Annotated in this window: 108 protein-coding genes, 4 tRNA genes and 1 other annotated feature (2 of these 113 cut by a window edge); of the genes, 83 read left to right on the plus strand and 29 right to left on the minus strand. The window is 33.2% G+C overall.

Annotated elements, in window-relative coordinates; all coding sequences use genetic code 11:
- Nucleotides 1-1,120, plus strand: partial view of a DNA topoisomerase (ATP-hydrolyzing) subunit B gene (gyrB, locus tag WC663_01520; GenBank protein MFA6296007.1) — the 3' portion only. 941 nt of this gene lie to the left of the window's left edge; the window shows 1,120 of its 2,061 coding nt (coding positions 942-2,061); its start codon lies off the left edge, out of view; the stop codon is at nucleotides 1,118-1,120.
- Between the two features lie 69 nt (nucleotides 1,121-1,189).
- Here the strand turns inward: gyrB and WC663_01525 are convergent, their stop codons facing one another.
- Complete coding sequence (locus tag WC663_01525; protein ID MFA6296008.1) at nucleotides 1,190-1,534, minus strand: hypothetical protein; 345 nt, start codon at nucleotides 1,532-1,534, stop codon at nucleotides 1,190-1,192.
- 286 nt (nucleotides 1,535-1,820) lie between these two features.
- Between WC663_01525 and secE the strand changes: the two genes are divergently transcribed.
- From secE to rplA, 6 genes are all read left to right on the plus strand, one after another.
- Complete coding sequence (secE, locus tag WC663_01530; GenBank protein ID MFA6296009.1) at nucleotides 1,821-2,018, plus strand: preprotein translocase subunit SecE; 198 nt, start codon at nucleotides 1,821-1,823, stop codon at nucleotides 2,016-2,018.
- Nucleotides 2,019-2,060: 42 nt separating this feature from the next.
- Nucleotides 2,061-2,606 (plus strand): transcription termination/antitermination protein NusG, encoded by a 546-nt coding sequence (gene nusG / locus WC663_01535; GenBank protein ID MFA6296010.1) that lies wholly within the window; start codon nucleotides 2,061-2,063, stop codon nucleotides 2,604-2,606.
- A gap of 134 nt (nucleotides 2,607-2,740) precedes the next feature.
- On the plus strand, nucleotides 2,741-3,280 hold the full coding sequence (locus tag WC663_01540; protein ID MFA6296011.1) for a CDP-archaeol synthase: 540 nt from the start codon (nucleotides 2,741-2,743) through the stop codon (nucleotides 3,278-3,280).
- A 158-nt stretch (nucleotides 3,281-3,438) separates the two neighbouring features.
- Nucleotides 3,439-3,861 (plus strand): 50S ribosomal protein L11, encoded by a 423-nt coding sequence (gene rplK / locus WC663_01545; GenBank protein ID MFA6296012.1) that lies wholly within the window; start codon nucleotides 3,439-3,441, stop codon nucleotides 3,859-3,861.
- A gap of 124 nt (nucleotides 3,862-3,985) precedes the next feature.
- Entirely contained in the window at nucleotides 3,986-4,573 is a 588-nt protein-coding gene (locus tag WC663_01550) for a CDP-alcohol phosphatidyltransferase family protein (protein MFA6296013.1), read from the plus strand.
- 72 nt (nucleotides 4,574-4,645) lie between these two features.
- The gene (rplA, locus tag WC663_01555) at nucleotides 4,646-5,473 is read left to right on the plus strand and encodes a 50S ribosomal protein L1 (GenBank protein ID MFA6296014.1); all 828 of its coding nucleotides are present in this window, start codon (nucleotides 4,646-4,648) and stop codon (nucleotides 5,471-5,473) included.
- Between the two features lie 69 nt (nucleotides 5,474-5,542).
- On the opposite strand, the gene WC663_01560 is transcribed toward rplA, so the two are convergent.
- Nucleotides 5,543-6,121 (minus strand): YfbR-like 5'-deoxynucleotidase, encoded by a 579-nt coding sequence (locus WC663_01560; protein ID MFA6296015.1) that lies wholly within the window; start codon nucleotides 6,119-6,121, stop codon nucleotides 5,543-5,545.
- Between the two features lie 183 nt (nucleotides 6,122-6,304).
- Between WC663_01560 and WC663_01565 the strand changes: the two genes are divergently transcribed.
- The 4 genes from WC663_01565 (at nucleotide 6,305) to WC663_01580 (ending at nucleotide 11,275) form a co-directional block, all read left to right on the plus strand.
- On the plus strand, nucleotides 6,305-7,744 hold the full coding sequence (locus tag WC663_01565) for an FAD-dependent thymidylate synthase (protein MFA6296016.1): 1,440 nt from the start codon (nucleotides 6,305-6,307) through the stop codon (nucleotides 7,742-7,744).
- A 5-nt stretch (nucleotides 7,745-7,749) separates the two neighbouring features.
- Nucleotides 7,750-8,382: a dTMP kinase gene (gene tmk, locus WC663_01570; GenBank protein ID MFA6296017.1), complete on the plus strand. Its 633-nt coding sequence runs from the start codon at nucleotides 7,750-7,752 to the stop codon at nucleotides 8,380-8,382.
- A gap of 164 nt (nucleotides 8,383-8,546) precedes the next feature.
- The gene (gene gatB, locus WC663_01575) at nucleotides 8,547-10,040 is read left to right on the plus strand and encodes an Asp-tRNA(Asn)/Glu-tRNA(Gln) amidotransferase subunit GatB (GenBank protein ID MFA6296018.1); all 1,494 of its coding nucleotides are present in this window, start codon (nucleotides 8,547-8,549) and stop codon (nucleotides 10,038-10,040) included.
- A 218-nt stretch (nucleotides 10,041-10,258) separates the two neighbouring features.
- Nucleotides 10,259-11,275, plus strand: coding sequence for a hypothetical protein (locus tag WC663_01580; GenBank protein ID MFA6296019.1), 1,017 nt, complete (start codon nucleotides 10,259-10,261; stop codon nucleotides 11,273-11,275).
- A 146-nt stretch (nucleotides 11,276-11,421) separates the two neighbouring features.
- Here the strand turns inward: WC663_01580 and miaA are convergent, their stop codons facing one another.
- Nucleotides 11,422-12,531, minus strand: a complete 1,110-nt coding sequence (gene miaA / locus WC663_01585; GenBank protein ID MFA6296020.1) for a tRNA (adenosine(37)-N6)-dimethylallyltransferase MiaA — start codon at nucleotides 12,529-12,531, stop codon at nucleotides 11,422-11,424.
- Between the two features lie 3 nt (nucleotides 12,532-12,534).
- Here miaA and WC663_01590 point away from each other — a divergent pair, with 3 nt between their 5' ends.
- Complete coding sequence (locus tag WC663_01590; protein MFA6296021.1) at nucleotides 12,535-12,723, plus strand: hypothetical protein; 189 nt, start codon at nucleotides 12,535-12,537, stop codon at nucleotides 12,721-12,723.
- Between the two features lie 180 nt (nucleotides 12,724-12,903).
- Nucleotides 12,904-13,317: a hypothetical protein gene (locus WC663_01595; GenBank protein ID MFA6296022.1), complete on the plus strand. Its 414-nt coding sequence runs from the start codon at nucleotides 12,904-12,906 to the stop codon at nucleotides 13,315-13,317.
- A gap of 34 nt (nucleotides 13,318-13,351) precedes the next feature.
- On the opposite strand, the gene miaB is transcribed toward WC663_01595, so the two are convergent.
- Entirely contained in the window at nucleotides 13,352-14,683 is a 1,332-nt protein-coding gene (miaB, locus tag WC663_01600; GenBank protein MFA6296023.1) for a tRNA (N6-isopentenyl adenosine(37)-C2)-methylthiotransferase MiaB, read from the minus strand.
- 78 nt (nucleotides 14,684-14,761) lie between these two features.
- Between miaB and WC663_01605 the strand changes: the two genes are divergently transcribed.
- The 5 genes from WC663_01605 to WC663_01625 all read left to right on the plus strand — a co-directional run bounded on the left by WC663_01605 (nucleotide 14,762) and on the right by WC663_01625 (nucleotide 19,077).
- Nucleotides 14,762-15,322: a hypothetical protein gene (locus WC663_01605; protein ID MFA6296024.1), complete on the plus strand. Its 561-nt coding sequence runs from the start codon at nucleotides 14,762-14,764 to the stop codon at nucleotides 15,320-15,322.
- A 117-nt stretch (nucleotides 15,323-15,439) separates the two neighbouring features.
- On the plus strand, nucleotides 15,440-16,156 hold the full coding sequence (locus WC663_01610) for a hypothetical protein (GenBank protein MFA6296025.1): 717 nt from the start codon (nucleotides 15,440-15,442) through the stop codon (nucleotides 16,154-16,156).
- Between the two features lie 179 nt (nucleotides 16,157-16,335).
- Nucleotides 16,336-17,172, plus strand: coding sequence for a hypothetical protein (locus WC663_01615; GenBank protein MFA6296026.1), 837 nt, complete (start codon nucleotides 16,336-16,338; stop codon nucleotides 17,170-17,172).
- Between the two features lie 5 nt (nucleotides 17,173-17,177).
- On the plus strand, nucleotides 17,178-17,705 hold the full coding sequence (locus WC663_01620; protein ID MFA6296027.1) for a hypothetical protein: 528 nt from the start codon (nucleotides 17,178-17,180) through the stop codon (nucleotides 17,703-17,705).
- A complete protein-coding gene (locus tag WC663_01625; protein MFA6296028.1) occupies nucleotides 17,686-19,077 on the plus strand; it encodes an FG-GAP-like repeat-containing protein in 1,392 nt (463 codons plus the stop codon). Before WC663_01620 ends, WC663_01625 begins: the two co-directional genes overlap by 20 nt.
- Nucleotides 19,078-19,177: 100 nt before the next feature.
- Here WC663_01625 and WC663_01630 read toward each other — a convergent pair whose 3' ends face one another.
- Nucleotides 19,178-20,398 (minus strand): folylpolyglutamate synthase/dihydrofolate synthase family protein, encoded by a 1,221-nt coding sequence (locus tag WC663_01630; protein MFA6296029.1) that lies wholly within the window; start codon nucleotides 20,396-20,398, stop codon nucleotides 19,178-19,180.
- Nucleotides 20,399-20,495: 97 nt separating this feature from the next.
- On the opposite strand from WC663_01630, the gene WC663_01635 reads away from it, so the two are divergent.
- Nucleotides 20,496-21,113, plus strand: coding sequence for a hypothetical protein (locus WC663_01635; protein ID MFA6296030.1), 618 nt, complete (start codon nucleotides 20,496-20,498; stop codon nucleotides 21,111-21,113).
- 185 nt (nucleotides 21,114-21,298) lie between these two features.
- On the opposite strand, the gene WC663_01640 is transcribed toward WC663_01635, so the two are convergent.
- Together WC663_01640 and thrS are read right to left on the minus strand one after the other, a co-directional pair.
- Nucleotides 21,299-21,997: a hypothetical protein gene (locus WC663_01640; GenBank protein ID MFA6296031.1), complete on the minus strand. Its 699-nt coding sequence runs from the start codon at nucleotides 21,995-21,997 to the stop codon at nucleotides 21,299-21,301.
- 83 nt (nucleotides 21,998-22,080) lie between these two features.
- Complete coding sequence (thrS, locus tag WC663_01645) at nucleotides 22,081-23,826, minus strand: threonine--tRNA ligase (GenBank protein ID MFA6296032.1); 1,746 nt, start codon at nucleotides 23,824-23,826, stop codon at nucleotides 22,081-22,083.
- A gap of 240 nt (nucleotides 23,827-24,066) precedes the next feature.
- On the opposite strand from thrS, the gene WC663_01650 reads away from it, so the two are divergent.
- The 4 genes from WC663_01650 to WC663_01665 all read left to right on the plus strand — a co-directional run bounded on the left by WC663_01650 (nucleotide 24,067) and on the right by WC663_01665 (nucleotide 29,745).
- The gene (locus WC663_01650; protein MFA6296033.1) at nucleotides 24,067-24,639 is read left to right on the plus strand and encodes a hypothetical protein; all 573 of its coding nucleotides are present in this window, start codon (nucleotides 24,067-24,069) and stop codon (nucleotides 24,637-24,639) included.
- Nucleotides 24,639-25,805 (plus strand): hypothetical protein, encoded by a 1,167-nt coding sequence (locus WC663_01655; protein ID MFA6296034.1) that lies wholly within the window; start codon nucleotides 24,639-24,641, stop codon nucleotides 25,803-25,805. The genes WC663_01650 and WC663_01655 overlap by 1 nt, the downstream gene beginning before the upstream one ends.
- 26 nt (nucleotides 25,806-25,831) lie before the next feature.
- Nucleotides 25,832-27,721 (plus strand): AAA family ATPase, encoded by a 1,890-nt coding sequence (locus tag WC663_01660; protein MFA6296035.1) that lies wholly within the window; start codon nucleotides 25,832-25,834, stop codon nucleotides 27,719-27,721.
- A gap of 92 nt (nucleotides 27,722-27,813) precedes the next feature.
- On the plus strand, nucleotides 27,814-29,745 hold the full coding sequence (locus WC663_01665; GenBank protein ID MFA6296036.1) for a hypothetical protein: 1,932 nt from the start codon (nucleotides 27,814-27,816) through the stop codon (nucleotides 29,743-29,745).
- Between the two features lie 103 nt (nucleotides 29,746-29,848).
- On the opposite strand, the gene WC663_01670 is transcribed toward WC663_01665, so the two are convergent.
- The 9 genes from WC663_01670 to WC663_01710 all read right to left on the minus strand — a co-directional run bounded on the left by WC663_01670 (nucleotide 29,849) and on the right by WC663_01710 (nucleotide 45,603).
- Nucleotides 29,849-30,976: a hypothetical protein gene (locus WC663_01670; protein MFA6296037.1), complete on the minus strand. Its 1,128-nt coding sequence runs from the start codon at nucleotides 30,974-30,976 to the stop codon at nucleotides 29,849-29,851.
- Between the two features lie 12 nt (nucleotides 30,977-30,988).
- The gene (locus tag WC663_01675) at nucleotides 30,989-31,462 is read right to left on the minus strand and encodes a hypothetical protein (GenBank protein MFA6296038.1); all 474 of its coding nucleotides are present in this window, start codon (nucleotides 31,460-31,462) and stop codon (nucleotides 30,989-30,991) included.
- 76 nt (nucleotides 31,463-31,538) lie between these two features.
- Complete coding sequence (locus WC663_01680; GenBank protein MFA6296039.1) at nucleotides 31,539-34,976, minus strand: DNA polymerase III subunit alpha; 3,438 nt, start codon at nucleotides 34,974-34,976, stop codon at nucleotides 31,539-31,541.
- A 125-nt stretch (nucleotides 34,977-35,101) separates the two neighbouring features.
- On the minus strand, nucleotides 35,102-35,704 hold the full coding sequence (locus WC663_01685; GenBank protein MFA6296040.1) for a hypothetical protein: 603 nt from the start codon (nucleotides 35,702-35,704) through the stop codon (nucleotides 35,102-35,104).
- Between the two features lie 101 nt (nucleotides 35,705-35,805).
- Nucleotides 35,806-38,547, minus strand: a complete 2,742-nt coding sequence (locus WC663_01690) for an EB domain-containing protein (protein MFA6296041.1) — start codon at nucleotides 38,545-38,547, stop codon at nucleotides 35,806-35,808.
- A 148-nt stretch (nucleotides 38,548-38,695) separates the two neighbouring features.
- Nucleotides 38,696-41,707 (minus strand): PKD domain-containing protein, encoded by a 3,012-nt coding sequence (locus WC663_01695; GenBank protein MFA6296042.1) that lies wholly within the window; start codon nucleotides 41,705-41,707, stop codon nucleotides 38,696-38,698.
- Between the two features lie 157 nt (nucleotides 41,708-41,864).
- Nucleotides 41,865-44,759 (minus strand): hypothetical protein, encoded by a 2,895-nt coding sequence (locus tag WC663_01700; GenBank protein MFA6296043.1) that lies wholly within the window; start codon nucleotides 44,757-44,759, stop codon nucleotides 41,865-41,867.
- Nucleotides 44,760-44,875: 116 nt separating this feature from the next.
- A complete protein-coding gene (locus tag WC663_01705; protein ID MFA6296044.1) occupies nucleotides 44,876-45,175 on the minus strand; it encodes a YtxH domain-containing protein in 300 nt (99 codons plus the stop codon).
- A 122-nt stretch (nucleotides 45,176-45,297) separates the two neighbouring features.
- Nucleotides 45,298-45,603, minus strand: coding sequence for a hypothetical protein (locus WC663_01710; GenBank protein ID MFA6296045.1), 306 nt, complete (start codon nucleotides 45,601-45,603; stop codon nucleotides 45,298-45,300).
- Nucleotides 45,604-45,774: 171 nt separating this feature from the next.
- On the opposite strand from WC663_01710, the gene WC663_01715 reads away from it, so the two are divergent.
- The 18 genes from WC663_01715 to WC663_01800 all read left to right on the plus strand — a co-directional run bounded on the left by WC663_01715 (nucleotide 45,775) and on the right by WC663_01800 (nucleotide 60,537).
- Nucleotides 45,775-46,620, plus strand: coding sequence for an FxLYD domain-containing protein (locus tag WC663_01715; GenBank protein ID MFA6296046.1), 846 nt, complete (start codon nucleotides 45,775-45,777; stop codon nucleotides 46,618-46,620).
- A gap of 79 nt (nucleotides 46,621-46,699) precedes the next feature.
- Entirely contained in the window at nucleotides 46,700-47,800 is a 1,101-nt protein-coding gene (gene rodA, locus WC663_01720) for a rod shape-determining protein RodA (protein ID MFA6296047.1), read from the plus strand.
- Nucleotides 47,801-47,870: 70 nt separating this feature from the next.
- Nucleotides 47,871-48,206, plus strand: coding sequence for a hypothetical protein (locus WC663_01725; GenBank protein ID MFA6296048.1), 336 nt, complete (start codon nucleotides 47,871-47,873; stop codon nucleotides 48,204-48,206).
- A gap of 148 nt (nucleotides 48,207-48,354) precedes the next feature.
- On the plus strand, nucleotides 48,355-49,056 hold the full coding sequence (locus WC663_01730) for a 50S ribosomal protein L25 (GenBank protein MFA6296049.1): 702 nt from the start codon (nucleotides 48,355-48,357) through the stop codon (nucleotides 49,054-49,056).
- Between the two features lie 50 nt (nucleotides 49,057-49,106).
- Nucleotides 49,107-49,367 carry an AtpZ/AtpI family protein gene (locus WC663_01735; protein ID MFA6296050.1) on the plus strand — a complete coding sequence of 87 codons (261 nt, stop codon included), beginning with the start codon at nucleotides 49,107-49,109 and terminating at the stop codon, nucleotides 49,365-49,367.
- 34 nt (nucleotides 49,368-49,401) lie between these two features.
- On the plus strand, nucleotides 49,402-50,319 hold the full coding sequence (gene atpB, locus WC663_01740; protein MFA6296051.1) for a F0F1 ATP synthase subunit A: 918 nt from the start codon (nucleotides 49,402-49,404) through the stop codon (nucleotides 50,317-50,319).
- Nucleotides 50,320-50,470: 151 nt separating this feature from the next.
- On the plus strand, nucleotides 50,471-50,698 hold the full coding sequence (gene atpE, locus WC663_01745; protein ID MFA6296052.1) for an ATP synthase F0 subunit C: 228 nt from the start codon (nucleotides 50,471-50,473) through the stop codon (nucleotides 50,696-50,698).
- Between the two features lie 110 nt (nucleotides 50,699-50,808).
- Nucleotides 50,809-51,321: a F0F1 ATP synthase subunit B gene (gene atpF, locus WC663_01750; GenBank protein MFA6296053.1), complete on the plus strand. Its 513-nt coding sequence runs from the start codon at nucleotides 50,809-50,811 to the stop codon at nucleotides 51,319-51,321.
- An 11-nt stretch (nucleotides 51,322-51,332) separates the two neighbouring features.
- Nucleotides 51,333-51,872, plus strand: coding sequence for an ATP synthase F1 subunit delta (gene atpH / locus WC663_01755; protein ID MFA6296054.1), 540 nt, complete (start codon nucleotides 51,333-51,335; stop codon nucleotides 51,870-51,872).
- Nucleotides 51,873-51,971: 99 nt separating this feature from the next.
- A complete protein-coding gene (atpA, locus tag WC663_01760) occupies nucleotides 51,972-53,558 on the plus strand; it encodes a F0F1 ATP synthase subunit alpha (protein MFA6296055.1) in 1,587 nt (528 codons plus the stop codon).
- A 26-nt stretch (nucleotides 53,559-53,584) separates the two neighbouring features.
- Nucleotides 53,585-53,953: a hypothetical protein gene (locus WC663_01765; protein ID MFA6296056.1), complete on the plus strand. Its 369-nt coding sequence runs from the start codon at nucleotides 53,585-53,587 to the stop codon at nucleotides 53,951-53,953.
- Nucleotides 53,954-54,048: 95 nt separating this feature from the next.
- On the plus strand, nucleotides 54,049-54,963 hold the full coding sequence (gene atpG / locus WC663_01770) for an ATP synthase F1 subunit gamma (GenBank protein MFA6296057.1): 915 nt from the start codon (nucleotides 54,049-54,051) through the stop codon (nucleotides 54,961-54,963).
- Nucleotides 54,964-55,081: 118 nt separating this feature from the next.
- Complete coding sequence (atpD, locus tag WC663_01775; protein MFA6296058.1) at nucleotides 55,082-56,446, plus strand: F0F1 ATP synthase subunit beta; 1,365 nt, start codon at nucleotides 55,082-55,084, stop codon at nucleotides 56,444-56,446.
- 121 nt (nucleotides 56,447-56,567) lie between these two features.
- A complete protein-coding gene (gene atpC, locus WC663_01780) occupies nucleotides 56,568-56,993 on the plus strand; it encodes an ATP synthase F1 subunit epsilon (protein MFA6296059.1) in 426 nt (141 codons plus the stop codon).
- 126 nt (nucleotides 56,994-57,119) lie between these two features.
- On the plus strand, nucleotides 57,120-57,557 hold the full coding sequence (locus WC663_01785; GenBank protein MFA6296060.1) for a carbonic anhydrase: 438 nt from the start codon (nucleotides 57,120-57,122) through the stop codon (nucleotides 57,555-57,557).
- A 108-nt stretch (nucleotides 57,558-57,665) separates the two neighbouring features.
- Nucleotides 57,666-58,250 carry a hypothetical protein gene (locus tag WC663_01790; protein MFA6296061.1) on the plus strand — a complete coding sequence of 195 codons (585 nt, stop codon included), beginning with the start codon at nucleotides 57,666-57,668 and terminating at the stop codon, nucleotides 58,248-58,250.
- A 17-nt stretch (nucleotides 58,251-58,267) separates the two neighbouring features.
- The gene (locus WC663_01795) at nucleotides 58,268-59,470 is read left to right on the plus strand and encodes a DUF3048 domain-containing protein (protein MFA6296062.1); all 1,203 of its coding nucleotides are present in this window, start codon (nucleotides 58,268-58,270) and stop codon (nucleotides 59,468-59,470) included.
- A 140-nt stretch (nucleotides 59,471-59,610) separates the two neighbouring features.
- Nucleotides 59,611-60,537, plus strand: coding sequence for an NYN domain-containing protein (locus WC663_01800; GenBank protein ID MFA6296063.1), 927 nt, complete (start codon nucleotides 59,611-59,613; stop codon nucleotides 60,535-60,537).
- An 18-nt stretch (nucleotides 60,538-60,555) separates the two neighbouring features.
- Here the strand turns inward: WC663_01800 and prmC are convergent, their stop codons facing one another.
- Nucleotides 60,556-61,428: a peptide chain release factor N(5)-glutamine methyltransferase gene (prmC, locus tag WC663_01805; GenBank protein MFA6296064.1), complete on the minus strand. Its 873-nt coding sequence runs from the start codon at nucleotides 61,426-61,428 to the stop codon at nucleotides 60,556-60,558.
- A gap of 36 nt (nucleotides 61,429-61,464) precedes the next feature.
- On the minus strand, nucleotides 61,465-62,634 hold the full coding sequence (locus tag WC663_01810) for a mannosyltransferase family protein (protein MFA6296065.1): 1,170 nt from the start codon (nucleotides 62,632-62,634) through the stop codon (nucleotides 61,465-61,467).
- Between the two features lie 113 nt (nucleotides 62,635-62,747).
- Here WC663_01810 and WC663_01815 point away from each other — a divergent pair, with 113 nt between their 5' ends.
- Nucleotides 62,748-63,122, plus strand: a complete 375-nt coding sequence (locus WC663_01815) for a hypothetical protein (GenBank protein ID MFA6296066.1) — start codon at nucleotides 62,748-62,750, stop codon at nucleotides 63,120-63,122.
- 66 nt (nucleotides 63,123-63,188) lie between these two features.
- Here the strand turns inward: WC663_01815 and prfA are convergent, their stop codons facing one another.
- The 4 genes from prfA to WC663_01835 form a co-directional block, all read right to left on the minus strand.
- Nucleotides 63,189-64,253, minus strand: coding sequence for a peptide chain release factor 1 (gene prfA / locus WC663_01820; protein ID MFA6296067.1), 1,065 nt, complete (start codon nucleotides 64,251-64,253; stop codon nucleotides 63,189-63,191).
- A 124-nt stretch (nucleotides 64,254-64,377) separates the two neighbouring features.
- Complete coding sequence (gene rpmE, locus WC663_01825) at nucleotides 64,378-64,644, minus strand: 50S ribosomal protein L31 (protein ID MFA6296068.1); 267 nt, start codon at nucleotides 64,642-64,644, stop codon at nucleotides 64,378-64,380.
- Between the two features lie 427 nt (nucleotides 64,645-65,071).
- On the minus strand, nucleotides 65,072-66,226 hold the full coding sequence (gene prs / locus WC663_01830; protein ID MFA6296069.1) for a ribose-phosphate diphosphokinase: 1,155 nt from the start codon (nucleotides 66,224-66,226) through the stop codon (nucleotides 65,072-65,074).
- A 124-nt stretch (nucleotides 66,227-66,350) separates the two neighbouring features.
- Nucleotides 66,351-67,958, minus strand: coding sequence for a tRNA uridine(34) 5-carboxymethylaminomethyl modification radical SAM/GNAT enzyme Elp3 (locus tag WC663_01835; protein ID MFA6296070.1), 1,608 nt, complete (start codon nucleotides 67,956-67,958; stop codon nucleotides 66,351-66,353).
- A gap of 150 nt (nucleotides 67,959-68,108) precedes the next feature.
- On the opposite strand from WC663_01835, the gene WC663_01840 reads away from it, so the two are divergent.
- The 4 genes from WC663_01840 (at nucleotide 68,109) to truD (ending at nucleotide 71,869) form a co-directional block, all read left to right on the plus strand.
- Nucleotides 68,109-68,825: a class I SAM-dependent methyltransferase gene (locus tag WC663_01840; GenBank protein ID MFA6296071.1), complete on the plus strand. Its 717-nt coding sequence runs from the start codon at nucleotides 68,109-68,111 to the stop codon at nucleotides 68,823-68,825.
- 65 nt (nucleotides 68,826-68,890) lie between these two features.
- Nucleotides 68,891-69,352 (plus strand): hypothetical protein, encoded by a 462-nt coding sequence (locus WC663_01845; protein ID MFA6296072.1) that lies wholly within the window; start codon nucleotides 68,891-68,893, stop codon nucleotides 69,350-69,352.
- A 350-nt stretch (nucleotides 69,353-69,702) separates the two neighbouring features.
- Nucleotides 69,703-70,443, plus strand: a complete 741-nt coding sequence (rpsB, locus tag WC663_01850; GenBank protein MFA6296073.1) for a 30S ribosomal protein S2 — start codon at nucleotides 69,703-69,705, stop codon at nucleotides 70,441-70,443.
- Nucleotides 70,444-70,456: 13 nt separating this feature from the next.
- The gene (gene truD, locus WC663_01855) at nucleotides 70,457-71,869 is read left to right on the plus strand and encodes a tRNA pseudouridine(13) synthase TruD (GenBank protein ID MFA6296074.1); all 1,413 of its coding nucleotides are present in this window, start codon (nucleotides 70,457-70,459) and stop codon (nucleotides 71,867-71,869) included.
- Between the two features lie 190 nt (nucleotides 71,870-72,059).
- Here truD and WC663_01860 read toward each other — a convergent pair whose 3' ends face one another.
- From WC663_01860 to WC663_01870, 3 genes are all read right to left on the minus strand, one after another.
- Complete coding sequence (locus WC663_01860; protein MFA6296075.1) at nucleotides 72,060-72,731, minus strand: hypothetical protein; 672 nt, start codon at nucleotides 72,729-72,731, stop codon at nucleotides 72,060-72,062.
- A 153-nt stretch (nucleotides 72,732-72,884) separates the two neighbouring features.
- Nucleotides 72,885-73,862, minus strand: coding sequence for an MYG1 family protein (locus WC663_01865; protein ID MFA6296076.1), 978 nt, complete (start codon nucleotides 73,860-73,862; stop codon nucleotides 72,885-72,887).
- Between the two features lie 139 nt (nucleotides 73,863-74,001).
- The gene (locus WC663_01870; protein MFA6296077.1) at nucleotides 74,002-75,507 is read right to left on the minus strand and encodes a tetratricopeptide repeat protein; all 1,506 of its coding nucleotides are present in this window, start codon (nucleotides 75,505-75,507) and stop codon (nucleotides 74,002-74,004) included.
- 230 nt (nucleotides 75,508-75,737) lie between these two features.
- Here WC663_01870 and tsf point away from each other — a divergent pair, with 230 nt between their 5' ends.
- The 27 genes from tsf (at nucleotide 75,738) to mltG (ending at nucleotide 97,792) form a co-directional block, all read left to right on the plus strand.
- Nucleotides 75,738-76,328: an elongation factor Ts gene (gene tsf / locus WC663_01875; protein MFA6296078.1), complete on the plus strand. Its 591-nt coding sequence runs from the start codon at nucleotides 75,738-75,740 to the stop codon at nucleotides 76,326-76,328.
- A gap of 130 nt (nucleotides 76,329-76,458) precedes the next feature.
- Entirely contained in the window at nucleotides 76,459-77,157 is a 699-nt protein-coding gene (gene pyrH / locus WC663_01880; GenBank protein ID MFA6296079.1) for a UMP kinase, read from the plus strand.
- A gap of 109 nt (nucleotides 77,158-77,266) precedes the next feature.
- The gene (gene ricT / locus WC663_01885; protein ID MFA6296080.1) at nucleotides 77,267-78,058 is read left to right on the plus strand and encodes a regulatory iron-sulfur-containing complex subunit RicT; all 792 of its coding nucleotides are present in this window, start codon (nucleotides 77,267-77,269) and stop codon (nucleotides 78,056-78,058) included.
- Between the two features lie 138 nt (nucleotides 78,059-78,196).
- The gene (locus WC663_01890) at nucleotides 78,197-78,832 is read left to right on the plus strand and encodes a hypothetical protein (GenBank protein MFA6296081.1); all 636 of its coding nucleotides are present in this window, start codon (nucleotides 78,197-78,199) and stop codon (nucleotides 78,830-78,832) included.
- Nucleotides 78,833-78,985: 153 nt separating this feature from the next.
- Nucleotides 78,986-79,058 (plus strand) — tRNA-Thr (locus tag WC663_01895).
- A 152-nt stretch (nucleotides 79,059-79,210) separates the two neighbouring features.
- Nucleotides 79,211-79,293, plus strand: a tRNA-Tyr gene (locus WC663_01900).
- A gap of 16 nt (nucleotides 79,294-79,309) precedes the next feature.
- Nucleotides 79,310-79,380 (plus strand) — tRNA-Thr (locus tag WC663_01905).
- 110 nt (nucleotides 79,381-79,490) lie between these two features.
- Complete coding sequence (locus WC663_01910) at nucleotides 79,491-80,243, plus strand: helix-turn-helix domain-containing protein (GenBank protein ID MFA6296082.1); 753 nt, start codon at nucleotides 79,491-79,493, stop codon at nucleotides 80,241-80,243.
- A gap of 125 nt (nucleotides 80,244-80,368) precedes the next feature.
- Nucleotides 80,369-80,959, plus strand: a complete 591-nt coding sequence (locus WC663_01915) for a transposase (GenBank protein ID MFA6296083.1) — start codon at nucleotides 80,369-80,371, stop codon at nucleotides 80,957-80,959.
- 1,169 nt (nucleotides 80,960-82,128) lie between these two features.
- Nucleotides 82,129-82,350, plus strand: coding sequence for a hypothetical protein (locus tag WC663_01920; protein MFA6296084.1), 222 nt, complete (start codon nucleotides 82,129-82,131; stop codon nucleotides 82,348-82,350).
- 952 nt (nucleotides 82,351-83,302) lie between these two features.
- Entirely contained in the window at nucleotides 83,303-83,968 is a 666-nt protein-coding gene (locus tag WC663_01925; protein ID MFA6296085.1) for a hypothetical protein, read from the plus strand.
- 412 nt (nucleotides 83,969-84,380) lie between these two features.
- Nucleotides 84,381-86,669, plus strand: coding sequence for a hypothetical protein (locus tag WC663_01930; GenBank protein ID MFA6296086.1), 2,289 nt, complete (start codon nucleotides 84,381-84,383; stop codon nucleotides 86,667-86,669).
- Between the two features lie 258 nt (nucleotides 86,670-86,927).
- Nucleotides 86,928-87,083: a 50S ribosomal protein L33 gene (rpmG, locus tag WC663_01935; GenBank protein MFA6296087.1), complete on the plus strand. Its 156-nt coding sequence runs from the start codon at nucleotides 86,928-86,930 to the stop codon at nucleotides 87,081-87,083.
- 114 nt (nucleotides 87,084-87,197) lie between these two features.
- Nucleotides 87,198-87,268: transfer RNA gene (locus tag WC663_01940), tRNA-Trp, on the plus strand.
- A gap of 223 nt (nucleotides 87,269-87,491) precedes the next feature.
- The gene (locus WC663_01945; protein ID MFA6296088.1) at nucleotides 87,492-87,770 is read left to right on the plus strand and encodes a hypothetical protein; all 279 of its coding nucleotides are present in this window, start codon (nucleotides 87,492-87,494) and stop codon (nucleotides 87,768-87,770) included.
- A gap of 2 nt (nucleotides 87,771-87,772) precedes the next feature.
- The gene (locus tag WC663_01950; protein ID MFA6296089.1) at nucleotides 87,773-88,141 is read left to right on the plus strand and encodes a hypothetical protein; all 369 of its coding nucleotides are present in this window, start codon (nucleotides 87,773-87,775) and stop codon (nucleotides 88,139-88,141) included.
- 19 nt (nucleotides 88,142-88,160) lie between these two features.
- Nucleotides 88,161-88,526 carry a hypothetical protein gene (locus WC663_01955; protein ID MFA6296090.1) on the plus strand — a complete coding sequence of 122 codons (366 nt, stop codon included), beginning with the start codon at nucleotides 88,161-88,163 and terminating at the stop codon, nucleotides 88,524-88,526.
- A 19-nt stretch (nucleotides 88,527-88,545) separates the two neighbouring features.
- Nucleotides 88,546-89,937 carry an SdiA-regulated domain-containing protein gene (locus WC663_01960; GenBank protein ID MFA6296091.1) on the plus strand — a complete coding sequence of 464 codons (1,392 nt, stop codon included), beginning with the start codon at nucleotides 88,546-88,548 and terminating at the stop codon, nucleotides 89,935-89,937.
- 171 nt (nucleotides 89,938-90,108) lie between these two features.
- Complete coding sequence (locus WC663_01965) at nucleotides 90,109-91,302, plus strand: U32 family peptidase (GenBank protein ID MFA6296092.1); 1,194 nt, start codon at nucleotides 90,109-90,111, stop codon at nucleotides 91,300-91,302.
- A gap of 138 nt (nucleotides 91,303-91,440) precedes the next feature.
- Complete coding sequence (locus tag WC663_01970; GenBank protein ID MFA6296093.1) at nucleotides 91,441-91,746, plus strand: hypothetical protein; 306 nt, start codon at nucleotides 91,441-91,443, stop codon at nucleotides 91,744-91,746.
- A gap of 42 nt (nucleotides 91,747-91,788) precedes the next feature.
- The gene (locus WC663_01975; protein MFA6296094.1) at nucleotides 91,789-92,085 is read left to right on the plus strand and encodes a hypothetical protein; all 297 of its coding nucleotides are present in this window, start codon (nucleotides 91,789-91,791) and stop codon (nucleotides 92,083-92,085) included.
- Between the two features lie 175 nt (nucleotides 92,086-92,260).
- A complete protein-coding gene (locus WC663_01980; protein ID MFA6296095.1) occupies nucleotides 92,261-93,727 on the plus strand; it encodes an HD domain-containing protein in 1,467 nt (488 codons plus the stop codon).
- Between the two features lie 129 nt (nucleotides 93,728-93,856).
- Entirely contained in the window at nucleotides 93,857-94,765 is a 909-nt protein-coding gene (locus WC663_01985) for an FAD-dependent oxidoreductase (GenBank protein ID MFA6296096.1), read from the plus strand.
- Nucleotides 94,766-94,884: 119 nt separating this feature from the next.
- Nucleotides 94,885-95,265 carry a hypothetical protein gene (locus tag WC663_01990; GenBank protein MFA6296097.1) on the plus strand — a complete coding sequence of 127 codons (381 nt, stop codon included), beginning with the start codon at nucleotides 94,885-94,887 and terminating at the stop codon, nucleotides 95,263-95,265.
- 212 nt (nucleotides 95,266-95,477) lie between these two features.
- On the plus strand, nucleotides 95,478-96,563 hold the full coding sequence (locus WC663_01995; GenBank protein ID MFA6296098.1) for a sugar phosphate nucleotidyltransferase: 1,086 nt from the start codon (nucleotides 95,478-95,480) through the stop codon (nucleotides 96,561-96,563).
- Between the two features lie 102 nt (nucleotides 96,564-96,665).
- Nucleotides 96,666-97,172, plus strand: coding sequence for an endolytic transglycosylase MltG (locus WC663_02000; protein ID MFA6296099.1), 507 nt, complete (start codon nucleotides 96,666-96,668; stop codon nucleotides 97,170-97,172).
- Nucleotides 97,127-97,792, plus strand: a complete 666-nt coding sequence (mltG, locus tag WC663_02005; GenBank protein MFA6296100.1) for an endolytic transglycosylase MltG — start codon at nucleotides 97,127-97,129, stop codon at nucleotides 97,790-97,792. Before WC663_02000 ends, mltG begins: the two co-directional genes overlap by 46 nt.
- Before the next feature lie 101 nt (nucleotides 97,793-97,893).
- On the opposite strand, the gene WC663_02010 is transcribed toward mltG, so the two are convergent.
- The gene (locus WC663_02010) at nucleotides 97,894-98,223 is read right to left on the minus strand and encodes a carbon storage regulator (GenBank protein MFA6296101.1); all 330 of its coding nucleotides are present in this window, start codon (nucleotides 98,221-98,223) and stop codon (nucleotides 97,894-97,896) included.
- A gap of 78 nt (nucleotides 98,224-98,301) precedes the next feature.
- Nucleotides 98,302-98,649: a carbon storage regulator gene (locus tag WC663_02015; protein MFA6296102.1), complete on the minus strand. Its 348-nt coding sequence runs from the start codon at nucleotides 98,647-98,649 to the stop codon at nucleotides 98,302-98,304.
- Between the two features lie 487 nt (nucleotides 98,650-99,136).
- Nucleotides 99,137-99,278, plus strand: a sequence feature (ribosomal protein L10 leader region).
- A gap of 86 nt (nucleotides 99,279-99,364) precedes the next feature.
- Between WC663_02015 and rplJ the strand changes: the two genes are divergently transcribed.
- Both rplJ and rplL read left to right on the plus strand, forming a co-directional pair.
- Nucleotides 99,365-99,895 carry a 50S ribosomal protein L10 gene (gene rplJ, locus WC663_02020; GenBank protein ID MFA6296103.1) on the plus strand — a complete coding sequence of 177 codons (531 nt, stop codon included), beginning with the start codon at nucleotides 99,365-99,367 and terminating at the stop codon, nucleotides 99,893-99,895.
- A gap of 86 nt (nucleotides 99,896-99,981) precedes the next feature.
- Complete coding sequence (rplL, locus tag WC663_02025) at nucleotides 99,982-100,419, plus strand: 50S ribosomal protein L7/L12 (GenBank protein MFA6296104.1); 438 nt, start codon at nucleotides 99,982-99,984, stop codon at nucleotides 100,417-100,419.
- An 81-nt stretch (nucleotides 100,420-100,500) separates the two neighbouring features.
- Here rplL and WC663_02030 read toward each other — a convergent pair whose 3' ends face one another.
- The gene (locus WC663_02030; protein ID MFA6296105.1) at nucleotides 100,501-100,728 is read right to left on the minus strand and encodes a hypothetical protein; all 228 of its coding nucleotides are present in this window, start codon (nucleotides 100,726-100,728) and stop codon (nucleotides 100,501-100,503) included.
- 30 nt (nucleotides 100,729-100,758) lie between these two features.
- A complete protein-coding gene (locus tag WC663_02035) occupies nucleotides 100,759-103,077 on the minus strand; it encodes a hypothetical protein (GenBank protein ID MFA6296106.1) in 2,319 nt (772 codons plus the stop codon).
- A gap of 211 nt (nucleotides 103,078-103,288) precedes the next feature.
- Between WC663_02035 and WC663_02040 the strand changes: the two genes are divergently transcribed.
- From WC663_02040 to WC663_02075, 8 genes are all read left to right on the plus strand, one after another.
- Nucleotides 103,289-103,906, plus strand: a complete 618-nt coding sequence (locus tag WC663_02040) for a winged helix-turn-helix domain-containing protein (GenBank protein MFA6296107.1) — start codon at nucleotides 103,289-103,291, stop codon at nucleotides 103,904-103,906.
- A 306-nt stretch (nucleotides 103,907-104,212) separates the two neighbouring features.
- Complete coding sequence (gene mraZ / locus WC663_02045) at nucleotides 104,213-104,644, plus strand: division/cell wall cluster transcriptional repressor MraZ (protein MFA6296108.1); 432 nt, start codon at nucleotides 104,213-104,215, stop codon at nucleotides 104,642-104,644.
- Between the two features lie 128 nt (nucleotides 104,645-104,772).
- On the plus strand, nucleotides 104,773-105,705 hold the full coding sequence (gene rsmH, locus WC663_02050) for a 16S rRNA (cytosine(1402)-N(4))-methyltransferase RsmH (GenBank protein MFA6296109.1): 933 nt from the start codon (nucleotides 104,773-104,775) through the stop codon (nucleotides 105,703-105,705).
- Between the two features lie 27 nt (nucleotides 105,706-105,732).
- A complete protein-coding gene (locus tag WC663_02055; GenBank protein ID MFA6296110.1) occupies nucleotides 105,733-106,095 on the plus strand; it encodes a septum formation initiator family protein in 363 nt (120 codons plus the stop codon).
- A 278-nt stretch (nucleotides 106,096-106,373) separates the two neighbouring features.
- Nucleotides 106,374-108,101 carry a penicillin-binding protein 2 gene (locus tag WC663_02060; protein MFA6296111.1) on the plus strand — a complete coding sequence of 576 codons (1,728 nt, stop codon included), beginning with the start codon at nucleotides 106,374-106,376 and terminating at the stop codon, nucleotides 108,099-108,101.
- A 118-nt stretch (nucleotides 108,102-108,219) separates the two neighbouring features.
- Nucleotides 108,220-109,506 carry a Mur ligase family protein gene (locus WC663_02065; GenBank protein ID MFA6296112.1) on the plus strand — a complete coding sequence of 429 codons (1,287 nt, stop codon included), beginning with the start codon at nucleotides 108,220-108,222 and terminating at the stop codon, nucleotides 109,504-109,506.
- Between the two features lie 160 nt (nucleotides 109,507-109,666).
- Complete coding sequence (locus WC663_02070) at nucleotides 109,667-113,050, plus strand: chitobiase/beta-hexosaminidase C-terminal domain-containing protein (protein ID MFA6296113.1); 3,384 nt, start codon at nucleotides 109,667-109,669, stop codon at nucleotides 113,048-113,050.
- 186 nt (nucleotides 113,051-113,236) lie between these two features.
- On the plus strand, nucleotides 113,237-115,343 hold the beginning of the coding sequence (locus WC663_02075) for a chitobiase/beta-hexosaminidase C-terminal domain-containing protein (GenBank protein MFA6296114.1). Its footprint extends 2,177 nt past the window's final position; 2,107 of the gene's 4,284 nt are visible here — the first part of the coding sequence; the start codon lies at nucleotides 113,237-113,239; the stop codon falls past the right edge of the window.

Here is a 115,343-nt window from a genome sequence, read left to right on the forward strand (position 1 = left end):
TGATTATGCTCGAAAAAATGGTTACCTCAAAGAAAAAGAAGACAATTTAACTGGTGATGATGTTCGTGAAGGACAGACAGCAGTTGTTTCTCTAAAACTTCCAGAGCCTCAATTTGAAGGCCAAACAAAAGCAAAATTAGGCAATTCCGAAATTAGGCCAATTGTTAGTTCAATTGTTTATGAATATTTCTCTCAATTCTTAGAAGAGCATCCGCAAGATGCGCGAGCTATTATGGCAAAAACTTTGCTAGCTTGCAAAGCCAGACTCGCTGCTAAAGCTGCCAAAGAAACAGTAATTAGAAAAGGCATTATGGAAGGTCTGACTTTGCCAGGAAAATTAGCCGATTGTTCATCAAGAAAACCAGAAGAATCTGAATTATACATTGTTGAGGGCGACTCCGCTGGTGGTTCTGCCAAACAAGGTCGTGATCGAAATTTCCAAGCCATTCTTCCTCTTCGCGGTAAAATTTTAAATGTCGAAAGAGCAAGAATTGACAAAATGCTAGGTTCAAAAGAAATCAAAGCTTTGATTATTGCTATGGGTATGGGAGTTGGTGAAGAAAAAGAAATTGAAAAAATGCGTTATCACAGAATAATTATCATGACTGATGCTGATGTTGATGGCGCTCACATCAGAACTTTGCTATTAACTTTTTTCTATCGCTATTATGCAGAAATAATCGAAAAAGGCTATCTTTATATTGCTCAACCGCCATTATATCGAGTTGAAAAGAATAAAAAAGTCGATTATGCCTATACTGATCAAGATAAAGAAAGAATCTTAAAAGAAATTGAAAAAACATCTGTTGCCAAAAAAACTAAAAAAAGCAAAATAGAAAAAGCTGGATTTACTGTTAAAGAATTGGAAACAGGTGAAGAAAATGGTGAAGAAAAAGTCGCTGGCGTTAATATTCAGCGTTACAAAGGTTTGGGTGAAATGAATCCTGAACAATTATGGGAAACAACAATGGATCCAAAAAATCGCGTTATGCTTCAAGTTAAAGTAGAGGACGCAGCAAAAGCTGATGAAACTTTTGATATTTTGATGGGCAATGAAGTTGAGCCTCGCAAACGTTTTATTCAAACTCATGCTGCCAAAGTTAAAAATTTGGATATCTAAATTTAGGTACTTAGTTTCTCAGGCACTTAGGGATTTTAAAACAATAAAAAAAGAGAGACAATTCTCTCTCTACCAATATAGTACAATTATCAAAGTATCAGAATCACCAAAGGTTTCAGGAATATCAAGCACTCCAGTGATCAGAAGATAGCATTTTTCTTCTTGAAAACCATCAATGTCATGCCAACAACAAACTCTGTTCGAAAAGCTCTCATCAGAAAAACAACCAATTGCGCATTCAGAATCATCTTCTAGATTTCCAGACCAAGCCTGCATTTCAAAAACGGGAAATTGTCCACAAGCACTTTCCATTTCATCTTCATCTTTATCAAACATTGCTTCAGAATTGTTAACAAAAGAACAAACCATCAAAATGCACATCACTGAAATCACCAAGAGCCCTGTTTTCCTCATTTTTTCCTCCTCCTCAAGGTGCTACAGAAAAAATATCATTGTTTTTGATTTTTGTCAATATCATCCCAAAAAATAAAAAACTCTTGACAATCTAATTATTTATTAATATAATGGAACTAATAAATAGTGGTTCCAGCCGCTGTTTTTTTAAACATAAATTACTGATTGGAAATCTTTCTGCGTTTTCCGCGTTGGATTCCGCATTTTCCGCGTTAAAAACTTTATCGCAGAAAAACGCAGAATTGAACGCAGAAAACGCGGAATAAGAACAATCAAAAAAAATATTATGAAGATCAAAGAAATTTTTCCAAAAGTTATCAATTATTTTAAGGAATCCAGAGAAGAATTAAAAAAAGTTGTATGGCCAACTAGACAAGAATTATTTCGCCATACTTTAATCGTTATCGGCGTTTCACTTGTAACAGCTGCATTTTTGGGAGTTTTCGATTACGGATTTTCTAAATTATTGCAATTATTTATTTAATTTCTAGTTACTTATTACTAGTTACTAATTACTATATTTTTTATGCCAAAGCAAATAGGCCCAAAGGAAAGACAATGGTATGTTTTGCACACTTATTCTGGTTATGAAGAAAATGTCTCAGAAAATTTAAAACAGAGAATTGAGTCCATGAATATGCAGGACAAGATTTTTAATGTTTTAGTTCCAAAAGAAAAAAAGATCAAAATTAAGAATGGTAAAAGAAAAACAGTTGAAGAAAAAGTTTATCCTGGCTATGTTTTAGTTGAAATGATTGTAACTGATGAGTCATGGTATGTTGTAAGAAATACTCCGAATGTAACAGGCTTCATTGGTTCTGGCACAATTCCACTTCCTATTTCTGAAAAAGAATATGAATCATTGAAAAAGAGAATGGGAGTTGAAGAGCCAAAATTCAAGATTGATGTTGCAATTGGCGAGACTGTTAAAATCACTGATGGCCCATTCAAAGATTTTGATGGCAAAGTCAACAAAATTGATGAAGAAAAAGGAACAGTCAAAGTCCTTGTTAATATGTTTGGCAGAGAAACTCCAGTTGAATTAGACTTTTTGCAGATAAAGAAAATATAAACAAAAAAGAATCTGGAATCTAGAATCTCGAATCTAGAATAGAATTTAGAATGTGAAATATTCTAAATTCTACATTCTTTATTCATTCTAGATTCTAAATTCAAGATTCCAGATTCTCGTATTAAAATAATAAAATGTTAATTATCCAAGCTCTATATTTTATTCTGCCAGCCGGAATAGCCAACATGGCTCCAGTTTTCGCGAAGAAGATTAATTTTTTAAATATACCTGTTGATTTCGGTCAAAGTTTTCGCGGTCAAAGAATTTTTGGTGATCACAAAACTTGGCGAGGATATTTTGCTGCAATTCTAGTTGGTGTTATCATCGCCGGTATCCAAGCATATCTATATTTCAATTTCGAATTCTTTCAATCCTTGACAATCTTCCCATTTCGGGCGTATAATTTTATACTATTCGGTTTTTTATCAGCTTTAGGTGCAATGGTTGGGGATACAGTTAAAAGTTTTTTCAAACGTCAAGCACATGTACAGCCTGGACAAAAATTTGTTCCTTGGGATCAAATTGATTTCATCCTCGGCGCATTAATCTTTATCTCATTCTATTTTCGACCAAATTGGTTAGTCTATGTCATTTTATTAATCCTAGTTCCATTCTTCCATATCTTAATTAATAGAATTGGATTCTGGTTAGGAATACATAAGACGAAGTGGTAAATGTAATACGAATTTACGAAATTAATTTGCGACCTTAGAAGCAAATTAATGCTAATATAGCGAAAATACGAATCGACGTATTCGCATATTCGCAGATTGGCATAAATTCGTAGATTCGTATTATATATAAATTATTAACTAAGTATTAAACAATATTTATGGCAAAAATCAAGACAGTGATCAAACTTCAAATTCCAGCTGCAAAAGCAAATCCAGCTCCTCCAATTGGTCCAGCATTAGGCCAACATGGTTTGAATATTCAGGAATTTTGTACAAAATTTAATGCTGCAACAAAAGACAAAGCTGGAGATATTATTCCAGTAGAAATTACTGTTTACGAAGATCGAACTTACGATTTTATTTTAAAAACTCCTCCAGCAGCTGAATTATTAAAAAAAGCTGCAAAAATTAAAAAAGGTTCAGGAACTCCAAATAAACAAAAAGTTGGAGTAGTCACAAAAGCTCAATTGCAAGAAATTGCAAAAGTAAAAATGCCTGACCTAAATACTGATAATGTTGAACAAGCAATGAAAATCATTGAAGGTACAGCAAAAAATATGGGACTTACCATTAAAGGTTAGTTTTTCTTTCTGCGTTTTTCTGCGTAAGTTTTTGCGTGATTCTGCGTTCAAGATTTTAACGCAGAGATACGCAGAATTTGACGCAGAAGACGCAGAATTAATATAAACGTCAATCAAAAATAAAATGTTTATCAAAGAAATAAAAAAGTATTCTGATAATATTTTACCGCTTAAGTTTTATAAATTCTTAGAGCGAATAGGGTTGTCTCCAAACAAGCTTACCCTTATCGCTCTTTTTTTTAAGATTTTAGTACTATATTTTTTTTATAATGGACAAATCGTTTTAGGCGGAATTTTCATCGTCTGTGATTATCTTTTTGATTATATGGATGGCACAATGGCAAGACGTTTAGACAAAGTTACGCCATTTGGTACTTTTTATGATACTGTTTTAGATAGATTTTTTCGAACTGCAGGCTGGCCATTATCTTTGGCATTTGGTAATATAATTACCTTCAAAATTGCTGCATTAGTAGTTGCCTTCAATTTACTCTTGATTTTTTCATCTAGCGTGGTAGAATCATATAAGTTGCGTCATTTCCCATACATGCTAAATGTATTTTACTTAATTCCTTATGGCGCATTGTTAAATCAAGTTGAGTTATTTGCTACATTAGAAGCTATTGTTGCCTTTATCTTACTTATTTTTAACACTATTACAATAATCGTTTTAAATTTTAATTATAATAGTGGAAGCTTGAAAAAGCGTTAAAACCACACACTTTAAGTTAATTAATTAATCTTTATTTATAAAATTAATTAAGAAATCTTAAAGCAAATCACAATGGCAAAAGAAAAAGAAATCAAAGAGAAAAAAGTTAAAGAAGTTGAGGATAAGAAAGAAGCTAAGGAAGAAAAAACTGCAACCACAAAAGCACCAAAAGAAGAAGAAAAGACACCAAAGAAAGTAAAGAAAGTTGTTAAAAAACAACCTCGCAAAAGAAGCAAGAGGTATTTAGCTTTGAAAAAAGAAGTTAAAAATCAACGCTATTCTGTAGAAGAAGCAATTGAATTAGCTAAAAAAACTTCAACAACAAAATTTGATGGTTCAATCGAAGTTCATGTTAGATTAGGAATTGATATCGGAAAATCTGATCAAATGGTCAGAGGATCAGTAAAATTTCCAAATCCAACAGGCAGAAAAATCAGAATTGCAGCATTTGTTGAAGAACAAAATCAAAAAGCAGCTAAAGAAGCTGGTGCAGAAGTAGTTGGTGGCGAAGAATTAATTAAACAAATTAAAGAAACAAAGAAATGCGATTTTGATGTTGCAGTAGCTGAACCAAAGATGATGCCAAAATTAGGCCAAATTGCTAAAATTTTGGGTCCAAAAGGTTTAATGCCAACACCAAAAAATCAAACTGTTTCTATAACTCCAGATAAAACAATTAAAGAATTAATGGGCGGAAAAACAGCTTTCAAAAATGATGCAAATGGCATTATTCATATTATGATTGGCAAGGCTTCATTTGATTCCAAAAAATTAGTTGATAACTTGAATATCTTTATTGAAGAATTAAAAAAATTAAAACCAGAAAAAGTTAAAGGTGATTTTATAAAAAGACTTACAGTTTGTTCCACAATGGGACCTGGTGTAAAAGTCAGAGTTTAATAAAATTAAATCAAAATTTAGTATAAATAAAAAAAGGCTAGCAATAGCCTTTTTGGTTAAAGTGCGTTTTTAATGTAAGTCAGCAAGAAATTCTTGAATCGGTTCAAACATAATTTTCAAGCCCTTGAATTCTTCCAAAAATGGTTGAATCTTTTTATATTCTGTCCATAGCGGTTTATAGAATAAAACATTTCCAGCATCAATCTCTCTTAAACAATAATACAATCTTACAAAAAGTTCACTTGCTCTAAACAGTCGACTTTCGATAGAAGATCCTTTTTGAATATCATATAGACTTAGCAGTTTTCCTTGAAAATCGATCGGCAAGAATACAACCATTTCTTGGAACTTAACTTTTTCAAGTCTTTCATCTTCTTCTGTCTTATAAGGCTCTTGAATATCTCCAAAATCATCTGCAGCTTCTCCAAAATCATGGATAGTTGCTAAGTCTGAAAGTATTTCGCCATCAAATTCAATTTCTGAATCATATTTCCTTACCATCATTTTTACAAGTTGGACAATGACCAAAAGCTTGAGTGTATGTTGAGCAACATTCTCTGGAAATAGACGAGGATCCTTCTTCCATCTTTGTTCGTCTTGTAAGCCTTGCGCGATTTTCACTAAGCCTTCTTCGATCCGGTGCGGCATCTTCCTTTCCTCCTTTTCCCTCTTGTTTTTTTCTTAATTTTTTTTTAAAATATAAAGAACACCTAAATTCCTTTTTCATCAAAATAAATGAACAATCATTTCAAATTAACATTTTTTCGAAAACATATCAACAATATTTTTAAATATTTTTCACTTTTAGTTTTTCATTTTTAATTTTAAAATATGCCAAGTAAAAACAGTTGTCAAATCTATGCGTTAGAAGGATTATCGCCAGAAGTACGAGCCGTCACTTTTGCCAAGTGCTCGCGTTCAGACAAATCTTTTAGAGAAATTGCTGCCGGTTTAACTGCCGAAAATTCTTCAAAGTTTCATGAAAAATGGGTTGTTGGTTATGGCCATTCTTCAGTAGCTGAACACGCGCCAATTTCAATTGCCATGGAAAATATTTCTCTTTTAGCAGTTGAAGCAATTGAATCAAATAGACTAGCATCATATACTGAAAAATCTTCTCGTTACCAAATTTACGACGAAGATAGAGTTTATTATCCATCTGAATTTAAAGCTGATAAAACAGTTGATAAATTATTTAGAGATACAATAAAATTGCAATTTGCTTTGTACAAAAAAAGTGCAAAGCCAGTCCAAGAAATTATCTTTAAAGAAAATCCAAAAGAAAAAGACGAAGACCAAAAAGGTTACGAAGCTAGAGTTCGTTCCAAATGGATTGATATGTGCCGTTATCTTTTGCCAAATGCTTGTTTTGCAAATTTAGGCATGACTGCAAATGCAAGAACTTTTGAAAATGCTTTAATGAAATGGTTTTCGAATCCTCTGTCAGAAGTTCAAGATATTGCCAAGCAAGTCAAAAAAGAAGCCTTGAGAATTACTCCAACATTAGTTAAATATGCTGATCCAAATCAATATTTAATTGATTCCTATAAAATTTTACCTAAAAAAGTAAAAACAATTTTAGGTGCTGAAAAAAAATATTTAGGCAAAGAAACTTTAGTTGAATTAGTTGATTTTGATAAAGATGTCGAGAATAAAGTTTTAGCTGCAGTTATTTATCAATTCTCAAATATTCCATACAAAAAAGCTTATCAAAAAGCAAGAAGTTTAAAGAGAGCAGACAAAGAAAAATTGCTTGATAATATTTTAAAAAGAATCGGCAGGCATGACAAGCCATTACGAGCAGTTGAACTACCATATTTCACTTTTGATTGTCTAATCGATCAAGGCGCTTACTTTGATTTAAAGAGAAATAGAATTATGACTCAGCTTCCTCAATCTGTCACAACAAAACATGGCTATTTTATTCCAAGAGCAATGATTTTAGCAGGTCTTGAAAAAGAGTACAAAGAAGTCATGGAGAAAACAGACAAAGCCTTTAAAACAATTTCGAAAAAATTTCCAAATGAAGCAGGCTATATTGCAACCAAATCTTTTGCCCGCAGATTTTTAATGAAAATGAATTTGCGTGAATTATATTATTTTTGCTATTATCGCGGCGCAAATCCAGGTGGTCATGTTTCTTACCGTTTTGTTGGCACAAAAATGTATGAAATAACAAACAAAAAATTTCCGACATTAATGAAATATTTGCCATTTATTTTTGATATGAATAGCAAAGAATTAAATAAATATTTTGAATATATTGATTAAAAATTATGAACAAAAATAGCTTCATTACTAATCCGTACAAAGGTCTATTTATCGCTTTTGAAGGATTGGACGGTTCTGGCCTTTCGACCCAAGCCGATTTATTGAATAAATATTTAAACAAACAAGGCTATAAAAGTTTTGCGACAAAAGAGCCGACAAATAATATTATCGGCGGTTTGATTCGTGGTTTATTAACCCATATTTGGAAAGCGAGTAATGAATGTTCGCAACTTTTATTTACTGCAGATCGTGCTTTGCACTTAGAAAAAGAAATCATTCCAGCCTTAAAAAAGAAAAATATTATTATTACTGATCGCTATTTTTTTTCAACTGTTGCATTTGGTTCATTAAATATCAGAGATTTAGATTGGCTTGTTTCATTAAATCAGCATTTCATTTTGCCAGATATTATTTTCTTAATTAAAGTTCCGCCAAAAGAATGTGTCAAAAGAATTAAATCATCTAGATTCAGCAAGGAATTATTTGAGGAAGAAATTAAGCTAAAAAAAATCTGGCGAACATATAACAAATTAGCCAAGATATTTCCTAATATTTATGTTATTGATGGAAATAGAGACAAGAAAGAAGTTTTTAAGGATGTTTTTGATATAGTGGTTAAAAAGCTGAAAAAGAAGTAGTTCGTTATTTTTTGTTATGTTATAATTTATGTAGAATCATGAATTATGAATTATGAATCATGATTAGAATAATGAATTAAGAATCCTGAATTCATTATTCTTTATTCTAAATTCAAATCATAATTCATAATTCATAATTCTTGATTCATAATTCACATTCTAAAATGCCCAAACTTGAAACCATAATCGGCTTGGAAATCCACGTTCAGCTCAAAACAAAATCAAAAATGTTTTGTAGTTGTGATAATAATGCTGAAAACGCAAAACCAAATACCTTAGTTTGCCCAGTTTGTATGGCCCATCCTGGTACATTGCCAGTGATTAATCGCCAAGCAGTTGAATGGACAGTTATGACTGGTCTTGCTTTGAATTGTGAAATTCCAGAAAATTCAAAATTTGATCGTAAGAATTATTTTTATCCAGATCTTCCAAAGGGTTATCAAATTTCACAATATGACGAGCCATTATGCTTGGCCGGATATTTTGATATCTTAGTTAACGGTCAAAACAAAAGAATTAATTTAGAAAGAATACATTTAGAAGAAGACGCTGGAAAATTAACTCATTCCAAAAGCTTAGGTGCAAGTTTAGTTGACTACAATCGAGCTAGCACTCCATTAATGGAAATTGTAACTAAGCCAGATTTTAGAAGTCCATTAGAAGCAAAAATATTTTTGCAAGAACTTCGCAATTTAGTTCGCTATATTAATGTTTCCAATGCTGATATGGAAAAAGGTCATATGCGTTGTGATGCCAATATTTCTTTAAGACCAGAAGGAACAACAGAACTGTCAGCTAAAACAGAATTAAAAAATATGAATTCATTCAAGGCTGTAGAAAAAGCTTTGACATATGAAGTCAATCGCCAGACCAAGCTTTGGCAAGAAAATAATCCGCCAAAATTTTCCACAACTAGACTTTGGAATGACGATCAAGGAATAACATCAGAAATGAGAACTAAAGAAGCTTCGCATGATTATCGCTATTTTCCAGAGCCAGATTTACCACCATTGCAATTGGATAAAAAATGGATCGATGATTTGAAACAAAAGTTGCCAGAGCTTCCACAAGCAAAAAAAGTAAGATTTATCAATCAATTTGGCTTGTCAGAAAAAGAAGTTGATTTGTTAATTTCAAATCGTTTGATTTCGGAATATTTTGAAAATGTTTTGACAGAGGCTAGAGAATGGGTAGATGATTTGAAACAAAAAGATGACAATTCAGAAAAGACTTACAAAGAATTAGTTAAGCTGGTTTCAAATTGGCTGACTTCAAAATTGTTTGCATTATTAAATTCTGAAAAAATTTCTATTTCAAATTGCAAAATAACTCCAGAAAATTTCGCAGAATTATGTGCAATGATTTATACTAACAAAATTTCTTCTACTGCTGGCCAGCAAATTTTAAAAATAATGTTTGATAAAGGTTCAGATCCTTCCCAAGTTGCAAATGAGCAAAATCTTGGTCAAGTTTCAGATGAAAAAGAATTGGATATTATTTTAGACAAATTAATATCTGAAAATCCAAAGCCAGTTGCTGATTTTAAGGCAGGCAACAAAAATGCTTTGCAATTCTTTATCGGCTTAGCAATGAAAGAAACAAAAGGCAAGGCAAATCCAAAAATAGTCATGGATATGTTGAAGAAAAAGTTGTCTTGATATAATTTTAAGAATGTATTATCCTGTTAATAATGACAAACAGACGAATCCGTACAACTTATTTTTTTAAAGGGGTCATGTTTTAATTTTCTACTAAGTCCGCATAACAGCGGATTTTTTGATACACGCGCACCTTAGACAAACCGCCTACGCTCTGCGGAGCTTCCACCTTCGCTTACGCTTCGGTGGACAAGTCGGCGGTCGAGGGAGGAAAAGGGATGACAGTAGCTCTCGAGAGAGTTAGTCTCGATGGACATGAACAGCATGGACAGACAAATTGGTGGCAGAGCTATACAGTAACTTTCGATTTGCTTTGCAAAGAATTTGGTCAAGAAAATCTTCCTGCTGGTTTGCCTCCAAGAATTTTTGTTGTTGACAGTGAAGCTGGACGCAGATTTTTGACTGGCCGTCATCTTTGGGGTTGGCGCAAGATTAAGCTGATTAAGGAAGTTACTCGTTCTTTGGTTCAGCCATTGGTTGATATTTTCAAAGAATCAAATGGCGAAGTAACACAGTTTGTTCCATTGAGCGGCGCTGATCCAATGAAAATCGGAAAGGCTTTGCATCATGCTTTGATTTATCCATTCACTGTTGCGCCAATGGCAACAGCATATATTGAAGCAGATCGAAAAGAACAGAAAGATGGTAGCTTCAAAGCAAGGGTCAGAAAACCTTTGAAGAAATTCCCGAAACATCCAGTCGCAGTCATTGTTGACACATGTTGCGCCTCTGGTTCTACTCTTCAAGAAACTGTCCGAAGAATTATTGACTGGTACAAGACTGATAAGAAGCCATTGCGCAAGATTATTTTCTTTACTGCCTGCGGATCACTGGAAGCGCTTCAAGGAATCTGGGCATATTGTCAAAGAAGATGCATCGAATTCATTCCAGTTTTTTCTGTTGGTCTTCATCGAGTATTTGATGAACCTGGAGTTCTTGGCAAGAGATTTACTGATCTTTCGCCAATTTCGGAAACTGCAATAATGCCTGCCTCATTCATTCCATCAGCAAATGTTTATTTTCAAGAGAAACCAATGTGTGCTGTTGGCGATGTTGGGGACAGCTTGAGTATGAAATTCGAACTTTATCTTTTTGAAACACTTCGCGAGCTTGCAATCTTAAAAATGGACTTGAACCGTTCTCCTTGGTGTGAAATGAGAAGTCAAATCCCAACAACTGTTTACTTAAAATTGCAGTCTGAACATATTGGAGAATTTTTGTACTATCGTCATTGATCTTTGTTTGAAACACAAAACCGACTCTCGTCGGTTTTTTCTTTGTCCGCCGTAGCTTTAGCGGAGGCGGATTCTTTGTAACTATTCTACCTTGCCCATGGCAAGGGTCATGAGTTTATTCTACCTCTGCCATGGGCAGAGTAGAACTATTTCAAAAATTCTTTCACTAATTTATTCGCTTCACTATATTTTTCAATCCATTTTATTTTCTCATCTCTTTTAAACCAGCTTTCCTGTCGTCTCGCATATTGATGCGTATGGTATTTGATTTGTTGAATAATTTCTGTTAAGACTTTTTCATCTTTAATTTTATTCAATTTTCCTTTGAACTCACCATAGCCAATTCCAGTCATTGCTGGTAGTCTCCAGGAATATTTTTTATTCAATTTTTTAACTTCTCTAATCAAGCCATCATCAATCATTTGGTCAACTCTTTTATCAATTCTTTTATATAGTTTTTCGCGATCTACTTTTATTCCAATTTGTAAAAAATTATATTTTGGTTCTCCTTTTTTTTGAAAAGAAGAAAAAGGTTTGCCTGTCTTAATGCAAACTTCGAGAGCTCGAATAATTCTTCTTTTATTTTGTCTTTGCACAAAGCTAGCAGATTTTGGATCTAATTTTATTAATCTTGCCCATAATTTTTCGATATCAATTTTTTCAAATTTTTTACGCAATTTAAAATCTGGAGGTACTTCTGGGATTGACAAGTTGTCAACTATAGCTTGAATATATAATCCAGTTCCACCAACTATTATTGGCAACTTTTTTCGTCTCAAAATATCATTAATAATTTCCTCAGCTTGTTTTTTGAATTCTGCAACAGAAAAGTCTTGATCTGGCTTAATTATATCTATCATGTAATGAGCAATATTTTCACTATAAACAATCTTTTGTTTTCGATCGGCAATATTTTTGACTTTAGATTTTAGACTTTTAACCTTAGCAGTACCCACATCCATGCCAATATAAAACTGTCTTGAATCACAAGAAATTATTTCGCCATTATATTTTTTTGCAAATTTAATACCCATTCCGGATTTACCGGAAGCAGTCGGACCTAAGATAACGATAACTTTTGATAGTATTGACATAATAATTGTAAAATGGTAGTTTGTATAGAAAGAAAATGCCTTAAAGGAAGGAGGAGAAGGATGTCCATTTCCGAATTCATAATCCTGCTCATTATAGGTATTGTAGGTTGCTGTGTTATCTTTCTCGTAATGGTTGCAGTAATTATTGTACTTTTCGATCATGTTTTGCCCAAGTACGATAATTGGCGAGATAGAAGAGAAGCTCAAAGAAGAGCTCACAGAATTATTAGCTTAATAGGTATTTTTGTAAAGGAAGATGCTGAAGAAGATGTTTTACTAGCAAAACGCAAACGAGTATTGGAAAATAGTTCGAAATTAGCTGATGCGAAGCAAAAAAGTAATATGTTAAACTAAATAATTAAGAATTCGATTTCGTACATTTTTTACTAGACTTTTCTGTCTAGTTTTTTATTTCTCCTTCCAAAATCAAGTTAAATATTAACAAATTTATAATGACTTTTGGTAAGCTGTTTGACATAAATTATTTAACAGGATAATATTTAATATCGTACCCTTAGAAAAAGGAGGAGAAAAATGAATTCAATAATTTTTTCTAGTGTTGTTGTTATAATATTTATTACGATCATCTTGGTTTTGATTTTAGCATACAAAGGTAAAATCAATAAATTGAATCTTGATAATTATTATCTGTCTGAAATATGCAGACTCAATAGAACATTACTTGAAACAGCAAGACTTGAAACAAACAAAGAAGAAAAAACAAAGCAACAATTAGAAATAATTAAGAAATTTGCAAGCAAATTTGGAAGAGAAATTGCAAAAGCAGAATATTCTTATCGAAGACTTGAAGATTTGTTAACCTTTGCTTTAGAATTATGTGAAGAATTGCAAGAAATTGAAGAAAAGGAAAAAATAACAAATTTGATCCAATACTTACAAGACATCAGAGTTGCAGTAAAAACTAAAGAGAGAGAAGGACGTTTTTAACAAAGTTTTAATAGCACCCTCAACTAGCATTAAGCTAGTTTTTTATTTCTCCTTCCAAAATCCAAGCTAGAGATTTAGTAATCTTTGCTTTCACAATTTGTCCAATCAAATCTTTATCACTTTCAAATTTAACTAGCTTAAAAGTTTTTGTTCTGCCAAGATTTTTCTTTTCAACCAAAATATCAACAGTCTTTCCTAAATATTTTTTATTATTATTTAAAGCAGTTTTTCTCAAAATATCATTCAAATAATTTTCTCGTCTTTTCTTTTCAGTCATTAAAACATTATCTTTCATTTTAAAAGAAATTGTTCCAGGTCTTGGTGAATATTTAGCTAAAAAAGCCATGTCGTATTTTACTTCTTTAAACAATTTACAAGTATCTAAAAATTGTTTTTTAGTTTCGCCTGGAAAACCAACAATAATATCCGTTGACAAACAAACATCAGATAAATTCTTTTTTATCAATTTAACAAGCTTTAAATATTTTGCATGTGTATATTTTCTGTTCATCTTTTCCAAAATCAGATCATTTCCAGCTTGAGCAGGCAAGTGAATATAATGGCAGACTTTTTTGCAACTTTTTATTGTCTTAATTAACTTAAGACTCATATCTTTAGGATGTGATGTTACAAACCAAATCCAATAGTCATTTTCAATTAAATTCAACAATTTTAAAAGTGTTGCGAAATCACAATATTTTCCGAATTTAATTTTGGGATATTCGGATATTAAGATATTAGATATTGTACCTTTATAACTGTTTACGTTCTGTCCTAATAAAGTAATCGCGTTGTAGCCATGTTTTAATAAAAATTTAACTTCGTCTAGAATTTCATTGACTGGCCTAGATACTTCTCGTCCTCTTGAATATGGCACAACACAATATGAACAAAAATTATTACAGCCAGTCATAATCGGAACATAGGCATGAAATTTACTTGAATAATTAGGATTAATTTTGAAATAGTTAGTTTCTACTTTGCCCATGGCAAAGGTTCGTTTCTTACGCGACCCCTGCCACGGGCAGGGTAGAATGCTTGGCCATTTTTTCAAATCCTTAATATCCAAAACAAAATCAGCAAAATTTTCAAATCTCTTTTTTTCTTTAACAGCAGAACATCCAGTTATAATTGCAACTTGTTTATTCTTGCGAGCCAATTTCAAAGTTGAAATCGCTCTATTTTCCGCAGCCTGTCTAACTGAACATGAATTAACAATTACAAAATCAGCCAAATTTTCGCAATATACTTTCTTAAATTTTGCATTCAACAAAACAGACTCGATTCTTTCTGAATCAGAAATATTCATTTGACATCCAAATGTTTTAATAAAAAATTTATTTTTCATATCCAAATAATTTACCATGAATTTTAAGTCTTGACAAGATAAGTTAAATATAATAATCTAATTTATTGCTCTTTCCAACCCAGAGGAGGGAAGAAGATGAGAGAGATGTCTATTGTAAGATTGGATAGCTTTCCTGAACTTGCAGAAATCAAGAAAATGATAAATGAAGCTGACAAAAAATTCCGAAATTGGCTTCTTTATGTTGTATTGTTCCTTCTTGTTATTTCTTACATTACATTTATCAATTTTGATTTTGGAATGTTTACGTCTGCTAATTTCACTATCTTTTTCCTTCTGTTGATAGCGTCCATGATTTTAGTGGTTCAGAAATTCGAACATGTTATGGCCAGAAATTCCATTTTGCGTCCTCGTTCTGATTTTGAAAAATACTGCATTTTGATTTGTCAATATGCAAAAATTGTAAATGGACAAATCACTGAATTCAACACTTTGTTTTCTAATCTAAGAGAAGATCCGCATGGTACTGACATAAAAGATCATTATCATAGTGATAAGCTTGAAGTTGCGACAATCCTAGCAGAAAAGAAACGCTTTTTGGAAAATATTCTCAGCAATTTAGGCAAAGAAAAATCAAATCCAACTACTCTTCTAGTTGCAATTGCAATTATTGCAGAAAGAATCAAAAAGGAAAAGTAAGCTAAAGCAAACGTACTTTTAGACCATAATTTGGTCTTTTTTTATTTCATCTTGCAAATTAATTCAAAACATCTTATCATAATACGTCGCACTCTACAATCAAAGGAGGAGGAGAAAATGCCAAATCAACGATCCGGTATTGAAATTTGTCAAGTACGCAATTTATGGGAATTAACAATATTCAAATTCGATCAAGATGATTTGAAAAAAATTGATAAAAAGATTAAGTTAGTTAAAGATGATGTCTCAAGAAAAGTATTTTTCATTACTTGTGTGATTTTAGTAATGTGCCTTGGCGGAATATTCATCCAGCCTAATGAAATATTGAAAATCATTTCAGTCATTTTTGGCATTATTGATCTCATTGTCCTAATTTTTCATTTCTGTTTTGAAATTGAAAATATGCTTGCTAAGAATTATATTTCAAAGCCAAAAGATGCTTATGCAAAATATTGCCTTCAACTTTATCAATTGATCGTAATTATTAATAAGCAAATTACGAGATATAATCTTGCCGTTAGAAATATGATTATGATCAGATCTAGCGAAGGCGAAAGTATTTACGATGAAAATCTCTACAAACTCAAAAAGAAGCTATCAAAAAAAATAGAAAGGATTTCCATTATTGTTGAATCTTTGCCTGAAATCAAAAGAACAATCATCGATCAAGAATCGAGTGCCTTAATTGCCGAACTTAGTCATCTTGCAATTTCAGAAGTAGACCAAGCCAATCCACTTTTATCATGTCCAATTAGTCCAGAAGGCTTAGAAGAAGAGATTGAGCGAGAAGAGGAAGTTCTGGCAAGTTTTCAAGAACCTAATCAAAACCAATAACGTACTTTCAAGACCATTTCGGTCTTTTTTTAATTATCAACAGTTTATTTGTTTTTAAAGCCGATTTATTGTATAATAAATTAAAGTTTATAAATATTTAAAATAAAAATACAAGCTTAAAAAAGTATATCTAGAAATTATATATTTTTAGATGATCTTAATTTAAGTTTTTAAACAAAATGGCAAACGGAGTACCTCCAACAAATTTACCAACAGACGATCAAAACAAAACAACAAATGAACCACCAAAAAGAGAATTCAAACCATCTCAAGACAGAGTGCAGAATTTTCGTCAGCAAATGGGCAGAATAAATCCAGATCCAGGAATGCCAAATCGTCCAACGCCTCCAGCTCCACCAAAGCCACCAACACCGCCAGCACCACGTCCACAAGCACCAAGACCACAGCCTCCTATGCCTCCAAAGTCTCAGCCTCCAGTTCCTCAATTTAAACCAAAAGCGCCTACACCTGCACCGATGCCTCCAAAACCTCAACCTCAACCTCAGCCGATGACCAAACCTCAAGCTCCGATGCAACCAAAATCACCAGAAATGCCACAACATGCTGATGGACCATCAATTGAGCAAGTAGAGAAAAAGAATTTAGTCGTTAAAATTATAATTTTAATTCTTGTTGTTGCTGCTTTAGCTGGATTAGTTTTAGGTGGAGTTTTCGCCTACAACAAATGGCTTAATCCATCTTCAAAAACAAACACTAATATTGTAGTTAATACTAATCAGCAAGTTGTACCGGAAAATGTGATCATAAAAGAGCAGATTAAAATTAAAGATACTGATGGTGATACAATGACTGATGAATGGGAAATAAAATATGGATTAGATCCAAACGATCCAGCAGATGCTCAAAAAGATAATGATAAAGACAAGCTAATAAATATTGAAGAATTTAAATACAAAACAAATCCAAATAGTCAAGATACAGATGGTGACACATTCAGCGATTATGTTGAGATCCAAAAAGGTTTTAATCCAAATGGACAAGGCAAACTTAAATAATATATATGCAAAATTCTGGATTTCACAAATCAGCACCACCAATCAATATTCCTACTAATCAAAAACCAAATCTAGAATTTAAATATCTGGAAACTGATAACAACAAGAAGCATCCCATTCTTGTTGTTTTACTTATCTTATTCTTCATTGCAATTTTAGTCGTTGCTTTCATTATTGCTTATGATTTTTTTCAAAAAAATGAGCAAGCAAATTTAACTGCAGATTTATCAAATCAAGATATTGATGGTGATGGATTAACAACAATTGAGGAGCTAAAAAATGACACTGATCAAAATCAATATGATTCAGATTTTGACAAAATGTCGGACGGCTGGGAAGTCAGAAACAATCTCAATCCAAAAGATTATCTTGATGCTACAAAAGATAATGATCAAGATGGATTAACAAATTTACAAGAATTGCAATATAATTCAAATCCAAATAATAAAGATACTGATAATGATGGCGTAAAAGACGGTGATGAAGTTGCAAATAATTTAAACCCAAATGGTGATGGTAAAATCATTAAATAAAAATAAATTTTACTTTTTTGAAGCTATTTTAATTTTAGGATTAGCAATATTTTTGCCAAAAATTTCTTTTGCAAAAATTCCATTCAATATTTTAGTTAGTACTGGTTTTGGAGTTAATCCACAATTGCACGAATTTTCAAATACTGGAAAAATTTCTAGCTATCTATCTGATCTCAAAAATTTACCAAGCAACAATAAAGGCATTAATTTAGCTTCCGGCGATGTTGATGGCGATGCTGTTGATGAAATTATTGTTTCACAACGAGCCGGCGGAATTCCGCAAGTTTTTGTTTTTGAAAAAAATGGCAAATTAAAAATGGTTTTCAAACCTTATCCCTCAAATTCACAAACTGGAATTAATATTGCAACAGGTGACGTTGATAAAGATGGCAAAGATGAAATAGTTACTGTTCCAGCTGAAGGCGGAGTTGCTTTAGTCAAAATTTATCGTTTTAACAAAAAACAAGAAATTATTAAAGAATTTAAAGCCTTTAGCAATGATAGCTGTGGAGCATCAGTTGCTGCTGGAGATATTGATCATGATGATAAAGATGAAATAATTGTTGGCAATGGTCCGAAATGTTCGCCAAAAATTCGTGTTTATGAATCAAATGGCGCAAGATTGCCTTTAGAATTTTATGCTTTTAATCCAAATTTTCTAGGCGGAATAGATGTCGCAGCTGGCGATGTTGATAAAGATGGAATTGATGAAATCGGTACTTGCCAATCGCAACAACAAGCTTGGTGCAAGATTTATAAATACAAAAATAATACGCCTTTAATTGGATCCTGGCTAGCTTATAATAATTTTGAAGTTGGTGCCAGAATTGATTTCGCTGATTTAGATTCTGATGGACGAGACGAGGTTCTTACTGGAACAGCCCATGGCACTCCGCAAGTTCGTTTTTTTGAAGCATCTGGTTCGCCAATTAATATAAATTTTTATCCATTTCCAAAAAATTATAATTCAGGAATTGATGTTGCGCCATTTTTTGCCAATAAAAAATCTCAAGAAAAAGTTATTTATGTTGAAGATGGAGATAGCGTTTATCTAACAGATGGCCGAGAAATGCGCTATATTGGAGTCAATACACCAGAAGTTGGCAAGAAATTTTATGAAGAAGCAATTAATTTAAATAAAAGATTAGTCGAAAATAAAAATGTAATTTTAGAATATGATGTTGATCGCGAAGACCATATCGGCAGAGATTTAGCCTATGTTCATGTCGGCAAGAAATTCATCAATAAAATTTTAGTTTCAAAAGGTTTAGCTAAAGTAGACACTTTCAAGCCAAATGTTAAATATAGATCAGTATTTAAAAAAGCCCAAGCAAGGGCTCAAAGAATGCATCGAGGGATGTGGAGGAGGTGAAGTTTCTACTCAGCTTTAGCTGAGGTTGTGCAACTTTAGTTGCAGTTTAGAACAGCTTTAAACGCACTAAAACTAAAGTTTTACGAACCCTTGGCTAAAGCTAGGTAGAAATCAAAAGTGTTTTATAAGCAGATATAGAATAAATTGATCCGCAAATCAAAATAGGTAGTTTATTTTTTAAAGCCAATTCCTTGGCTTTTTTGATTGCCAAATTCAATTCCATAATCTGTCCATTTTTATAATATTTTTTTAGCTGTTCTGGTTCAAACATCATATCAAGATCTAGTTTTGGAAAAATAATCTCTGAAATTATTGGTTTTAAAATTTTTAAATTTTGTTTTGCATCTTTAGTTATCTTAGCAGAAAACAAAACGATCGCTTTTTTATATTTTAAATCTTTGAAAGTTTTAACTAAAGTTTTAAATCCTCCAGGATTATGAGCAGAATCGATGATAATGGGAAATGGGAAATGAGAAGTGGGAGGTGTGATCTGAAAACGCATCTGCCATTTTACCTCAAGAAATCCTTTTTTAATTGCGTCTTCAGAAATTTTATACTTTTTTTGCAATTCTTTTATTGCCGAGAAAACAATTCCAGCATTTCGCATTTGATGTTCGCCAAGTAACGAAAGCTTATAAATTTTACTTATTTTACCGCTTTTTACTAGTCTCGCTTTTTTATTTTTGCAAACTTTTTTAATAACATTTAAAGCAGTACCAGAATTAGAAGTAACAACAATAGAATTTTCTTTTATAATTCCAGCTTTTTCTTTAGAAATTTTTGCAATTGTATTTCCTAGATATTCTTTATGATCAATTGAAATGTCGGTTATTGCTTCAATGCCTAAATTTAAAACATTTGTCGCATCAAGTCTGCCACCCAAACCAACTTCAAAAATAACAAAATCAACTTTCTCTTCTTTAAAATATAAAATAGCAATGCAAGTTAAAATCTCAAACCAAGTTGGCTGATCATTAATTTCTTTTTTAACTTGCAAAACATATGGCTTAATTCTTTCAAAATATTTCGCCAATTCTTTTTCTGAAATATCAATATAATCAATTCTAATTCTTTCAGTCATTTTGAAAATATGTGGAGAAGTAAAAAGACCGCATTTATAGTGAGCTTGAGTTAAAATGCTTTGCAAACTTGCAGAAACAGATCCCTTGCCATTTGTTCCAGCCACATGCACACCTTTTAAATCTTTTTCTGGATTGCCTAATAATTCCAACAATTTTTCAACTCTTTTCAAATTTAACCAAGTCCTCTTTTTTGGAGGAGTATCAAAAAGTTTTTCGTATTTTAATAAAATATTTTTCATAAACCTAAAAATAGCATAAAGCGATGATGTTGACAAGACATTTAATTTATGATAGACTCAAAAGCTAGCTAAGCGCAGCTGGAGGAGGAGGAAGGACATGAATCGAAGAGAGATTGAAATCGCCAGAGCAAGTTTTTCAGATGACTGTAGAAGAATTCGAGAAAATACTATCAAGCCAATTCCTCTGCATTGGAAAACTGATGAAATCGTCAAGAACTATCAACGGTTTCCTTGGTTGCCATCTTGCCTTAGTTTTTCTGCTATCTGTTTTTCAATCGCAGTATTTGTGTTTGGTGACAGCACATTTGCATTATTGATTACTGCCATATCGCTAATACTTGGGATAGTTGCTTTGACAAATGCTTTCTCCGGCTATTGCAAGAATTGGAAGCTCACACCGGAAATAAAGTTTCATCTTGAACTTGCTGAAAAAGTTGCGCAATTGAATGCTAAAATTGAAAGGCATAATACACTGTATCTTCGGTCTTTGCACAATCCAGAAATGCAAACAAATCTAGCAATTATCAAAGGTGACATCCTGAAAGCCCAAGAAAGGATGTCTCGAATATACCAAGCAGTACCGCTTGTTAATGAAGCAAACGCACTATCTGCGCTTGACGACCCAACGGCAATTCCTGCTCAGGAAATTCAAGCTCTTCAAGATGATCTGGAAAGAACTCGACTCTTGCTTGAAGCTTACGACGAATTAAGATAGCGATTGTACATTCTTAAGGTTCTCATAGAGCCTTTTTTTATTTCTCAAATTTTATCAGTAGCGACAGGGCAGTGCCCTGTCGCTACGTGTTATAAATCAAAAAACCAGCATTATTTTTTGCTGGTTTTATGTTCAAAAAGTTTCGAAACTCGGTTTTTCTTAAAACCGAGTTTCTTGAGAATGTATTATGCCCATTTTCTAAAAAAATCTTTATTAAAACTATATCTTTTTGAAATCCTTAATCCTGATAAATCAATCTTTTTAGATAGCAAATAATTTAATCCAGTATTAAAAATTGTATAGCTTGCCCAAATACCAGAAGCAAACAAACCTCGTTCAACTGCAACAACAGGAATCAACGCAATCCAAACTGATGCTGGAAGATTGAATGCGTACAAAAATGCAACTGATCCAACAGCATGAGCAGTAAAAGTTGAGCCTAAGCTTTTTAAAATTAATCTATCAGCTTTAAAAGCACAGGCAATAGGAATCAACCAATACAATGCAAAAAACCAAGCTTGTCTTCCTTCTGGTTTCAACCAAAAAAGAATCATGCAAATAACTGGAATAGAAATTCTGAAAAGTTTGCTGTCTTTTTTAATTCCAAAATAAATCGCTGCAAATACCATTGGAAATAATCTAATTATATTTGTCACATCAAAAGCTTGATGATGGAATATAGTGTTAAACAATTTTACTGCCAGAACAGAAATCGCTGCAGGAATTGCTCCTAAAAATCCTCCAGACATTGGAGCAAAAAAATCAAAACCAGTGAATGCTTGTGAAGATCCCATTATTTTCGTAAAAGGAAATTGCAACAAAATATAGCCGATAATTGTGAATAGCGTTACGAACACGATTTTTCTAAATACATTTGATTTCATAAAAAAAATATTAGATATTAAGAAATTCGGATATTCGGAAATTAACTATTAATTTAGTAAGTCATTTGTTTGTTATTTTAGTATTATAAACTTCGTTCCAAAATCTCTTTCTTAACTTTTTCGATAAAATCTGTTAGCGGGAAATTTTCAACTTTTCCGTCTCTCATTCTAATTGGCAATTCTTCCGATTTTTCTTCACGTTCGCCGAAAACAATTGTATAAGGCACCTTTTGTTTTCTTGATCCGGCGATTTTCTTGCCAACACTTTCTTCGCGATTATCAACTTCTACTCTTATGCCTTGTTTTTTAAATTTATCTGCTAATTCATTAGCTTTATCTCCAAATTTTTCCGAAACAGACAAAATAGAAACTTGGACAGGAGAAAGCCAGACCGGAAGATTACCATTAAGATGCTCAAGAAGGATCATAATCATTCTTTCTGTAGAACCAAGGATCGCTCTATGAAGCATCACTGGTTGACTTTTTTTACCTTCCTTATCCGTATATGTTAATCCAAATCGTGCAGGCATAACAAAATCAATCTGAACAGTTGATAATTGCCATTCTCTACCAAGTGAATCAGTCGCCATCAAATCCATTTTTGGCGCATAAAAAGCCGCTTCACCAGGTCCATCAAAATAATCTATTTTATTTCTTTTCATAATCTCTACTGCCCATTTTTCAACTCGATCCCAGACTTTAGGATCGCCCAAGTATTTTTCGGGATGTTTTGGATCTCGAGTAGAAAGTCTATATCGATATTTTAATCCCAAAGTTTCCATCACTTTTTTAATCAAGCCTAATGCTTTATCTATTTCTTCATCAACTTGATCTTCGCGACAAAAAATATGTAAGTCATCTTGGGAAAAGGATCTTACTCTAGCTAAACCGTTAAGTTCGCCTGGTTTCTCATCACGATAGAGCATAGCAAAATCAGAATAACGCAAAGGAAGATCTTTGTAAGAACGCTGTTGGCTTGCATATATTTGTGTATGTTGCGGGCAATTCATTGGCTTAAGAAAAAATTCATCATCTGTGTAATGAGAATGTACTGTAAACATATCATTTTTGTATTTATCGTAATGGCCAGATATTTTGAAAAGCTCAGCTTTAGCAATTTGTGGAGTCCATACTTGTGTATAACCAAGCTGTATTTGTTCTTCCTCTATATAATCATTCAAAAGTTTCCTAATAATTGTTCCTTTTGGAGTATATAAAGGCATGCCACTCCCAATAAGATCAGAAAAAGTGAACAAATCCATTTCTTTTCCTAATTTTCGATGATCTCTTTTTTCAGCTTCAGCTTTTTGAGCTTCATATTTTCTTAATTCTTTTGCATCAGAAAATGCTAAGCCATAAATTCTTTGCAGCATTTTATTTTTTTCATCGCCTCGCCAATATGCGCCAGCAACACGTTCCAATTTAAAACTTTTCGGATTAATTTCAGACGTATTTTTTACATGAGGTCCTTTGCATAAATTTTCAAACCAATCTGATTTGTAAAAGCTGACATCTTTTTCGCCAGATTTTTTTAGATCATTAATCAATTCAGTCTTATATGGATCATCTTTATAAATTTTCAAAGCTTCATCAAATGACATTTGATGCTGAACAAAAGTCATTTTTTGCTTAATTAATTCTTGCATTCTTTTTTCTATCCATTCAAAATCTTTTTCAGAAAATTTTTCAGGCAAATCATAATCTTGATAAAAGCCATTTTCAATAGTTGGCCCAACGCCAAGTTTCGCTTTTGGATATTTTTCCAAAATCGCCATAGTCATTAAATGGGATAAAGAATGTCTAATTTTTTGTATTTGATTATTTTCCATAAGTTTATTTAAGTTTTATAATTATACGTCTAGATTAGCATTATTACAAGATAAATTCAAATTATTAAGTTTGTTAAAAGCCAAATAATTTGCTAAAATAAACAAAAGACAAAAATAACATCGTCATCCTGAGCCGAAGCGAAGGATCCCATTAATGAGCAAATATTCATGGGATTCTTCACTGATTAAATTTATTAATATTAATAAATTTAATCAGAATGACACTTATTTAAAACAAAAATGAGACCAGAACAACCAATTCAAGAAAATCTAGCTGATATTAAAGAGCCTTCAAAGCAAACAGAAGGCGGTCTTGAAATTGCAAAAACGCCTGAATCAAAAACAGTTGTAGATTTAGCCAATGAATTTCATGAAGCAATACAAAATGATTCACCAATTACTTATGGGAAAGTTGAAGATTTTAGAGAAGCTTTAGGAAAAATGAAATTTAATATTGATGGAGAATTAATGACAATAGAGGAAGCCAGAAAAATTCCCAATCTAAAAGAAAACCTAAAAATAATGAAAGAAATTGAAGCTGGAAATTTCAATAATATTTACAAGCTTACTTATTTAACAGATAGAATCGCCGAATCTCTAAGTCGTTCTCAAAATGACCTTCGCTTAAATCGCCTGACATCATTATCTGATCTATCTGCTGCATCTCTAAGTCATCATCAAGGTAATCTTTATCTTAATAGTCTCAACTCCATCTCAAACAAAGCCGCAAAATTTTTAAGCCATCATCGAGGCAACGTTTACGCGAATGATGAAATTACACAGCAAATAAACAAATTTAAAGTTAGAAAATAATGCCAAATCCAGAACAACCAATTCAAGAAAATCTAGCTGATATTAAAGAGCCTTCAAAGCAAACAGAAGGCGGTCTTGAAATTGCCAAAACAGAAGCTTCAGAAAGAGTTGTTAAAACTGCCGATCAAATTCATAATGCAATGGAAGCAAATGAACCAGTCTATAAAAAAACAGTTGATGAACTAAGAGAGGCATTATCAAAGCTTGAGTATAATTTTTATGGCGAAAAAATGACGTTGCAAGAGATAAAAGAGATTCAAGAACAAAATAAAGAAGCTTGGGAAATGATTACAACTGGAAGAAATTTCAATGTTTGGCTGCTAAATCGCATCCTAACATTTCTGACTCCTGATGTTGCTAAACGCTTAGTAGAAAGAATGAAGCCAAATCAAAATTCATTATTATATCTTGATAGCTTAAAAAGTATCTCTACAAAAGTCGCCCAAGAATTAATAAAACATGAAGGTCCATTATATCTAGATGGAGTAGAAGAAATGTCTCTTGATGTCTTAAAAAGCTTATGTCAAAAAGAACACAAAACAGGATTAAGTCTAGGACTAAAATCTATATCTAAAGAGCAAGCCGAAGTTATCAAAAATTACAAAGGTCCAATTAGCTTAACAAAGCTTACAGAAATGGATTCTGCTTCTGCGCATGAACTAGGCGAATTACAAGGTTATTCATTAAGATTAGGTTTAGAAAGCTTGCCTCCAGATGTCGCGCAAGAATTAGCAAATTTTAAAAGCGATGAAAGCAATTCTTACAAAAAATTATCTTTTATTTCATTGCAATATATTTCTCCAGAATCTGCCCAAAAATTTGATTCTTACGTTCAAGAATTAAATTTTGTCACAATGGAAAAAATAGATTTAGAAACAGCAAAAGGATTTAGAAATTTTTCCGGCACATTGGAATTTGGTGATTTTATAGAATTTGACGATGAAACAGCCAAAGCTCTTTCAGAAAGCGATGCAGATTTAGGATTGAATATTTTAAAAGAAATTTCTCTACAAGCTTTACGATATTTTGCCAGCCGACAGAAAAAAGTTTATTTAACTGGCTTAGAAGCAGAGAATCTAACACCAGAACATTTGCGCATTATTGCCAATTCCGAAAATATTGTAGTTGATAATGAAATCAAAGAATTAGCAGCCAAACATAAATAATTTTATATATTAAATTTTTTAAAACTATGGCAACAGAACAAGGACCAAAACCAGAACAAAAAGAAATTGATCGAAACAAAGAATTAACGCCAGATGAATTAAGACAAGGATTAAGCGATCTTAAAACAGAATTTTGCACAAAATTAGGCGAGGAGCTTGGCATGCAACTAACTTTGCCAGCTGGAACAAAAATTGGTGAATTAGATCTTAGTGGTAAAACTTTAGCTGAACTTTTTGATAGCTTAATGCGACCATTGGAAACTTATGAGCCTCCAATAATCAGAGAAGAACAACAAGAAGTGCAAGAAAAACCAACCGAAATTCCAGAATGGCTAATTGGCCATGAAGATTTAATCTGGAAGGGAACACATGATAATCCAAGATGGCAAGCTAAAGCAACACAATCTGGCAGTGAAGTCAGTGTTACATACAAAAGACGCAATAAAGAATACAAACCAGGAAAAACAAAAGAAGAACAAGGAAAGGCATTAGAACCAGTTGAAAATACTTTTACACTAAAAGAATGGAAAGTCGCCAAACAAATTTTTGATGGCTATGATGATTTAATGAAGCGTTATGAACAAGGTGATAGAGAAGCAAGAAAAGAATTCTTAGCAATTTTACGAGAAGAAAATAAATTTAGACGAGGTAGTGGTGAAACGCCAGCAATTTTAGCGCAAAAAGTTGAAGATGCTGTTAATACAACTGCTGAAACAACCAGAGGTTTTAGGCGCGATTCAATAGATCAAGAAGCATTAACTCAAAAAATTGCGGAATTATTAAGTCAATTAGTCGTTTTAAATGCTACCAGAGGCGAAGGTAAAGAACGTGTACCTGTCGTAAAAAAAAGCATTAAAGAATTTCCAACGTTTATATTAGGACTAGAAAAAATAGCAAAAGCTTTAGATACTCAACTAAAAAGCAATAAAGGTCTGACATTAATAATTGGCGAGGCTGGAACTGGAAAAAATGAGGCTGCAAGTCATTTAGCTGGAAATACAAATCGACCATATTTTTGGTTTCCTTGCGCTCGCGGTATGGAGTCAATTGAATTAGTTGTCCATTATGAATTTGATTCTAAAGAAGGTACAAAAAAATTCTTAACAGATCTTGCAGAAGGTGTCCAAACTCCAGGCGCAATTGTTATGATTGATGAAGCCAATGCTTTGAAACAAGAAGTTCAAGCCATGTTTCATGGTTTAGGCGATGAAAACAGAAGCTTGAATTATGACGGCGTCCATATTCCTGTTGCTGAAGGCGTTGTTATAATTATTGCTGTCAATCCTGCAACTTATGGTTCAGCTGGAAATATTGGCCAAGCATTACTTTCTAGAACTAGAGGTCAAGCAGTGGTTATGGAATATCCAGCTTTGAGAAAAGGTGAATTTCAGAAAAATAAAAATAAATGGTCAGATGCTGTTTTGGCGCAAAAAGAAGGAGAAGATAATACTTTGCGTGATTATGCTTGTGATGAAGTCCAAGTTACTCGCAGTCAATTTAATGAGCTAGCAGAACTTTCAGATTCAGAATTTGCTTTGCTTTGGGATGTCGTAATTAATGAAACAACTCAAGGTCAAAAAGTTACAGATCTAGAAAAAGATGAAAAATTAAAATATTTATTAAGTGAAAATCTAAAAGAGCATACTACTAAATTGCTAAGAGATCTTCGCGATATTGAAAGAATTGCTGATACTTGGCGAAAATATTATGAAAAAAGGGCAGGCGGAATGGATATCATTGGTGTCAGCATGCGTGATACAATTGCAGTTGCCAAAGAATACAAGGACACCGGCGATGTTCGCAAGGCTTATCTAGAAGTTATGGATGATTTTAGAAAGAATCCAATCGAAGGATTAGATGTAACTTTAAAAGCTTTGGAAGAATTGATTGAAAAGACTTTGGGAGAACAAGCTTAAATCAGTTTCAAAGTTATAAAGTTATAAAGTTCTTAAAGCTATGACGACTTTATGAACTTTATTAACTTTACAAACTTTATAACTTAATCTTTATGTCATATTTAAACCCATTTGAAAGAGTACCACAATTTCAAGAGCTTGGCGATCCTGATTTATTTCGCCAAGAAATAGCAGAGCGTGCCAAAACAGCAACTCCAGAAGAAACAGAAAGATTATTATCAAATCTTGAAAGATATTCTCAAGCTCCAGACCGAAATATTGAGCTTTATACAGATCCAAATTTAGATACTTTTTGTTGCGCCGAAGTGCCAGCACAAAAAGTTATACAGTCAGGAGAAATAGTTGATGATCCTGCAAAAAAGACATATTTAATTGGCGTACCATTTATTTATGCAGCCGGCAAAGCACCAGAAAAATTTTTACGTGGTGAAATTTTACATGAACGTGGACACGCTGAATTCTCGCAATTTAGTATGTTTGAAAGATTAAGAAAATTAGCAAGGCAAGAAGGGTATGATGAAGGAGAAATAATGAGTGGAATAAATTGTGCTGAAGATCCAAGAATGGAGAGACTAGTTGGCGGACCATTGCATCCAAATGAACGAGAGCAAATGTTTGAAAAAAATCGTCAGTTAATTATTCCAAGTATTGCCAAGGGTTTAGATGAAATGCAACCAGCTGAACAATTTAAATTTATTTTGAAACTAGAAGGTCTATGGAATATTTATGGTAAAGATTTAAAGGATACTCCAAAGCCTTGGTCAATTGACAAATTACATCCAGATGTTGCCAAAGAATTTAAAGCAGTTGAATCTTCTTTGAGGAAAATAACTGGCGATGCAACAAATCCAGCAATGAAAGTCATGGCATTAGTTGAAAAAACTTTTGTTGATAATATTTGGCAAGCTCAAAAAAGATTACTTGATAAATATCCGCCAAAAAAAGAAGAAGGAAAAACAGGCAAAGGCCAAGGAAAAGGACAGCCAGGACAAGGCGAGCCTCAACCAGGCGAGCCAACAGAGCCGTTAGATCCAACTAATACTGACAATTGGCCACCAGAATTAAAAAAAATTATTGAAAAATTCAAGAATGAACATCAAAAGAAGCTAGAACAAAAAGCTGATCAAGCAAAAGCTGATGCAGAAAAAGGTAAAGAAAATGCTGAAAATTTAGCACAAGAAAAACATGAGCTTTTGAAAACTCGCGATCAATTTGATACTCCAGAAATGCGTGAAAGATATAATACTTTAAGCGCAGAAGTTAGTCCAATTACCGGACAATTAAAAAGATCATTTAAAAGATTTGTCCCAAAAGTTACAGAACCAGGACTTGAATGGGGCAGAAAAGGCGGACGTTATTCAGAACGAAGAAGAATCATGCGAGCAGGATCAGGTCATGAAAAGCCAATGGGCAAAAGAGAGCATCCAGAAGAAACAGCTCTTGCTTTACAATTATTAGTCGATGTTAGCGGTTCAATGTACGGACAAAATAAAGAAAGAATTAAAAATGCGATCAAAGCTTGCATTGCAATTAGTGAAGCTGCAAAAGACAATAATATCGTAATTGAGATTTTAGCTAATGATGAAAAAAATGTTTCAAATGATATTAGATATCAGATCAAAGGTTTTAATGAGCCTTATGATGGCAGAACAAAATCAAGAATAGTACAAATGATGGAAGCTTTTGGCGGAGATAATAAAGATGCCGACGCAATCATGGCAGCAGTTCCAAGAATACGTAAAAGAATTCAAACATTGCGCGCTGAAGCAGATCGAGTTGGCTCTTTGATTATTGATATAACTGATAGCACAACTCAGAGTCCTGATACAAGGGATGCTGTTGAACAAGCAAGAAAATTTAGTCCAATGGAGGGAACAGCGATTACTCCAGAAGGTGAGATCCCAGGAATGGTTAAATTTCATTTTGGACCGCAGAGCATTATTCCAAGATCGCTTAATGAATTTCCAGACGCAATTCAGCAAATTCTAGAGCGACATGTTAGAAGATTGAGACCAAGACAATAATTTACCATAATAAAAAAGCTCCGTATAATATTCCGCGTGTAATCCGTCGTATCCGCGTTTTTAACGCAGATTTAACGGATTGCACGCGGACATTATGGAGCTTTTATTTTACTGTAATTTCAGTATTTCCAGACGGCACTGTCTTTTGCCAGAACGGCGAAAAATAAACTTCAACAGTTTCTATATCCTCTTTATATTTATTATAATAAGTTTTAACTTCATCATTATTAAATCCCGTAATTTTTTCTTTATCCAAAGCTTCTTTTGCTAAAACAGGTTTTAAAAAAGCTGAGCAATAAATTTTAAAAACTGCTTGGTTTTTTTTAGGATCAATTTCAATAATTTCTGCTTTAAAATTTTCATCATCAAGTTCAGAAAATTCTTTTTCACCGATTATCTGATCTTTTAGTTTTGCAATTGCTAAATTTTCCAGCATTTCTTTATTTAAAATCACACCAGTTATTTTTAATTTTAAATCAGCCTTTAGACTATCCGCTTCAGTATTTGCATCGACTGATGATTTGAAGCTAGAAATTTCTTTTTTAAATAATTGATCCCAGAGCTCTTCATTTTCTTTTTGCTCATTTTTTGTATCATCCAAAAATTTTGCAAATAAACTATCAGAAATTTTAACTCTTAAATTATTTAGATCTTCTTCAGAAACAATCTTGCCAGTTTTTTCTCCGCCAGTAAATTCTTGTTTATTTTCAGCATAAACCAAATTTTTCCATCCATCCCAAAGTTTTACAAAATTAAATTTAGTTGGCGCCAAATTTCCGGCAACTCCTTTTTGTGTTGCCACAATTTTCATTTCTACTTTATCATTCGGTTTTAAAACCAATGGTCCTGTTGTCTTAAAAATTATATCCGAATCTACAGGCTTTAATTGCGAAGAAGCTAAAAGAGTTAAGCTTTTTGTTTGTTTATTATAAATTGTCACTTTGCCAGTAGCAAAATCATCAACTGTTTTGCTTTTGATTTCACTCGTTTCATCAGAACCAGAAATTTCTTTTTCAATAAACCTGCCGCTTACTGAAGTTGCATTAATTTTGTCTTTGCCAACTGCAATTTCAAAATTTGTCTCAATCTTTTCTTTTCTCAAATTCAAAATTATTTTAGCTTTAGAAAAAGAAGTATAGAAAACAAAAATCAGAATCAAAAAACTAATAATTCCAAAAATAAATATTGCTTTGTATGGTGAACGCGATGGTCCAATTCTACCTAGATTCATGAGCTTAAAAAACTAAAAATTTAAAAATCTAAAAAAATTAAAAACGTTTACGCGACGGCGTCTTATTTTATATTTATGATTTTTGACTTTAGATTTGACAACACTTGGCCAATTTTGTTTCAACCAGATTTTTGATTTCACAAAATATTCTTCTAAACCGCGTTTTGCCATTTCACTTCGTATAATTCCGCCTTTATGCGGATGGCGAAAAGACTGAGCAAGTGGGGAATTGAATCCATGCGCATAATGAACAAGTTCATGTATAATTGTGCCATCTACAACAAATTGTGGAATTTTTTCATCTTTGAAATAAGAAGTCAAAGTAATAACAGTCTGATTATTTTTAGGATTTAATTTAATAGATCCCAACCTTGCTTTTGCTTTTCTTCCAAACAAAATAACAATCTCATTTTTAATCGGCACATCAGAAAAATGATTTTGTAAAAAAAATAAAAGTCTTTGTTTTAACCAATTATTATCACGCATAATCGAGTTAACTAGTAACAAGTAATTAGTAACTAGAAAACGACAGTTACTAGTTACAGGTTACTAGTTACCAATTTTACTTCGTCATTGTCACGTTTCCACTACCTACAACCATCTCAATCTGGCTCAAAACTTTCGGATCGTACAAGATTTTTGATTTTGCTTTAATCTTTTTAAAACTTCCATCATGATAAGGAATATTTAAAAAAACATCAGTTGATCCTAAATTATTTAAAATAATCGGTTTTAAATCTTCAATAATTTTGGAATTTGCGTTTTTTGGAATATTTATTTCGATTGATTTTGGAATTTCCTCTTTTGCAACTTCAATATCTTTATCAGAAATAATTTTTACTTTGTCAGCCAAAATTTTAACCTCGCCATCTCGATCATTGACCTTGCCATCAATCAAAACAACTTTTTCTTCCTGCCAAATCAGAGGATATTTTTTTAAAACAGATGGAAAAACAACAATCTCGCAACTGCCAGTCATATCTTCAATTTCCACAAACAGCATTGGATCATTTTTTTTCGTAAATATTTTTTTAGTCTTTGCAATTACACCTCCAACCTTAATTTTTTGTTCATTCATGCTGATATTCAGTTGATTTATTGGAATAGCAACAGCATTCAAATAATCTTTATATTCATCAACTGGATGCTCTGAAACATAAAGCCCAAGTAATTCCTTTTCCCATGCCAATCTCATTTTTTTTGTTGCAGGTTCTGCTTGATCTAATTTTAAATTGATAGTTGAAACTTCATTTTTTTTATTACCAAATAAATCTGTTTGACCAGAATCTAATTCCTTTTGAACTGATTTAGAAAAAGTTAAAATCTTATCAATATTTTGCAGGACTTGATTTCTCTCAATTAAAGAATCTAAAGCGCCAGCTTTTGCCAATGCCTCAATTGATTTTTTATTCAAATCTTTGTGTCGCACTCTTCTAACAAATTCAGTAAAGTCTTTAAATTTTCCAGCTTTCTTTCTTTCTTTATAAATTGCTTCTGCAATAGTTGCGCCAACATTTTTTATAGCATTAAAAGCAAATCTAATACATTTTCCACGCTCTTTTACTACACCAAAATTTGGAAAACTTTCATTAACATCAGGAGGCAAAACTTCTATTCCCATTTCTTCGCATTCAGTAATCTCAATTGCAATTCTATCCATATTCTGCTGATCAGAAGTCAGCAATGAAGCCATGAATTCAACTGGATAATGAGATTTTAAATAAGCAGTTCGATAACCAATCAAAGCATAGCAAGCAGCATGAGATCTATTAAAACCATAGCCAGCAAAAGGCTCGATAAAAGCAAAAACTTTTCTGGCAACTTCTTCTGCAATTCCATTCGCAACACAACCCTTGATAAATTTATCCTTTTGCTCTTCCAATAATTTTTTTATTTTCTTGCCAACAGCTTTTCTCAAAACATCAGCTTCGCCTAAAGTAAAGCCAGCCAAGTCTCTCGCAATTTGCATCAATTGTTCCTGATATACAGCAATACCAAAAGTTTTATTTAAGATCGGTTCAAGCTTTGGATGTACATATTCAACTTGCTTTCTGCCATGTTTGCCATCAATGTAAGAAGGAATCCATTCCATTGGACCTGGACGATATAAAGCAACCATAGCAATTAAATCTTCAAAATTAGTTGGTTTTAACAATTTTAAATATCTTCTCATGCCCGCAGATTCAAGCTGGAAGACACCGACAGTTTGCGCTTTTTGCAACAAATCATAAGTAGTTTTATCATCCATTTCTAATTTAGTGAAATCTACTTTTACACCATGTACTGCTTCGATAATTTCCAAAGCTTTTTCAATAATTGTTAAGTTTGCTAATCCTAAAAAGTCCATTTTAAGAAGCCCCAAATTTTCAATTGCATGCATCTCGTATTGCGTTGTGATTTCTTCGTCTCCTCTTGTAGAAAATTGATATGGCGTATAAGTGTCTAGTGGATCTTTAGTAATTACAACTCCGCAAGCATGAGTTGAAGAATGTCTTGCAACACCTTCTAATTTTTTCGCAGAATCAAATAATACTTTTGCTTGTGGATCGCCATTATAAAAAGCTGTTAATTCAGGATTTATCTTTAAAGCTTCAGAAATAGTTGAGCCCAATGGAATCATCTTTGCTGCTTTATCGCAATAATCGTAAGGATAGCTCAAAACTCTTCCGCAATCGCGAACTGCAGCTTTTGCAGCCATTTTTCCAAAAGTAACAATTTGAGCTACATGATCAGCTCCGTATTTTCTTTTTACATATTGCAAAACTTCGCCTCTCCTTGTGTCAGCAAAATCCATATCAATATCAGGCATGCTTATTCTTTCAGGATTCAAAAATCTTTCAAATAATAAATCATTTTTAATTGGATCAAGATCAGTAATTCTCAATAAATAGGCGATTAGTGAACCTGCCGCGGAACCCCTGCCTGGGCCGACCACTATGCCAGTATCTTTTGCCCAATTCACAAAATCAGAGACAATCAAAAAATAAGAAGCAAAGCCAGTTTTTTCAATAACTGACATTTCATAATCTAGTCTTTCCACAATTATTTTATCAAGCTCATTTCTTCCTTTACCAAATCTCTTTGTCAAGCCTTCCTCGCATTGTTGTTTTAAATAATCCATTGGAGTCAAATCCTTTGGCACAACAAAAAAAGGAAGCTTAGTTTTGCCTAATTCTATTTCAACATTGCATTGCTCAGCGATTTTTAAAGTATTTGAAATTGCTTCTGGAGTATTAATAAAATCTCTTTCCATTTCTTCGGTCGGTTTCATTGAAAAATCTTCACCCATCATTGACATTCTCTTCTTATCATCAACTTTTTTTTGCAATTGAATGCATAGCAAAATATCCTGGATTCTGTCATCTTCTTTTTTTAGATAATGAATATCATTTGTTGCAACCAATGGTGCTCCAATTTCTTTTGCAATTGCAATTAATTTTTCATTTGCTTCAGCTTGTTTTTTGATAGTCGCATGATGTTGAAGTTCAAGATAATAATTTTCTTTACCAAATATTTCTTGATATTTCAAAGCAGTTTCTTTTGCTAAATTTACATTACTTAAAGCTTCTCGAGCAATCTGTCCTTCAATGCATGCCGAAAGTCCTATCAAGCCTTTGCAATTACTTTTTAGTAATTCAAAATCAATTCTTGGTTTATAATAAAAACCTTCAACATGTGCTTTTGAAATTAATTTCAGCAAATTTTGGTATCCTTCTTGGTTTCTTGCAAGTAAAATCAAATGGTAAGGTCTTACATCAATGTGAGCGCGTTTATCACTCATTTTGTTTGGCGCAACATATGTTTCAACGCCAAGTATAGGTTTAATGCCCGCATCCTTGCAAGCTTGATAAAATTCAACAATTCCATACATTACACCATGATCAGTCAATGCTACAGCTGGCATGCCCAATTCTTTTGCACGCGAAACCAGCTCGTCAATTTTTGGCAAGCCATCAAGTAGGGAATAGTGGCTATGTGTGTGAAGATGAACGAAAGGCATACGAATTTTCAATTATCAATTTACAATTTTCAATTAATTACTCAATTTTCAATTTTCAACTCGTCGTTTACTGAAAATTGACGTTTGAAAATTTAATGGAAATTGGTCATTGATTATTGAAAATTTTATTTATGCTTGCTTTGAAAATAATAAACCGTTCCAACAACAAGAATTGCGATTCCAGCTATTAATAAAATAATAAATAGAACCCAACTAAAAATCAGGTGGGAGAGCGAGACAAAAATATCGACTAGTATTCTGCCAAAACTTGTAGAATCAAGTAAAAAGATTGTTAAGAAAAAAATAAAAAAAATTAAAATATACTTTTTAAAAAAATCTTTTGGACTTGGCAAGAAAGTCTGTAAATATAGTTTTGTTTTTTTGAATGCTGATATTTTCTTTTTTCTATAATCACTCAAATCAGTTATCGCTTGATAATAAATTTCCAAGTTTTTAATTGTCTCAATTTTTGTCAGAGTAAAATTTTCTTTTTCGACAATTTTTTTGCATAATGCTCTTGTTTTTTCTAATTCATTTGCATCTGTATAAACAAAGCTTAAAGCCGAGATTTGTCTTTCTAAATCATCGCCTGGCAAATCAAAATCAGACACTGCTTCTTTAAAAAGTTTTTCAGTTTCAACTAAAGCCATCATATTTCCAGAATCAGTTTTTTCTGATAAATATTTTTCTACTTTTTCCCATGACAATTCTTTGTTTTTTTCAGACATTTTTTATGTGATTTACGAATTTACCTTACAGATTATTATATAATAAAACATACTTAAACTCAAACAAAAAGCGGACCCTTCTGATCCGCTTTTTGGGAATTTTATTGTGCTACTTTACTGAAATCAGCGCTATTTAGGAATTCCTTTTTTATTTCTTGAATTGATTTTTCAGTGCTATCCCAGTAGTTAACTCCGCCAACATCCGCTGCTCTAGCGTACAAAGTTTCATATAATTCTACAATTGCAGCTTTGCGGCCACTACTTTTTTCTATAGAAGCCAATCTATCATTATATTCTTTACTCGTCGCCAGTTTTTGTCTCATTTCTTTTGCATTTGATAATTTTGTCAATGAAGCAATTCCAGTTTGGTCACCGCCACGTTTTAACACAATTTCATATGCAAGATTAGCTTGGGCTTTTTTCTGCTCATCTGCAGGCATTGCCGAAATATTTCCAACTGATTCAGGGCTTACTGATATTGCAAATTTTGCGCCTACTATATCAATCTTATTATCATCATCTCTTTCAACTTGCTTTAGCCAATAATCAACGCCATTCGGATCAGAAATTTTATCTAAATTATCAGCATAGATTCTATCATGTATTTTTCGATACAGCATTTCTATCGTTTTTTTATTGCCAATCTTTTTTTCAGTTGCTTGAATACGTTTGTCAAATTCTCCAAATTTTCTGTCATTTAGCAATGTAAACTGTACTCCTTTAAGACTTAATGGCTCTTGTCCTTCTGGTTTATAGAAAAAGCTTGGACCGCCAGCTCTTAAAGAGTTATCTGGTTGTTCATATTTTTCCAATTCAAAAGTATCGCCCAAAACTAAATTATAATAATAGAGAATAGTTTGAAATCTGTTTAAAGTTTTGAATTCTGAAGAATTTGAGGATTTATCGCCAAAACTTACTTGAAAATAATATGGTTTTCTACCATTTACAAATCCGGCATCATTTTTATCTGACAATTGACCGCCTTGTAGATTTTCTAAAACGACATAATAAAGATCTTTTGTTTTATCATAATGCGTTTGTGCAGTTGTTTGATTTTCAAGAATAACAAAGCCATTAGCATCAGTTTGAATATTTTTTGGATCAACTGTTCCGTATGTAAATATTAAATCCTGATTTTTATAACTATCATTGCCAACTTTCCATGTAATGATCTCACGATTTTCATTTCTTGGGATTACAGTTGGATTTACCATTAGAGCAGGTTCATTTCCATTATTTAAAACCGCCTCGCATTTATCATTTACCAAAACTTGACCTTCAGGACAATTGCCTTGAACTGATGTGCATTCTTCTGTACATCCATTTCGAGTCGTTCCAATAGGACAAACAAAATTATCCAAGCATACATTTCCTCCGTCATCTGGCGGTATAGGAGCTGTGCATTCTCCATTAACTATTTCTTGACCTTCTTCGCATTGTGTTGCGATATTTGCGACAAATTTAATGGAAGTTAAAACTAAATGTGATGGCATTGTCACAACAACTGCAGAATTTACTTGTGTTGGTGGCATGCCTGGAACATCGCCCAAAGCGCCAACACAAGTATATAATTTTTGATAATTAGTAATTCCCGGATTTTTGGAGAAAAATTCTCCCATTAAGTAATCATTAAAATATTTAATTGGTTCTTTTAAGTGTTGTCCGGCAATACAAGTGGGCGCATCAACATTAATATCGGCATTGCCTTCAACTGGCAAATAGATCGGAGAAGTTCCACCCTGTCCTTCCAAAAGCCCAAAGTTATTACTGCCAAAATTATATCTTTGATTATAAACTTGCATAAAAGGACCGCTTCCATCTTTAGAATATTTATAAATTACAGCATATTGTAATTTTTTTCCTTGAGCATTTTGAGGCACATCATAAGCAAAATGATCTATATTATTTTGCATCGGAATCAACGGAATTCTCACCCATGTATTACCTTCATTAAAGCTTACTAAAAATTTAATATTCTCAAAGAATGTCTTTTGATTGCTCGATGGGCTATAAGCAATGTCTCCTGTAACATTTCCAAAATTATTACTTGTATTTGCTAAATTATCTGAGAAAAAAAGACCATCAGTAAATTCTTTTTTAAAAGTACTATCAAAAAATGGTTGAACAGTACCAACGTTAGCATTTGAAACATTATTGAAAGTATAATCAGCCGGTTTGCCCTCATCTACTGTTAAAGCAATTTTATTGCTTACAATTCCGCAGATGCCAACTTGAATTTCAGAAGATCCTTGACCTATAGGCATTACTGTTCCATTGTTATAAACAAATAAAGCATCAGGATTATTTGATGACCATCTCAATAAATCGCTCCAGGCAACTGTGTCAAAATTTACAAAATAATTTTTAAGATCAATATCTTGTATTGTTGAAGTATTTGCATCAATATCTTGAGAATTAATTTTTATCTTTACGAATTTATCAAGGCTTGGTTCATTTATTGAATTAGAATCAATTGCGGTCTGATTATTTGCAGTGCTAATTTCGATAGAAGATATTTTTTGTTTTAATTCATTAGGACAAAGATAGCCAATTTTATCAGGACTCAAATCTCTATCAAAACTTGATTTATTGCTGTATATCGATAAATTTTTTTGAGCGAAACCTGCTTGAGGATTTAATTTTACATCATCCTTCAAAACCAAATGTTCAGAATTAGAAAAATCTTCATCTACAGTTATTGACTGATCTAAAACTACTGCAGCAAAATACCAAATAGTAGTTCCAATTCCAACAGCAACTAGAATTGCTAAAACGATACCAGTTACAGTTCTGACTTTGCTGCTTGATGTCGTTTTTGTTATTGTTTTCTTTTGATTATTCATATTATTTTTTTATTTTTTTTGGCATTTAAAATTAAAATCATAAATTTAGTATACATTATTTTATAAAAATCGTAAACAAATATTTAGTAACAAAGGAAAAAAATCAAAATAAAAACGGGCTTAATTCAGCCCGTAATATTTTATCAAACTATTCAGAAGCTGCAGTTCTAAATTCATCGCTATTTAGGAATTCTGCTTTGATCTCTGGTATCGATTGTCCTGTACTATCCCAGTAATCAACACCTGCTTTATCAGCTGGTCTTGCATAAATTGTCTCATATAATTCTGTAATTGCGCCTTTTTTGCCAGATGCTTTTTCAATATCTATTAATCTCTGATTATATTCCTGGCTATTAAACAGATTTTCTCTCATTCCTAGTTGGCTATCAAATGTATCCATTAAGTATTTCACGCCATTTTTATCACCAGCGCGTTTTAGTACAACTATATAGGCAAATTCTGCTTGAGCTTCATTTTCACTAGCTGCCATTTCTGCTAATTGATCTCGATATTCATTACTTACAGAAATTCCGTATTTAACTGCTGATTTGTTCAAGCGATCTGCTTCAGCAATATCAGTCATTTGACTTAGCCAGAAATCAGCTCCTTCACCAGCAAACTTGTATAAATTATCATCGTAGATTCTATCCAAAATCTTTTTATACAACCAAGTCACCAAATTCATATTTTTCTTTTTCTTGTCCAATGTTTCATCAAAGACTTTGAATTTGCGGTCATTGATCATTGCAAATCTGATGCCAGGCAAGCTTAGATTTGTATCGTACCAGAATTTTACGCCGCCATTTTGTTCTTTATTCCAGTCATAATCTTTAGTCAAATCATAATTTCTGTCAAAGATCCAATTGTAATAGTAGAGGACTGTTCTCATGCGATTTAGCGTTTTGAAGCTTGCTAGAGTAGTTGTTTTGTTGCTATCAACATACAAGCCCTTATCTCCAACCATGAAGCGATAATAATATTTCATTCTTCCATCAGTAAAGCCATTATCATTGAATCCTTGCTTTTCTCCACCTTCCAATTTTCTTAATACCACATAATATTGATTAGCTTTATCATCATATCTTACTTCTGCTTCTTTGTTTAAATTATTCTTATCAGTTCCATATTTGAATGTTAAAGTCTTAGCGTCAAAAGCAGTTTTAACTTCATTTTTTGAATTATCATCATTGCCTAAAATTTTCACAATTACGCGATCACTGCCTCTGAAAATATTAGTTGCAGTTACAGAAACATTTGGCAATCCTTGCATTCCAGTTGTATCTGTTTCAATGTCGCTCGGATTCTGTGTGCCTGGATCAACTTGATCACCAACATTTTCTCCATCACTAGTAGATTCAGCAACATTGATTTGAATAGTATTTGAACTGATAGGTGAATTACCAAGAAAAGTCAATTTTGCATTATAAACACCTGGATTTTCATATGTATGTTTTGGAGATTTCAGATTTGTGAAACTAGCTGATCCTTGCTGATCTCCAAACACCCATCCGTAAGAAGCTGAGTTAATGCTACCTTCTTTAATACCAAATTGAACTTCGCAAGGCGCTTTATCGCATGATGTAGGGGTTGCTGTAATCGTCGCTGCTTGTCCTACTGGAGTTGGCGTTGTTGCTGTCGCTGAAGTTGTAGCTACCTTAAATTTTAAATTAGTTAAAATCAAATCAGAAGGTAACGTTACTACTGCAATCGATCTTAACTCAAAATCACCACCAGCGATATAGTTTTCTTTTTGATAGTTTGAAATACCTGGTTCTTTAGAAGCAAAAGGGCTCATTAAAAAATCATCATAAAGTTCTGCATTATAAGCATGTCTGGCTAATTCTTGATCAGTAATACGCGTATAGTCATTTTGAAACTCAATATTTGAAGAAACATTATTCTGATTCAAAAACAAAACTTTATTTTGAGCAAGACCATCTGTATTATTGCCTGGTGTATAAAATATCCCTTTTACTTCTTCTCCTCCAAGAAGTGGTTTACTTTTTACAACATTAGGAAGACTCTTGGAAATATCCTTATTATATTGATATGCCACAGCCCATTTCAATTTTTTACTTTTTAGTAAGCTGTCGTCTGGAACATTATAAGAAAATGAAAAACCATCTGTCGTTTTTGTGTTAGAAATTGGCACAAAATTCCAAGACTCTCCATCGTCAAAACTAAAATATAGTTGGACTTGTGATTTTATTACTTGATCATCATTATATTTCAAGAAACCTTCTACATTTTTTATTACATTATTTTCATTTTTTATTTTTCCTGCAAGAGTATTTATTATATTATCAGAACTAATGCTTCCTGAAATTTCACCAATGTAATCTTTTGATGTAACTAATCTATTAGTATATTTATTAGCAAAAAAACTTTTTGTTGTGCCAATTCCAGCTGTTGTAGTATTATCAAAAGTATATTTCTCAGTTGGTTGAGAAACATTTTGCCCTGGATTAACATCAATGACAATATTCAATACATCCGTGTTTGATTTATCGCACAAATTCATAAAAACACCAGCAGCACCTGGCATAACTGGCCATACAGATCCATTATTTTGTACGATTAATTTGGTTGGATCTGTTACCCATCGTACTAAATCTGATAATTTTACATCAGGTTTATTCTTAATTAGTGTTTTTAAATCTATATTTGATCCTTTTAAATTAAAAGTACTTGAATTCAAATCAACATTGTTGCCATTAATTTTCAGCTTTATGAAATTTTCGAATTTTGTTGCGTTATTAGATAAATCACTAGTATTTATATGATAATAATTTTGATAATCCGGATCACTTGAATGCTGTAAGGCTTCACTATCAACATAAAGTTCTACTGTATCTATTGCATCCTTTAACTGTTTCGGACAAATATTATTTTGTTCTCTATTCGAAAAACTTTTATCCGTACTTGGTAGAATTAATTTATCATCTCTGTCGCTACTATCTCGAATATTTAATGCTTCTTTTTTCAGATTCATATGATCTACTTTTCCAAAACTTTCATTTATGTATTCAGATGAAAATGTTGGCGCGACCGCAAAATTCCAAATCGCAAAACCAATTCCAGCTAAAGCTGCTACTCCCGCGACAATACCCACAATCAAGCCGGTTTTTGACCGAGTCTTGACACTTGTATCAGTTGTCATTTGTTTTAATTAATTTATTATTTAAAAATTTAATAAAAAATAAAAATTTTTATTCAAATATTTACAAATATATTTTGCAATCAAACTTAAAATTGACTGAATATATTATATCATAAAAAATGAAACATCATATCAACAGCTTTAACAATTCGTATTTTTATTTTAAAACATTTGTAAATTCATCGCTCTTTAAGAAATCCTCTTTAATTTGTGGGATTGTCTTATTGCTTTCTGCCCAATAATCAACTCCAGCAACATCAGCAGGCCTTGAATACAATGTTTCATATAGTTCAGCAATTGCTGCTTTTCTGCCATTATCTTTTTCAATTGTTTCTAGTCTATTATTGTATTCAAAACTATTTGCCAAATCTTCGCGCATTCTTTTTTGAGAATCCTTGAAAGTATCAACTAAATAATTTACACCGCCTTGATCACCACCACGTTTCAAAACAACATTGTAAGAAAATTCTGCATTCGCTTCATTTTTTGCTGCAAATAATTCTTGCAATTCATTTCTTGATTCAGTGCTTGCGCTAATTGCAAATTTTACGCCTTCTCTGGAAATTCTATCTCTGGATCTTATTTTTGTCATTTGTCGATACCAATAATTTACTCCATCATCATCTGCGAATTTATACAAATTATCGTCATAAATTCTATCTAAACTTTTTTTATATAGCCAAGTTACTAATTTTTTAGTTACTTTTTTCTTATTTAAATAATTATTAAATTCTTTGTATTTTCGATCATTTAACATCATAAATCTAATGCCAGGCAAGGTGATATTAGTATCGTACCAGAAATTTACGCCGCCATCTTGGACTTTTGCAAAATCATATTCTTTATTTAAATCATATTTTCTATCAAAGATCCAATTGTAATAATAGAGGATTGTTCTTTTTCTATTTAAAGTTAAAAATGTACCAAGAGTTGTTTTCTTTTCGCTATCCAAGAAAATTCCTTTATCTCCAATAGAAAAGCGATAATAATATTTCATTCTGCCATCATTAAAGCCATCTTGATTAAATCCATCTTTTTCACCGCCTTGTAAATCTCTTAATACCGCATAATATTTATTTGCTTTACTATCAAAATATACCTTTGCATTTTTATCAAGATTATTCTTGTCAGTTCCATAATTAAATTTAAGATTATTGCTATCAAGAGCATTATCTAGTTTATTATTTGCATCAGTATCATTGCCAGAAATCTCTGCAATAACTCGATTTGCGCCTCTATAGATGTATGTTGTTGTACCGGAAATATCACCATTTGGATTTGGATCATTTGGATCAGGTAATGGAGGATTAGGATCACCAGGTCCGTCAGGTCCATCAGGATCAACTTCGTCAGTTTTTGTAGCTGTGTAAGAAATATCTAAGTTATCAATATTTAAATATGTATTTGGAATAACCAAAATAGAAAATTCTTTTCTAGCCACTAATACAGGAATTCCACCAGATATTATATAGGAAACTCTTATTTTTCCAAAACCAGATTTTTTTCCATTCATTGATACTCCAACTAACGGAAGGTTAGAAAGTTGTCCAACACGTTGAGAAGCGCTAACATTTTTGTTTTCTTTCGTATTATCAAAGACCTGAACAATATCCGGAGTCAAGCTTTCAATCGTTACATTTGCTTTTTCAAATCGTGAATCTATGTCATTAGGACCTAAATCTGGCCAAAAAGATTTTTCTAAAAAATAAAATTCTTTAGTTGCATCAGGGCTTGCGACTAAAATTCCTCCTGGTACTAAATCTTTTTCCAGCATTGGATTTTCGTCACTATTTTGATTTATATTAAAAACTTCAGAACCTGTCATTCCAATTTCAAAATTATCAGCAGCTCCGCCATTTTCAAAATTTTCATTTTCTTGAAGATTTTCAGCTTGTGCGAGAACTTGTGAATGAAGACCAGTTTCATCAGACTGAATAATTGCTGCCCATTTTAGTTCATTACCATCAGAATTAGTGAAATCATAACGAAAACCTTTGCCTGGCATTTTATCTATCCAATTGTCAGATTCATTTGAGATATTATTCCAGTTTGTTCCGTCATTTGAAAAACTGGATGGAGTATACCAAGTCGCTCCATTATCATTAGAAGCTAATAAAATGATTGTTCCTTTTATATTTTTAGGGCTATTTGGCAACAAGATACCGTCAATATCTGCTATTTTTAAATTAATTTCTGCAGATTTTATATTATAATTATCATTTAAATTAGTTGAAATATTCTTTGATACAGTCAAGCCTTGGATAAATCTAGTATCCAAAATTTGATTTGTTGGATCAAAAATATCAAAACCAGAATTTTGCACTGGAAATTTATAATTATCTTTGTATTCTCCGCAAGCGCTTAGTTGCAAAGTTGCTTCCGAATCAGGAGAAATCGGCAAAATACGCGGTTTTTTTGTTCCATAAAAATCATTATAGACAATTGCTGAAACAGGCGTCTGTGAATCAATCATTGCTAATGCATTTGGATTATTTTCGCCGTTGTCTCTTCTTGCTGTTAAATTAAGATCATATGGTAATGTTGTATATTGTCCTAAATGTGCATCATCAAAATTTAAAACTTGTTCTTGAAGTTGTACATTATTTTTAGTCAAAGGACTAGCTATGATAGTGGCCATTTGCGAAAGAGAAATATCATTTGTACAAGTGTCATTTGAACAAAAGGTACCGCAAAGTTGTTTTGTGTAGTTAACATTTCGATCTAAAGGAGCATTTTGCCTTTTTAGATTTATCAAGACATTTGGTTTTAAAACATCTCTGCCACCTTCAACAACCATTTGTGCATCAGTTTTAGTTTGATCAATATTATTATTGTTCGCAAAGCTTTCCAAAAAACTGCATTTAAATGTTCCATCATCTTGAGTCTGGCATCCAGAGGGTGGAATAATTCCAGCGAAAAAAATCGCAGTTCCAATTGCTGTTATCACAACCAGAGCAGTAACAATACCAACTACAACTCTTGATCGAGTAGAAACTCTAGTCTTTGTTTGGATGCTTTCTATTAGATTATTCGTATTGTTTTTGTTGTTCATTTAATTATTTTAAAAATATAATGCTTATACAAAATTAATAAATCCAAACTAAACTAAAAGTTTGTACTAAAAAATTATTTGAGAACAAAATTTAAATTTTTTATAAACTTTATAAACTAGGAATTTTCGATAGGTTTGCTAATTTCTTTTACAACTCTTCTAGCTCTTTTTTTAAATTCATTTACTCCAGTTTTTGTTTGCTCTGAAATTTCTTGCGCTTTTTTCATGCCTGCTTCTTTTAATTCATCAGCTTTTTCCATTCCAGCTTCTTTCCATTCATTAGCTTTTTTCTTAATATCTTCTCTAGTTTCTTTTCCTGATTTTGGCGCATATAAAATTCCTAAGGCAGCTCCAATTAAAGCGCCTAAAACGATTCCTCCGATTAAACTGCCACCGTTGCAATTGTTGCATGACATAATGTTTGTTTTAATTTTTAAATTCTAATTAATAATTTCTATCTAATTTCTAATTAATTAATTTTCAATTCAATTTAATGTTTGTTAAAAAATTAGAAATTGAAAATTAGAAATTTAGTAATTTATTCTTGTTTAAAAGCTCCTACGATATTTCTAACTTTTTTAAAAACTTGCGAAACAGATGCAATTGGTTTTAATAAATTGTTATTGATATCTTGGATCGTTGTTGTTAAACCATTAACTGTAGTTGTCAAATCGCGAACCATTGGATCAATTTCGTTTAATTTTCTGTTGACATCTTCAACAGTTTTTTTTGATTCTTGGACAATCTTTGTAAGATTGAATACAAGATGACACAAGAATCCTGTAAATGCCAAAATTGCTATGCTCGACGCAATAAGCAAAATGTCGTTGCTTGTTTCTAACATGTGTTTAATTGTTAATTTGTTTTAATAAAACATTTATTACATATATAATAACATGATTAAATATAGTCAACAACTGTTGATAACCCGAGATTGTTTTATTGTTTTTTTGTTTTATTGTTTTTTATGTAAAATTATGTTATTTTAAAATCAAAATAAATATAAACAAAAATTATGGCCAAACAAATTCCACATGAAGAATATATAGAATATGAACAAAAGCAAGTTTCAAAAGATTTTGATCGAAAAAGAATGATTTTGAAATATGAAAAAACTGTTATGATAGCAATAATTGTTGTAGTTGTTTTAATTGTTTCGGCAACAATTGGTTTTCTAGTCTATCGCCAAAACAAACCAATCGAAAATCAGGCAATCAATCAAACTGTTGAAGCTCCTCCAGCAGGTTTTGCAATCACTACCAAACAAGTTGACATTATAAAAGAAAGTGAAAATAAATATGATGCTTTTCTTAGAGTTGTTGATTCTGACCAGAATTGGGGAGTGTCAAAATTAGATTATAAAATTTCGTTGAAAGGAGCTGACAAAAGTGTTGTTGGCGAAAGAACAGGAGTAACCTACATTTTGCCAAATCAAGAAAAATCAATTATTGAACTTGGAATTGATACTACAGCAGCAGCAGCCTCAGTTACAACTGATTTACAAATTAAAGAAGTTCAAAAATTAACTGAATCGCCAGCATTAAATTTTACAACCGAAAATTTAGCTTATCAGGTCGCGGATAACAAAAGCAAAGTTACTGGCACAATTGTCAATCAAACACTTTTTGGTTTTCCTGAAATTATGATTAATGTCTTAGTTTATGAAGAAAATAAATTAGTTGGCTATAATTATACAACTGTCAATGATTTGACTCCAAATCAAAAAAGAGATTTTACAGTTTTCTGGCGCAAAGATCTCAATGTTAAAAATCCCAAAATAGTAGTTGAACCATACGTTAATCCATTTAATTCTCAGCCATTCTTAGATATTTACAGTCAAGGACAGATGCTGGAATATTAACCATTAACAATTAACCTTTAACCTTTAACTTTTAACAGCTGGTGTTAACTGTTGATTGTTAATTGTTAACTGTTGAATCGTGCTCAAGTTTCTCCAAATTTTTAAAAAACTTGATTGGTTTTTATTTTCGTCAATGATTTTATTGGCGATTTTAGGTTTAGCAGCAATTATTAGCACTACTTATCAGCAAGGATTGCAGGATTTTGTTATTAAGCAAATTATTGCAGTGATCTTAGGCCTAGTCTTATTTTTTATATTAATAATATTAGATTATCGAATTTTTCAAAGCTATGCATATATTCTTTATGCCTTTTTCACAATTTCATTAGTTTTAGTACTTTTTTTCGGTACAATTTTTCAAGGTACAAAAGGCTGGTTTAATCTCGGATTCTTTCAGTTTCAGCCAGCAGAGTTTATAAAAATTGCCTTGATTATTATTTTAGCTCGATATTTTGTCTATGCAAAAAAACAAAGTATTTTGAAACATGTAATTGTTTCCGGAATTATCATGGCTATTCCTTCCTTCTTAATTATGTTGCAACCTGATATGGGTTCAGCATTAGTTCTGGTTGTTATTTGGTTTGGCATGTTGTTGATTTCTGGGTTAAAACGTTCTTATGTTATGACAATTGCCATTATTGGTCTTGCACTCGCATCTATTGTCTGGAATTTCTTTTTATATGATTATCAAAAAAATAGAATTACTAGTTTTATTAATCCTGAAAATGATCCATTAGGTCAAGGTTATAACATGATTCAAGCCAAAATTGCCATTGGTTCAGGTGAATTGTCTGGTCAAGGTTTAGGCCATGGCAGTCAAAGTCAATTAAAATTTTTGCCAGCCCAGCATACCGATTTTATTTATGCTGTAATTTGCGAAGAACTTGGTTTTATTGGCAGCGCATTTTTATTAGTTTTATTTTTCGTACTTATCTTTAGAATTCTAAGAACAGCTATGAAAGCGCGCGATGAATTTGGATTAATGGTTTGTTGTGGTATTGCAATTGGTTTCACTTTTCAGATTCTTGTTAATATTGGAATGAATTTAAGTATAATGCCAATTGCTGGAGTTCCATTGCCATTAGTTAGCTATGGAGGTAGCGCCATGATTGCCAGCATGATTTCATTAGGAATCGTTCAAAGCATCTTTGTAAGAATTAAAGGACTAGAATTCAAATAGTTGTCAAAATTGTTTTATTGTTTTATTATTAAATTGTTATGGGAACTTCTAGTTTAACCGATTTTTATTTATGCTAAATAACTCTAAAAAAGAATCATCATTTTTAGATAAAGTCAAATGGTTATCCATTTGTCCATTTTGTAATACAAAATTCAGTATTGATCAAGCCAGAATTATTTCTGAAAAAAAGGATTCTTTCCTTTTACATGCTTATTGCCAAAAGTGCAAATGTTCAGTTTTAGCGAGTTTAATAGCTAATCCGATGGGTATTAGTTCTATTGGCCTAGTTACTGATTTAACATATGAAGATGTCTTAAGATTCAAAAAGGCAAGTGAAATAAATTCTGATGACATTATTTGTGCATATCAAGATCTATCAAAAACAAAATATAAATTTAAAAATTAGTATTGCCAAAAAAAATAAAGATGCTATACTTATTCATGATTGATTTTGCGAAAAATAGTCTTTTTATTTTTATTAAATTTATAATTGTTAGCGGTTCTTAAGTTAAACTAATTCTGTTAACTGTTAACTGTTAACTGTTTACTAATCTATGTCAGAACCAAAATTAGAAGCAAAGACCAGAGACCTAAAAAAATCTTTGAATGAATCTAGAAAAAACAAGATGATTCCAGCTGTTTTGTATGGAAAAAATTTCAAACCATTACACATTGAGCTAAAATACAATAATTTCGTTAAGATTTATAAAGAAGAAGGCGAGAGTACAATTATTGCTTTGGATATTGATGGCAAAAAAGAAAACGCTCTTATTAAGGATGTTCAATTTGATCCGATCAAAGATACTGTTATTCATATTGACTTTTTAAGAGTTGACATGAATCAAAAAATCACTGCAAATGTTGAATTAAAATTTATCGGTCTATCAAAAGCTGTTAAAGATTTAGAAGGTATTTTAGTCAAAAATATCAATGAAATTGAAGTTGAATGTTTGCCAGCTAATTTGCCAAAAGAAATAATCGTTGATATTTCATCTCTTAACACATTTGAAGACGTTATTAAAATAAAAGATCTTCCTCTTCCTCAAGATGTTCATACAGCATTAGATCAAGAAGAAGTTGTCGCAACAGTAACTCCTCCTCGTTCAGAAGCAGAGCTTGAATCTTTAAAAGAAGATGTTGAAGAAGATGTTGAAAAAGTAGAAGGTGTTAAAAAGGAAGAGCCAGAAGCAAAAGAAGAAGCTACAGAAACAGAAAGCAAAGCTGTTCCAGAAAAAAAAGAAGCTAAAAAAGAATAATTAAAAAGGCAAAAGCCAGATCATGGTTTTTGCCTTTATTTTTATAAAAGATGCCTCAAAAACAAATAATCACACCGAAAGAATTTTCTGCTATTCGGCTTTCATTACAGTTTGGCTATACGATTATAATTCCTTTAATAATTTTTTTACTGATTGGCATTTTTCTTGATAATCGGTTCAAGACATCACCATTATTCATTTTTATTGGTGTTATTCTCTCGATAGTTATCTCGACAATCGGTATCTATAAAGCAATTTTACCTTTTTTGGAAATATCTAAAAAAGATAATAATCCTAAAGATAAAAAATAAATAGGGAACAAGAAATTTTGTTCCAGATAAATATATGAAGATATCTTTAGTCGCAGAAGAATTATTTCATATCGGAGGTTTTCCTATTACTAATACTCTAATTGTTTCTTGGATTGTAATGGCTGTTTTGGTTATTGTTTCAATTTTAGCGACTAGAAACATGAAGCTTGTTCCAACTGGTTTACAAAATTTGATGGAAACAGTTATCGAAATGCTTTTCAAGCTTTTTAATACAATCACTCAAAGCGAAAAATTGACTCGCAAGTTTTTTCCACTTGTTGCAACTATCTTTTTATTTGTAATAATGTCTAATTGGACTGAAGCTTTACCAGGATTAGATAGTATTGGTTTAAAACCACAGCACGAGGTTACAGCTGAAAAAACAGTTAGCTCTGGCTTGCCAAGTTTAATTGCTATTGTCAAAGCCAGTAAAAATGAAGGACCAGAATCAATCAATGCATACGAGAATGCTGAAAAAGCTGATACTTTAAATATTGAATCAAAGCCAGGAGAGGAAGATGCCGAAGGTGCAACAGAATCAAAAGCAGAAGAGCACATTATTCCTTTTCTTCGTTCTCCAAGTTCTGATTTAAACTTCACTTTAGCGTTAGCTATAATTGCTGTTGTTAGTATTCAAGTTTTTGGAGTTGTCTTGGTTGGCTTTAGAAATTATTCAAAAAAATTCTTTAATTTTTCTGGCCCAATTCAGTTTGCTGTTGGATTGCTTGAGCTTGTCTCAGAATTTTCAAAATTACTTTCATTCTCTCTTCGTCTCTTTGGCAATATTTTTGCTGGTGAAGTCTTATTGATTGTTATTTCATTTTTAGTTCCGTATTTAGTTCCAATTCCTTTTATGGGAATGGAATTATTTGTTGGCTTCATTCAAGCTTTGATTTTTTCAATGTTGACCTTAGTTTTTCTTACAATGGCTGCAACAGCTGAAGAACATTGATTCCAAGTAATTAGCAATCAGTAATTAGTAACTAGCAACCATTAAAAGTTTTTTGTTACTAATTACGGTTTACCAATTATTAATTCCTAGCAGTCAATTGCCGACTCAAAACAAAAACTTTTAGTCGTAAGCATGGCTGTTAGACAATAACATGGATTTAGCAGTAGCAAAGGTCGTGTTCGCTGGCATTACAATTGCCATCGGCGCAGTAGGCCCAGCATTGGGTATCGGATTATTGGCTGGAAAAGGTTTGCAAGCGATTGGTCGCAATCCTGAAGCAGCTCCAAAAATTCAAACAGCTATGATTCTAGCTATGGCTTTCACTGAAGCCATCGCTATTTATGCATTAGTTGTTGCATTGATTATCAAATTCGTTTAGTAAGTTTTACAGATCAGCACAAGTAACAAGATTAGTTACTTGTGCAAATTTGTAAGAATTGCGTTGAATATTTTTAATTTTTCATTTTTACTTTTTAATTTTTTAAAAATATGGAAGTCTTTACTCAACTAGGTATCAAGCCATTACTATTAGTAGCACAAATCATTAATTTTTTAATATTAATGTTTTTATTAAAAAGATTTTTATACAAACCTATTTTAAAAATGCTTGATGACAGAAAAAAGAAAGTTGAAGAAAGCATGCAACAAGCAAAAGATATTGAACAACAATTGCAGAATGCTGAAAAAATGAAATTAGAAAAGCAGGAAGAGGCAAAAAAGCAAGCTTCCAAAATTCTTGATCAAGCCAAAAAAGATGCGGAAATGGTCAGAAAAGATATTTTGACAAAATCAGATGATGATGCAAAAAGAGTTATAAAAAAAGCAACTGATGAGATGAAAGGCGAAAAAGAAAAAATGTTAAGTGATGTAAAAAAACAAGCTGCTGATCTTACAATGCTTGCTACTCAGACAGTTCTAAAGAAGGGCTTAGATGAACAAAGGCAACGTGAATTAATCGGTGAAGCAATCCAAGAAATTGACAATTTTAAAATTAAGTCTTAAAGAAAAAATTTGTGCAAAAAGGTTTATTAGAAATTAAACAATATGTCGAAGCATTTTACAGTCTTGCCAAGCAAGAAAATATTTTGGATAAGATAAATTTAGAATTACAACTTTTTATTGCCAAAGTATCCGAAGATTTGAAATTAAAAAAATATCTTTCTAATCCAATTGAAAATATTGCTGATAAAAAAGCAACTATTAAAGATTTATTCCAGGATCAATTATCAACTTATACCCATAATTTTATTTACATTTTTTTGAAAAAGAATGAATTAGAAGTTTTAGAATCAGCTCAATTATATTTAGAGAAATTGATTAAGGAAAGACAGAATGTTATTGACGCCAAAATTGTTTCTGCAATTCCTTTGACAAAAGAAGAAGAAACCCAGATCAAAGAAAAATTAGCTTCTCAAACTAACAAAAAAATTAATTTAAATATTACTGTCGATCCAAATATTTTAGGCGGCTTAGTTATCCAAACTAAAGACCAAATGATCGATGCCAGTCTTTTAGGCAAAATCAACAATTTAAGACATTCAATAGTTGACTAGGGCTTAGTTTCTTAGGTACTTAGGTTTCATTTCCCTAGGTTCCTAAGTACCCAAGCCCTAAGTATCTAAAATAAGTAACTAATCTAACACTTTAAATTTATGGCAGAAACAATATTAGAATCATTAAAAGACAAGATTAAATCTTTTGAAGCGAAAACTAAATTAGATAAAATTGGCATTGTCACAAAAATCGGTGATGGCATTGCTCAAGTTTATGGCCTTTCCGACTGTGCAAGTTTAGAAATGCTTGAATTTGTAACATCTGAAAATGAATCAGTTTTTGGTGTTGCTTTGAACTTGGAAGAAGATAATGTTGGTGTCATTATTTTGGGAGATTATCTAAAGATTAAAGAAGGCGATACTGTAAAATCAACTGGTAGAATTCTTGAAGTTAACGTCGGCAATAATTTAGTCGGTCGTGTTGTTAATGCATTAGGCGAGCCAATTGATGGCAAAGGTGAGATTAAAGCAGATAAGAATTATCCAATTGAAAAAATTGCTCCTGGCGTTTTGGCCAGACAAAATGTTGATACCCCAGTTCAAACTGGTATTAAAGCTATTGATTCAATGATTCCTGTTGGTCGAGGACAAAGAGAATTAATTATTGGTGATCGTCAAACTGGAAAGACAGCTATTGCTTTGGATACAATTATTAATCAAAAAGGAAAAAATTTGATTTGTATCTATGTTGCTATCGGCCAGAAAGAATCGAAGATTGCTAGAATTGTTAACGAGTTAGAAAAGAATGGTGCTATGGAGCACACAATTGTTGTTGTTGCTGGTGCATCTGATCCAGCTCCATTATGGTATATTGCACCATACACAGGTTGCGCAATGGGCGAGTATTTTATGGATAACAAAAAAGATGCTTTAATTATTTATGATGATTTATCCAAGCATGCTTGGGCTTATCGTCAGATTTCATTATTACTTAGACGTCCACCAGGTCGCGAAGCTTATCCAGGCGATATTTTTTATCTTCACTCCAGACTTTTGGAAAGAGCAGCTCGTCTTAATGAAAAATTAGGCGGAGGCTCATTAACGGCTCTTCCAATCATTGAAACTCAAGCTGGTGATATGTCTGCTTATATTCCTACAAACGTTATTTCTATTACTGATGGCCAGATTATTTTGGAATCAGATCTATTTTATGCAGGTACACGTCCAGCTGTAAATCCAGGTCTTTCAGTTTCACGTGTCGGTTCAGCTGCTCAAACAAAAGCCATGAAAAAAGTTGCTGGCAAAATCAGATTGGACTTGGCTCAATTTAGAGAATTAGCTGCTTTTGCTCAATTTGGTTCTGAATTAGACAAAGAAACACAAAACAAATTAGAGCGAGGTAAAAGAGTTACAGAAATTTTGAAGCAAGGACAATATAGTCCGCTTTCAGTTGGCAATCAAGTTACAATTATTTTTGCTGCCACAAAAGGTTTATTGGATGATATTAAGGTTGAAAAAGTCGCTGAATTTGAAAGTAAATTGCATGAAAATTTCAATAATGAAAGAAAAGAATTATTAAAAAAGATTGAAGAAACAAAAGATTTCGATACTGTTGAACCAGAATTAATTTCTGCAATTGAAGATTTCAAAAAGAATGTTGTTCCAAAAGAATGGTTTGTTGTAAAAGAATCCGCCTCCGCTGATGCTTCGGCGGACAAGGAAGAAAAGCAAGATGAGAAAAAATAATTTTTTTAAAAAATAGCTAAAAAAATATGGGAGAAGGAGAACCAAAAGAATTACCTAAAGAAATATACTCAGAAAATAGAAAAAAGATTCTGGAATGCAAAAAATGGATAGAGGTTTTTCGTGAGCAAATAGATGGAGTATTGCAAAAAATTGAAGAGACCCAAAATGAAATGCAACAAATGTTAGAATCTGGTAGTGAGCTTTCTATTAATACAGAAAAAGGCAAAGAAAGATTTTCAGATTATCAGCAACGTTCCATTGATGGCTTGAAAGAATTATTAGAAGTATCCAAAAAGGAAAAAGAAAATCAAGAAAGATTACTTCAATATTTAGAAGAACAAGAAAAATATCTTACGGAGTTAGCAACTAGTGTTAGCGATCAGCAGAGTAATTAATTTATTTCTTAAAATAAAGGTTTTAAGAAATTAAAAATTTGTATTTTAAATTTATTTAGGGTTTAGGATTTATAGTTTGGAATTTTTATAATAATATGGCCTCAACTAGAGATATCAAAAGAAGAATAAAATCAATTAATAACACTCGCCAGATCACCAAAGCAATGCAGATGGTTTCTGCTGCTAAGATGAAAAAAGCGCAAGTGGCTGCTTTGCGTACTCGATATTATGCAAATACTGCACTAGAAGTTTTAGGAAGCATATCAGAAAATATGCAAAAAGGAGCTCATCCATTATTGAATAAAAGAGATGTTAAAAAAATATTGTTGATTATTATTTCTCCTGACAAAGGTCTTTGTGGCGGATTAAATTCAAATCTTTTCAAAAAAGTTTTAAAATTTTTAGACAAAGCCAAAAAAGAAAACAAAGAATTAGATTTTATTTGTGTTGGCAAAAAGGGAATTGATTTTGCTAAAAAAATTGGCAATATTATTGCTGAATATGAAAAAATTGGCGATAAAATTAAAATTACTGATGCCACTTCCATTGCCCAAATTCCAATCAATAATTTTACGAATTCGAAATACGATCAAGTTAATATTATTTTTACCGAATATGTTTCGACTCTGAAGCAAGAAGCTCGAGAACAACAGATTTTGCCATTCGAAAAAGACAAATTGATTGACCTGACAAAAGCTGGTAAAAAAGAAGAAGAAAAAATTGAAGAAAAGATTTTAAATAAATCAAAAGCAGATTACCTTTTTGAACCATCAGCCAGACAAATTTTAGCAACTTTATTGCCAAGATTAGTTGATATGCAAGTTTATCAAGCAATTGTTGAATCAAATGCTTCAGAACATTCTGCCAGAATGGTTGCCATGCAAAATGCGTCTGAAAATGCAAAAGACATGATTGCAGATTTAAGCTTCACATATAATCAAGCTCGCCAAGCAAACATTACTCGCGAATTATCAGAAATCACTGCTGGTGCCGAGGCATTGAAGAAATGATGTGTTAGTCACTAATATCTTAATATCCGAATTTCCGAATATCTTCGTGTTTAAATAATGAGATATTAAGAAATTCGGAAATTAAGAAATTATAATTTAAACATTAATTATCAAAAATATGTCTAAAGGAAAAATAGTTTCAATCATCGGTCCAGTCGTTGATGTTGAATTTGAAGGCGACTTGCCAAAAATTTATAATGCTTTGGAAGTTGCTTTAGAAAACAGGAAATTAATTCTTGAAACTCAACAGCATTTAGGCGGAAAAACAATCCGCGCAGTTGCCATGGGATCAACTGATGGATTGAAAAGAAATACTGAAGTTATTGATACAGGCGATGCAATCAAGGTGCCAGTTGGCGACAAAACTTTAGGTCGCGTTTTTAATGTTTTGGGCGAATCAGTAGACAATAAAGGAGAAGTCCAAGCAGAAAAGAAAATGCCAATTCATCGCCATGCTCCAAAATTTGTTGAACAAGAAACAAAAGCTGAAATTTTTGAAACTGGTATCAAAGTTATCGATCTAATTGCTCCATTCGTAAAAGGTGGAAAAGTCGGTTTATTCGGCGGTGCTGGTGTCGGCAAGACCGTTATCGTTATGGAATTAATTCATAATATTGCCAAAGTCCATGGCGGATATTCAGTATTTACTGGTGTCGGTGAAAGAACTCGTGAAGGAACAGCTCTATACCAAGAAATGTCAGAATCTGGAGTTTTGGACAAAACAGCGTTAGTCTACGGCCAAATGAACGAGCCACCAGGTGCAAGACAGCGTGTAGCTTTGTCAGGTTTAACAATGGCTGAATATTTCCGTGACGAACAAAGAAAAGATGTTTTATTATTTATTGATAATATTTTCCGTTTCACCCAAGCTGGCTCTGAAGTTTCTGCTTTGTTGGGCCGTATGCCTTCAGCTGTAGGTTATCAGCCAACACTTGCTACTGAAATGGGCGAGTTGCAAGAAAGAATTACATCTACTAAAAAAGGTTCAATTACTTCAGTTCAAGCCGTTTATGTTCCTGCTGATGATTTAACTGATCCAGCTCCAGCAACAACATTTTCGCACTTGGATTCAACAGTTGTATTGGCTCGTAGTTTAGCTGAGTTAGGTATTTATCCTGCAGTAGATCCATTAGATTCAACTTCAACGGTTTTGGATCCAAAGATTGTTGGTGAAGAACATTACAAAGTTGCTCGCGATGTTCAGAAAGTTTTACAGCGTTACAAAGATTTGCAAGATATTATTGCTATTTTAGGTATGGAAGAATTATCTGACGAAGATAAAATTACTGTTAATCGTGCCAGAAGAATTCAACGTTTCTTATCACAACCAATGTTCGTTGCTGAAGTTTTTACAGGCACTTCAGGAAAATACGTTTCTCGCGAAGATACTGTCAAAGGTTTCAAAGAAATTTTGGAAGGCAAGCATGATGGGAAAAGTGAAGACGCGTTTTACATGAAAGGAGATATCTCGGAAGTTAAATAGCTAAATCCCAAATTACAAATTCCAAACAAATTACAAATAACAAGCCACAAAATAATTTTTGTAATTTGTATTTTGGATATTGTAATTTGTTTGGGATTTGAAATTTGTAATTTTTTATAAAATGTCTAAATTAATTTTAGAAATCATCAGTTTAGAAAAGCAGGTTTTTAATAACGAAGTTGACTCCGTTATTTTGCCAACCGAAGAAGGTGAGATCGGAATTTTGCCAAACCATGTCCATTTAGTTACCTCATTAGCTCCTGGAGAAATCAAAATTAAGCAAGGCAATGAAGAAACGGTTTTGGCTTGTTCTGGAGGTTTTGCGCAAATTAATCCAGATAAGGCAATTGTTTTAGCTGATGCTGCCGAACACGCCGAAGAAATTGATGAACAAAAAGCAGAAGAAGCGATAAAAAAAGCCAAAGAAACAATGGCAAAGAAAGATTTGAAAAAAGAAGAATATGAAGAAGCAGCTGCTGAAGTTCGTCGTTCATTGGCTAGACTTAAGGTTGTCAAGAAAAGAAGATCAAAGAAAGCCTATCGTTAAAATCCCAAATAACAAATCCCAAAAAACAAACAAATCACAAATTCCAAATCACAAACCTTCGCAGTCAACTTTTGTAATTTGTTTTTTGTAATTTGTTTGGGATTTGGGATTTGTAATTTTATTTTTATGCCATACAATTTTATCAACGAACATCACGCCGAAGCAGCTGCATTATTTTGCATAGATTTTAGATTTAAAGATGCAGTAATCAAATTCTTAAGTCAAGAATTAAAATTAAAAAAAGCAGATATTATTGTTTTGGCTGGCGCTTCAAAAAATTTTGCTGATCCAAAAGATTTGGCCAATAAAAAAACAGCTTTGACTCAATTAGAAATTTCAGCAAAATTGCACGGCATTAAAAAAATTATTTTAATTGATCATGCTGATTGCGGTGCTTATGGCGGATTAAAAGCTTTTAACAATGATGCAGAATTAGAAAAAAAAGCTCATCTCAAAAATCTAAAAAAAGCGCAGAGCATTTTATCAAAGAAATTTAAAAGCATTGAAATAATTTTGTATTTCGCAAATCTTAAAAACAAAAAAATAATATTTGAGAAAGCCTAGTTACAGAAACTTATAACTGTCAACTGTTAACTTATAACTTTGCGGTTATTAACACCTGACAAAAAGTAATAAATATGTTATTTTAAATTTATCTACAAAGATAATTTTATGTTAACAAAAAAAGACCTAAAAGAAATACTTAAAGAAGAATTTGATAAAAGAGATAAAAAATTAGATCAAAAGTTTGAAAAATCAGAAAATAAATTTGATCAAAAACTTAGTATTTTAGAAAAAAATTTTGATAACAAGCTAGATCTATTTGAGAAAAATATTGATATAAAATTAGGCGTTTTTCAGAAAAATGTTGATAAGAAGCTAGGTGTATTTGAGAATAAGATGGACAACAAAATTGATAATTTAGCTTTAATTGTCAAAAAAGGCTTTGATCAAGTTGATGAAAATTTCAAACTAGTATACAAAAAATTTGAACAAATTGATAAAGAATTTAGGCAGATCAGTAAACGATTTGACAATATGAACGTAGAGATATCTGAAATTAAACAAAAAATAGAAATTATCGAATTAAGATTAACAAGTATTTCAAGCAAATTAGAACAATTAGAACGAGATGATTATAGAATCTCAAAAACAGAACAAGACGATGTTGATGTCTTAGCTTCAGATTTAGAGAATGTAAAAGGCAAAGTCAATGGTTTGGCATTACAAGTAAAAAAAATAGCTTTAAAACAATAATTAATAAATTTTAAAACATGGACAAAAAACCAAGTTTAGACATTAAATCAGGAAAAACATTTCAAATGAAACCAACTTTAAATTCAAAAGAAGTTATTAAATCTGATCAAAAAGCTGATCCTAAAAAATCAGATCAAGTTGTAAAAAAACCAAACAAGATTATTCAATTCTTCAAAGACAATCGCTGGGCACAAATTGTCGGAATTATCGTTGCAGTTTTATTATTAATTGGAATTGGTTTCGGTATCTATTGGCTTATTACAAAAGACAAAGGAGTAACATTCCAAGAACAGCTCAAGATGGCAAAAGATCAGCCAAAAGAAATGGCAAGACGACTTGATGGAGTTATCGTGCCAACTGCTGATGCTAATAAATATCCTGTAGCAGTAATGATTGAAAATCTTGTTGATGTCCGTCCACAGCACGCATTAAGCCAAGCTCAAGTTGTTTATGAAACAGTTGTTGAAGGTAATATTACTAGATTCATGGCGCTTTATGCTGGAAATCAGGCCGACGAAATTCATCCTGTCAGATCAGCTCGCCCATATTACTTGCAATGGGCTTCAGAATATGATGCGCTATATGCTCATTGCGGCGGTTCTCAAGAAGCTCTTGATGCAATTCTAAGTTTTGGCATCAAAGATCTAGATCAGATTGGCGCTGGCGCTCCATATTTCTGGAGAGGCGAAGGCGAAGCTCCTCATAATCTTTTTGCATCAACAAAAACTTTAAATTTAGCCTTGCGTGACCGAAAATTAGATACAGTCAAGCCAAAATATGATTCCTGGAAATTCAAAGATGAAATCAGAAAAGAAAATCGTCCAACAACAATTCAAGATATTAAAATTAATTTTGCTGGCGATTATTCAGTAGAATACAAGTATGATCCAGAAACAAATACTTATCTTCGTTTCAATCCAATTGGTGTTGAGCACAAAGACGCAGTCAATGACAGCCAGATTGCTCCAAAAAATGTTGTAATTCAATATGTTCCAAAAGAACAAGTTATGGATGATTATGGCAGATTGCAATTAGTCGTAACGGGCGAGGGCAAGGTTCAAGTTTTCCGCGATGGCGAAATGGTAGAAGGAGCTTGGAAGAAAAATAGCAGAACTGACAGAACAAAATTCTACGATTCTACAGGTTCAGAAATAAAACTAAATCGCGGCCAGACTTGGATCACAGTTGTGCCTGACGGTTTCAGTGTCGAAGTCCTGTAATTCGCGAATTGCACGAATGCCTTAAGACCACTAATCTCACGAATATATAAAACCACGCTTTAAGCGTGGTTTTTAGTTTGATTTTTGATACAAAATTGACAAAAATAATGTTAAGTGTTATACTCAAAAATACTGTTATCGTGGTCCAGGGAAGGAGGAAAGACAGAATGGAAAAGGACGCACAACCTCGTATCGCTCTTTTTATCGACTTTGATAATATGCTTGATTTTCTTACTCCTGATTCAATTTCCAGATTACTAAATAAGCTTCGTGATCTTGGTAGAATAGAGCATGCAGGAATTTATACTGATGTTTGTTTTGTTGCGAACTCCGGTAAAACAAAAGACTATGGAATCATTCTTCGTGCCTATGAACAGGGTTGTAAAATCTTTCATTGCCCAAAGCTAAATGGTCGAGAAAAGCCGAAAGATACAGTGGATGAGAATATTATCACTGATATCCATACGTTGCTTGAAACTCGACCTGACATTAGTCACTTTGTTCTCGCTTCCCATGATTCAAATTTTCTTAGGTCTGCAAATGCAGTTAGTTTTCGAGGTAAAAATCTTGTTGTTGTCATGAATGATCCAGCAGGTAATAGGAGACTAGAACAAATTGCGGATGATGTCATTTTTCTAAGTGAGCTAGAAACGCCAGAAAATAAGGAACCAGCCCCTCCGAATAATCCCTTGGCTGAATTCTTAAACCAAAGATTTGCAGATCCAGAAAGCCTATACAAAGCTGTGAGAGAACTTGGCCTCAACAAAAACGATAGGTTAAGACTTGCCCTAGATGCTGTAATTAATATTAATAGTATGCCTCAAGGAGAATATCCTTACAAATACCTTGTAGATTACCTAGCTCATCAGGGTCAATTCACTTTTGCTCAGCGAACAGATGAAGGCGCAATTAGAGGTGCGATAAATGATTTGATCGGTTGTAACATTTTACTCAGACAAACAAAACCTGATTTCAAATTCTATGTTCTAGATCCAACTCATATGTTTGTAATCGTCGCACTCAATTCTGTACATCTTGAAGTCCTCAAAGCTCTTTTGCAAGATTAGATCTACTCTAATCTTTTTTTATACCCAAATTATCATCACTCTCTCACATCCTCCTAAATCATTTTTGATTTCATATTTTGCTTCTGGCATTTTTTCTTTAACCAGATTTATCATTTTGTCTTTAAAAACTGGATCAATCTCAAAAAATATAATGCCATTTTTATTCAGATATCTTGGCGCTTGATCTAGTAATTCAGAATACAAAGTTGTTTCTTCTTTTACAATCAAAGCGGTTTTTGGTTCAAATTTTCTGACATCTTCTTCAGTTAAATCTAATTGTTCAACTGTAATATATGGTAAATTAGCGCAAATTATGTCAACTTTATTTTCAAGTAATGGTTCTAATAAATTTCCTTGCAATAACTCAACATTTGCTTTATTTTTTTCAACATTTATTTTTGCAACTTCTAGAGCATCATAAGATAAATCAATTGCAAAAATTTTAGCATTTTCCAAATTTTTAGCCAGGCTTACAGCAATACATCCAGATCCAGTTCCGACGTCAGCAATTTTTAATTCAAGTCTCGAAGACGCTCGGCTTTCTCCGGAAAAAGCCGAGCGTCTTAGTTTTTGTTCACGAATTACTTCTTCAACGAGTATTTCAGTTTCAGGTCTTGGAATTAAAACTCGTTTATCAACGTAAAAATTTAGTCCGAAAAATTCTTTATTATTAATAATATAGGCAATTGGCTCATGTTTCTTTCTTCTTTCTAAAAGCTGATTAAATTGTTCAATTTGTTTTTCGTTTAATTCAATTTCAGAATTCGCAAATAAATATTCTTTATTTTTTTTCAAAACAAAAGATAACAAAATTTCGCAATCCAAATCTGGAGAAGAAGAAATGCCTTTTAATTCTTTTATCGATTTATTTAATAAATTTTTTATAGACATTTTATTATTATGTTATTTTTAATTTTATTATTCGCATTATCCGATCCAATACCAGTTCGCGAGCATTACAGTAAACAAACTTAACATCATTGAAAATAGCATGATTATAAAATAATTTAACCATTCTCTTTTTATTGTAAATTTGGCAAGCAGAATAAAGACTGGAAATAAAACTAATGTAAATCTGGTCATAGAAATTAACGATCCAGTCAAGAAGGGAATTAACAATGCCAAAAAACAATATAATCCATAAGACTTTCTTAATCTAAAAAATACAACAATAGATAAAATTAAAAAAGTTATAAAAAAGAAAAATTCAAAATCATTTCTTAAAGAAAAAGCAAAATTTTGCGAAGGTTGAAAAATATCGTGGACATGATTTTTCAGATCAATCCATATGCCCCAAAAATCAAATCCAATCTTTCTGTCCCAAGCAGTTTGCGCCTGCATAAATAAAAAAGCATTTTTAAATTTGATCCATAAAAACAGCATATAACTTGCAAGACCAGCAGGCACCAGCAAAGTCCATAAAATATCTAATTTAATTTCTTTAAAACTAAATTTTCTTTGTTCAATATATTCTAAAATTAAAACCAGAAACAAGATAATGCCAATTGGACGACATGTGGCTACAAAAAAACCAAAGCTTGAAGCAATCGCAAATCTTCTAGTTCTCGCAAAATACAAACAAGCAACAGCTAAAAATATAAATAATGATTCAGTATAAATTGATGCCAGAAAAATCGCAGTTGGAAAAATCAAAAAATAAAAAACAGATTTTAGCGCAGAATTATTATCTTGCAATTCAATCTTAGCGAGCTTATACAAAAAATAACAAACGCCAAAAGTAGCTAGCGTTGAAATGATTATTCCAGAAATTACTTGAGATTGAAAAACATAACTAAATATTTTAATCAACAACGGATAAAGAGGGAAGAAAGCAGTATTGTACAAATTTTTTGCTTGATCAAAAAAATAACCAGATTTAGCAATTTCCAAATAAAAACCAGAATCCCATTTTACAAAATACTGCAAAAATTCTGGTAGTTTATCAATAGACCAAGGACTTAAATGATCATAAGCATTATCTGTTGATAAAAAAAGTCTATATTTACCAAGAAAAGCAATAAATTGTACAACAACACGCCAACCAATAAATAACAGAATGATGTTCCAGATTTCTTTTTTTGTTAGTTTTTGTTTCATATATTTTAAAAAAATGTTTTGACTTAATCGGTTTAGTAAAAAACTTGACATTTACATAGCTGTATGCTATAATTAAAAAAGTTCAATCCAGCTGCAGCAGAGGAGGAAAGAAGATGAGAAGAACACTAATAGCAGTGATTTTCTTCAATCTCATTGGATTTGGTTTTGGTTGTACTCTCAAACCACAGCAATGCCCGTCACAAGGTCTTAAGATTGATGAAGGACAAGAAAAAAAAAGCTTGCTCATTGTTGAAGAAGCAAAAACTAGCGATTGTTGTGATCCCATTACCCATGGATTGATGAGTACGATTCACGGACGAGAAACCTATTTCTTTGATAGTTGTCATGGAGACAAGCCATTATATCCTCTTTGCAAGTTTTCTGCAAAGCGCGAATGTTGCGACCGTGCAACAGGACGATGGGTTGGTTCTGACGGTTATCTTTCGACGCTTGTAACATGTAGTGGAACAGTTTTTTGTACTTTGTAAGGGCCAATGTGGCTCTTTTTTTCTATAAAAATTGGTGCAATTCGAGGCCTTAAGGCATTAGTGAGATTAGTTTATCCCCATTTTGAGACGCTGATCTTCTTCTTTCAATTTATCAATTATTGGATCTAGGTCACCGCCCAAAACATAGGGTATACCGTTAGTCGTAAATTTGATTCTATGATCAGTAACTCTATCTTGTGGAAAATTATAAGTTCTAATTTTTTCTGATCGATCACCAGTTCCGATTTGCATTTTTCTTTCAGCTCCAGCTTTTTTTGTTCTCTCTTCTTCCTGTTGTGCTAGTACTCTTGATCTCAAAACTTTCATCGCTTTTGCTTTATTTTTTTGTTGAGATCTTTCATCTTGGCAGGAAGCAACAATGCCAGTAGGTAAGTGTGTAATTCTAATTGCTGAATAAGTTGTATTAACACTTTGTCCGCCAGCGCCTTGAGAACAAAAAGTATCAATTCTTAAATCTTTCGGTTCTATTTTAAATTCAACTTCTTCTACTTCTGGCAAAACAACAATTGTTACAGTTGATGTTTGAATTCTACCTTGTTTTTCTGTTACTGGCACTCTTTGAACGCGATGAACGCCACTTTCATATTTTAAATCTCGATAAACATTATCGCCTTTGACCGCAAAAATAATTTCTTTAAAACCTCCAATACCTGTTCGATTAGAATTCATTATCTCAATTTTCCAACCTTTTTTTTCAGCAAATCTGGAATACATTCTAAATAATTCTGCTGCAAATAAGGCAGCTTCCTCTCCACCAGCTCCAGCTCGAATTTCCATAATCGCATTTTTTGAATCATTTGGATCTTTTGGCAATAGCTCAACTTCTAAATCTTTCTTCAATTTTTCAAATTCTATTTTTAAATTAGTTAAATCTTCATTTGCCATTTCAATCAATTCTTTATCATTTTCAGACTTAATTAATTCTTCATTATCTTTAATTTGTTTCGTTATTTCCTCATATTTATTTATCAAATCAACAGTATCTCTTAATTCAGCAGCTCTTTTAGATAATTTTGTCAATTTTAAACTGTCTGAAACTATTTCAGGAGAGCTTAATTCTTGATTTATTTTATTATATTCTTCTTTAATCTTTTTTAATTTTTCTTCCATATAATTTAATTATTTTATTTATCTGTGTCTCTGTGTGCATCTGTAAAGTATCTGTGTAAGATTTGTGACACATTAATTATAACAAAAAACAGAGTATTAATAAAAACACTCTGCTTTAAAATCGCTATTTATTTGCTGCTTTTTCTTTTCTAATTCTTGGCTTTTTTTCTTTCTTGTCTTGTGTAAATTTCAAGAATTTTTCTTGTCTTGCCTTGAATTTGTCAAGCATTCCAGCTGTATCAACAAATTTGGCTTTGCCAGTAAATGTTGGATGGCAAGCTGAGCAAATTTCAACATGCATCTCCGGAATTGTAGATGCTGTTTTGATTGTATTCCCGCAAGCACATTTGATTGTTGCAGGACCAAATTTAGGATGGATTTTTTCTTTCATGAGCTTAAAAATATAAAAACCTAAAAATATAAAAATTTAGATTTATAAAACAATTATACACAAAACACAGAAAAATGCAAGAGTAAATAAAAAAACCGCTTCAAAGCGATTTAAAATCCGAAAGATCTTGATTTCTTTTTATCAAGGTACAATCGTACTTGTTCAGGGGTAACAAGAGAAACTTTCACAGCCATATCTGCGACACATGCACCACAAAATATTTTATTGCCCAAGTTTTTTAATTGTACGCCACATTCAAAATGAAAACCGTTTCCACAAATTGAACATGTCATTGCCGAGTTACTGCCACAAACTTTGCACAATGCCATCCCTTTCCTCCTTTTCCTCTGCCAAAAGAACATTTATATTATACAAAAAATGCAAAGAATCGCAAGAGTAAATAAAAAAACTGCCAAAAAGCAGTTATCTAGTCAAAAAGTGCAGAAACAGAACCATACTCATAAATAGCCTTAATCGCATCAGCAATTAATTTATCAACAGACACAACTCTTATTTTTTCATGTAACTTTCTTTCTGGAATATGAACAGTATCAGTAACAGCTAGAAAATCTAGACAAGATAGTTGAATTCGTTCTGCTGCTCCTTCTGTCAATTCACCATGGATCCCACCTCCAACAACTTTTATTGCTCCATTTTTTAAGCAAGCTTGACCCATTTTAATCATTGTTCCAGCTGATTTCACAATATCATCAATAATCAAAACAACTTTACCAGATACATTTCCAATAATCGTTATCTGATCAACTCTATCATCTGTAGTATCTCGACCTTCCTTGTGAGCAACGGCAAAGCCAACTCCGAATTTCCTAGCATAAGCGCCAACTACTTTGGCATAGCCTGCATCAGTCAAAAAAACAGTTCGATTAGAATCGATCAAATCAGCAAAAGCTTCTTTCAAAAGCAATGGTGTTGCCCAAAGATGATCAACCGGCTTGTTCGTAAAGCCTTGAATCGCACCAGCATGCAGATCCACAAAAACAAATCTATCGGCACCAGCTGTTTCAAACAAATCAATCATTAATCTTGCTGAAATAGCAATTCTTGGTTGAGTTTTTCTCTCTTGCCGTTGATAAGCAAAATCAGGAATCACTACGCAAACTTCTTGAGCTGAAGCTTGTTTTGCGGCCCTTATCATTATTAGCAATTCTTCTCTAACCTTTGCACCAAGTTCATCTTCGCTAGCAACGGTTGGCTGAATAATAAAGACTCTTCTTCCTCTTAAGTTCTCAAGAAACTGAGGTCTCATTTCACTGCCTTCAAAATCAGTAAATCTCATTTTTCCAAGTTCAACGCCCAGCTTATTACAAACTCTTTGTGCCAAAAGCTCATTAGATCTGCCAGAAAAGATTGCTAATTGATGAGGAGTAACAGATCTATAGAGAGTTTTGCCACAATCGCGACAAATAAATTTTTTTCCAATTTTTGTCAGGCATTGCGAACAAAAACATTGATCGCAGAACATACAAATTCCTTCTGCCGAATTTTCTTGATGCAAGATGCAATGAACTCCAAAACTTTTTTCTGTCATTCTCTCCTCCTTGGCAAGGATTTCTCCTTGCATTAAACGGAATGAACTTCATTTCATAATCTACCTATTTTGTAACAATCAAAAAAGAAACAACCTAGAATTTATTGTCCGCCGTAGTCCCGCAGGACGAAGGCGGATTGAATTTTAAGGAACAAAATTATTTTATTTTTTTAATCATGTAGCTATCCTGAAATTTATATCCTTGTTTTCGATAATAATCTCTAACACCGACACCAGAAATAACTGCAATTTTGTTTAATCTAAATTCTTTTTTAACAATTTTTTCTGCTTCTTTCATCAAACTTTTACCTAAGCCCATGTGTTGTGAAGCCTTCAAATTTTTCTTATCAATTTCAACCATTTGTCCTAAACTTTTCAATTCTCTAATTATAGCACAATTATTTAATACATTAATATAATGTTTTTCATGAGTAAAATATTGTGATGGAATTCTTAATCTAAGATAAGCTAATATTTTATTATTTTTTTCATCCTCATAGCTTAGAAAAATTTCTTTTCCATTTGAGGCATTATAATCCATCCTGGTTAATTTTATATCTCCCATTTCCCATTTCCCATTTCTCACTTCACGACATCGAATGCATTTGCACAACAAATTTTGTTCAATCATTTTTGCATGAACAACTTGTCTAATATTTGACATTTTATTTCCAGCCACAATATCTGGAGCCGGAATATCTCGACCAAGTCTCATTATTCTAACATATTTTGGAATTTTTTGTTTAATTTTAATTAGCAATTCAACAATTTCTTTATCGCTGTATGGTTTATATTTTCCTGCTTTCCAAACTTTATATAATTTAGAATTCTTCGTCAAAACACAAGGATAAATTTTTAACATATCAGGCTGAAAAGAAGAATCAGAAAATAATTCTTCAAACATTTGCAAATCTTTATTATTATTACTTTTTGGTAAATTCGGCATCATGTGATAATTGATTTTAAAACCTGCATCTTTCAGCAATTGTGTTGCCTGTATAGTTTTATCAATCAAATGTCCGCGATTATTGAACTTTAAAACATTATCATAAATACTTTGCACGCCTAGTTCAATTCTGGTAGCTCCAAGTTTTCGCATTCTGATTACTTCTTTCTCATCAATCAAATCAGGTCTTGTTTCAAGAGTCATTCCAATAATTCTATGTTTCGCTTTTTCATTTCGCTTTTGTTCGTCAGTTAAAGTCGTTTGTTTATTTGTTTTATTGTTTTTTTGTTTATTAAAATGATTAGCCGTTTTAAAACATTTTAACACAAAATTATTTTGATAATTTTTTGGTAGGGCAGTCCACGATCCTCCCATAATAATCAGCTCAATTTTATCAGTTTTATGTCCGCAAATATTTAATGCTTCTAATCTTGTTTCAATCTGTTTTTTTGGCGAGTAATTACAAAGAATTGCTCTCATTACAGCTGGCTCATCATTCAAGTAGCTTTTTGGCATTTTTGGTTGACTCGGACAATACAAACATTTTCCAGGACATTTGTATGGCTTTGTAAAAATTGCAATTGAAGCAATGCCAGATAATGTTCTGGTCTTTTGTTTTTTTAATAATTCCTCAAAATTTTTGTCTTGCTTAATCTTTTTCTCTTTGATTAAATTTCTATAAACTGATAAAATATTAATATTAGTTAGTAAATTGCATTTATATTTTTTCGAAATCTTTCTTTTTTCCAATTCAAATTTGGATCTTAAAAAAGATTTTTGCTTCAAAGTTTTAATTATAAGTTCTTCAACTGGTTTCATAAGACTAATTATATTATAATAATAAACCATTTTTGTCAAAGGTAATTAATTTAACTTATCTAATTAGTCTAACTAATCTAACTTATCTAATTAGTCTAACTAATCTAACTTATCTAATTAGTCTAACTAATCTAACTCGTATTTTAAACTATGGACAAAGAATACGCTCAAAAATTAATAGATAAAACCAAGCAGGACTACAAATCCTTGGCTAAAGAGTTTTCCGCAACTCGTGCTTTTTCATGGCAAGAATTAGAAGATCTCGTAAAATTTATAAAGCCAAATCAAAATGTTCTTGATGCGGGCTGTGGCAATGGACGTCTTTATCAATTACTGAAAAATAAAAATATTAAATATTTAGGTATTGATAATAGCGAGGCATTAATTAATGAAGCTAAAACAAAATATCAATTTGGAAATTTCAGACAAATGGATTTGTTAGATCAACATTTTGAAGCAGAAACTTTTGACATAATTTTTTGCATTGCTGCTTTGCAACATATTCCATCTAAAGAATTCCGCTTGCAAGTTTTGCGAGATTTTTATCACATCTTAAAACCAAATAGTTATTTATTAATGACTAATTGGAATCTTTGGCAAGCAAAATATTTTTGGCAAACTATTAAATATTCATTTTTAAGTATTGCTGGCAAGCACAAAGAATTAGATTTGAAAGATGTTTATATGCCATGGAAAGCAAGATTTGGCGTTGTTGATCGTTATTATCATGCTTTCACCAAAAAAGAATTGGCAAGTTTATTGCAAGAAGTTGGTTTTAAAGTAGAAGATCAGTATTATGTTAAAAAAGGTGAAAAATCAAATTGGCGAAATGGATATAATCTAATTACGATTGCTAAAAAAATATAGTATTGACATTATTAGTATTTTTGTATAAAATAATTAGTCTTAATTCAGTCAAGGAGGAGGAAGAGATGAGAAGAGCAGTTCTGATTGTTCTCTCTGCAATTATATTCAGTTCCAATGCCTTTGCACAAAAACAACTCACTGTTCCAAAAGAAATTGTTGTAGAAATGGAAAAAACTGGTTGTCAAGTTATCCCATCTTACGTTAGTACTCAGAGCAATTACATCAACTTTGACATTGATAACCAAAATATCCCAAAATGTGTTGTCATTCCGATCGCAGCCAATTTCTCAACGCTTACTTTCCTTGTCCAAGCGCCATACAATTATGATGTTACGGCTGAATTTTCTGATGGCAATCTGCAATTTTACAGGCATCAGAAAGAACGAAGTAAGCTTCAAATCAATCTCTGGAATTGCTTCAATCTTGGTCGTAATAGTTGGCTATTCGTCAAAGTTTCTATCTATAATCAAGATCCCAAAGCTCAACCAAACCAGAAAATTTATTTCGGAGCTCGTGCCAGGCAATAGCTCATTTCAGATCGGTTTACCGATCTTTTTTATTTCTCTTGCCAAAATTTTTTTCTCATGTTATATTGCTAACAGTAAACCATTAACACTTCACAGTTAACTGTTAAATGTTAAAAGTTAATTGTTAATACACCACACGTTTTCCGACCACCAGCCTTCCTCTCATTAACAAATCTTGTTAAATTGAGTGGCATGGTGGAATGACGAAAACGGCGGACTAAGGACAAATCTTCTTAGTTCGCCATGGGCGAATTTTTTAATTTTGTTATTAATTTTAGTTATTTATAATTTAGTTATTTTGTTATTTTTGTTATAATACAAAGTACTAGATTATATAATCAAATCTAATTATGAAGACCCCAACGATTCAAGAGCTACTAAAGGCAGGTGCACATTTTGGCCACAAAGCAGCAAAATGGAATCCAAAAATGAAACAATATGTCTTTGCAAAAAAAGAAGGCATTTATATTATCAACCTTTCCAAAACAAAAGAAATGCTTGAAAAAGCATTAGAATATGTTGCCGAAATTGCCAAAAAAGGCGGAAAAATTGTTTTTATCTGCACAAAAAGACAAGGCAAAGATATTGTTAAAAAAGCTGCAATTTCTTGCAATATGCCTTATGTTACAACAAGATGGCTTGGCGGAACTTTGACAAATTTCAAAACAATTCACAACTTAATTCAAAAATTAAGAACATTGGAAAGAAAAAAAGAAACTGGTGAAATGGAAAAGAATTATACAAAATATGAAAAGCAATTAATGCTTGAAGATATTGAAAAATTAAATAACAAAATCGGTGGTTTGAAGAATTTAGACAAATTGCCAGAAGCTTTATTTTTAATCGATGTTATGGATAACAAATCAGCAGTTAAAGAAGCAAGAGTTGTCAATCTTCCAACAGTTGCATTAGTTGATGCAAATGCCAATCCAGAAATCATCAATTATCCAGTTCCTTGCAATGATGATGCTATCAAAGTTATTGATTTAATGGCAAATACATTTGCAGAATGCATTAAAGAAAATTATAAAGAACAAAAGCCAACAGTAGGCAATGTAACAAAAGTTACAGGCCCACAAAATTTGAGATAAATAATAAAATAAAATGGAAAATCAAAATCAAACATCCTATGATGCTTGGTTGAAAGAGTGTGATTTTCTAGCAAAAGTCAGAAAAGAAAACCCAAAAAAGATAGAACGACAAAACCCAATTATCGAGGATCAAAAATTACTTCAAGATTACGGAATTGAAATAATTTCTGATCTACCTTTGGGTTTTTTGCGTTTTTCGCCAGCTGATTTCATTGTTGAAGAAATTACTCAAGATGGCAGAATTACAACTATTGATCCAGAAAATGATCCAAGCTTAGCAGATCAAGAAGGCGAGACAGTTTATGCTGATGTAGTTAAAATTGGCATTCCAACATTAGAAGCAATTGATCGTATTGCCAAAAAATTGAATGTAGGCTTAGGACAAATTGGCTATTCTGGCATGAAAGATGCCATTGCTATTACTTCTCAAAAATTTAGTTTTAGAAAAATATCCAGAGATAAAATAAAAGAATTAAAACTTCCAAATATTTATTTAAAAAATATAATTGTTAGCAAAGGCGCTTTGCAACCAGGAAATTTGATTGGTAATAGATTTAATATTTTTATCCGAACAAAAGGTTTGTACGATCCAAATTTGTTATTAGAAAAATTAAACCATATTAAAGAAGTTGGCTTTTATAATTTTTTTGGCAGTCAACGATTTGGCGGAGCTAGGGGAATTGGCCACAAGCTTGGTATAATTTTACTTCGTGGTGATTATGAGTTAGCAGTTAAAGCATTTTTAATTGCTCAAGGCAAGAATGAAATTCCATTAATCCAAGAATTAAGAAACAAAGCCAAAGCAATTTATGGCAATTGGAATGATATGATCAAAATTTATGAACAAATGCCATATACTTTTTCTGGCGAAATAAGAGTTTTAAAAGCTTTGACGCATGAACCAAGTGATTATATTAATGCCTTATTAGCAATCAAAGAACAAGTCAAACTTTGGGCTTATGCTTACGGTAGCTATTTATTTAATAAAAAAATCTCACAATTAGTTCGCAACAAAATTAATCTGCCAGCTAAATTGCCATTATTTTTGAGCAATGAAAGATCAGACAAAGATTTGTATGAAGACTTTTTAGAAAGCGATAAAACAAAAAATTTCCGAGAATCAGCTCGTCCATTTCCATTTATCCAGTTGCGTCATTATGAAGTTCCAACATTATTATCTCCAAAAATTAATTCTTTTACTTGTACAGAAGATGGAGTTGCCATTAATTTTGAATTACACAAAGGTGCCTATGCCACAACATTTTTATCTCATATCTTTACTTTGACAATGGGCTTGCCATTGCCAAGTTGGGTCTCACAAAAAGAAATTGATACCTTAAAAATATTAGAGCTAGGCACAATAGAAAATATCAAAAAAGTTTTTGAAGAATACTGGTCAAATGTTTTAACAAATTCTGGTAAATAATTCTGCGTTTTCTGCGTTCGATTCTGCGTATTTCTGCGGAATCGTTTTTAACGCAGACTAACGCAGAATCTAACGCAGAACGTGCAGAAAATAATCTACACGTTTTTTTTGTGCAAAAAAAAGACCGACTCGGACGAGTCAGTCTAGGTAGGGTGCGAAAGGAACGGGTGTTGTGAGTGTGTGGGTAGGTCTATCGGGTGGGGGGGCTCAGCGTGTAGGTGTAGCGACCGGGGGCGAAGCTGATGTGCAGCTCTTCCTGGGTCACCATGCCGTCGCGGGGGACTGGCACGTTCACGGTGTCGAGCCTGTACAGCTCTTCACCCTTCTCGTTGACGTTGGCCCAGACGTTGCAGTAGGGTGTGGTCTGGTTGAAGAGGTTGACGACACGATCGGGCAGCTTGAGATCTTTTCCTGTCTGAGTGAGCACCAGCTGCAGGAACCTCTTCCTGCCACGCTTATCCTCACGCCAGAACCAGAAGGCATCCGTCACCTTGTAGCCAGCCATGCCGAGCTCGCTCAGGAGTGCGCTCATGTCGACCATCTGCCGATTGGCAGCGATGTTCGTGCCGGTGTCATCCATGCCGTCTCTCTTGACACCGAACTCGATTCCGAGATCCTTTGCCTCCTTGCGGTGCTTCGCAGCCACCGCCTTTGCATCGTACTCCTTCTGAGGGAGCAGAGCCTCGATCCAGCCGCCGATTCCGGCGACCTTCACGAGGATGATGAGGGGCATGAGCCCCAGACCTTCGAACTGATCAACCAGGACCGTGCGGCTCATCGGAAACCTCCTGTCAGTGGTGGCACTCACCCCGATTCCAGGGCTTTTCATCATATCACAGCACCCTATTTTTGTCAATGGCATTTTTGAAGTGGGAAGTGGGATCTTGGGATATGAGAAATGGGAACCTTAAATAAGCCAAAAAAAGATATTTGTGCGATTAGTGGCCTTAAGGCATTCGTGCGATTTGTAAGCATAAAAAAAGAGGTAAAAACCTCTATCTAAAAGAACGCTTAATTATGCTTTGAGTGCAACCTTCGCTAGTGCAATCGCTCCTTCTCTTGATTTCGCTACTACAATATGCCCATCTTTATGGCAGTTATCAGCATCAGCAACTCCAGTCAATTTGACCAAAGTTGAGCCGCGCTGTCCATGCCATGCTTTTGGCAAGTTTTTACGATAGCGTTTGCCAGTCCCATATCCAGCATTCACAACATGTACCATCCAGCCATTGTTAACGCGATGAACAACAAATTTGATCAGCGGTAATTCTTTAACAACTGATGACCAAGGCATCGGATCATTCAATACAACAATTCTTGGATCATCAGATTCAGGTACCGCTTTCAACACCAGCTCTTCAGCTCTGATGACGCCTGCAGCTCTTGCAATTGTCCTTTTTAGATAGACCTTGGCAAATTCCAAAGCTTCAAAAAAAGCAACATCTGGATCTCGATCATTTTCATCCCAAGCTGGATTATAATTATCAATCACATTTGAAATAGTGTGTGCAGAGATATCTTCCACTTTTCCTTGAAAAATCTTGTAGCCATTGTCCTGTGCATCAATTGGAATCACCAGCCACTTTTCTACAAGCTTAGCTACTTTTTCATTTCCATCACAAATTGCTACTCCAAACTTTTTCCAGACCAATCCAAAAGAAGCATAGGGCAGATGTGCGGTCACTTTCTTGCCAAACAATTTCCACATCAGCAAGTTGATAATATGCTTGAAAATCCAAGCAAACCGCAAGACTTTGAAAAAGCCTTCACGTATTCCAGCTCCGCCAAACATGTGATGATCAAAGTCGCCAGTATTTGGATCATTTTCGCCGCCGACATCAACTCGAAAATCAGCCTTTTCGTAAACTTCCTGATCGCGAGTCCGAAAAATTTGAATGATAAAGAGCAATGCCAATGCTGCACACGCAAACACATCATCAGCATGAAACCTTCCATTATGCGTTGCAACAACCTTATGTTCCTTCTCAATCATTTCCTCTTCCTCCTCTTCGTTTTCGCAGCTAATTAAAATATCAGAAAATAACTAAAATGTCAACTGAATGTAAAATATATTTGTGTTATTTGTGGCCTTAAGGCATTTGTGCATATTCGAGAGTATAAAAAATCAGCCGTTATTTCGACTGATCAACTCGGTTAAAGGACATTCCAAATGCGACTCTGTAGGCCGCGTACGCAGGTTCAAGGTACTCTCTTTCATCTGAACAAATATGTTGTTCACAACAAGTCAAGAAATAGTCAGCCTGTTTTTTGTCATGTCTCTTCGGCATTGTGAAAAAGTAGACAAAAGGCAGATACATTTCTGGCCTGCGTTTGTCATCATCAACCAGCATTTCCAAAGCTTGCAAAGTCCTCAGCATTTCAGATAGCTTTGATCTGCCAATTCTTGATTTCTCAAGATAGATGAACAGAAGATTAACAGAAATTGCAGCAATGATTTCAGTATCATCAAAGGCCTTGATTGCTTCTTTGCATGTTGTTGCAAGAACATCAAGCCTTGTTGCTTTCATTTCTGGATCCGGAAGATGAGCGATTGTATGCCGATGTTCTTTCAGATGTCCAAGAAATGCGCGTGTTGCCTGAATTGACTTTTCATCATCAACTCCAGCTTCGCGGCATTTTACCAAGTACTCGATTGCTTTCGCAAAAGTGCTTGGCTTTCTGGCATAGAAAAAGACAAAAGCTGCATAGATTCTTGGTGGAACTCTGACACTCAAACCTTCAGCTTTTGCAAGCAGTTCATGCATTTCTTTTGATTTATCATCTCTGAATTTCTTTGACCATTCCAGATAGACATACAACAATCCTTCTATGGCTTGAATCAAGAAAGTAGGCGAATCTTGTAGATAGCTGATCGCTTCCAAAAAGAGCATCTCAGCTTCAGCAAGCTTTAGTCTTTGTTCATCAAGATCTTCAATCTCTTTGACAGCTTTGCGTTGATGTTCAGCATAAGCAGAACAAGCAGTTCCAACAAAGCTCAAGGCCAGAGATCTATTTTCTTTGAACTGAACAAAGAAAATCAATGCATCAGCAAACTTGTCCTTGGCGATCATCACTTCAATGTAATCTTTCACCAGATAACCAACTTGTTTATTTTCACCATAATACTTCAGTAAGTGGGCAAGTTGAACTTGCGCTTTTTCAAAATCATCTTGAGCAAGATAGATTCTTGCCATCATGCAATTTGCCTGACAAGAGAAGGGATTGATTCTCAAGGCGTCTTCAGCGTATTGCCTTGCATCATCAAATCTCTTTTGCTCGAGGCAAGTCTTAGCCTGAATCAGATAGAAATCAGTATCTTCATCAGAATCGCTAAACAATGCAGTGAGTTCGCTGATTTTTGCATTTTCGCGATCAGGAAAGAATCTCATCAAATAGCTTAGCTTTGCCATCGCCTGATCTTTTTGACCAGATTTATGCAAAGCATGAATCTGAAGATTCATTGCCAAACCATTGCAAGGATCTTCTCCAAGAGCTTTTTCGCAATGAACTAATACACCAGCAAAATCATTCTGTCCTAAACAAGTCGCCGCTTTTGCACAAGAATCAGGTTCAAGTGTTGATGAATCACCAAGCAATTCAAGTAAATCACCAAGATTAAGATCTTCTGGCTCAGCCATTCTCTTCCTCCTCGTTTTTGCCTTTGACTTTCTGCTTTCTTTCTGTTATTCTGAATCTGGAAGTTATCAATTTTATCCGCGTGCAATCCGATAAATCCGCGTTATTCGAAAAGCTGATTTTAACGGATTACATGCGGATAAAACTGAAAAATTAGTTATTTTGTTAAGAGCAAGAAAAAAAGAGCACTAAACATTATATAATATAATTATTAATTTGTCAATTTAAACGTATGACACAAATAAAAATGGAAGACGTCAAAAAATTACGCGAAATGTGTGGAGCTGGTTTTATGGACTGCAAAAAAGCTCTAGATGAAGCAAACGGAAATTATAATGAAGCAGTAAAATTATTAAAGAAAAGAGGACAAGAGATCATGGCCAAAAAAGCTGGACGTGAAGCAACAGAAGGAATTATTGATTGCTATGTTCATGCTAATAAAAAAATTGGTTCAATGGTTGAAATCTTATGCGAAACAGATTTTGTCGCTAGAAATTCTGATTTTCAAGCTATGGCTCATGATATTGCAATTCAAGTTGCAGCTTCTAATCCAATTTGTGTTTCACCAAATGATGTTCCAGCAGAAAAGTTAGCTGAATTAAAAAAAGAATGGCAAGAAGAAATCAACAAAATGGGCAAGCCAAAAGAAATTGCAGATAAAATTATGGAAGGCAAAATTAAAAAATATTGTGAAGAAAACGCTTTAACAACTCAAGCCTTAGTTAAAGATCCAGAAAAAACTGTTCAAGAATTGTTGACTGAAACAACTGCAAAGTTGGGAGAAAAACTCGTGATAAAACGATTTGAACGTTTTGAAATATAAATTTAAAAATTAATAGTGTCATTCTGAGGCCTAAGCCGAAGAATCCCGTGATTGTTATCTGATTTACGGGATCCTTCACTGCGGTTCAGGATGACAGTATATTTTTCGTTATTACTTTTAAAACAAAATTATGTACAACAGAATAATGCTCAAATTATCTGGTGAATTAATGATGGGCAACAAGGATTTTGGTATTGATCAAAAAACAGTTAGTAAATATGCTTCTCAAATTGTTGAATTAGTAAAAATGGGCAAACAAGTGATTGTTGAAATTGGAGCTGGAAATATTTATCGAGGTAGAGAAGAAAAAGAAATGAAAAGAACAATTGCTGATAATTTAGGAATGTTAGGTAGTGTCATGAATGCAATAAATTTGCGAGAAGCTATTGATAAATTTGGCCATCAAGAAGCAAGAGCTTTGTCACAAATTTACATGCCATTTATTATTCAATATTACACTCCAGGAAAAGCAATTCATTATATGGATGAAAAAAAGATTGTTATTATGGGCGGAGGAACAGGAAATCAATTTTTTTCAACTGACACTGGAGCAGTACTTCATGGATTGCAAACAGGATGCGATGTTGTTTTAAAAGCAACAAATGTTGATGGTGTTTATAATTCTGATCCAAATGAAAATAAAGATGCAAAAAAATACGATACTCTTTCTTATGATGAAGTTTTGTCTAAAAAATTAGCAGTCATGGATCAAACAGCTTTTGCACTCGCTCGTGATAATGGATTGACAATCGTTGTTTTTAATGTTACAAAAGAAGGTAACTTGAAGAAAGCAGCAATGGGTGAGAAAATAGGAACGATTGTGAAGTAAATTAATATAATACGAATCTACAAATGGATGCTAATCTACGAAAATACGAATACGACAATTCGCATATTTGTAGATTAGCATAAAATTCGTAGATTCGTATTACATATATATGAAAATAATTGCAGGTATCAAATTTAATGTTTTAGACAAGATCTATAATTTTGACCAAAATAATATTATACTAAATAAGGGTGATAAGGTCATTGTTGAGACAGAACAAGGTACAGAAATTGGCACCGTTGTTTTTGCTAACAAAAATGTTGATGAAACAAAGCTTGAATTTGCTTTAAAGCCAATTTTAAGAAAAGCAACAACAACTGATACTGAAAAGCTTGATAATTATAAGATTAAGCAGGAAGAAGCTTTAAAAGTATGCAAAGAATTAGTTGGCAAACACAATTTAGATATGAAAATAGTTGCTGCTAATTATACTTTTGATGGTTCAAAAATAATTTTTTATTTTACTGCTGAAAGCAGAGTTGACTTCAGAGAATTAGTAAAAGACTTAACAAAAAAATTTCAAAAATCAATTCGCTTGCAACAAGTAGGATCCAGAGATGTTGCTGCAAAATGCGGCGGATGCGGAATGTGCGGTAAGGAATTATGTTGCACAAAATTCTTAAAAGATTTTGCTAGCATCACAACAGATATGGCACGAGAACAACAAATGGTTCAGCGAGGATCAGATAGAATTTCAGGTTGTTGCGGAAGATTATTATGTTGTTTAGCATACGAAACAGAATTATATCAAGATTTAGCTAAAGATTTTCCAACAGTTGGCAAAAGAGTTAGAACAAAACAAGGAGTTGGAACAGTTATTGGCAGAAATCTATTAACCAGAAATTTGGATATATTGCTTGATGATAAGACAAGAATATCAGTTAAGCTCCCGGAGAGATAATTTCTAATTATAAATTTCTAATTTCTATTAAATTCTTAATGAATTAATTTTCAAACCTAACGGCTAGTATAGACATTAGAAATTAATGCATTATTAATTTAATAAAAATTAGAAATTAGAAATTGAAAATTAATAACGATGTTTACATTGCAAACTTTAATTCCCGAAATAATTATTATTCTAGCCCTCGCTGGAATTATTATGATTGCTGCAAAAAAATTTCCAGAAGTAGCGAAAATTAAAGTTGAGAATAAAAATAAAGAAAAATCATTATTTCAAAAAGCGGGCAAGTCAATAATTGATTTTTCAGTAAGTGTAGCAAAAGCAGTTTTTGCTAGAATCGCTAATCTAAAAAATCTTAAAGATAAAATTAAAAAAGAAGAAAAAAAGGATGTTGATAATATCAGTAGACCAAGGCAAGAATTAAGAAAATTAATTCTCAATCGTCCAAAATCAAAACCGAAAGTTTTGCCAATTGCAAAAACGGAAACAAAATCTCCAATCAGTTTGCGTGCAAAAGCTGAGCTTTTGACTGGAAAAAAAGAATACAAAGAAGCAGAAAAAGTTTATTTAGAATTAATTAAAAAAGATCCAAGAGATATAGTTGCATATAAAGGTTTAGGAAAAATATATTTTATTCAACAGATTTTAAGCGATGCGCAATCAGCTTATGAGCAAGCCGTAAAATTAAATCCAGATGATTTGGAATCTCAGACTGAAATTTACAAAATCAGAAATTTAAAAAAGGATTTGTCAATTAGAGGAAGGAAATAAAATTTCATTCTGTCATCGCTGGTTAAATTTGTTGGTGTCAACAAATTTAACCAGCGAAGGATCCCATGATTTATTGCTGATTAATGGAATAATTGCGTAAACTTTTAACGGGCCGTTGTAGCTCAGTCGGCAGACCTGCCCGCCATCGCCCGAGCCATTGTAGCTCAGTTGGTAGAGCAATTCCATGGTAAGGAGTAGGTCACCGGTTCAATTCCGGTCAATGGCTCAGGCGAGGGCAGGCGGGGTAATTCCATGGTAAGGAGTAGGTCGGCGGTTCGATTCCGCCCAACGGCTTTGCCCACCGAAGTTTTGCAAAGCAAAACGAAGGAGGGCTTTGTCTTGATATTTTTTTAAAAAAAGATTAAAATATTAACAATTGGGTAGGTACCAAAGCGGTCAAATGGATCAGGCTGTAAACCTGATGCCCTCGGGCTTCGCAGGTTCGAACCCTGCCCTACCCAAACGTGAATTTAAATCGCCCTCTTAGTTCAGTGGCAGAACAGCAGTTTTGTAAACTGCATATGTCAGTTCGATTCTGACAGAGGGCTTTCGAAAATTACAAATGTCAAATTCCAAATTCCAAACAAATTACAAATCACAATATACAAAATCTTTGTAATTTGTTTGGAATTTGTTATTTGTAATTTTATTTAATCTCATGTCTCTTTTATCACAGGAGCTAATTAAATTAGGTCTATCTGACAAAGAAGCAAAAGTATATTTGGCTTCATTGGAATTAGGATATGACACAGTTTTAAATATTGCAAAAAAAGCAGGGATCAATCGACCAACTGCTTATTTTATTTTAGAGTCATTACAAAAAAAGGGGATTGTTACAACTTTTGAAAAAGATAAAAAAACTTATTTTGCATCCGAATCTCCTGACAAGTTAGTTACATTATTAAATCAGCAAAAAGAAGATCTTAATCAAAAGCAAAAAGAATTTGAAAATATTTTGCCAGAATTTAAAGCTTTATTTAATTTGCCAACAGAAAAACCAACTGTCAGATTCTTTGAAGGCAGGCAAGGATTGTTATCAATGCGCGAGGATTTTTTGAAAACTACAGACAAAAAAATTGAGGCAATGTATTGTCTAGATGATCTTAACAAAGTTTTTACTCCTGAAGAAAATGCAAAGTTTACAGACAGAAGAGCTGAAAAAAATATTGAAACTTTCGCTATATATACTTCAATCAATGGTCCAACAAAAAGACCAAAGGCTCCAGGTGAAAGACGTTTTATTCCTTTCGATAAATTTCCTGTGACTGCTGATATTACAATATATAATAATAAAGTTGCCATTGCATCTTTGAAAGGAAAGCTATCAGGAGTAATTATTGAAAATAAAGAAATTGCTAATACAGTACGTTCACTATTTTATTTAGGTTGGGAATCAGCCAAAAAAGTATAAGAACATGCTAGAAACTCGGTTTTCTATTAATCAAAAAAATAAACTTATTGTAAGTAAAAACAAGGTATAAAAAATAATCATTTAATTAAGATAAAACCGAGTTTCGCGTGAATTCAAAAATAGAAATGCGCAAAACAAATTTTACAAATGAATCATTTTATCATATCTACAATCGCGGTACTGAAAAACGCGATATTTTTTTGCAAAATTATGATTATTTTCAATTTATTAAATTATTAAGAAAATATAAAAATAATTTAGTTGAAATAATCTGCTATTGCTTAATGCCGAATCATTTTCATTTATTGCTAAAACAATTAAATAATAATGGAATCAGCAAGTTCATGCATTTATTAACAATAAGTTATGCAAAATATTTTAACAAAAAATATGATCATAGCGGAGTTTTATTTCAGGGAAAATTTAAAGATGTCCAGATTTTGAGCTATATTCAATTGCTAAATATTTCAAAATACATCCATATAAATCCAGCTAAAGATCAGAATATTTTATTAAAACAAAAAATAATTACATTAGAAAATTATCCTTGGTCTTCTTATAAAGATTATATAAATATCAGAAACGGAACATTATGTAATAAAACCGAAATAATAAATTGTGTAGAAGGTAATTTTGTAAAAGAGTATAAAGAATTAATAAAGGCACATTTGATGAATTATAATGAGAGAAATTTGGATAAATTAATACTTGAATGAGTGAAATAGAAACTCGGTTTTCTATTAATCAAAAAAATAAACTTAATGTAAGTAAGAACAAGGTATGAAAAATAATCATTTAATTAAGATAAAACCGAGTTTCATCATGTTGTAAATAATTGACACACGAAACTCGGTTTCTTCGGAAACCGAGTTTCAAAGAATGTGTTAATTTTCGCGCAAAATAAAACCGGGCAAAAGCTCGGTTAAGGGAACAAAGGGCAAAAAATCGATTCATCCAATTGGCGTTCATTTTATTGTCTTCTCCGTCAGGAGTTGGGGGAGTCGCTTGGCACTTATAACTGTTAACTTTCAACTGTTAACTAGTTTTCAGTCGCCCATGACGTCCTCCTCTACCAATGGGGTAGAGGTTAGCATCGCCATAGTTTCAGGCGCGCCTTCCTCGACCCAGGGAACCAAAGATCAAGATGATTTATAACAATGTATTATAGCAAGCCTGTAGTATTTGTCAATAGATTTGGACAATTTAGTGTAATTAGTAATGAGTAACTAGTAATTAGGCGAAAAAACTTGCAAAATTATTAATACCTGATATTATCAAAATTGTCAGTAATAATAGACAAAATAAGCTAAAATAGCTTGTTTTTATTTTGCCTTGTTTAAAGCAAAATATGTCAAAATATCGAAAAAGATAATAAATATTTGTAAAAACCTCTTGACATGATAAAAATAGAGTAATATAATGCAGAGTTCTAAGCTCAAACCAAGCTCATTCCAAAATGTCAATCAGAGCAAACTAGTTTAACAGTCTAACCAGTTTAGGTTAACCAGTCTAACTAGTCTAACCAGTTTAGGTTAACCAGTCTAACTAGTCTAACCAGTTTAACCGCATTTCCGTCTATTTATTAGAGGAGGTGAAATGGTCTCCAGGGAATAAATCTTTTCTTTAGTCCTTGCTGAGCCACTTCGGCCTCTAATAAATGGGCAGAATGAAATTTCCAATTACCAATTTCCAATTCACAATAAATTTTCAATAAGCAATTTTCAATGACGACAGTGACGATTTGAAAATTAGTAATTGGTCATTTATTGTAAATTGATAATTGGAAATTAGAGATATGTAATCAGTAACTAGTAATCAAAAAATTGATTCCTAAATACTGATTGCGTGCGAGAGGGGACCAAGAGTCCTCGAGGAGGAAAGGACAATGGCGAATTGCATCATCTGCCACCAGCGCGTTGCGAGCGGCGGTGACCGGCATGCCAAGGGGCAGTGTCCGGCGAAGAAGAAGGAGCGCGAGCAGAAGGAGAACGAGGTGCAGGCCGGCGATCTCGCGACCCCGGGTCGCGGAGACGTCGTGCCGCTGGCCGGCAAGACCAGCACCCAGCTCTCCAACAAGGGCAAGTCCCGGGGGTCCAAGTCGGGCTGAGCCTGACACGACCCACAAGACGAGCCCAAGTACTAGGTTCTAGTGTCGTTCCGTTTCATCCCCAAGTTCCCCAGATTTTTCTTCAGTTTTCCGCCAGTACCTTCCATGCCAGACTCTTGTCTGGCCCCACCTGAAATAATAATGATTACATTGTTATTTGAGGCGGTACATTAAAAAATGATCAATTTACAATTTTTCACCCTTCGGGTGACCACCCGCAGGGTGGCAATAAATTACCAATTACCAATTTTCAAAGCGACGATGGTCGTAATTGGAAATTGTTCATTGAAAATTTATTGGAAATTGCAAAATTGGTAATTGCCACCCTACGGGTGGTCACCCGAAGGGTGAGAAATTAGGGTTTGCGGTAAAGCAAAGATCTTAAAAAAGATTTTCGCCTTGCTGCAAAGTGCAGCCTATAGCAGAGAAGGAAAAGTAAACGATGAACGATCAGATGGACGCGGCGGACCGGCGGATCATGGACGAAACGACTGTTCGGCTCGAAGGCCGGCAGGTCAAGTCCAGCCAGGGAGCTGGTTCCAGGTCGGCAGAAGTGCCAATCTGGAAGATCCGCGCGAGCCGTCGTGCTCTCCCCGCCATGGCAGTCTACGGCGACTAGACCTACCCCCAACTCTTCAGTTTTCCGCTCGTACCCTCCTGTGGTCACTTTTCGTGGCCACCTCAGCTTAAGCAACGATGTGATCGTTGAGTAAGTAGAGAACGTTACAAAATTATCAATTTCCAATTTACAATTCTCAATAAATTTTCAATGAACGATTTCCAATGGCGATACTCGGTCTGAAAATTGAAAATTGGTAATTTATTGGAAATTGTAAAATTGATAATTGGAAATTAAATCTAGCTTTCAGCAGTTTGCCTCAAATTATTTTGAGACACACTATTGATAGCTACATCTCGTCCTTTCACCAACTGAAGCACACAAGGAGGAAAAATGCCAAGTAAAGACAAGCCAAGACATGTTTTTGTTAATTGCTTGTTTCATGAAAACGAAAGGCTTACAGTCACCAACAAGGATGGTGAATTAAAAGCCTGGGGATTTGATGGCGATGTAATAAGTATCATCTCGGAATCCATGTTGCTTAGCATATCGGGTTCCAATCTGCAACTTGATAAAAGAAAAAAAGCATTGTGTAGATATTTAAAGCTTTTCTTCAACGAAGGAAAACAACCTCCAGCAATTTGTTTTGAGCATGCAAGGAAGTTGGAATCTGTGTTGTTGCAAATGCGACGATTTCTTCCTAAGGAAAAAGCTAATGTCCAGATTTCTATGATTCCATATCAAGAAAGTCTGGATAAATGGGCAATCTGGGTAGCCGAAGTAAAAAGAAATAGAGATATTGAAGCTACGAGATTGTGGCGTGAGATTATTTCTAAGCATTTTCCAGATGATGAAAGTATTGCAGACGAGCAAGACGCAAAAGTGCTTGCTGATCGTCTGTCTTCTGAATGTGTTAGAGAATTATTTGATAAGATACGCAATACTGCACTTTACCGCAAATCAGAAAAATCTGAATTGCTGAAACAGATCGGATTGTACTTAGCAGAAAAAGCGTATGAAGAAGCAAAAATAAAACATGAAATAGATTCTTGGAAGTAGATGACTGCATTTTAACCTCTGTATGTTTCCAGTTTTTATCAAGTTTTTAATGAATAATTTGCAATAGTTTGAAAATTAATTCATTGAAAATTTAATAAAAATTAATAATTAGAAATTAAAAATTCGCTGTCAGCCTTTTGCCTCAAATCATTTGGAGACAAAAGATTGATAGCCTGTCCCGTACTATGTTTCTGGTGAATATAAAAAAACATTGATTACTTTAGGAATTTAATCAATGCAACAAACAATATTTATTAGATACTTAGTATGGGATTAATGCTAGAACACTGACAACTTGGAAGGTAAAAATAATAGTCAAAAGTGTTAACTGTTAAGTGTTAATGGTTAACTGTTTGAAGTTGGCACATCGCGGCCAGGCAAGGCCGCGTTCGCGCGCGAGTAGATTCCGCTTGTGTCAGAGGAGGAGAGCGACATGTCGACCAACTGCGAGCCGAAGAGCGTCAGCACCGTCAACACCGTCACCGAGGAGAAGGAGGTGAAGCCCGCCCGGGTGCGCAAGCCCCGGGTGAAGGTCGAGAAGGAAGAGCAGGAGCAGTTCAACGAGGATGGCACGAAGAAGGATGTGAAGGACGAGGCCCCGCCCAAGAAGCGGAGCCACCACAAGAAGGTCGAGAAGTCCGTCGCCGTCGAGACCGAGACCGCCGAGCCCGCCCCGCCCGCCGAGTCCACCCCCAAGGTGGCGTCGGTGGCGGTGGTCGAGCAGCCGGTCCAGGTCGCCCCGCCCGCCGCGCCCCAGCCCGAGCCCCCCAAGAAGGGCGAGGTCGAGGACGTCAACGAGGACGAGGACAAGGACGGCGAGAGCGAGGGTGAGGACGAGGAGCAGGAGACCAGCGAGGAGGCGCTGGAGGACGCCCAGATCAACGACCTGGAGTTCCAGAAGAAGATGAGCGAGCTCCCCCGGCACGAGCAGATCCGGCGGCAGAAGGCCCGCAACCGGGTCATCACGAGCAACCGGCGCAGCCGCAAGACGGCGGCGCAGGACAAGAACCGCGCGGAGCACAACGAGATGCGCGAGGCCGGGCGGCCGGAGGTGAAGATCACCATCCCGGACCCCCTGATCTGCAGCGCCCACGCCGGTGAAGTCCTGAAGCTCGAGGACGCCTACTCGCTGAACAGCAGCGTGGTCTACGAGCTGACCCAGGTGAGCCAGGAAGGCAAGACCGAGGCGCAGACCAAGATCCTGAAGTTCGTGGTGAGCAAGCTCGCTCCGCTGTTCCGGTTCAACTGCGAGACCATCCCGGCCTACTGCAAGACGGTGGTGGACGTGCTGGCGAAGAACATCGCGGCCGTCCAGCCCCTCATCGCGCACGAGAAGAAGGCGCGGTGGGAGAGCCGGATCGTCATGCCCTACGCGGCCGCGCTCCGGCACTTCGCCGAGAGCAAGGCCGCGGTCGAGGGCAAGCAGCAGAACGTCAAGGACCGGCAGAACAAGGAGGCGTGGGCCTGGTTCGACGAGAACATCGGCAAGTTTCACGCCGAGCTGGTCGGGCTGCGCAGCGTCGAGGAGATCGTCGGCAAGATCGACATCCTGAACGGCCTGAACGACAAGTGTCTCGACACCTTGCGCCACCACTTCCTCGAGACCCTGCCCGTGATGCGCTACAGCGAGCCCGGCAAGATGCTGGGTCAGCTGCTGCGCGAGCGGGGCAAGAAGTACGAGCAGGTGCAGATCGAGGAGCAGCGGGCCCGCAAGGCCGAGGCCGACGAGAAGCGCAGGAAGGAGGAAGAGAAGGCTCTGGCCGGGCTGGGCGAGCTCGAAGGGCTGTTCGGTGGCGAGGAGAAGCAGGGCGAGGAGCAGGACGAGGAGCCCAGCGAGCGTGACGAGAACGAGAAGCGGATCGGCAAGTGGCTGGAGAAGCTTGTCGGCGGGAAGATGCACAGCGCGGCCGGGCTGATGACGCCCAGCGCCCTGCGCGAGATCTTCGCCGCGGATCCGGGCGCCGAGGTCTACTCGGCCTGCCCGTTCAGCCAGCAGGCGCCGGGGACCCAGTACTCCACCTACGTGAACCGGAAGGGCGACAACGAGCCCCTCTTCGCGACGGTGACGGTCCCGACCCTCGTGGTCGAGACCGACGACGAGGGTCAACCGATCTGCGACGGCAAGGGGCGGCCCAAGCCGTGGATCAACCCCCGTACGAGCAAGACGCAGTACGAGGGGCAGATCGCGGTGCTGACGAAGCACGAGGCCCGCTGGGCCGCGTCGATCCGCATCCGCCAGATGGCCGAGGAGCAGGTGAACAACGGCCGGTACGACTCGCTGGAGGAGGCCATCAACGGCATCCATCAGGAAGTCAACCAGGCCAAGACCAACCTCTGGGCGGCCAAGAAGGAGTTCAACGAGGCCAAGGTCTCCGGCGACCAGAGCCGCATCGACGCGGCCGAGGAGCGCCTGAACCAGGCCAAGGAGGTCATGAACCATCTGAGCGACGACCGTCGTCCGTGGTACCAGGGGATGCTCGAGGGAAGCCTCGGTGTCCTCAAGTACTACGATCTCAAGAACACGGTCGAGATGCTCAACAAGCCCCGTGAAGAGCGGCCCGCCAAGCGCAACACGCGCGGCGGCGGGACCCACGGCAACTACGAGCAGGAGCAGTCCCAGGGCGCGAGCGCGGAAGAGCAGGAGGCCTTCTTCCGCAGCCAGAACAACCAGAGCTTCGCCAACAAGGCCCGCCAGGTCTGAACCTTCCAACAACCCGCCCCCGGGACAAGTCCAAGCTTTAAGCTTGTAACCTTGCTCCCTGGCGCGCGGCACACTACCATTCCAGTTCTTTCATTCCCGTTCCTTCAGAAGACCCTTACCGGTCTTCTTTTTTTTCACTAAGTTATCAGTTAACAGTTGAAAGTTATAAGTTACGTCAATTTACTCTTGCCATTTTTCAAGATTCCTGCTATCATTGCAGTATAGCTTATAACTTACAACTTTTAACTTATAACTTCGATGCCACAAGATAATCTCATTAAATTAGAATGCACTGTTTGCAAGAGCATTAATTATTATTCTCGCAAGAACAAAAAAGTTCTTAAAAATAAAATTGAGATCAAAAAATTCTGCAAGAAATGCAAGAAACATACTCTACACAAAGAGACTAAATAACAAATTCCAAATTCCAAACAAATCCCAAATTACAAAAAACAAACCAATAAAACAATTTTGTAGTTTGTGATTTGTAATTTGTTTGTGTTTTTGGGATTTGGGATTTTAACACAAGGGGATGTAGTTAAATGGTATAACTGCGGTCTCCAAAACCGCTGTCGAGGGTTCGATTCCTTCCATCCCCGTTCTATTTATGCTACAATATTAATATGAGCACAAATAGTCGGGAAAATTTTTTAAAGATCTATGCCAATATACCATTGAGTATTAGGCAAGAGATTGTTATAACTTTAGATGATAAGCCAATCACATGGGATGTGGCTTTTTTTTGAGATTCAAAATAGTACTAAGAAAAGCAAAATAATTTTAGAAAAATTAGAATTATTAGAAATTATTTAAGATAATAATATGAAAAATAACGACACTTTAATTAAAAAAGCTGATGTTCAAAAAATCGCTGACAACGGAACAAGAATTTACGAAAAAGTAAAAACAGAATATGATCCAAAAGAAAAAGGAAAATTTTTAGCAATTGATATTGATAGCAAAAAATTATATTTAGGAAAAACAAGCATTGAGGCAGTTGAAAAGGCAAAGCAAGTACATCCAAACAAAGTTTTTTTTGTTGTTAAAATAGGCTACGATACCGTAGAATCAATGGCAAGATTATTTTCTAAAACAAAATAAAAATGATTAAGGGAATTTTTATTGAAAATACGCCTTTCATTAAAATTATTATTGGCTGGGAACAATCAATACAAACGCCTTTTGCAATACTTGATACAGGATTTACCGGTGATTTACAAGTTACTCCAAAAATTGCCAAAGAATTAGGATTAGAAGTAATTGAAGTTATCAAGATGCAAATGGCAAACGGACAAATTGTTGAAATTCCAGCTGCTCATGCCGTAGTTGTAATGGAAGGCAAAAAGGAATTAGTTCAAGTTTTAATTTCTGAAAATCTGCCTTTAATTGGCATCAGCTTATTATCGAAATTTAAGTACAAAGCTATTCTAAATTGCAAACATAAAACAGTTGAATTAGAAAAAGCTAAATAAATTTCAATAAAACAAAAAAATGACAAAAGAAGACATAAAAGAAATGCGTAAGATAGTTTCTGAAACAACTGGAAAATTAATTAAGGATTCAGAAGAAAGAATGGAGAAAAAAATGCGCATAGTTTTTTGCGAAGGCGCAGAAAAATTGATTTTGCCAAGTGTTAAAAGTATGATTAAAGATTCAGAAAATAAAATAGATCTTAAGTTGGAAAAACAAAAAAAAGAAATTGTGCATGAATTACAAGATAGCAATGATGCTTTGGCTAAAGAAGTAAAAGATTTCAGAGAAGAACAGGCTTCGAAGAGTTATGTTTTGGAACAATTAGACGAAAAATATATTGATCATGAAAAGCGCATTATCGTTTTGGAAGAAAAAACAGCTTAAATTTTAATATAAAACAAAAATGACAAAAAAATTATCAACAATTTTAGCGCTAATTTTCGGGCTATTTTTTTTGTTTCAAAATTCTCATGCAGCTAATCCTTGGCCAGCTGGAACTGGCACTGATATTGGCACAAATTTACCGCCAGACCCTATAGTTTATGAACCAAGCGGTCTTGCGTGGCAAAGCAGATTAGGTACTTTGTTTGTCGTAGGCGATTCAGGCAATATTACAGAAATGACTAACGATGGCAGTATTTTACATAATTGGTATTATGGCAGCGCCTTTGATTTAGAAGGCATCGCCGTTGCCAATCCAGATTCTAATTATGTTTATGTCGGTCGTGAAGATAATCGCACAATTTATGAATTTGATTTAAATACTTGGCAATTATCTGGAAAATCTTGGGATTTGTCATCTTGGATGCCGGATATTCCAAATCAAGGCTTAGAGGCATTAACATATGTTCCAAATGGGGATCATCCATATTCTAATTCTGCTTCAGGTGGTTTATTTTACGCCGGTCATCAAAGTGATGGCAAAATTTATGTTTTTGATGTCAATTTAAGTGCTAGCGGTTCAGTCAATTTTATCAGCACAATTACTCCTCAAGCTGGAACAACAGATTTATCAGGTCTTGATTTTGAGCCATCAACCCAAATTTTATATGCCATTTTTGATAGTTCAGATTTATTAGTAGAAATGCAAGCAAATGGCACAGTTTTAAATAGCTATAATGTGCCAGGAACAGCACAAGAGGGAATTTCTGTACAACCAAATTGTCCAAACACAACTACAAATATTTATTTAGCAGAAGATGCTACTCCACAGATTTTTAAATATTCAAATTATCCAAATTATTATCAAAATTGTACACAAGTTATTGAAGAGGAAGAAAGACAACAAGAAGAAGAGAATCTTCAAGACGATTCAAGAATAACTTTAGTGCAAGCTTTAAATGGCTATACTTTAACTGGTCAAAAATTAATAATTTATTTCAAGAATTTACCAAGCAATTTAACAAAAGATTCAGCCTATTGGATGAAATGGACACAATATAATAAATATCCTCCAAAATGGATTAATAAAGAAAATAAGACTCTAAAAAGATATTGGCGTCTTGAAACAAATCTCAAAAATTACGTTCCAGCTGATTCTACACAAAAATATAAGATTCAAGTTACTTTTAAATATAATAAAAAGCTTTATAATAATTTAAAGAAAAAACAAAGTGATCTAAAAAAATCAGATTTAATTTTAAAATTTAGAACAAAAAAAACAGAATGGAAAAAATTAACTAAATACTGGAAGAACACAAAAATTGTTCACGTCAAAAATAAAAGACAAATTAAAGTTAAATATTTTACGAAATTCAAAAAGACAAATTACTATTTCGGCATTGGCGTTGAATAGTTTTTTTACGAGAATTATGAATAATGAATCAGGAATCATGACTTGAATAATGAGTAATGAATTTAGAATTCGATATTCTTAATTCATGCTTCAAATCATGATTCATAATTCGTTATTCATAATTCTTTTTTGATTGACTTTATTTTAATCTCAGAATAAACTATACCAGTTATGACAAGAAAACCAGAAATAATGAGCCCAATTCGCGATTTTGCCTCACTAGCCGCCTGCAAAAATTATGCAGATGCAGTCTATTTTGGCATCTCTGATAGTCTAAGCATGCGCGCTCATTCAGGTATTAAGATAGGCTATATGGCTAAATTCATTAAAAAATGCCACTCCTTTAAGATCAAGGCCTATCTAACAATTAATAGCGCTATCTATAATAACGATTTAACTAGAGCAGAAAAACTGATAAAAAAGGCTAAGGCATCAAAAATAGATGCCATTATCATCTGGGATTTGAGTTTAATTGAAATAGCTAAAAAATACCGCCTACCTTTTTTCATCTCAACTCAAGCCAATATTTGTAATTTTAAAACAGCCCAATTTTACCAAAAATTAGGCGCCAAAAGAATCGTTTTAGCGAGAGAAATGTCTTTAAAACAAATTAAAGAATTAAGAAAAAAAGTTAAAATTGAAATAGAAACATTTGTTCATGGCGCAATGTGTTTGGCAATTTCTGGACGCTGTATTCTATCAAGCTATTTATATGACACATCTGCAAATTGCGGAGCCTGTGCACAGCCTTGCCGTAAAGAATGGATTTTGCAAGATTCAGAAGGAAACAAATTAGTTAATCAAGGCCAATATTTTATGTCTGCCAAAGATTTGTGCATGATTAAATATGTTCCAGAATTAATTAAAGCAGGTATAGATTCATTTAAGATTGAAGGCAGACGCAGAGATCCAAGATATATTGAAGTTACTTCTCGCTGTTATAAAGAAGCAGTTGATTCATATTTTGATAAAACCTTTAGCTTAGAAAAAGTAAAAAAATGGCAATCAGAATTAAATACTGTTTATAATCGAGGCTATTCAACTGGTTTTTATTTTAGCAAACCAGATAAGTCAGGCATTAGTTATGAAAAAGCTGATAATGCAAGCATTGTTAAAAAAGTTTTAATTGGCTATGTCACAAATTATTATGCTAATATAAATGTTGCTGAAATTGATTTAAAACATCATTCGCTAAAAATTGGTGATAAAATTTTAGTAGAAGGCAAGACTTCTTTCTTTGAACTAAAAATTAGTTCACTTGAAAATAATCATCATAAAATTCAGAAAGCTAAAAAAGGCGAAATTGTCGCTGTTAAAATGGATAAGAGAGTAAGAAAAAATGACAAAATTTTTATTTTAGAATAATTTGTCATTCTGAGCGAAGCGAAGAATCCCATTAATGAGCAATATAATCATGGGATCCTTCGCTTCGCTCAGGATGACCGTAATAAAAAGGTCGAACCTTACACAAATTCCCCCGTAGAAAAAAAGGAGGGACGAGCAATGGAGGGAATCAATAACAGATATGTATTGATGGCTCTAATTGCCGATCCATACAATTCATCATATGGCAAAGCATTGAAGTCAGGTTTAGAAATTGAATTTCAGCTTTGGGACGGTCGAATTATTTCAGTTAGCAATTTCAAAGAAGAGGGAAAAATTCCTGATTTTCGCACTTCAAACTATTGGTTTCCTGACCACATTGTTGTGCCATTGATGGACAAGCTCATTATCGAAAATCGTTCCTTTGTTCTGAGTGCTGGACGCGGCGATTTGCGTTGTACTATTATTTGGCAGGTCAAGAGTTGAGCAAGTTTTCCACATACAAAGGAGTGAGAAATGCTGATAAAAATGAAAGACAAGAAGGATCTGGCCTCATGGATTGTATTTCATCATGAATATCAAATAGATATAGATAAAACTGATGAATTACAGCTTTGGGATGGTAGGATTATAGTAGGCAGACTTTTACCAGAGAATCCAGAAAAAGTTGACCTTTGGATAGAAAGAAACAACGTGCGTAGCAAGAGAAAGCTATTTAATCAACTTCTCGATCGATTGCTAAGCTCCAGATCTTCTTTTACAATCCAATGTGAAAATATTTTGAAGGTGTGCAGGTTTACTGTTATTTGGGAATTCAAAAAATAATTAAATGTACTTTTGTATCTAAGGCTTGATCATTTTTGATAGCCTTTTTTATTTACGCAAAGTAAAATTTAAGGTAAAATAACACTGTCATCCTGAGCCACAGCGAAGGATCCCGTTAATGAACAATGGTCTCGAGATTCTTCACTGCGGTTCAGAATGACGGATTATAAATATCATGAATCAAAATCCTACAGAAAATTTAAAAAAATATTTAGATTTAGCGAGAAAATCAAAAACTTTTGAATTTCTTAATATCTTAATATCAGAATATCCGAAGGCTAGTATCTATTTAGTCGGTGGTTTTGTGCGTGACCAAATTTTAGGTTTAGAATCCAAAGATTTAGATTTTGTTGTTACAAAAATTAAGGCAGATGATCTGAAAAAATTTTTAGGAAAATATGGTTCTGTAGAATTAGTCGGTGCTTCGTTTGGTGTTTTTAAATTTGTGCCAAAAGAATCAGAATTTATGAATCAGAAAATGGAAGCTTTTGATATTGCTCTTCCTCGAACAGAAAAATCTTTAGGAACTGGCGCATATCGAGATTTTGATGTCCAATCAGATCCAGAATTGCCAATAGATGTTGATTTATCAAGACGCGATTTGACAATCAATGCCATTGCTTATGATATCAAAAATGATTCTATAGTTGATCCATATTTTGGTCAAAAAGATTTAGCTAATAAAATAATCAAAGCAGTTGGCGAGCCAAAACAAAGATTCCAAGAAGATTATTCCAGAATTTTAAGGGCAATAAGATTTGCTCTAAAATTTAATTTTCAAATTGAAGATAATACTTGGCAAGCAATTAAAGATGACGCTCCAAAAATTTTAGATGCAGTTCCATTTGAAACAATTTCTAAAGAATTATTGAAATCTTTAGACGCAAATCCAGTTAGATTTTTAGATCTTTATGATCAAAGCAAATTATTAAATATAATTTTGCCAGAAGTAGAAGAATGCAAAGGTGTTATTCAGCCAAAAGAATTTCATGAAGAAGGCGATGTTTATGAACATACAAAATTAGCGTTAACTTTTATTCCCAAAAATTCTACTGTCAGATTTAAACTAGCAACTTTATTGCATGACATTGGCAAACCAAGCACAACTAAAACTCCAGAAAAAGATGGTGTTGAAAGAGTGCGCTCTGACGAACATGCCGAAGTCGGTGCAGAAATTACTGGCTATATATGCAATCGCTTAAAATTGCCAAATAATTTATCAAACGAAATAGTTTGGCTGGTAAAATACCACATGTTTTTTGTTTCAGGAAAAGTTGAAGATATGCGTCCAAACACAATCAAAAAATATTTTATTGATAATCCAAAATTAGGTGATGAACTTTTGGATTTATATTATGTTGATACAAAGGCATCATTTGGTCCAACTCAAGAAAAAAATTTAGCAAGAATTACTGAAGTTCGCGATTATATTAATAATATGCGTGAACAATTTAGAAAATCAGAAATAAAAACTTTCCGACATGTTATCGATGGACAAGATATTATGAAAGAATTTAATTTAAAACCTGGAAAAGAAATTGGAGAATATTTGGAAAAAGCAGATAAATTTATTTTGGAATTTGTTACCAAAAATGGGGAAGAGCCTAGTAAAGAAGAAGTCCTAAAAAGTCTAAAATCCTAAATTCTAAATCCTAAACAAATTCAAATGACTAAAATCAAAATGATCAAAAGTCGATTTGAAATTTAGTATTTGAATTTTTAATTTGTTTAGAGTTTAGGATTTAGTGCTTTGAGTTTTAATTAAAAAAATATGTTATACGATTTAATTATAATTGGTGCCGGACCAGCAGGTTACACATCAGCAATTTACGCAGCTAGATACAAAATCAATACTTTAGTTTTGGCAAAAGAAATCGGTGGTCTAGCAATGTCTGCTCCGAAAGTAGAGAACTGGCCAGGTGTTTTAGGAAAAACAGGAATTGAATTAATGGCTGATTTTAAAAAACACGTTGAGCATTATGGTGTTAAAATTTTAATGGAAGAAATTTCAGATATTAAAAAAGAAAATAATCTTTTCACAATTTTAACAGAAACTCAACATTATCAAGCAAAGTCAATAATCTTAGCGCTAGGTTCAGAAAGACGAAAATTAAATATTCCTGGCGAAAAAGAATTAACTGGCAAAGGTGTTGCTTATTGCGCCACTTGTGATGCAATTTTCTGCAAAAATAAAATCATTGCAGTAGTTGGTGGTGGAAATTCAGCTGCTGTTTCAGCATTACTTTTATCTGAATATGTGAGCAAAGTTTACATGATTTATCGTAAATCAAAATTAAAAGCCGAACCAATATGGGTTGACCAGATTTTAAAAAATAAAAAAATAGAAATTATATATAATGCAAATGTAATTGAAGCAAAGGGTGAAAAATTTTTAGAAAAAATTGTTTTAGACAATAAAAAAGAATTACAAGTTGGCGGATTATTTATAGAAATTGGAGCTAAACCTCAAACAGAATTAGCAAAATGTTTAAATGTTAAATTAGATAAAAATAATTTAATCATTATTGATCAAGCTTGCAAAACAAATGTTGACGGCGTATTTGCAGCTGGCGATATTACAACTGGCTCAAATGAATTAAAACAAATTGTAACTGCAGCATCCGAAGGTGCAATTTCCGCTACATCAGTTTATGAATACTTAAAGGCGAGTAACAAGTAACTAGTAACAAGTAACTAGGATGAGATAATACTGTCATTTAGTTTTTTATCGACAAAAATATTATTTTGTAATATATTTATATATCGTACTTTTTGATCGAGCCAAAGGAGGAGGAGAAAATGGAAGAACGAATAACACAAAGTCTAGTAAAAACATGTTCTCTCTGTTTAAATAATTTTGCAGATTTGGTGGAAGTTTCAAAGATAGCCGGCTATGATTTTATGCTTCCAGATGATAAAGAAAAACATGTTATTGGTTTGATTCCAGATTGTGTAACTTATTTAGTTTTCATTCTCACAGAAGGAAAGTTCGAACTCAAGTCTGCAAATCAGATCTTCTCATCTCGTGGATTAGATTTTGTCGCAAGTGTAATGGAACGATTTGCCGGAGATTTTCATATCATTTATATCAAAGACAGCAGTTTCATTTACGAATTAAAGATTGAAAAAGGCAAAAGAACAGTTGAAAGAAGAGTCGAATTAGATGAGTTCCTTCATTAGATGATTAATTTCATCTTTTTTTATTTCTTGTCTCAATCCGTCAAATTTGGTAAAATAACTATATAAAAATTCAATAAACAAATTCCAAATCCTAAACAATTTACAAATTACAAAACACAAAATATCTTTGTAATTTGATTAAAAAAATTGTATTCCAATTTTTTTAATTGTGGTTTGTTTGGAATTTGAGATTTGTAATTTAATTTAACTTTATGTTAAAAATTGTAATTCTAGCAGGAGGAACAGGAACTCGTTTTTGGCCACAAAGTAGAGAATCAACTCCAAAACAATTCAGTAAAATCATTGCTGACAAGACAATGATTGAATTAACTTATGAAAGGTTTTTGGCTGATTTCAAAAAAGAAGATATCTATTTTTCAACCAATCAAAAATTCGCCAAAATTATTAAAAAAATATTTCCAAAAGTTAGCAAGGAAAATATTATTATTGAGCCAGAAAAAAGAGATACAGCACCAGCAATGGGTTTTGTTGCTGCATATTTAGACAACAAATTTCCAAATGATCCTATGGTTTTTATTCCATCAGATCATTATATTGCAGATGTTAAAAAATTTATCCAATCATTAAAGTTGGCAAGTAAATTTATTGAAAAAACTGGCAAGATGATGGACATTGCAATTACTCCAAATTTTCCAAGCACCGTTTTAGGATACACTCATATTGGCAAAAAAAGCCAAGAAACAAATGGCATTAAAATTTATGAATTTAAAGGTCATGTTGAAAAGCCAGATTACAAAACAGCAGAACGATATTTAAAAGCTGGCGATTATTTATGGCATGCTAATTTTTATATGTGGACTCCAAAATTATTTTTAGAAGCTTACAAAAAATATTCACCAATCCATTACAAATCTTTAGCCAAAATTAAAGAATATTTAAAAAACAAAGATCTAAAAAAGGCAGATGATGAATTTAAGAAAATGCCAAAAGATTCAATTGATTATGCTATTACTGAAAAAATGGATCCAAAAGATGTCTTAATTATCAAAGGTGAATTTGGCTGGAGTGATATTGGCGCTTGGGATGTTTTGTATGATCAATTATCAAAAGAACAAGATGCTTCAAAGAATATGGTCAAAGCAGTTTGGGAAGGTTTAGATACAACAGGCTGTTTAGTTTACGGCCCAAAGGATAAAATCATTGCCACAATTGGTGTAGATGATATGATCATTATCGACACTCCTGATGCCTTATTAGTCTGTCCGCAAAGCAGAGCCCAAGATGTCAAGAAAATTGTGGAGAGTTTGAAAGCGAAGAAGAAGGAGAAATATTTATAATGAAGTATGAATAATGAATTATGAATTATGACTAGAATAATGAATCTAGAATAGAGAATCATTCTTTATTCATTATTCTTAATTCATAATTCTTGATTTAACATGGACATCATCAAAAAAGCAATCAGTAAAAATAATATTCAAGCAAATAAGCCATCAAAATATCTTAACCAAAAGAATTACAATCTCTCTAGGTTAATAATTGTTGCAGTTATTGCTGTTTTGTTTTTGTTTGCAATATATTTTAACCATCAATTTTATAAATCAAATAGCAAAACAAGCAAATTTATAGAATTCAATGTTTCGCAAGGAGAAAATATTTCACAAATTGCTAAAGATTTGCATAGCCAAAATTTAATTCGCAGCGAATTTTATTTTAAAACTTATGTTTCTTTGAAGCATGCAAGCCAAAAAATTAATCCAGGCAAATATGAGCTTAATCAAAAAATGAGCGTTGCTGATATTGCTGGCATGATCATCGGCAACAAATCTTCAAAGCAACAAAAAATAGTGATTATAGAGGGCTGGAATTCCAAACAAATTGCAGAATATCTTGGCGATCTATATGCAAAAATAATGCCAGCAAGAATGTTAAATACGATGAATTAAAAAATGATTTTAAAGAAAAATTTTTAGCAGAAGTTAATAATCCGCAAAAATATAATTATGATTTTTTAGCTGATTTGCCAAAAAATGCCACACTCGAAGGATATCTTTATCCTGACACATATTTTATTTATGCAGATTCAACTCCTGAAACAATTATCAGAAAAATGTTAGATAATTTTGGCAAGAAAGTAACAAAAGATATTAGAGAACAGGCAAAAAGCAAGAATATGACTTTGAATCAAGTTTTGACAATGGCATCAATTATTCAAAAAGAAGTAAAGACGCCTGAAGAAATGAAGCTGGCAGCCGGTCTTTATTTTAATCGCTTGAATGCAAATAAAGCATTAGAATCAGATTCAACTATTACTTATGTCACTGGAAATTATGATAGCCGAGCTTCAACAGAAGATTTGAAAATCAAAAGTCCATACAATACATATACTCATAATGGTTTGCCACCAGGACCAATTAGTAATCCAAGCTTGATAGCAATTACAGCAGTTTTAAATCCAACAGAAAGCGATTATATGTTTTTTATCACAGATAAATCTGGCAAAGCAATTTTTAGTGTAACTGGCGAGGAGCATGTTGAAAATGTTGAAGAGCATTTGAATAATTAGAAATTAGAAATGAGAAATGAGAAATGAGAATAGGTGTTCACATATCCCAGGCTCTCATTTCACATCTCTAAAAAAAATAAAACCCTAGCAATAGGGTATTTTTAATGAGCTTGATTTTGATTTTCTTGTCTAGAATGATAAATTTCTAGACGATAAATTGGAATATTTTGAGAATTTTGAAAACAAATTTTTACATATATTCCTCTAATCTCAAAAACTTCAATACGTACGCCACAAACTTCAAAGTATTGTCCTGCAAAAAGTACGACTTGTCCTCTCAAAGCGATTTCGTATGCATTATTTACTGTAATTCCATTTTTCGTATGTTCAACATTGAAATAAACAGTAGATTTTGTTATCTTTTCTACTGTTAATTTATTATCATCTCCGATCATCACTGATTCGCCAGATTTTCTAGTTAGAAAGAGCATCTCTCTCCCTCCTGCGTGGTTGTGAGAGCAAAAAAATAATAACTGAAAATTAAAATTTTGTCAAATAAAAAACCCTAATTAATAGGGTATAGTTCTTAAGGTACTTTTTTCATGCATTTGATCATATATTTCTTGGCGAAGAATTTGAATTGTAACTGGTGCTTCAAAACAGATTCTGACAGAATTCTTGTTAACTTGCATGATCGTTACTCTGACTCCAGATACAATAAAATATTTTTGCGCAGAATGCTCAAAATTGCCTTGGACAGCTAAAGTTTTGCTGTTTGATTTTGTTGTACCATTCGCGCCATCTAAATATTCCGTAATTTTGAAAGTTGCAGTCCTTCGCGATGTTCTGATTAAGGTAATTTTGCATGAGTCATCGATCCTTACAGACTCGTACAAGTTCCTTTCTAGAAACAGCATTTTTTTCTCCTCCTTTGCTTGACTGAACAACTGGAATCTTATCAGAAAACGATATTTTGTCAAATAAAAAACCCTAATGAATAGGGTAATGAAAGATCAATCTGTATATTTATTTGTCTGGAAAATCTTGGATGCAGGACTTATGTTGTTCTGTCAAATATTTGTTATCTGCATGCCATTGGATATTCAGAGTTACAAAAGCAGACACCAAGAATACAAACGATATTCCAAAGAAAAATGCAAGAGTGCGTCGTTTTCGATTCAAGTCTAGAATAAGGATTAGAAAAGAAATTCCGCTAACAAAGAACAAAATTCCAAGAACAAAAAGAAATATTGGCAAGAAAGCATACAAAAGTGCGGCATACATTGTATCCATTTCCTCCTCCTTTGTCCTCCGTGAGCAACGTTAAAGAATACATTTTCTTGATAATATTGTCAATATTTTTCTTTCCTCTTGACAATATAATATTTTTTGCTAAACTATAATTACTTACAAATAAATATTCCAGAGACAGTAAGTTTCAGCACAAGCTGAGTAATTCTTGCCGAGGAAAAAACGAGTAACTAGTCATAAGTAACTAGTAATTAGTTTATCATCCTACGGCAAAGTAGGATTTTTTAATAAATAAAAAGTTGAATTTTCGCAGCGCCTGCATCAACGCACATCAGCGTAGATCAGCGTTAGAATCTGCGTTTAATCAGCTTCTACGAATATATGGCAAAGACAAGAATTGAAAAAGAAAAGATGGTTAAGGAAACATCTGATAAATTAAATAAAGCAAAATCATTAGTTTTTGCTAATTTTACAGGATTGAAAGTTAACGAAGTTCAAGAATTAAAAAAAGAAGCAAAAAAGCAAGATGTTGAATTCTCAGTTGTTAAAAATTCTTTATTCAAATTAGCAATGAAGAATTCGGATCTTAAAGATGTCAAGATGGAAGAATTCAAAGGCCCTAGAGCAGTTGCATTTGGTTATTCTGATGAAGTTGCGGGAGCAAAAATATTGCACACTTTTGCAAAGAAGCACAAAGTAATGCAATTATTAGGCGGTATTTTAGGCAAAGCTTTGTTATCAACTAAAGAAGTTACAAATCTAGCCAAGCTTCCTTCAAAAGAAGAAATGCTTGCCAAAACTGTTGGCACTATCAAAGCTCCTATCACTTCATTTGTTAATGTTATGGCAGGAAATTTAAGAGGCTTGATCAATGTATTAAACGCAGTAAAGGACAAGAAACCTACTAAATAATTAATTTATATAATAACTAATTTGTTAACAAGCTAATCATTAATTAAGTTCTAATTACTGATAACTGTTAACTAATAACTAATTTTATGGCAGAAGAAGTAAAGAAAGCTGAAGAAGCTAAAGAAGAGAAAAAAGAAGTAGTAGTTCCAGAAAAATTCAAAGCCTTAGTAGAAGGAATTGAAAAAATGTCAGTATTGGAACTATCTGAATTGGTAAAAGTTTTGGAAGAAAAATTCGGCGTATCAGCAGCTGCTCCTATGGCTATGGCTATGCCAGGTGCTGCAGGTGCAGATGCAGGTGAAGCTGAAGAAAAAACAGAATTCAATATTGAATTGAAAGCTGTTGGTGATCAAAAGATCCAAGTTATCAAAGCTGTAAAAGAAATTACAGGCAAAGGTCTAAAAGAAGCTAAAGATATGGTAGACAAAGCTCCAGTTGTAGTAAAAGAAAAAGTTGCAAAAGCTGAAGCAGAAGAATTGAAAAAGAAATTAGAAGCTGCAGGTGCAACAGTTGAATTGAAGTAATCGCGAATTTACACAAATTCATCACGAATTTCACGAATACTAAAAACCGAGACATAAATGCCTCGGTTTTTGTTTATGTAATTAATTTAATTTTTTATTTTGTTCAATTTTATTGAGCTCTTGTGTAAAAATTTGCTTTATAAGACCAGCTCCAGTCGTCTCTGCATATTGACGTGAAATTTCACCAGTTGAATATTGCTTTAACAAAGATCTCATGCCATGTGCCAAAGATTCGACCATTTTTTCTTGTTCAGGATCAAGTTCTACTTTTTCTATGCCCGTCTCATCATAAAAATTTTCTCTCGCCATAAATTTTATTAATTATTAATATCCAAATATCTATTTCATCTCAAACATCAACACTTTATTATTACTCAACACGTATCCCTTATTTTTACTTTCATCAATAAATATATCTTTAGCATTTTTGAAATCAGTATTTGCATATTGCTTCAAAACATTTCCATTTTTATCTAAGACGGCCAATCTTTCGTTAGCTGGATCTAAGACATACAAATTATTATAATCTAATAATGTAAATATTTTACTTCCAGAAGCAAAAGATTTATCTAAATTTTTAATTGAAAAATCTTCTTTCTTTCCAGACAAAAAGCTGACAATCTCACCATTATCTTTCAAGACATAAATACTGCCATCAATTGCAAATGAATTAGCATCTTTAATTCCATTATCAACTCCATCTAACCAAGCCTCTCCTTTATTATAGCCATCAATTGTTCTTTGATGCTTCCAGATTTGATCATTAGTATTATCCAAAACATATAATGCATCAAAATAATTTGCAAAAGCAGTAATTTTTTCTTTTGAATCTAATTCAAAATCAACTTTATAAATATTATTATCATCTAATACAAATTCAGAAACAGAATTTGAATCAGTCAAAAACTCAATATAATCTTTAAATAAATTTATTGCGCCATATTTTAAATTGCCAACGCCATTTGATTCATTAGATGCTTTATCTAAAGATTTTTTGTTTTCGTTAACTAAAAATACTTCTGATTTATTTTCATCATAAGAATACAATTTTCCGCCAAGTCCTAAAATTCCTTTAGCATTAAAATCAGCTGGCAAAGAAATTGAATCTAAATTTTCTATTCTTGTAACATTATTAATTTTATCAAGATCTGTTGTTACTCCTTTCAACAAATCTTCAGCATCTTTTTGAAATTTTTTATCTTTTTTGGCATCAATCAAAATAGTCGTTGCTTCAAGAAGAAAACCTTTTGCTTTTTCTTTATCGCCATAGATTAATGAATCAGAAGCTTTCTTTTTCAAATCTTGAGCTTGGACAATTGAATTTTCATCAACTTTTTTTGTTACAGCAACGTCTTTGTTTTCTGGACCTTTGGAATGGAAAAACATAAAAAATCCAAAAATAAAACCTATGCCAACAACACTGCCTAAAATTATTTTTGATTTATTTGGTAAGCCAGCAACGAATGAAAATGCATCAGCAAAGACACCTTTTATTTTATCTAATCCTAATTTTGGTAATTTATTTTCTGATGGCTGTATTCTTGGAGATAGATATGATCGAGTTGAAATCGCTTTTCTGCTTGTTATTCTTCTTTCTGGAACTTTAGATTTTGGTTTTAACGACTTTATAGAACCAGCAACTTTTTCGAAAACAGGCAAGGCATTATCTTTGAATCTCAAAATATTATCTTTTGCTAATTCAATATATTTATTGAATCCTGAAGATTGTTTTTCTCTTTTTCTTGGCAATGTTTTTAAAATGTCGTCATCAGTATCAATATCTAAAGCCGATCTTTTTTGTTTTGCTTCATGATAATTATAAACTTTGTAATCTTCATTTGCTGGACGAACTGGTGGCACTGATTTTTTTTCATCAATTGAACCAACTTCATTTTTATTGGCTCGCTCATTAATTAAATCTTCAATTGTCTGTTTCTTCGTTCTAGGTTTTTTCAAGAAATCAAATTCTTCTTCATAAGCTTCTTTTTCATCTTTTAATTCCAAAACAACAGCTGATAAAGCCGAATTATCGAAATTTTGCAGTAAATTTTTGAAATTAGAAATTGCATCTTTAGCAGAGAATTGCGATAAAGTTCTTTTAACTTTTTCACTCGAAAAATATTTCAAAAAATTCGGAGAAACCATTAATAATTTATCATTAATCTGCATATCTCCAGAAACAACATTAATAAAAGTTTTCATCGGATTTGATTGAGAAGAGCTTGGACCAGTAGTAATATCAATGACTTCATTTTGCCGATATAAAAATATTTTTGTTGATCCAGTATAGGCGATATGTATCTTATTAAAACTTAAAGCTGCAATTCCAACATGCAATTTATCAATCCATTCTACATAGCCTTCAGCTGCTAATGTTGATAATGCCTGATTTAATTTGCTCAAAGCTGATTCAAAATGCCCAAGCATTTGTGTCTTATTTTCTGATGTTTTGAATCTAAAATATTCCTGTTTAATGCATTCAGAAATAATCTCTGACATCTTTGAAGCAAAATCAGTATTCATATCAACATCAACAACAACTGCTAATTTTCCTAATTCATTCATTTTTCTATTTGGCGCATCAAAAACAAAAGACTTGCTAAATGTCTCATTAGTTGAAATATCATGAACTGTTAAATTTTCGTATTTTATTAACATAATACAAATTTGCGAATTTATGCAAATCTACAAATATGCGAATCGAAGTATTCGTATATTCGTATCATTTGCATTATTCGTAAATTCGTATTATATTCTTTTCTAATTTATTATAACTAGACTTTAAAATATTAGCAAGACGCGGAAATATCTTTGCTTGTTGACATTTTATACTGTAAATGATAACATTTTATAAAGTTAATTAACAGCCATGAAAAACGTTCTTGAAAAACTTTTCGGCTCAAAAACAAGAGTAAAAATCTTAAGCTTATTTGTCAAAAATCAAAACAGCAGTTTTTATGTGCGTGAAATTACCAGAAAATTGCAAGAACGAATTAATTCAATCAGAAGAGAATTAGAAAATTTAACAAATGTCGGACTTTTAAAAACATTTGATAAAGATCAAAAAAAGTTTTATAAACTGAATAAAGAAAGTATTATTATCGAAGAATTAAGTTCATTAATCTTAAAAGCAAATATTGTTCCAAAAGAAAAAGTTGCTGATGAAATTAAAAAAATTAAAAGCATTGATTTTGCTGCATTATCTGGAATTTTTACAAGATCAGATAGCAGAGTTGATATTTTAATAATTGGAGATAATGTTGAAAAAAATAAATTAGTAAAAATTATTAATGAATTAGAAAAACAGCAAGGACAGGAATTGAATTATACAGTCATGAGCAAAAAAGAATTTGATTACCGCAAAAAAATTGATGATCGATTTTTAAATAGTATTCTAGACAAAAAGCACAAAGTTCTAGTCGACAAATTACAGGATGAAAAGAATAAGAAAAAAGAGCAAGAATTTGGAATGAAATTATTTCGCTAAAATTTAATTATTTTTTTAACTAGTTAAATTATAACTGTCGTAATGGCAGTTTTTTAATCCATTAGAAATTGGAAATTAGATATTAGAAATTAGTAAATTTAATATTAAATTTCTAATTTCTAATATCATCGTTGTTGATAACTTTTCATTACCATTATCGTGGCTTATTTAAGCAAAAAAATAAGAAGAATTTTTCATTCAAATCCTTGACGTAGTATATGAATGGAGTATAATAAACTTGAAATGGAACAAAATGGGACAAAATGGGAGATTTTCAAGATGATATTTTTTATTTAATTTATCCTGATGTTCATTGGCGAATACCAACATTCAATTGATGATCGAGGTCGCTTAGCGATTCCTTCTAAATTTCGTTCCAAAATTAAAAAAGGAGCAGTTGTTACTCGCGGTTTAGACAATTGTCTTTTCCTTTATACAAAAGAAGAATGGGAAAAGTTAGCAAACAAATTAGCTAGCCTTCCAATCAGCCAAGCAAATACCAGAGCATTTTCAAGATTGATGTTGGCTGGAGCAATGGATGTTGATTTAGATAGTCATGGGAGAATAATTATACCTCAATATTTAAGAACATTCTCATCTATCACAAAAAAAGTTATTATCGCTGGATTATATAATCGTTTGGAAATTTGGGATGAAGAAAAATGGACGATATACAAAACAAATACTGAAAAAAATAGCAGTGAAATCGCTGAAAAAATAGGTGAGTTAGGAGTTTAACGAGAATTACGAATCATGAATAATGAATCATGATTTGAATAACGAAGCATGAATTATGAATATCGTCATTAATCATTATTCAAAATTCGTAATTCAAATCATAATTCTTAATTCATAATTCATGATTCATGCAAAGTATCTATCACGTACCTGTCCTTTCAGAAGAAATAATAAAAATCTTTAACCCGCAAAAAAACCAAAATTATATCGATGGAACATTAGGAGATGGCGGACACACAGAAATGTTATTAGAAAAAATAGGTCCTAATGGAAAAGTAATGGCATTTGATTTAGATGGTGATGCAATTATAAGAGCTTCAAAAAGACTAGAAAAATATAAAGACAGAATTATTTTCATCAACAAAAATTTTAAAGAAATAGAAAAAATAGTAAAAGAAAATAAGTTCACAGATATTGCAGGAATTTTATTTGATCTCGGTCTTTCAACTTATCAACTTCAAAGTTCTCGCGGATTTTCATTTCAGACCGAAGGAAAGCTCGATATGAAATTCGATGAATCAACAAGAAAACACAGATCAGCATTTCAAATTGTCAATGAAGCGAAACCAGAAGAATTAAGACACATCTTTAGAAAATATGGAGAAATTCAAAATTATTGGAAATTAACAGATACAATAATTAAAAAAAGAACATTAGGCAAAATAAAAACTAGCCAAGAATTAGCTGAAACTGTAAAATATCTTGCTCCAGAAAGATTTAGAAATAGATATTTAGCTCAAGTTTTTCAAGCAATCAGAATTGCAGTAAATAATGAATTAGAAAATATTACCAATGCCTTAAAGGATTCAATAAAAATAATTGAACCAAAAGGAAAAATTGCAGTTATCTCGTATCATTCTCTAGAAGACAGAATAGTTAAACAATTTTTTCAGACGGAAAGCAAAGGCTGCATTTGTCCGCCAGAAATTCCGATTTGCCAATGCCTACATATCGCATCCTTGAAAATATTAACAAAAAAACCAATTATTCCAACCGAAATAGAAATCAAAAACAATTCAAAAGCGAGATCAGCAAAATTAAGAATCGCTGAAAAAATATAAAAACATAAAAAAATAAACAAAAATAAAATGTCAAAGTATTTAACAATCAACAAAAATTTAAATTCTAAAAATCGTAACAAAACCGTTAAAAACAAATTATCAGCTGGTCCTGTTACTTTAACAATAGTTACAGTTGTCCTATTTTGTGCTTTAGGACTTTTGTTTCTTGCTCAAGTTTTTCAATCTCAGACCAAAAGCTATGAAGTTTTAGAACTAAAACAAAAAGCTGAAGAATTAAAACAAGATAATAAAGATTTAGAAATTAAATCAGCTGAACTTCGATCAATGGATCACATCAAACAATCAGCAAAACAATTAAATCTAGTAGATACAAAAGATATCGTTTATATAAATAAAATCGGCAATTCTGTCGTTGTTATGAATAGATAAAATTAAAAATTAAATATTATCCAACAAAAAAACTCTACTAATATTGCATTTACAAAGGCCGAATCTAGTGACTAACTAGATTTTATATCTAGTGACTAACTAAATATAAAGCTTCTATCCAAATTAATGGATAACCAATTTACATGTTTACGAGACAAGTAAATATGGTAATATAAATGACTAATGGCCATTCACAATAATAGTAGAGCAATTATCATCTTAACAAATTTTTAAGTCTCTATCAAAAGACTAATTTTAAGCACACTTTGTGGATAATTATGAAAAAACAAAGAAACAATCCAATTTTTGATCGTCTAAATTTTTTATTTGTCATAATTATAATAGCTGTCATCGCTATTGTTTTTAAGTTATTTAATCTGCAAGTAGTCAAACATGGCTATTATGAAGCTTTAGCTTCTGGACAGCATAGTTTATTTGAAGAACTAGTACCTGAAAGAGGCGAGATTTATGTTGAAGACAAATTCTCTAAAAAACTTTATCCATTGGCTATTAACAAAAAAATGAATTTAGTATATGCTGTTCCAAAGGATATTGAAGATAAAAATGCAACCAGTATTTTATTATCACCTCTACTTTCAATGTCTAGAAACGATATTTACGATTTAATTTCTGATGAGTCAAAACTATATGTTCCAATAAAGCATAAAGTTGAAAGCGACACAGTAGAACAAATTAAAAATCTAAATCTGACTGGCATCAGCCATCAAACAGAGGATTGGCGATATTATCCTGACAAAGTTTTAGGCTCGCATATTTTAGGTTTTGTTGGCTTTGTCAATGATCAAAAAAAAGGACAATATGGTGTTGAAGGTTTTTATGACAATACACTTTCAGGCAAAAATGGCTTTCTGCAAAGTGAAAAAAATACTTTAGGAGAAATGATTTCTGGCAACTCAAAAAATTTAGTTCAAGGAGCAGAAGATGGCAGTGACATTGTCTTAACAATTGATCGTTTAATTCAAGACAAAGTAGAAACAGTTGTGAAGGATGCAGTTGAAAAAAATGGCGCTGAAAGCGGTTCAGCAATTGTTTTAGATCCGCAAACAGGAGCAATAATTGCCATGGCAGGCTATCCAAATTTTGACCCGAATAGTTATTCTGAAGTTGAAAACGTTAATGATTTCAGCAATTCAAGTATCTACGAACTTTATGAACCTGGATCTGCCTTCAAGCCATTAATTGTTTCTATGGCTCTTGATCAAAGTTTAATTACTCCAGAAACAAAATTTAATGATAACGGTAAAATAGAGATTGGCGAATACACTATCCAAAATTTTGATAAAAAAGCTAACGGCGAATTAACTATTACTCAAATTCTAGAAAAATCAAATAATATTGGCATGGTGCAAATTGCAAGAACCTTGGGCAGAGACAAAATGTATGATTACCTAATTAATTATGGCTTTGATGAAAATACTGGCATCGATTTGGATACAGAAGCTGGTGCAAATGTTAAAAAACCAAATGAATGGTCTGAAATGGATTTTGCTACAATGAGTTTTGGACAAGGAATTGCAACAACTCCATTAAGGTTAATAAATGCAATCGCTTGTGTTGCAAATGGAGGAAGATTATTGAAACCATATATTGTCAAAAAAATTATTAGACCAGACGGATCAGAGGAGACAACAAAACCAAAAGCAGTCCGTCAAGTGATCAAACCTGAAACAGCAGAGACACTATCAGCAATGATGGTTTCAGTAATGGAAAATGGTTTTGGACAGCCAGCAAGAGTTGCAGGTTATAAGCTTGCCGGAAAAACAGGCACAGCTCAAGTTCCAAGCGCTGATGGAAAAGGTTATGATCCAAACAAAAAAATCACCACTTTTGTCGGTTTTGGTCCAATCGAATATCCTCGTTTTGCGATCTTAGTAAAATTAAATAATCCTGGTGGAGATGTGTGGGCGGAATCTGTTACTGGTCCAGCATTCAAATCAATTGCGCAAGAATTATTAAAATATTATCAAATAGCACCGAGTAGCTAAATTCCAAATTACAAATCCCAAATTCCAAACAAAAAACAAATTACAAGCCACAAATATATTCTTGTAATTTGGAATTTGAGATTTGTTTGGAATTTGGTGCTTGTAATTTAATTATCTCATGAAAAATTTACTTCAAAAAATTTTAAAAAGTATTTCAAAATCTATTCTCAAAAAACATAATCCAATCATCATCGGTGTTACCGGCAGTGTCGGAAAAACTGGAACAGTTGAGGCTATTTATCATGTCTTAAAAAATAAATTTTCTGTCAGAAAAACAATTGGCAATTATAATAATGAAATTGGTTTGCCTTTAACAATTATCGGCGAAAAAACAGCTAATCGTTCAATTTTATGTTGGTTAAATATTTTCAATAAAGGCATAAAACAAATTTACTCAAAAGATTATCCAAAAATTTTGGTTCTTGAAATGGGAGTAGATAAACCAAATGACATGGATTATCTGTTAAATTTAGCAACTCCAAATATTTCTGTAATAACTGCAATTGGCAAAAAACCAGTTCATGTTGAATTTTTCAAAAGTCCAAAAGAATTAGTTTCAGAAAAAACAAAAATAATTACTAATTTGAAATCAACAGAAACAGCAATTTTAAATTATGATGACATTGCAGTTCGCTTATCAGCCAAGCAAACAAAAGCAAAAACAATCACTTTCGGTTTTACAAAAGGATCAGAATTGCAAGCAGATAATTTAACACTTAATGCCGATTTTTCGCAAGGACAAAGTTTGCAAGGCTATAGTTTCAAAATGCGCTATCAAGGCAAAGAAGTTCCAGTCAGATTAAAAAATATTTTTAGCAAAACTCAAATTTACGCAGTACTAGCAGCAGCTGCATGTGCAATTTCAATGAAATTTAATTTAATTGAAATTTCAGAAGCGCTATACGATTATCAATCTCCAAAAGGAAGAATGAATTTAATTCCTGGAATTAAAGGAACATATTTAATTGATGACTCATATAATGCCTCGCCAGAAGCAACATTATCAGCTCTAAATGTTTTAAAAGAAATAAAAACATCTGGCCGAAAAATTGCCTGTTTAGCTGACATGTTAGAATTAGGAACTATGACAATAGAAGCCCACAAAGATGTCGGTAAATCAGCATCTCAATCAGCAGATTTTATCGTTGCAGTTGGCAAGGCTTCAGAATATATTGCATCAGAAGCAATTAAATTTGGTTTTCCAAAAGACAAAGTTTTTACATTTCAAAATTCAGAAGAAGCCGGACTTTTCGTCCAAAATAAAATTTTAAAACCTGGCGATATTGTTCTCATCAAAGGCTCACAAAGCATGAGAATGGAAAAAATAACCAAAGAATTAATGGCAGAGCCAGAAAAAGCGCCAGAATTGTTAGTTAGACAAAGTACTGAATGGTTGAAAAAATAAGTACAGTAGGGAACAAAAATTTTTGTTCCCTATTTTTAAGAATTATGCACAATAAAGTATAGTTTGTTTTTAAAACAAAAAAGTTGTATACTTAAATAAACAACGAACTAATGGCGAGTTATAAAATAATTTGCAATAAGTTTTGATTTATAAAAACAAAATGGATAATTTTAATATAATCAAAAAAGTACGAGGGGGGGGGCTTAATGGAAAAGTAAAAATTTTTGGTATTTCAAAATACAAGATTCTTTTGAGTCTTTTTTTTATAGCAATTTTTTCTGTATTGTTTCTTTCATTATCAGTTGCGCAAGCGGCATATAGAGACGTGATTGAAGCTGATTCTCCTATTTATTATTGGCCGATGGATGAAGCGGCTGGAGCAACAAGTTTGTCCGCAGTAGTTGGTGGCACGGCAATTAATCTTACTGGCGCGACTGCTGGAGAAAATGGACAAGTAGATGGAACAGCAGTTTCTTTTAATGGTACATCTAATTTTGGACAAACTGCATCAAGTATTAACCTAACTTCTTATAGTAAGGTTTTAGTTGAGACATTAGTTTATTTTGATAATTATGATGCATCAGGAGGATTAATGGTATGGGAACTTGGTTCAAGCATAGCAACACAAACAACAGGTTTTTATTTTTCATCTAAGAATGGAAATTCACCTAATGATAAGTTTGCACCTGCCGTCAAAGGTAATGTAGGTTACAATTATGCACAGTATGCACAGGCATCACTACAAACATGGCATCATATAGTTGCTGTGTTTGATAAAAGTGTTGCTACGGATGAAGTGAATTTATATGTGGACGGGATATTACAAACAGCTGAGTCAAGACCATTAAATCTTGATAATACAAATAATTTTGGAAATTCAGTTTTATATTTAATGAGTCGCGCAGGAACATCATTATTTAATGGTGGTAAAATGCAGCATCTAGCAATTTATACTAATTTAAGTGATACAAAAATTTTTGATCATGCTCAAGCTTCTGGAGTTTTACATTTTTCAGGTGGTACTGTGTCGGAATCTTCTCATACTGCAAACTCGGCAACATTGTTATGGACACATTCATTGTATGGTACAGATCCTATAACGGAACAATTGCAACGAAGTTTGCATGGATTAGATACTTGGTCAGATGTTAGTGGAGCTACTTTAAGTCCGGCGACTGATTCCGGATTAAGTTCTGATACAAGTTATGATTATAGAGTTGTATATACAGATGCAACATCGGCAACTGTTTATTCCAATATTGTTACTGTTACGACTAATAAAATTTATCCACCGTATATAGCTAATTCAGATAAAGTAATTGTTGGTCCTTATGATACAGCGCAATCCGGTTCACCTGCAAATTTTGGAGTTACTGGAGGACATACAAACATGGAGCTTTTGATGAAAGCGCATAAATATAGAATGCGTCAGGATGGTATTGTTAACAGAGTTCGTCTATATACTGTAAATAAGACAAATCTTACTGGATTTTATATAAGGATTTGGCGAAAAAATGGATCAACATATGATTTAGTTGGTACTAGTAATAATATTGTGGATAGTTTAGTTGCCGGAGATTTTGCTACTGTTGATCTTTCTTCTCCCATCATCGGAGTTTTGGAGGGTGATTATATTGGCATGCGAATTGAATCAAATGGTATCCAAAATTTTTATGCTTATAGTCCTGGAAGTGCAGCCACTTATTACATGTTTGATACTGCTATTTCATCAACTAGCATGGATTGGGAAAGTAAGACTACTGCTAGCGGGGTAATGCCAGTAGAAATTTATATGCAGGCACCGCAAGTGGCATTTATTGGTGATTCAATTATATCTGGGCATTATACAAATTATAGTTTTCTTCATACTACTGAGACAACAAATATTCCTTCAACGCTAGAACGACAATTTAGTAATTTGACGGGCTATACTTATCAAAATATGGGTATTGGTGCTCAAACTTCTACACAAATAGCTGCTCGCTTTACTCAAGATATGATAAATTTACATCCGCGAGTCGCTGTTATTGAAGCTGGAGTAAATGATTTTGGTTCTTATGATCCTGCTACATCTAAGGCAACACTTTTGGCAAATTGGACAAGTATGCTTGATGCCGCACAAGCGAGTGATAGTATTACAACGATTTTAGTTGTGAAGATTCTTCCTTGGTCAAATGGCACAAATTCTCAAATGCAGATTAGGGATGATTGGAATTCTGCGATTGCAACTTTGGCTGCTGGTTATTCAAAGGCTATTGTTGTAGATACAAGTAGTTATGTAGGTCAATTTAGGCCTGGAGGAGATGTCGGAAATTTATGGGATATACAAGCCGCTTATGATCAAGATGGTGTTCATTTTACTCAAGCAGGAAATGGTCAGATTGCGCAAGCATTAGCGGGTGTATTAGATAGTACTGCTCCAGCTACAACTGCAACTCCTACTGGCGGAATTTACAATATTTCAAAAACTGTAACTTTATCTTGTGATGATGTTAGTGGTCAAGGATGTAATAAAACATATTATACAACTGACGGAACGGATCCAACGACTAATTCATCTGAATATGTTTCTCCTTTAGACATTTTTTCTAACACAATTCTAAAGTTTTTTTCTGTCGATGTTGTTGATAACCAAGAATCAATTAAAACAGAAAACTATGTTATAGATACTATTGCTCCAGTTACAATTGCTTCTCCTGCTAGTGGAACTTATACATCGACTCAAACTGTTACTTTAACAGCAGTTGATAGTAATACAGGAGTTAGCAAAACATATTACACAACCGATAGCACAGAACCAACCACATCATCTTTAGTCTATTTATCACCAATTGAAATTAATCAGACAACAACTCTCAAATTCTTTTCAGTCGATAATGCTGGAAATATTGAAAACATTAAAACAGAAAATTACATAATTATTACATCAATTCCTTTTATCGAAAGAATCAATCTTGAAGATGCAGTCTTAAATCAAACCTATCAAAGTCAACAAAATAATGCTGATCTTCTTTTCTATCTTCTTCCTAAACAAAAATCAATCAAAGATCTATATATTAAATTAATCAGAAACAAGAAGAAGCATCTTAACGGTTTTACAAAAAAGAACAGTTATCCAGGATACTTAAAGCTATTATCAAATATCGGCACAGTCAAAAAAGCTTATCAAAAAAATGTTAACAAGCATATTAATTTTAGAATTTCAGTCAGATATTCAAAAACAAAATTAAACAAGACGAATATCAAAGAAAAAAATCTAAGATTATTCATTAAAGACAGAGACAATATCTGGCGAGGACCATATCGAATATACCAAAACAAAATAACGCATACACTAAAATTTAAAATCAGAAATTATTTAGTTAAGCCTCCAAAGAATCCAATTCCAAATCCGTTAGACATTAAAACAAAGAACCGACCATTTGCTCCATCATTTTACTTCAGAACATTAAAAAAGATTAAGTTTGTCATTGCAGAAAAGAATGCCTTATCTAATTTAACTAATTTAGAAACATCGGATAGCCAAGATTTCTTCTTTGAGTAGAGAAATATATTAACAAAGCCTCGGATTTTCCCGAGGTTTTTTGTTAAATACGCAAACAATTCAACAATTTAACAATTGAACAATGTTAAGTTCTAAAAACATAATATTTATGTAAAAGATATTAACAATGTCAGTTGTGTAAAAAGCACAAATATTATATAATAAAACAAACAACAAAATTAAAACATGAAAAATTTGATTAAGAATTGGATAGTCATCCCAACAATTTTTGTTATAATTGCCGTTCTTATTTTTGGCAATAATTTTTATAATGCTCAAAAAACAGATGCCGAAGTTTTGACTTGGACTCAAGTTGCAAATAACGTTGGTTCAACTGCAACTGCTTCAATTCTAAGTTCTAACGGAAAAATATATGCCGGCACTTATGATGGCTCTGGAACTATTGGCACAAGATTATTTTCAAGCTCTAACGGAACAGATTGGACTCAAGTTAACAGTGACGGTTTCGGTGTTGTGGCAAACAGGAGTACGTATTCATTAATCGAATTTGATGGTGCAATTTTTGCTGGTGTCAGCAATGCTGCTGGAGGACTTATCTATCGTTGCGATTTAACTACTGATTGTGATCAAGCTGTTAATTGGGCTGCTGCAACTGATCCAGGACTTTCAAATGTCAACAATATTGAAATTAGTTCTTTAGTTGAATATGATGGTTATATTTTTGCTGGAACTCGAAATCTTGTTACTGGTGCCGAAGTTTGGAGTTGTCAATCAATTGTTTCAGACTGTAATATCCAAGCTAATTGGTCAAGAGTTGATGGAGCTAGCGGTTTTGGTGATGCTAATAATGTATCCGCAGCAAGTATGGCAACATTCAACAATGCTTTGTACGTTGGAACAGGACGCGTTCCTGGCAGTCCGACAAGTGAGGTGTGGTATTGTACTAGTTGTAAAGGCGTCGACTGGAATGTTTCGAATAATAATGGTTTTGGAGATAATAATCAAACAGTTCAATCTTTAGTAGTTTATGATAATCAGCTTTATGCTGGCACAGAAAAATCTGGTGGAATACAGAGTGCAGAACTTTGGAGAACTTCAGATGGTACTAATCCTGCAAATTGGGCGCAAGTTGGCGCTGACGGTTTTGGTGCAACTGCTGTAAGTAGAACATTTCAATCGATGCTAGTTAATCGTGATGCACTCTATGTAGGAACTGGACGTGACGATGCCGGCACTAGAATTTGGATGTCAATTGATGGGGCAACTTTTGAACAGATTAATGAATCAGGTTTTGGCAATGCAAACATTAATTCTACATACGGACTAATTGCTTTAAATAATTATCTTTATTCTGCTAATGGCAATATTGCTGGAGGGAGTGTTGTTGGTTCAGTTTACCGAACTTCATTAAATCCAGCTATTACCGCAGGTAGTGTAACTGCCTCTCAAGTAACTGATGGCACAGGTAGAGTAAATATTTCTTTTACACTTAGCGATCCTGATTATAATAATTCACGCGCCAAAGTTGAATATTCTTTAGACAATGGCGCTACCTGGCCTGGAAAAGCAACTCTTTCAACGACTGACGCTGATACAACTGCAACATTTGGCGATCCAAAAATTGATAATAGTACAGCTTATCAAGTTGGTACTGCTGCAGGATATATTACAACATCTTCAGGAGCTAATACTGTTAATGTTGTTTGGAATTCAAAGCTTGATGCGCCTGGAGCCAATACAAATAATGCAATGATTCGTGTCACTCCAAATGACCTGCTTTATGATGGAACAGCTGTCTCTTCTGCAAGTTTTAGCCTTGACAATGTCGCACCTGTGATAAGCAATGTGACGGTTAGTCCAACTTGTGGCAAAAGAAATACTGATCTTAGTATTACAGTCAGTATTGATGGAACTCAATCTGAAAATCCATCTGTCACTGTTGACGGAAATTCCGCTACAACAAACAATGCTCAAGCTGGTGCAGAATCAATTCGATATTCTTATCGTGTTTTAGGAACTGAAACTCAAGGCTCAGATCCAGTCGTTGCAAATGCAAGAGACTCTGCTGGCAATACCAGCACAAAATCAACAACAGTGACATTAGATTTTAATGCGCCAGTAATTACTGCAAATCCTGATGGTGGCGCATTCAATAGTCTAATAAATGTAACTCTTACTGCAAATGAACAAGTAGGAAAAATTAGATATACAACAAATGGTGATGATCCAACTGTAAATGGAACAACTTACCGAGGCGCTATTCCAATCGATAGTAATACAACTTTAAAATTTTATGCCTTTGATACTTGCGGAAATACCTCTGATGTCAAAA

The sequence above is a fragment of the Patescibacteria group bacterium genome (assembly GCA_041662665.1).
Classification (GTDB): Bacteria; Patescibacteriota; JABMPQ01; order JABMPQ01; family JAQVVF01; genus JAQVVF01.

Bases quoted from the DNA above. Each gene is read 5' to 3' on its own strand.
- rplK (MFA6296012.1), top strand. From the start codon at position 3,439: ATGGCAAAAATCAAGACAGTGATCAAACTTCAAATTCCAGCTGCAAAA.
- WC663_01910 (MFA6296082.1), top strand. From the start codon at position 79,491: ATGTCTCTTTTATCACAGGAGCTAATTAAATTAGGTCTATCTGACAAA.
- prmC (MFA6296064.1), bottom strand. From the start codon at position 61,428: ATGTCTATAAAAAATTTATTAAATAAATCGATAAAAGAATTAAAAGGC.
- WC663_01870 (MFA6296077.1), bottom strand. From the start codon at position 75,507: ATGGCTGAGCCAGAAGATCTTAATCTTGGTGATTTACTTGAATTGCTT.
- WC663_01670 (MFA6296037.1), bottom strand. From the start codon at position 30,976: ATGAATCTAGGTAGAATTGGACCATCGCGTTCACCATACAAAGCAATA.
- WC663_01840 (MFA6296071.1), top strand. From the start codon at position 68,109: ATGGACAAAGAATACGCTCAAAAATTAATAGATAAAACCAAGCAGGAC.
- WC663_01640 (MFA6296031.1), bottom strand. From the start codon at position 21,997: ATGAAATCAAATGTATTTAGAAAAATCGTGTTCGTAACGCTATTCACA.
- prs (MFA6296069.1), bottom strand. From the start codon at position 66,226: ATGCAAGGAGAAATCCTTGCCAAGGAGGAGAGAATGACAGAAAAAAGT.
- atpC (MFA6296059.1), top strand. From the start codon at position 56,568: ATGTCTAAATTAATTTTAGAAATCATCAGTTTAGAAAAGCAGGTTTTT.
- WC663_01630 (MFA6296029.1), bottom strand. From the start codon at position 20,398: ATGAAAAATATTTTATTAAAATACGAAAAACTTTTTGATACTCCTCCA.
- pyrH (MFA6296079.1), top strand. From the start codon at position 76,459: ATGTACAACAGAATAATGCTCAAATTATCTGGTGAATTAATGATGGGC.
- WC663_01665 (MFA6296036.1), top strand. From the start codon at position 27,814: ATGTCATATTTAAACCCATTTGAAAGAGTACCACAATTTCAAGAGCTT.
- WC663_01950 (MFA6296089.1), top strand. From the start codon at position 87,773: ATGATTAAGGGAATTTTTATTGAAAATACGCCTTTCATTAAAATTATT.
- WC663_01790 (MFA6296061.1), top strand. From the start codon at position 57,666: ATGTTAACAAAAAAAGACCTAAAAGAAATACTTAAAGAAGAATTTGAT.
- WC663_01615 (MFA6296026.1), top strand. From the start codon at position 16,336: ATGGCAAACGGAGTACCTCCAACAAATTTACCAACAGACGATCAAAAC.
- WC663_02015 (MFA6296102.1), bottom strand. From the start codon at position 98,649: ATGCTGTTTCTAGAAAGGAACTTGTACGAGTCTGTAAGGATCGATGAC.
- WC663_01835 (MFA6296070.1), bottom strand. From the start codon at position 67,958: ATGAAACCAGTTGAAGAACTTATAATTAAAACTTTGAAGCAAAAATCT.
- nusG (MFA6296010.1), top strand. From the start codon at position 2,061: ATGCCAAAGCAAATAGGCCCAAAGGAAAGACAATGGTATGTTTTGCAC.
- WC663_01680 (MFA6296039.1), bottom strand. From the start codon at position 34,976: ATGCCTTTCGTTCATCTTCACACACATAGCCACTATTCCCTACTTGAT.
- WC663_01605 (MFA6296024.1), top strand. From the start codon at position 14,762: ATGAGAGAGATGTCTATTGTAAGATTGGATAGCTTTCCTGAACTTGCA.
- WC663_02065 (MFA6296112.1), top strand. From the start codon at position 108,220: ATGAAAAATTTACTTCAAAAAATTTTAAAAAGTATTTCAAAATCTATT.
- WC663_01565 (MFA6296016.1), top strand. From the start codon at position 6,305: ATGCCAAGTAAAAACAGTTGTCAAATCTATGCGTTAGAAGGATTATCG.
- WC663_01765 (MFA6296056.1), top strand. From the start codon at position 53,585: ATGGGAGAAGGAGAACCAAAAGAATTACCTAAAGAAATATACTCAGAA.
- gatB (MFA6296018.1), top strand. From the start codon at position 8,547: ATGCCCAAACTTGAAACCATAATCGGCTTGGAAATCCACGTTCAGCTC.
- WC663_01890 (MFA6296081.1), top strand. From the start codon at position 78,197: ATGTTTACATTGCAAACTTTAATTCCCGAAATAATTATTATTCTAGCC.
- WC663_01610 (MFA6296025.1), top strand. From the start codon at position 15,440: ATGCCAAATCAACGATCCGGTATTGAAATTTGTCAAGTACGCAATTTA.
- WC663_01925 (MFA6296085.1), top strand. From the start codon at position 83,303: ATGCCAAGTAAAGACAAGCCAAGACATGTTTTTGTTAATTGCTTGTTT.
- WC663_02040 (MFA6296107.1), top strand. From the start codon at position 103,289: ATGAAAAACGTTCTTGAAAAACTTTTCGGCTCAAAAACAAGAGTAAAA.
- WC663_01785 (MFA6296060.1), top strand. From the start codon at position 57,120: ATGCCATACAATTTTATCAACGAACATCACGCCGAAGCAGCTGCATTA.
- WC663_01620 (MFA6296027.1), top strand. From the start codon at position 17,178: ATGCAAAATTCTGGATTTCACAAATCAGCACCACCAATCAATATTCCT.
- WC663_02035 (MFA6296106.1), bottom strand. From the start codon at position 103,077: ATGTTAATAAAATACGAAAATTTAACAGTTCATGATATTTCAACTAAT.
- WC663_01970 (MFA6296093.1), top strand. From the start codon at position 91,441: ATGGAGGGAATCAATAACAGATATGTATTGATGGCTCTAATTGCCGAT.
- WC663_01980 (MFA6296095.1), top strand. From the start codon at position 92,261: ATGAATCAAAATCCTACAGAAAATTTAAAAAAATATTTAGATTTAGCG.
- WC663_01675 (MFA6296038.1), bottom strand. From the start codon at position 31,462: ATGCGTGATAATAATTGGTTAAAACAAAGACTTTTATTTTTTTTACAA.
- truD (MFA6296074.1), top strand. From the start codon at position 70,457: ATGGAAAATCAAAATCAAACATCCTATGATGCTTGGTTGAAAGAGTGT.
- WC663_01635 (MFA6296030.1), top strand. From the start codon at position 20,496: ATGAATCGAAGAGAGATTGAAATCGCCAGAGCAAGTTTTTCAGATGAC.
- WC663_01705 (MFA6296044.1), bottom strand. From the start codon at position 45,175: ATGTCATGCAACAATTGCAACGGTGGCAGTTTAATCGGAGGAATCGTT.
- WC663_01730 (MFA6296049.1), top strand. From the start codon at position 48,355: ATGTCAGAACCAAAATTAGAAGCAAAGACCAGAGACCTAAAAAAATCT.
- WC663_02000 (MFA6296099.1), top strand. From the start codon at position 96,666: ATGGACATCATCAAAAAAGCAATCAGTAAAAATAATATTCAAGCAAAT.
- WC663_01955 (MFA6296090.1), top strand. From the start codon at position 88,161: ATGACAAAAGAAGACATAAAAGAAATGCGTAAGATAGTTTCTGAAACA.
- prfA (MFA6296067.1), bottom strand. From the start codon at position 64,253: ATGGAAGAAAAATTAAAAAAGATTAAAGAAGAATATAATAAAATAAAT.
- rsmH (MFA6296109.1), top strand. From the start codon at position 104,773: ATGCAAAGTATCTATCACGTACCTGTCCTTTCAGAAGAAATAATAAAA.
- WC663_01540 (MFA6296011.1), top strand. From the start codon at position 2,741: ATGTTAATTATCCAAGCTCTATATTTTATTCTGCCAGCCGGAATAGCC.
- WC663_01810 (MFA6296065.1), bottom strand. From the start codon at position 62,634: ATGAAACAAAAACTAACAAAAAAAGAAATCTGGAACATCATTCTGTTA.
- WC663_01960 (MFA6296091.1), top strand. From the start codon at position 88,546: ATGACAAAAAAATTATCAACAATTTTAGCGCTAATTTTCGGGCTATTT.
- atpD (MFA6296058.1), top strand. From the start codon at position 55,082: ATGTCTAAAGGAAAAATAGTTTCAATCATCGGTCCAGTCGTTGATGTT.
- WC663_01990 (MFA6296097.1), top strand. From the start codon at position 94,885: ATGGAAGAACGAATAACACAAAGTCTAGTAAAAACATGTTCTCTCTGT.
- WC663_01965 (MFA6296092.1), top strand. From the start codon at position 90,109: ATGACAAGAAAACCAGAAATAATGAGCCCAATTCGCGATTTTGCCTCA.
- WC663_01975 (MFA6296094.1), top strand. From the start codon at position 91,789: ATGAAAGACAAGAAGGATCTGGCCTCATGGATTGTATTTCATCATGAA.
- WC663_01560 (MFA6296015.1), bottom strand. From the start codon at position 6,121: ATGCCGCACCGGATCGAAGAAGGCTTAGTGAAAATCGCGCAAGGCTTA.
- WC663_01650 (MFA6296033.1), top strand. From the start codon at position 24,067: ATGAGACCAGAACAACCAATTCAAGAAAATCTAGCTGATATTAAAGAG.
- WC663_01860 (MFA6296075.1), bottom strand. From the start codon at position 72,731: ATGCCATTGACAAAAATAGGGTGCTGTGATATGATGAAAAGCCCTGGA.
- secE (MFA6296009.1), top strand. From the start codon at position 1,821: ATGAAGATCAAAGAAATTTTTCCAAAAGTTATCAATTATTTTAAGGAA.
- tsf (MFA6296078.1), top strand. From the start codon at position 75,738: ATGACACAAATAAAAATGGAAGACGTCAAAAAATTACGCGAAATGTGT.
- WC663_02010 (MFA6296101.1), bottom strand. From the start codon at position 98,223: ATGCTCTTTCTAACTAGAAAATCTGGCGAATCAGTGATGATCGGAGAT.
- mraZ (MFA6296108.1), top strand. From the start codon at position 104,213: ATGTTCATTGGCGAATACCAACATTCAATTGATGATCGAGGTCGCTTA.
- rpmE (MFA6296068.1), bottom strand. From the start codon at position 64,644: ATGAAAGAAAAAATCCATCCTAAATTTGGTCCTGCAACAATCAAATGT.
- WC663_01845 (MFA6296072.1), top strand. From the start codon at position 68,891: ATGAGAAGAGCAGTTCTGATTGTTCTCTCTGCAATTATATTCAGTTCC.
- WC663_01815 (MFA6296066.1), top strand. From the start codon at position 62,748: ATGAGAAGAACACTAATAGCAGTGATTTTCTTCAATCTCATTGGATTT.
- WC663_02030 (MFA6296105.1), bottom strand. From the start codon at position 100,728: ATGGCGAGAGAAAATTTTTATGATGAGACGGGCATAGAAAAAGTAGAA.
- WC663_01710 (MFA6296045.1), bottom strand. From the start codon at position 45,603: ATGTTAGAAACAAGCAACGACATTTTGCTTATTGCGTCGAGCATAGCA.
- miaB (MFA6296023.1), bottom strand. From the start codon at position 14,683: ATGGTAAATTATTTGGATATGAAAAATAAATTTTTTATTAAAACATTT.
- atpG (MFA6296057.1), top strand. From the start codon at position 54,049: ATGGCCTCAACTAGAGATATCAAAAGAAGAATAAAATCAATTAATAAC.
- WC663_01550 (MFA6296013.1), top strand. From the start codon at position 3,986: ATGTTTATCAAAGAAATAAAAAAGTATTCTGATAATATTTTACCGCTT.
- rplL (MFA6296104.1), top strand. From the start codon at position 99,982: ATGGCAGAAGAAGTAAAGAAAGCTGAAGAAGCTAAAGAAGAGAAAAAA.
- WC663_01995 (MFA6296098.1), top strand. From the start codon at position 95,478: ATGTTAAAAATTGTAATTCTAGCAGGAGGAACAGGAACTCGTTTTTGG.
- WC663_01920 (MFA6296084.1), top strand. From the start codon at position 82,129: ATGGCGAATTGCATCATCTGCCACCAGCGCGTTGCGAGCGGCGGTGAC.
- WC663_01660 (MFA6296035.1), top strand. From the start codon at position 25,832: ATGGCAACAGAACAAGGACCAAAACCAGAACAAAAAGAAATTGATCGA.
- WC663_02070 (MFA6296113.1), top strand. From the start codon at position 109,667: ATGGATAATTTTAATATAATCAAAAAAGTACGAGGGGGGGGGCTTAAT.
- WC663_01655 (MFA6296034.1), top strand. From the start codon at position 24,639: ATGCCAAATCCAGAACAACCAATTCAAGAAAATCTAGCTGATATTAAA.
- WC663_01795 (MFA6296062.1), top strand. From the start codon at position 58,268: ATGGACAAAAAACCAAGTTTAGACATTAAATCAGGAAAAACATTTCAA.
- WC663_02060 (MFA6296111.1), top strand. From the start codon at position 106,374: ATGAAAAAACAAAGAAACAATCCAATTTTTGATCGTCTAAATTTTTTA.
- WC663_01685 (MFA6296040.1), bottom strand. From the start codon at position 35,704: ATGTCTGAAAAAAACAAAGAATTGTCATGGGAAAAAGTAGAAAAATAT.
- WC663_01915 (MFA6296083.1), top strand. From the start codon at position 80,369: ATGCGCAAAACAAATTTTACAAATGAATCATTTTATCATATCTACAAT.
- atpF (MFA6296053.1), top strand. From the start codon at position 50,809: ATGGAAGTCTTTACTCAACTAGGTATCAAGCCATTACTATTAGTAGCA.
- WC663_01985 (MFA6296096.1), top strand. From the start codon at position 93,857: ATGTTATACGATTTAATTATAATTGGTGCCGGACCAGCAGGTTACACA.
- atpE (MFA6296052.1), top strand. From the start codon at position 50,471: ATGGATTTAGCAGTAGCAAAGGTCGTGTTCGCTGGCATTACAATTGCC.
- rplA (MFA6296014.1), top strand. From the start codon at position 4,646: ATGGCAAAAGAAAAAGAAATCAAAGAGAAAAAAGTTAAAGAAGTTGAG.
- WC663_01525 (MFA6296008.1), bottom strand. From the start codon at position 1,534: ATGAGGAAAACAGGGCTCTTGGTGATTTCAGTGATGTGCATTTTGATG.
- WC663_01700 (MFA6296043.1), bottom strand. From the start codon at position 44,759: ATGAACAACAAAAACAATACGAATAATCTAATAGAAAGCATCCAAACA.
- WC663_01715 (MFA6296046.1), top strand. From the start codon at position 45,775: ATGGCCAAACAAATTCCACATGAAGAATATATAGAATATGAACAAAAG.
- rplJ (MFA6296103.1), top strand. From the start codon at position 99,365: ATGGCAAAGACAAGAATTGAAAAAGAAAAGATGGTTAAGGAAACATCT.
- WC663_01865 (MFA6296076.1), bottom strand. From the start codon at position 73,862: ATGATTGAGAAGGAACATAAGGTTGTTGCAACGCATAATGGAAGGTTT.
- WC663_01735 (MFA6296050.1), top strand. From the start codon at position 49,107: ATGCCTCAAAAACAAATAATCACACCGAAAGAATTTTCTGCTATTCGG.
- miaA (MFA6296020.1), bottom strand. From the start codon at position 12,531: ATGATCGAAAAGTACAATAATTACTGCAACCATTACGAGAAAGATAAC.
- WC663_01690 (MFA6296041.1), bottom strand. From the start codon at position 38,547: ATGAATAATCAAAAGAAAACAATAACAAAAACGACATCAAGCAGCAAA.
- tmk (MFA6296017.1), top strand. From the start codon at position 7,750: ATGAACAAAAATAGCTTCATTACTAATCCGTACAAAGGTCTATTTATC.
- WC663_01945 (MFA6296088.1), top strand. From the start codon at position 87,492: ATGAAAAATAACGACACTTTAATTAAAAAAGCTGATGTTCAAAAAATC.
- rpsB (MFA6296073.1), top strand. From the start codon at position 69,703: ATGAAGACCCCAACGATTCAAGAGCTACTAAAGGCAGGTGCACATTTT.
- atpA (MFA6296055.1), top strand. From the start codon at position 51,972: ATGGCAGAAACAATATTAGAATCATTAAAAGACAAGATTAAATCTTTT.
- rpmG (MFA6296087.1), top strand. From the start codon at position 86,928: ATGCCACAAGATAATCTCATTAAATTAGAATGCACTGTTTGCAAGAGC.
- WC663_01625 (MFA6296028.1), top strand. From the start codon at position 17,686: ATGGTAAAATCATTAAATAAAAATAAATTTTACTTTTTTGAAGCTATT.
- WC663_02055 (MFA6296110.1), top strand. From the start codon at position 105,733: ATGTCAAAGTATTTAACAATCAACAAAAATTTAAATTCTAAAAATCGT.
- thrS (MFA6296032.1), bottom strand. From the start codon at position 23,826: ATGGAAAATAATCAAATACAAAAAATTAGACATTCTTTATCCCATTTA.
- ricT (MFA6296080.1), top strand. From the start codon at position 77,267: ATGAAAATAATTGCAGGTATCAAATTTAATGTTTTAGACAAGATCTAT.
- WC663_01695 (MFA6296042.1), bottom strand. From the start codon at position 41,707: ATGACAACTGATACAAGTGTCAAGACTCGGTCAAAAACCGGCTTGATT.
- WC663_01725 (MFA6296048.1), top strand. From the start codon at position 47,871: ATGCTAAATAACTCTAAAAAAGAATCATCATTTTTAGATAAAGTCAAA.
- atpB (MFA6296051.1), top strand. From the start codon at position 49,402: ATGAAGATATCTTTAGTCGCAGAAGAATTATTTCATATCGGAGGTTTT.
- WC663_01580 (MFA6296019.1), top strand. From the start codon at position 10,259: ATGACAGTAGCTCTCGAGAGAGTTAGTCTCGATGGACATGAACAGCAT.
- WC663_01595 (MFA6296022.1), top strand. From the start codon at position 12,904: ATGAATTCAATAATTTTTTCTAGTGTTGTTGTTATAATATTTATTACG.